Annotated in this window: 87 protein-coding genes (1 of these 87 running past the window's edge); 46 read left to right on the forward strand and 41 right to left on the reverse strand. The window is 40.4% G+C overall.

The genetic code is table 11. The features are described from left to right. Positions 1 to 551: 551 nt before the first annotated feature. From GLIP_RS05625 to GLIP_RS05645, 5 genes are all read left to right on the forward strand, one after another. A complete protein-coding gene (locus GLIP_RS05625; RefSeq protein WP_226992185.1) occupies positions 552 to 1,994 on the forward strand; it encodes a sulfatase in 1,443 nt (480 codons plus the stop codon). Then, a complete protein-coding gene (locus GLIP_RS05630) occupies positions 1,991 to 3,415 on the forward strand; it encodes a sulfatase (protein WP_008843628.1) in 1,425 nt (474 codons plus the stop codon). The genes GLIP_RS05625 and GLIP_RS05630 overlap by 4 nt, the downstream gene beginning before the upstream one ends. Positions 3,416 to 3,744: 329 nt before the next feature. Beyond that, on the forward strand, positions 3,745 to 5,931 hold the full coding sequence (locus GLIP_RS05635; RefSeq protein WP_008843629.1) for a family 78 glycoside hydrolase catalytic domain: 2,187 nt from the start codon (positions 3,745 to 3,747) through the stop codon (positions 5,929 to 5,931). A gap of 177 nt (positions 5,932 to 6,108) precedes the next feature. Further along, on the forward strand, positions 6,109 to 8,145 hold the full coding sequence (locus GLIP_RS05640) for a TonB-dependent receptor (RefSeq protein WP_008843630.1): 2,037 nt from the start codon (positions 6,109 to 6,111) through the stop codon (positions 8,143 to 8,145). 20 nt (positions 8,146 to 8,165) lie between these two features. Further along, positions 8,166 to 9,317, forward strand: a complete 1,152-nt coding sequence (locus GLIP_RS05645) for a PepSY-associated TM helix domain-containing protein (RefSeq protein ID WP_008843631.1) — start codon at positions 8,166 to 8,168, stop codon at positions 9,315 to 9,317. A gap of 51 nt (positions 9,318 to 9,368) precedes the next feature. On the opposite strand, the gene GLIP_RS05650 is transcribed toward GLIP_RS05645, so the two are convergent. The 6 genes from GLIP_RS05650 to GLIP_RS05675 form a co-directional block, all read right to left on the reverse strand. Further along, the gene (locus GLIP_RS05650) at positions 9,369 to 10,745 is read right to left on the reverse strand and encodes a sensor histidine kinase (protein WP_008843632.1); all 1,377 of its coding nucleotides are present in this window, start codon (positions 10,743 to 10,745) and stop codon (positions 9,369 to 9,371) included. Beyond that, positions 10,742 to 11,431, reverse strand: a complete 690-nt coding sequence (locus GLIP_RS05655; RefSeq protein WP_008843633.1) for a response regulator transcription factor — start codon at positions 11,429 to 11,431, stop codon at positions 10,742 to 10,744. The genes GLIP_RS05650 and GLIP_RS05655 overlap by 4 nt, the downstream gene beginning before the upstream one ends. 134 nt (positions 11,432 to 11,565) lie before the next feature. Continuing rightward, positions 11,566 to 13,254, reverse strand: a complete 1,689-nt coding sequence (locus GLIP_RS05660; protein WP_040522037.1) for a diguanylate cyclase — start codon at positions 13,252 to 13,254, stop codon at positions 11,566 to 11,568. Positions 13,255 to 13,506: 252 nt separating this feature from the next. Next, the gene (locus tag GLIP_RS05665; RefSeq protein ID WP_008843635.1) at positions 13,507 to 14,751 is read right to left on the reverse strand and encodes an NHL repeat-containing protein; all 1,245 of its coding nucleotides are present in this window, start codon (positions 14,749 to 14,751) and stop codon (positions 13,507 to 13,509) included. A 231-nt stretch (positions 14,752 to 14,982) separates the two neighbouring features. Further along, on the reverse strand, positions 14,983 to 15,381 hold the full coding sequence (locus tag GLIP_RS05670; protein WP_008843636.1) for a rhodanese-like domain-containing protein: 399 nt from the start codon (positions 15,379 to 15,381) through the stop codon (positions 14,983 to 14,985). Between the two features lie 9 nt (positions 15,382 to 15,390). Further along, positions 15,391 to 16,131, reverse strand: coding sequence for a sulfite exporter TauE/SafE family protein (locus GLIP_RS05675; protein WP_008843637.1), 741 nt, complete (start codon positions 16,129 to 16,131; stop codon positions 15,391 to 15,393). 77 nt (positions 16,132 to 16,208) lie between these two features. On the opposite strand from GLIP_RS05675, the gene GLIP_RS05680 reads away from it, so the two are divergent. The 15 genes from GLIP_RS05680 (at position 16,209) to GLIP_RS05750 (ending at position 32,102) form a co-directional block, all read left to right on the forward strand. Continuing rightward, positions 16,209 to 17,090 (forward strand): MBL fold metallo-hydrolase, encoded by an 882-nt coding sequence (locus GLIP_RS05680; RefSeq protein WP_008843638.1) that lies wholly within the window; start codon positions 16,209 to 16,211, stop codon positions 17,088 to 17,090. Further along, the gene (locus tag GLIP_RS05685; RefSeq protein ID WP_008843639.1) at positions 17,087 to 17,500 is read left to right on the forward strand and encodes a YeeE/YedE family protein; all 414 of its coding nucleotides are present in this window, start codon (positions 17,087 to 17,089) and stop codon (positions 17,498 to 17,500) included. Before GLIP_RS05680 ends, GLIP_RS05685 begins: the two co-directional genes overlap by 4 nt. Before the next feature lie 12 nt (positions 17,501 to 17,512). After that, the gene (locus GLIP_RS05690) at positions 17,513 to 17,932 is read left to right on the forward strand and encodes a DUF6691 family protein (protein WP_008843640.1); all 420 of its coding nucleotides are present in this window, start codon (positions 17,513 to 17,515) and stop codon (positions 17,930 to 17,932) included. Between the two features lie 3 nt (positions 17,933 to 17,935). After that, entirely contained in the window at positions 17,936 to 18,232 is a 297-nt protein-coding gene (locus GLIP_RS05695) for an ArsR/SmtB family transcription factor (protein WP_008843641.1), read from the forward strand. Positions 18,233 to 18,557: 325 nt separating this feature from the next. Continuing rightward, a complete protein-coding gene (locus tag GLIP_RS05700; protein WP_008843642.1) occupies positions 18,558 to 20,942 on the forward strand; it encodes a hypothetical protein in 2,385 nt (794 codons plus the stop codon). A gap of 68 nt (positions 20,943 to 21,010) precedes the next feature. After that, positions 21,011 to 21,967, forward strand: coding sequence for a C1 family peptidase (locus GLIP_RS05705; RefSeq protein WP_008843643.1), 957 nt, complete (start codon positions 21,011 to 21,013; stop codon positions 21,965 to 21,967). A gap of 220 nt (positions 21,968 to 22,187) precedes the next feature. Further along, the gene (locus GLIP_RS21345; protein ID WP_008843644.1) at positions 22,188 to 23,417 is read left to right on the forward strand and encodes a hypothetical protein; all 1,230 of its coding nucleotides are present in this window, start codon (positions 22,188 to 22,190) and stop codon (positions 23,415 to 23,417) included. Positions 23,418 to 23,427: 10 nt separating this feature from the next. Then, a complete protein-coding gene (locus tag GLIP_RS05715; RefSeq protein WP_008843645.1) occupies positions 23,428 to 24,069 on the forward strand; it encodes a hypothetical protein in 642 nt (213 codons plus the stop codon). Further along, positions 24,050 to 24,466 (forward strand): DUF1425 domain-containing protein, encoded by a 417-nt coding sequence (locus GLIP_RS05720; protein ID WP_153886276.1) that lies wholly within the window; start codon positions 24,050 to 24,052, stop codon positions 24,464 to 24,466. Before GLIP_RS05715 ends, GLIP_RS05720 begins: the two co-directional genes overlap by 20 nt. Before the next feature lies 1 nt (position 24,467). Beyond that, complete coding sequence (locus tag GLIP_RS05725; protein ID WP_040522039.1) at positions 24,468 to 25,286, forward strand: hypothetical protein; 819 nt, start codon at positions 24,468 to 24,470, stop codon at positions 25,284 to 25,286. Between the two features lie 187 nt (positions 25,287 to 25,473). After that, positions 25,474 to 26,211 carry an RNA polymerase sigma factor gene (locus GLIP_RS05730; RefSeq protein WP_008843648.1) on the forward strand — a complete coding sequence of 246 codons (738 nt, stop codon included), beginning with the start codon at positions 25,474 to 25,476 and terminating at the stop codon, positions 26,209 to 26,211. Between the two features lies 1 nt (position 26,212). After that, positions 26,213 to 26,842 carry a hypothetical protein gene (locus GLIP_RS05735; RefSeq protein WP_008843649.1) on the forward strand — a complete coding sequence of 210 codons (630 nt, stop codon included), beginning with the start codon at positions 26,213 to 26,215 and terminating at the stop codon, positions 26,840 to 26,842. Positions 26,843 to 26,943: 101 nt separating this feature from the next. Beyond that, entirely contained in the window at positions 26,944 to 28,293 is a 1,350-nt protein-coding gene (locus GLIP_RS05740) for a peroxidase family protein (RefSeq protein WP_226992186.1), read from the forward strand. Positions 28,294 to 28,306: 13 nt separating this feature from the next. Continuing rightward, positions 28,307 to 28,945, forward strand: a complete 639-nt coding sequence (locus tag GLIP_RS05745; protein ID WP_008843651.1) for a hypothetical protein — start codon at positions 28,307 to 28,309, stop codon at positions 28,943 to 28,945. A gap of 139 nt (positions 28,946 to 29,084) precedes the next feature. Continuing rightward, positions 29,085 to 32,102 carry a CHAT domain-containing tetratricopeptide repeat protein gene (locus GLIP_RS05750; RefSeq protein WP_008843652.1) on the forward strand — a complete coding sequence of 1,006 codons (3,018 nt, stop codon included), beginning with the start codon at positions 29,085 to 29,087 and terminating at the stop codon, positions 32,100 to 32,102. Positions 32,103 to 32,109: 7 nt separating this feature from the next. Here GLIP_RS05750 and GLIP_RS05755 read toward each other — a convergent pair whose 3' ends face one another. Both GLIP_RS05755 and GLIP_RS05760 read right to left on the reverse strand, forming a co-directional pair. After that, positions 32,110 to 33,048 (reverse strand): hypothetical protein, encoded by a 939-nt coding sequence (locus GLIP_RS05755; RefSeq protein WP_008843653.1) that lies wholly within the window; start codon positions 33,046 to 33,048, stop codon positions 32,110 to 32,112. A 146-nt stretch (positions 33,049 to 33,194) separates the two neighbouring features. After that, the gene (locus tag GLIP_RS05760) at positions 33,195 to 34,388 is read right to left on the reverse strand and encodes a GAK system CofD-like protein (RefSeq protein WP_008843654.1); all 1,194 of its coding nucleotides are present in this window, start codon (positions 34,386 to 34,388) and stop codon (positions 33,195 to 33,197) included. Between the two features lie 481 nt (positions 34,389 to 34,869). On the opposite strand from GLIP_RS05760, the gene GLIP_RS05765 reads away from it, so the two are divergent. Continuing rightward, positions 34,870 to 38,025, forward strand: a complete 3,156-nt coding sequence (locus GLIP_RS05765) for a chondroitinase-B domain-containing protein (RefSeq protein WP_008843655.1) — start codon at positions 34,870 to 34,872, stop codon at positions 38,023 to 38,025. 152 nt (positions 38,026 to 38,177) lie between these two features. Beyond that, positions 38,178 to 38,567 carry a hypothetical protein gene (locus tag GLIP_RS05770; protein WP_008843656.1) on the forward strand — a complete coding sequence of 130 codons (390 nt, stop codon included), beginning with the start codon at positions 38,178 to 38,180 and terminating at the stop codon, positions 38,565 to 38,567. A gap of 19 nt (positions 38,568 to 38,586) precedes the next feature. Here the strand turns inward: GLIP_RS05770 and GLIP_RS05775 are convergent, their stop codons facing one another. From GLIP_RS05775 to uxuA, 4 genes are all read right to left on the reverse strand, one after another. After that, positions 38,587 to 39,858 (reverse strand): Nramp family divalent metal transporter, encoded by a 1,272-nt coding sequence (locus GLIP_RS05775; RefSeq protein WP_008843657.1) that lies wholly within the window; start codon positions 39,856 to 39,858, stop codon positions 38,587 to 38,589. A 35-nt stretch (positions 39,859 to 39,893) separates the two neighbouring features. Continuing rightward, on the reverse strand, positions 39,894 to 41,351 hold the full coding sequence (locus tag GLIP_RS05780; RefSeq protein WP_008843658.1) for a mannitol dehydrogenase family protein: 1,458 nt from the start codon (positions 41,349 to 41,351) through the stop codon (positions 39,894 to 39,896). Between the two features lie 75 nt (positions 41,352 to 41,426). After that, complete coding sequence (locus GLIP_RS05785; protein WP_008843659.1) at positions 41,427 to 42,512, reverse strand: class I mannose-6-phosphate isomerase; 1,086 nt, start codon at positions 42,510 to 42,512, stop codon at positions 41,427 to 41,429. Further along, positions 42,502 to 43,719 (reverse strand): mannonate dehydratase, encoded by a 1,218-nt coding sequence (uxuA, locus tag GLIP_RS05790; RefSeq protein WP_008843660.1) that lies wholly within the window; start codon positions 43,717 to 43,719, stop codon positions 42,502 to 42,504. The genes GLIP_RS05785 and uxuA overlap by 11 nt, the downstream gene beginning before the upstream one ends. Positions 43,720 to 44,242: 523 nt before the next feature. Here uxuA and GLIP_RS05795 point away from each other — a divergent pair. Next, the gene (locus GLIP_RS05795; protein ID WP_008843661.1) at positions 44,243 to 47,188 is read left to right on the forward strand and encodes a TonB-dependent receptor; all 2,946 of its coding nucleotides are present in this window, start codon (positions 44,243 to 44,245) and stop codon (positions 47,186 to 47,188) included. A gap of 282 nt (positions 47,189 to 47,470) precedes the next feature. Here GLIP_RS05795 and GLIP_RS05800 read toward each other — a convergent pair whose 3' ends face one another. Continuing rightward, the gene (locus GLIP_RS05800; RefSeq protein WP_008843662.1) at positions 47,471 to 49,495 is read right to left on the reverse strand and encodes a tetratricopeptide repeat protein; all 2,025 of its coding nucleotides are present in this window, start codon (positions 49,493 to 49,495) and stop codon (positions 47,471 to 47,473) included. 238 nt (positions 49,496 to 49,733) lie between these two features. Between GLIP_RS05800 and GLIP_RS05805 the strand changes: the two genes are divergently transcribed. The 6 genes from GLIP_RS05805 to GLIP_RS05830 are packed head-to-tail and all read left to right on the forward strand — an operon-like array spanning position 49,734 to position 54,470. Then, positions 49,734 to 50,765, forward strand: a complete 1,032-nt coding sequence (locus GLIP_RS05805) for an alpha/beta hydrolase (protein ID WP_008843663.1) — start codon at positions 49,734 to 49,736, stop codon at positions 50,763 to 50,765. Next, positions 50,762 to 52,078, forward strand: coding sequence for a hypothetical protein (locus GLIP_RS05810; RefSeq protein WP_008843664.1), 1,317 nt, complete (start codon positions 50,762 to 50,764; stop codon positions 52,076 to 52,078). Before GLIP_RS05805 ends, GLIP_RS05810 begins: the two co-directional genes overlap by 4 nt. A gap of 2 nt (positions 52,079 to 52,080) precedes the next feature. Continuing rightward, positions 52,081 to 52,881, forward strand: coding sequence for a hypothetical protein (locus GLIP_RS05815; protein WP_008843665.1), 801 nt, complete (start codon positions 52,081 to 52,083; stop codon positions 52,879 to 52,881). Continuing rightward, positions 52,878 to 53,156: a hypothetical protein gene (locus tag GLIP_RS05820; RefSeq protein ID WP_040522048.1), complete on the forward strand. Its 279-nt coding sequence runs from the start codon at positions 52,878 to 52,880 to the stop codon at positions 53,154 to 53,156. The genes GLIP_RS05815 and GLIP_RS05820 overlap by 4 nt, the downstream gene beginning before the upstream one ends. Before the next feature lie 13 nt (positions 53,157 to 53,169). After that, positions 53,170 to 53,820, forward strand: a complete 651-nt coding sequence (locus tag GLIP_RS05825; protein ID WP_008843666.1) for a hypothetical protein — start codon at positions 53,170 to 53,172, stop codon at positions 53,818 to 53,820. Further along, positions 53,817 to 54,470, forward strand: coding sequence for a hypothetical protein (locus tag GLIP_RS05830; RefSeq protein WP_008843667.1), 654 nt, complete (start codon positions 53,817 to 53,819; stop codon positions 54,468 to 54,470). The genes GLIP_RS05825 and GLIP_RS05830 overlap by 4 nt, the downstream gene beginning before the upstream one ends. A 129-nt stretch (positions 54,471 to 54,599) precedes the next feature. Here the strand turns inward: GLIP_RS05830 and GLIP_RS05835 are convergent, their stop codons facing one another. The 5 genes from GLIP_RS05835 to manD form a co-directional block, all read right to left on the reverse strand. Then, positions 54,600 to 56,402 (reverse strand): DUF885 domain-containing protein, encoded by a 1,803-nt coding sequence (locus GLIP_RS05835; RefSeq protein WP_008843668.1) that lies wholly within the window; start codon positions 56,400 to 56,402, stop codon positions 54,600 to 54,602. Positions 56,403 to 56,496: 94 nt separating this feature from the next. Beyond that, the gene (locus tag GLIP_RS05840) at positions 56,497 to 57,333 is read right to left on the reverse strand and encodes a hypothetical protein (protein WP_008843669.1); all 837 of its coding nucleotides are present in this window, start codon (positions 57,331 to 57,333) and stop codon (positions 56,497 to 56,499) included. Positions 57,334 to 57,377: 44 nt separating this feature from the next. Then, positions 57,378 to 59,141 carry a sodium:solute symporter family transporter gene (locus GLIP_RS05845; protein WP_008843670.1) on the reverse strand — a complete coding sequence of 588 codons (1,764 nt, stop codon included), beginning with the start codon at positions 59,139 to 59,141 and terminating at the stop codon, positions 57,378 to 57,380. A gap of 11 nt (positions 59,142 to 59,152) precedes the next feature. Further along, positions 59,153 to 60,292: a Gfo/Idh/MocA family protein gene (locus GLIP_RS05850; protein ID WP_008843671.1), complete on the reverse strand. Its 1,140-nt coding sequence runs from the start codon at positions 60,290 to 60,292 to the stop codon at positions 59,153 to 59,155. 49 nt (positions 60,293 to 60,341) lie between these two features. Then, on the reverse strand, positions 60,342 to 61,559 hold the full coding sequence (gene manD / locus GLIP_RS05855) for a D-mannonate dehydratase ManD (RefSeq protein WP_008843672.1): 1,218 nt from the start codon (positions 61,557 to 61,559) through the stop codon (positions 60,342 to 60,344). Between the two features lie 113 nt (positions 61,560 to 61,672). On the opposite strand from manD, the gene GLIP_RS05860 reads away from it, so the two are divergent. Both GLIP_RS05860 and GLIP_RS05865 read left to right on the forward strand, forming a co-directional pair. Next, positions 61,673 to 62,677, forward strand: a complete 1,005-nt coding sequence (locus GLIP_RS05860; RefSeq protein WP_008843673.1) for a LacI family DNA-binding transcriptional regulator — start codon at positions 61,673 to 61,675, stop codon at positions 62,675 to 62,677. 382 nt (positions 62,678 to 63,059) lie between these two features. Further along, positions 63,060 to 63,752: a hypothetical protein gene (locus tag GLIP_RS05865; RefSeq protein ID WP_153886277.1), complete on the forward strand. Its 693-nt coding sequence runs from the start codon at positions 63,060 to 63,062 to the stop codon at positions 63,750 to 63,752. A 22-nt stretch (positions 63,753 to 63,774) separates the two neighbouring features. Here the strand turns inward: GLIP_RS05865 and GLIP_RS05870 are convergent, their stop codons facing one another. The 12 genes from GLIP_RS05870 to GLIP_RS05930 all read right to left on the reverse strand — a co-directional run bounded on the left by GLIP_RS05870 (position 63,775) and on the right by GLIP_RS05930 (position 84,886). Continuing rightward, a complete protein-coding gene (locus GLIP_RS05870) occupies positions 63,775 to 64,521 on the reverse strand; it encodes a hypothetical protein (RefSeq protein ID WP_008843675.1) in 747 nt (248 codons plus the stop codon). Position 64,522: 1 nt separating this feature from the next. After that, the gene (locus tag GLIP_RS05875; RefSeq protein WP_008843676.1) at positions 64,523 to 66,328 is read right to left on the reverse strand and encodes a hypothetical protein; all 1,806 of its coding nucleotides are present in this window, start codon (positions 66,326 to 66,328) and stop codon (positions 64,523 to 64,525) included. Further along, positions 66,325 to 67,497 (reverse strand): hypothetical protein, encoded by a 1,173-nt coding sequence (locus GLIP_RS05880; protein WP_008843677.1) that lies wholly within the window; start codon positions 67,495 to 67,497, stop codon positions 66,325 to 66,327. Before GLIP_RS05880 ends, GLIP_RS05875 begins: the two co-directional genes overlap by 4 nt. A 143-nt stretch (positions 67,498 to 67,640) precedes the next feature. Beyond that, on the reverse strand, positions 67,641 to 71,636 hold the full coding sequence (locus GLIP_RS05885) for a PKD domain-containing protein (RefSeq protein WP_008843678.1): 3,996 nt from the start codon (positions 71,634 to 71,636) through the stop codon (positions 67,641 to 67,643). A gap of 480 nt (positions 71,637 to 72,116) precedes the next feature. Beyond that, complete coding sequence (locus GLIP_RS05895) at positions 72,117 to 73,316, reverse strand: MFS transporter (RefSeq protein ID WP_008843679.1); 1,200 nt, start codon at positions 73,314 to 73,316, stop codon at positions 72,117 to 72,119. 42 nt (positions 73,317 to 73,358) lie between these two features. Beyond that, positions 73,359 to 75,062 (reverse strand): serine hydrolase, encoded by a 1,704-nt coding sequence (locus GLIP_RS05900; RefSeq protein ID WP_008843680.1) that lies wholly within the window; start codon positions 75,060 to 75,062, stop codon positions 73,359 to 73,361. After that, on the reverse strand, positions 75,053 to 76,684 hold the full coding sequence (locus GLIP_RS05905) for a sulfotransferase (RefSeq protein WP_008843681.1): 1,632 nt from the start codon (positions 76,682 to 76,684) through the stop codon (positions 75,053 to 75,055). Before GLIP_RS05905 ends, GLIP_RS05900 begins: the two co-directional genes overlap by 10 nt. Before the next feature lie 71 nt (positions 76,685 to 76,755). Continuing rightward, on the reverse strand, positions 76,756 to 79,182 hold the full coding sequence (locus tag GLIP_RS05910; protein WP_008843682.1) for a TonB-dependent receptor: 2,427 nt from the start codon (positions 79,180 to 79,182) through the stop codon (positions 76,756 to 76,758). 103 nt (positions 79,183 to 79,285) lie between these two features. Beyond that, positions 79,286 to 80,140, reverse strand: coding sequence for a carbon-nitrogen hydrolase family protein (locus tag GLIP_RS05915; RefSeq protein ID WP_008843683.1), 855 nt, complete (start codon positions 80,138 to 80,140; stop codon positions 79,286 to 79,288). Positions 80,141 to 80,267: 127 nt separating this feature from the next. Further along, a complete protein-coding gene (pdxR, locus tag GLIP_RS05920; RefSeq protein ID WP_008843684.1) occupies positions 80,268 to 82,079 on the reverse strand; it encodes a MocR-like pyridoxine biosynthesis transcription factor PdxR in 1,812 nt (603 codons plus the stop codon). Between the two features lie 15 nt (positions 82,080 to 82,094). Further along, positions 82,095 to 83,426, reverse strand: coding sequence for a 4-aminobutyrate--2-oxoglutarate transaminase (gabT, locus tag GLIP_RS05925; RefSeq protein ID WP_008843685.1), 1,332 nt, complete (start codon positions 83,424 to 83,426; stop codon positions 82,095 to 82,097). Continuing rightward, entirely contained in the window at positions 83,426 to 84,886 is a 1,461-nt protein-coding gene (locus tag GLIP_RS05930; protein WP_008843686.1) for an NAD-dependent succinate-semialdehyde dehydrogenase, read from the reverse strand. Before GLIP_RS05930 ends, gabT begins: the two co-directional genes overlap by 1 nt. 97 nt (positions 84,887 to 84,983) lie before the next feature. Between GLIP_RS05930 and GLIP_RS05935 the strand changes: the two genes are divergently transcribed. Next, positions 84,984 to 85,904 (forward strand): LysR family transcriptional regulator, encoded by a 921-nt coding sequence (locus tag GLIP_RS05935; protein WP_008843687.1) that lies wholly within the window; start codon positions 84,984 to 84,986, stop codon positions 85,902 to 85,904. On the opposite strand, the gene GLIP_RS05940 is transcribed toward GLIP_RS05935, so the two are convergent. Both GLIP_RS05940 and GLIP_RS05945 read right to left on the reverse strand, forming a co-directional pair. Beyond that, positions 85,893 to 86,489 (reverse strand): hypothetical protein, encoded by a 597-nt coding sequence (locus GLIP_RS05940; protein WP_040522054.1) that lies wholly within the window; start codon positions 86,487 to 86,489, stop codon positions 85,893 to 85,895. The two genes, GLIP_RS05935 and GLIP_RS05940, sit on opposite strands and share 12 nt — an antisense overlap. Before the next feature lie 6 nt (positions 86,490 to 86,495). Beyond that, positions 86,496 to 88,655, reverse strand: a complete 2,160-nt coding sequence (locus GLIP_RS05945) for a response regulator (protein ID WP_040522055.1) — start codon at positions 88,653 to 88,655, stop codon at positions 86,496 to 86,498. A gap of 518 nt (positions 88,656 to 89,173) precedes the next feature. Between GLIP_RS05945 and GLIP_RS05950 the strand changes: the two genes are divergently transcribed. Further along, the gene (locus GLIP_RS05950) at positions 89,174 to 90,079 is read left to right on the forward strand and encodes an MlaA family lipoprotein (RefSeq protein WP_008843690.1); all 906 of its coding nucleotides are present in this window, start codon (positions 89,174 to 89,176) and stop codon (positions 90,077 to 90,079) included. Continuing rightward, positions 90,069 to 92,456 (forward strand): MMPL family transporter, encoded by a 2,388-nt coding sequence (locus tag GLIP_RS05955; RefSeq protein ID WP_040522057.1) that lies wholly within the window; start codon positions 90,069 to 90,071, stop codon positions 92,454 to 92,456. The genes GLIP_RS05950 and GLIP_RS05955 overlap by 11 nt, the downstream gene beginning before the upstream one ends. 29 nt (positions 92,457 to 92,485) lie before the next feature. Here GLIP_RS05955 and GLIP_RS21350 read toward each other — a convergent pair whose 3' ends face one another. Continuing rightward, positions 92,486 to 93,037 carry a hypothetical protein gene (locus GLIP_RS21350; protein ID WP_008843692.1) on the reverse strand — a complete coding sequence of 184 codons (552 nt, stop codon included), beginning with the start codon at positions 93,035 to 93,037 and terminating at the stop codon, positions 92,486 to 92,488. Then, positions 93,034 to 94,029 (reverse strand): YHYH protein, encoded by a 996-nt coding sequence (locus tag GLIP_RS05965; RefSeq protein ID WP_008843693.1) that lies wholly within the window; start codon positions 94,027 to 94,029, stop codon positions 93,034 to 93,036. The genes GLIP_RS21350 and GLIP_RS05965 overlap by 4 nt, the downstream gene beginning before the upstream one ends. 587 nt (positions 94,030 to 94,616) lie before the next feature. Between GLIP_RS05965 and GLIP_RS05970 the strand changes: the two genes are divergently transcribed. The 3 genes from GLIP_RS05970 (at position 94,617) to GLIP_RS05980 (ending at position 98,855) form a co-directional block, all read left to right on the forward strand. Further along, a complete protein-coding gene (locus GLIP_RS05970) occupies positions 94,617 to 96,338 on the forward strand; it encodes a purine-cytosine permease family protein (RefSeq protein WP_008843694.1) in 1,722 nt (573 codons plus the stop codon). Between the two features lie 13 nt (positions 96,339 to 96,351). Next, positions 96,352 to 97,854, forward strand: a complete 1,503-nt coding sequence (locus tag GLIP_RS05975) for a mannitol dehydrogenase family protein (RefSeq protein ID WP_008843695.1) — start codon at positions 96,352 to 96,354, stop codon at positions 97,852 to 97,854. 68 nt (positions 97,855 to 97,922) lie between these two features. Continuing rightward, the gene (locus GLIP_RS05980; protein ID WP_008843696.1) at positions 97,923 to 98,855 is read left to right on the forward strand and encodes a carbohydrate kinase family protein; all 933 of its coding nucleotides are present in this window, start codon (positions 97,923 to 97,925) and stop codon (positions 98,853 to 98,855) included. 124 nt (positions 98,856 to 98,979) lie between these two features. On the opposite strand, the gene GLIP_RS05985 is transcribed toward GLIP_RS05980, so the two are convergent. Continuing rightward, positions 98,980 to 99,846 carry a tetratricopeptide repeat protein gene (locus GLIP_RS05985; protein ID WP_008843697.1) on the reverse strand — a complete coding sequence of 289 codons (867 nt, stop codon included), beginning with the start codon at positions 99,844 to 99,846 and terminating at the stop codon, positions 98,980 to 98,982. A gap of 501 nt (positions 99,847 to 100,347) precedes the next feature. Here GLIP_RS05985 and GLIP_RS05990 point away from each other — a divergent pair. The 4 genes from GLIP_RS05990 (at position 100,348) to GLIP_RS06005 (ending at position 103,964) form a co-directional block, all read left to right on the forward strand. After that, on the forward strand, positions 100,348 to 100,944 hold the full coding sequence (locus GLIP_RS05990) for a YigZ family protein (RefSeq protein ID WP_008843699.1): 597 nt from the start codon (positions 100,348 to 100,350) through the stop codon (positions 100,942 to 100,944). Positions 100,945 to 101,095: 151 nt separating this feature from the next. Further along, entirely contained in the window at positions 101,096 to 102,259 is a 1,164-nt protein-coding gene (locus GLIP_RS05995) for an NAD(P) transhydrogenase subunit alpha (RefSeq protein ID WP_008843700.1), read from the forward strand. Continuing rightward, positions 102,259 to 102,540, forward strand: a complete 282-nt coding sequence (locus GLIP_RS06000; protein ID WP_008843701.1) for an NAD(P) transhydrogenase subunit alpha — start codon at positions 102,259 to 102,261, stop codon at positions 102,538 to 102,540. Before GLIP_RS05995 ends, GLIP_RS06000 begins: the two co-directional genes overlap by 1 nt. A 29-nt stretch (positions 102,541 to 102,569) precedes the next feature. Continuing rightward, a complete protein-coding gene (locus GLIP_RS06005; RefSeq protein WP_008843702.1) occupies positions 102,570 to 103,964 on the forward strand; it encodes an NAD(P)(+) transhydrogenase (Re/Si-specific) subunit beta in 1,395 nt (464 codons plus the stop codon). Positions 103,965 to 104,000: 36 nt separating this feature from the next. On the opposite strand, the gene GLIP_RS06010 is transcribed toward GLIP_RS06005, so the two are convergent. The 6 genes from GLIP_RS06010 to GLIP_RS06035 form a co-directional block, all read right to left on the reverse strand. Beyond that, positions 104,001 to 105,452, reverse strand: a complete 1,452-nt coding sequence (locus GLIP_RS06010; protein ID WP_008843703.1) for an NADPH cytochrome P450 oxidoreductase family protein — start codon at positions 105,450 to 105,452, stop codon at positions 104,001 to 104,003. Positions 105,453 to 105,466: 14 nt separating this feature from the next. Next, entirely contained in the window at positions 105,467 to 106,300 is an 834-nt protein-coding gene (locus GLIP_RS06015) for a DUF4198 domain-containing protein (RefSeq protein WP_008843704.1), read from the reverse strand. A gap of 17 nt (positions 106,301 to 106,317) precedes the next feature. Beyond that, positions 106,318 to 106,851 (reverse strand): DUF2271 domain-containing protein, encoded by a 534-nt coding sequence (locus GLIP_RS06020; protein ID WP_040522065.1) that lies wholly within the window; start codon positions 106,849 to 106,851, stop codon positions 106,318 to 106,320. A gap of 11 nt (positions 106,852 to 106,862) precedes the next feature. Further along, positions 106,863 to 107,462: a PepSY-associated TM helix domain-containing protein gene (locus GLIP_RS06025; protein WP_040522067.1), complete on the reverse strand. Its 600-nt coding sequence runs from the start codon at positions 107,460 to 107,462 to the stop codon at positions 106,863 to 106,865. 49 nt (positions 107,463 to 107,511) lie between these two features. Further along, positions 107,512 to 109,887: a TonB-dependent receptor domain-containing protein gene (locus GLIP_RS06030; protein ID WP_008843705.1), complete on the reverse strand. Its 2,376-nt coding sequence runs from the start codon at positions 109,885 to 109,887 to the stop codon at positions 107,512 to 107,514. A 193-nt stretch (positions 109,888 to 110,080) separates the two neighbouring features. After that, positions 110,081 to 111,085 (reverse strand): 5'-methylthioadenosine/S-adenosylhomocysteine nucleosidase family protein, encoded by a 1,005-nt coding sequence (locus tag GLIP_RS06035; protein ID WP_008843706.1) that lies wholly within the window; start codon positions 111,083 to 111,085, stop codon positions 110,081 to 110,083. A gap of 207 nt (positions 111,086 to 111,292) precedes the next feature. Here GLIP_RS06035 and GLIP_RS06040 point away from each other — a divergent pair, with 207 nt between their 5' ends. The 5 genes from GLIP_RS06040 to GLIP_RS06060 all read left to right on the forward strand — a co-directional run. After that, complete coding sequence (locus tag GLIP_RS06040; protein WP_008843707.1) at positions 111,293 to 112,021, forward strand: hypothetical protein; 729 nt, start codon at positions 111,293 to 111,295, stop codon at positions 112,019 to 112,021. Between the two features lie 478 nt (positions 112,022 to 112,499). Next, entirely contained in the window at positions 112,500 to 113,333 is an 834-nt protein-coding gene (locus GLIP_RS06045) for a nitrate- and nitrite sensing domain-containing protein (protein WP_008843708.1), read from the forward strand. Positions 113,334 to 113,423: 90 nt separating this feature from the next. Then, positions 113,424 to 113,726, forward strand: coding sequence for a DUF2845 domain-containing protein (locus tag GLIP_RS06050; protein WP_008843709.1), 303 nt, complete (start codon positions 113,424 to 113,426; stop codon positions 113,724 to 113,726). 172 nt (positions 113,727 to 113,898) lie between these two features. Further along, entirely contained in the window at positions 113,899 to 114,531 is a 633-nt protein-coding gene (locus GLIP_RS06055) for an RpiB/LacA/LacB family sugar-phosphate isomerase (protein WP_008843710.1), read from the forward strand. Between the two features lie 323 nt (positions 114,532 to 114,854). Next, positions 114,855 to 115,343: the start of an MHYT domain-containing protein gene (locus tag GLIP_RS06060; protein WP_040522071.1), read on the forward strand. Its footprint extends 2,847 nt past the window's final position; 489 of the gene's 3,336 nt are visible here — the first part of the coding sequence; its start codon is at positions 114,855 to 114,857; its stop codon lies beyond the right edge, outside the window.

Here is a 115,343-nt window from a genome sequence, read left to right on the forward strand (position 1 = left end):
CTCATTTTTGTAGGCGGGTGCTTTAGCCCTGTGGTGGTTAATAAGAGCCATGGTCTAAAGATCATGCTACAGGCGGATTTTGTGTTTTTTTGTTTGCAATTTGAGTCGACTAAAAATCCATTTATTAAGTGACTTTGAAGATAAGTACCTTGGCTTTTTCACTTCTATTGATCAATATAGATCTTCCGTTAGCTCGTAAAATGGAGTCTCATCAGAATTTGAACACCACCGGCTTTTTTAACTTTCCTAATGAGCATAGTCCAAATACTGAGAGATTTAGGTTCACAAACTTGTGAACTTTTCCTGACGGCCTCAACAACTACTTAATCAAAGTACCAATCCAACGTTGTCTCTTTTGCTGGAATGCCCACACTAACCGGTAAAACGACTATAAATAAATATCAAAATATAAAAATTTAGTACATAGGACATTTAGCATCTTTTTTATTACTTAAAATAGTTAGACATGTGGTGCTTAAAATATCACTTTTACGGTTTTGGGAGTTTTATCCTGTCTTATAACGTATTAAAACTAAGTTTGAAAAGTTATTGTGAAGATACTCAATATATCATTGATTCAAGTACTTTGTCTTATCACGCTTTGCTTTGTTGTTACGATTGATGCTAAAGAGCGCCCCAATGTAGTTATGGTTGTGGTTGATGACTTAGGTTGGGCTGATGTAGGTTACAATAATCCTGATAGTATTTTTAATACCCCCAATATTGATGAATTAGCTCGCAACAGTATGCATTTTACTAATGCCTATGCGGGAGCCGCAAATTGCGCTCCTAGCAGAGCGGTATTGATGTCAGGGCAATACACTCCAAGACACGGAATTTATACTGTCTCGCCTGCTACTAGAGGGCACGAAAAAACACGTAAGTTAATCCCATCACAGAACAAAGACGTTCTTGATGATAACAATGTGACCTTGGCTGAAATGTTTAAAGCCAAGGGCTATCAAACAGGCCACTTTGGAAAATGGCATTTAGGAGAGGACCCCAGTACTCAAGGCTTTGACCACAATGTAGCTGGCCATAAAAAAGGGCATCCTAAAACCTATTTTAGTCCTTATAATTTACCGTTTATAGAAAATGGCAGCAAAGGAGAATATTTAACTGATCGACTTACCACTGAAGTGGTGGATTGGATAACGCAAAACAAAGAAAAACCATTTTTTGCTTATGTGCCTTATTACTCTGTGCACACGCCTTTGCAAGCAATAGAAGAAGTTAAGCAGAAATATCTTAATCATCCTTTAGCCAGAAATGAAAAACATGCTACCTACGCCGCTATGGTTGAGATAATGGACAAAAATGTAGGACGTATTAGAGACACCTTAAGACAGCACAACCTAACTGAAAATACTTTGCTGATATTTACCTCTGACAACGGTGGTATCCGCTCAATCTCTTATCAAGACCCATTACGTGCTGGAAAAGGTAGTTATTACGAAGGCGGCATACGCGTGCCTTTGTTGGTGTCTTGGCCAACAAAAGTTAAACCTGGCACCAATCATACGCCTACTATCAATGCTGATTTTTACCCAACCTTTGGCAATGTTTTAAAGGTGAGTAAGCTACCGCAAACGCTAGACGGAGAAGACTTATCCCCCCTGTTGTTTGAACAGGGAACGTTGCCAGAGCGCGCCCTCTTTTGGCATTTTCCTATTTATTTACAAGCCTATAATGTAAAAGCAGACCAAAGCCAAGATCCTTTGTTTCGAACCAGACCAGGATCGGCTATGCGTCGAGGAAAGTGGAAACTAATCCATTATTTCGAAGAAGATGAATATGAACTTTATGATCTTAAAAATGATCTGGGTGAGCATGTTAACTTTGCTTCTTATCTTCCTGATATAGTTAAAACAATGAGCAGTGAATTAAAACAGTGGCAAACGCGCATTAAAGCTCCTATTCCAACGCAGAAAAACGTTCAATACGACAGAGAGTTTGAATTGAAAAAAATGCAAAGTCGGCTGCTCGCCCAATGATTGATTTAAGGTGTTTTAAAACAGTAACCACATTAATAAGTGGCATACTTTTGATTCTGAATTGCCATGCATCACTGGCAAATAGTGATAATTCGAAACCGAATATCCTGCTGATTTTAGTGGATGATTTGGGTTGGCGGGATGTTGGAGCTTACGGCAGTGATTATTATCAAACACCTAATATAGACAGTATAGCCGCAGCGGGGTTGAAATTTAATCAAGCGTATACGGCGGCGCACATTTGCTCACCAACCCGAGCAAGCTTGTTGACTGGCAAACACCCGGCACGTTTAAACATTACGGACTGGATCCCAGGTTGGTCTTATCCACATGAAAAATTAGCTGTGCCTAATTGGAACACCGATGGCTTACCAGCTAGCGAAGAAACCATAGGCGAAATGCTACAACAGCGAGGATACAGCACGGCGTGGATAGGCAAATGGCATGTGCGAGGCTTGCAGGCGTTTTCAAATCAACCCTTAAAAGGCGAAGACTACAAGAGCCATAATGGAGCGCAATATCATGGTTTTGACTATGGCCATCAAGACTTCAGTTTGAATGGTAAATTTAGTGGTGCTGATCCTAAAGGTGTGATGGCTTTAACAAAGCAAACCATTGAATTTATAACTAAAGCAGAACAAAAAAAGCAGCCTTGGTTTGCTGCTATATCGCATTATTCCGTGCATACCCCGCTGCATTTTACTGAGCGTGAAAAACAACGTTATTTGCAACAAGACAGGGTGGGGTTAGCACAACAAAACCCCGAGTATGCTGCAATGGTCGCTTCGTTAGATGAAAGTGTGGGTACTTTACTAAACCATTTAACTAGCAACAATTTAACTCACAATACGTTGATCTTGTTTTACTCAGATAACGGTGGCTTAGATAAAAACGACACCGGCTTTCCCACTAACAATGCCCCACTTCGAAATGGTAAAGCAACCCTTTACGAAGGTGGCATAAGGGTGCCATTTATTGCTTCATGGCCCGGGAAAATAGCAGCCGGCAGCGAATCCAATGAAATGATAACCTCAACCGACTTTTATCCGACCCTAGCCAAACTTGTGGGCAGCAAAAAACTACCAAACGAGCTAGACGGTAAAGATTTCAGCTCGGTATTGTTTAATCAAGATCAGTTAAAACGTGACAGCCTTTATTGGCATTATCCTCACTATCACCGTCAAGGTGGTCCGGCCGGAGCTATTCGCAAAGGTGACTATAAGTTAATTGAATATTTTGATGATGGCAGGCTCGAACTCTATAACCTGAATGAAGACTTGGGCGAACAAGTAAATCTTGCTGCACAGCAACCAGAAAAAGTGGCTGAATTGTTACACCAGCTTTCGGTGTGGCGAAAATCGGTTGGTGCTCAAATGATGCAAGCCAACCCCAAATATGATCCACAGCAAGCCAAGTTTTAAGTTGGTTTTTTGTACCTGAAATTTGAGGTGGCTTCTGTTAACCATGAAGTGCCAATTTTTGTAGGCGGGTGCTTTAGCCCCGCGGTAGTACATTGAAGCCATGCTCTAAAGACCATGCTACAGGTAGCGTTGTAGTTTTGTACCTGAATTTTATTGACTCTTTTAGTTGCTCTACAGATTAATTTTACTTTTTAATCGTGTACTAATGTTATAGAACAAAGAGATGTTCAATTTCTGACTTTTCAGACTGTCATGACAGACATACATTTAATGCAATGAGTTTAAAAATTGAGCAGCATAGAGTATAGAGCGACCATAGGGTATTTAGGATGAAAAAACGCAGTGTATTGTTGGCTATTGCACTATTGGGGAGTGGAATTCAACTAAGTCTGGCCTCAATTAAGCCAATAGGTTTAACCACAGAATATATACGCAATACCAATGATGTGAAAATTGCTGACCCTGTTCCAGAATACAGTTGGCAAGTACCTTTACAAGCGCAGAACCAAAGTGCTTATCAAGTGTTGGTGTCCAGTAATAAAGAGACTCTGTACAAGGATGTGGGAGACGTGTGGGATAGTCAAAAAGTTGATTCATCAGTCAATATCAATATTGAGCATGGGGGGCCACGTTTAAATAAAAATACACGCTATTTTTGGAAAGTGAGAATTTGGGATAAGTTCAATAACCCTAGTTTGTATTCTGAGATCCAATCTTTTCAAACGGGTAACTTTGACGGTTATCTTTCAACTAAAAATAGTATCGAAACTCAACTCATTAGGCCTTCAGAATTTATCCAATTATCTGAAGGGCATTACTTTATGGATTTTGGCAAAGATGCTTTTGCGACATTTGAGTTAACTTACCATGCCAGCAAACAAGAAACTCTCATTATCCATTTAGGTGAAAAGCTCAAACAAGGGCGGCTCGACACTCAACCTGGTGGAACCATTCGATATCAGAAAATTGAATTACCGGTGACCCCAAAGCAAAGTGTTTATGTAATCCAACCAAACTTGTATAAGCGACATGCAAAAGAAGAGGCTATCCCAGTGCCTGAACAAGCTGGAGTCGATGGCCTGTTACCTTTTCGTTATGTGGAAATAGAAAATGTAACTCAAGATATTACTGCTGAAGATGTAAGGCAAAGAGCCATATTCCATTATTTTGAGGATAAGCAAAGTGCATTTAGTAGTTCCGACAGGGTGTTAAATGCAGTATGGGATTTAAGTAAGTACAGCATAAAAGCGACATCCGCGTTTGGAGTGTATGTCGACGGTGAAAGGGAACGTATTCCATACGAAGCAGATGCGTATATTAATCAGCTTAGTCATTATAGTGTTGATGCTGAATATGCTATGGCAAAACAAACCATTGAGCATTTTATGCAAAATCCTACCTGGCCTACGGAATGGTTATTACATACTGCGCTGCTCGTCTATCAAGACTATTATCACACCGGTGATACAGAACTTATTGCCGCATACTATGACAAGCTAAAAGATAAAACGTTAATGGAACTCAGCCGAACCGATGGTTTAATTAGCTCTAAATCACCACTGGTCACCGATAAGTTTATGCGTAAGCTTGGCTTTAAAAATCCAAAAAAACGGATAAAAGATATTGTCGATTGGCCACCCGCGCAAAAAGATACAGGTTGGTCGTTGGCGACAGAAAACGGCGAACGTGATGGATATGACATGGTGCCAGTGAATACTGTGGTTAACAGTTTCTTTTACCAAAATATGGTGGTTATGACGGAGATGGCAACCGTATTAGGTAAATTAGAGGATGCAACACAATTTAGTCAGTTAGCCAAGCAAGTCAAACAATCAATTAATCAAAAGCTATTTGATCAAACCAGAGGCGTTTATCTCGATGGCGAAGGCTCGACACATGCTTCACTTCACGCCAACATGTTGCCTCTAGCATTTGACCTAGTTCCTGAAGAACATATCCCTAGTGTAGTCGAGTTTATAAAATCACGCGGGATGGCATGCAGTGTTTATGGCGCACAATATTTATTAGAAGGCTTATACAAAGCGGGAGCAGCACAATATGGGTTAGATTTGATGCGTGCGACCGATGATCGCAGTTGGTACAACATGATAAAGGTGGGCTCTACCATTACAATGGAAGCTTGGGATATGAAATATAAACCCAATTCTGATTGGAACCATGCTTGGGGAGCTGCGCCTGCCAATATTGTTGCACGCTATTTATGGGGAATACAGCCAAAAACGCCAGGCTTTACTCATATTACTATTCGTCCACAAATGGCTGATTTAGCGCACAGTGAGATTGAAATGCCGACTCTGCTCGGAAAAATAAAAGGGCGTTATCTGCGTGAAAGCACAGGGCGAAAAACATTTGAATTAGAAATTCCAGCGAATACTACAGCCGAATTTATTTTCGATAAGAGTCAATTAAAGTCAATAAGTCTAAACGGTAAACAAGTGAATCTTGTCGATCCTGTCATGTTAAGTCCAGGAGCTAACGAGATTATTGTTGAATAGTGAAATGAGCGACAAGGACGTCCTCTTTTCAACTACTTTTTCATCTACGTAAAGCCAACTGCCTAGTCTCAACTAATGTCACAGATAAATGTAACAAATGTAAAAGTACTATTCTTTTATGCGAAAGTTAATGAGAATGCTTCTTGTTTGTAATAACTGTGTTCATTAGGGATTTTCGTGAAAAAAATAGTATTTCTCGGTGCGTTTTGTACCTTATCAAGTGCGTTGTCATATGCCGAAACTTCGAAAGAAGAAGTTACATCAGTAGAAAAAATATCGGTTGTAGGTGCAGCTACTAATCTGAGTATTACCGCAGAAGATATTGAGCAATATCAAGCCAATGATCTTGCAGATATATTTCGCTCTTCTCCTTCAGTTAGTGTTGGCGGTTCGGTGGGCGTTGCACAAAAAATATATGTTCGTGGTTTAGAAGATGCGTATTTAAACGTCACTGTCGATGGCGCACAGCAAACCTCTACGTTGTTTCATCATATTGGACGTGTCACAGTTGATCCTGATTTATTGCAACAAATTGATGTTCAGGCAGGAGCTGGAGAGGCGACCAGTGGCCCAGGGGCAATAGGCGGAGCTATTCGGTTTAAAACTAAAGATGCTCACGATCTATTATCTGATAATGAGCAATTCGGTGGCCGAGTTAAAGCCAATTATTTTTCAAACGACGGTACTCGTTATAGTGCTAGCTTATACGGAAAACTGAGTGATACTTGGGGTATCTTGGGCTACTACAGCACAATTGACCGTGACAATATGGAAGATGGAAATGGTGACGAAATTTATGGTACCGCTGCTGATCAAGATCTACTCTTTGTTAAGGCAAGTGGTGACATCGCAGAAAATCATTATTTGTCGTTAAGCGTAGAACAACGAGATGAAAAAGGGGAGTTTTCAGCACGACCAAATTGGATCGTTTTGGAGGGTGCATTACTTTATCCCAGTGAAGCACAGCGCGATACATACGTAGCAAATTATCGTTTTTCACACAATGCATTGGTTGACCTAGAAGCTACCGCTTATCAAACTAATTCATCTTTCCGTGGTGGGCGATTTGATTACCTTGCGGAAATAGATACTTATGGTTTTGATATTCGCAATACGAGCGAAACAGGACTACATAAATTTGTATATGGTGTTGATTATCGTAGTGATGAAGTATCCAGCGGCCCTGGTGAAGATGCAACTGAACATACCGAAGAAGGTAGTGTACTAGGTATTTATGCACAAGGTTATACTGATATTACTCCTGAATTATTACTCAGCTACGGTGTCCGTTATGATGACTATGATTTTCAGCAAATTATTCTGCTTGATGAATATTATGGGACGCCAGTGACAGATAGTGCGGCTTCCTTAAATGACTCTGAATTCAGTTTTAATCTAGGTGCTGCTTACGACCTAAATGAAGCATGGACACTTGGTTTAGGCTACGCTCAAGCCGCTCGGGGCAAACAAATTGGTGACGGATTTACTATCGATGGTTACCTTTACGACGGCTCTGATGTACCTGTGGTTGCCGATGATTTGGTACCCGAAACAGTGGAAAATATCGAGGCTTCAATTACATATAGTGCCAATAACCTGAATGCTAAATTGAGCATATACGATTCTTCAATAGACAATGTCATTTTTGAAGGATATGAAGGCAACTCCGTATTCAATAATATAGGCTCTCTAGACTCGCAGGGTGTTGAGTTTGATGTTGCTTATAATTGGAACGATTTTGATATCTTTTTCGGGTTTTCCAGTGCAGATACAGAGCTTAATCCTAGAGACGGTCTTTACGATCAACAATATTCGTCTATTGATATTAATGGTTATGAATTTGTTGGTTTAGGGAATAGTCGCGGTAACACTTGGGTTTTAGGTGTTGATTACGATATTAATACAGATGCTAGTGTTGGTTTCAGTGTTACTAAAGTCGATTCGATTGACATCGATACAATGCATCAAGCCGTAGATCTAGGTTGGACTGATTCTTTGTATCGTTTACACAAACCAGGCTACACCACAGTGGATCTGTATGGAAAATGGTATATTTCCGATAATTTGTTAGTCAACGTGGCTGTTACCAATTTATTTAATGAGCATTACCTTGACCACTCAAGTGTCGGCGACTATAGCGAAGTATTTGCTTCTGTGGTTGGTCCCTATGAAGCCGGTAGAGATATAAAAGTGTCTGTGTCCTACAACTTTTAAACCCTTTTAGATAATTCATTATGGGTTTAAAAACATTTAAAAGATGGGTCTTTTGGGCTCATCTTATCACTGGGTTAGTGGCAGGCATTTTTGTGTTTTGTATGTCGTTTAGTGGTGTTTTGTTGACTTATGAACGGCAAATCAAAGAACTAAGTGAAATGCGCTATACCGTTACACCGAGCCCAGCTTCAAGCAGAATTAGCACAGATCAAGTGGTAGAAATTTTGCAGCAACTGCAGCCGGATGAACCCCACATTTATATACGTTGGGTTAATCGTGAAGGCGCTGCTATCCCAGCATGGGCAGGCAAAAATAGTTATTTACTTCATCCCTACAGCGGAGAAGTTTTGCGCTATGGAGAAGGCGTTGCTGCCGACTTTTTTCATATAGTAACCGATTTTCATCGGTATTTGGCCTTTGCAGGTGAATATCGAGTTATCGGTAAAAATATCACAGCCTACTCCAATTTGGTGTTTTTGTTTTTATTAGTGAGTGGCTTGTACCTCTGGTTACCAAAACGTTTCAACCGAAAGGCTATTAAACAGTATTTGCTATTACCTAGTCGTTATCTAAATACACAACACCGTAATCGACAATGGCATTTAGTTTTTGGTATCTGGTGTTTACCTATTTTGTTTGTTGTTGCTTTAACGGCCACCATCTTTCACTTTTCTTGGGCAAATACAGCGCTATACGGTTTTTTTGGAGAAAGTGTACCTGAGCGCGAAAGCCATCAAGAAGTGACAAGTTTAGACGCAGATATTATTCCCTATGAAAGGTTGTTCATTGACGCTAAACAACATGCTAATAACAACGGATACCAAGATTGGTACTCAATGTGGCTGGAAATCGGCGATAGCGAACATGAAGCTCGATTTTATATAGATAAAAGCATAGGGCATAGGCAAGAACTTGCGTATTCTTTGTTTTTTGATACCCGAAATGGCGAAGTATCGAAGGTGTTAAGAAAACAAGATTGGTCTCGAGGCGGCCAAGCTTGGGGGACTGCACGGTTCTTACATACAGGAGAGTATTTTGGTGTTGTGGGCCAGACCATCGCTGGTATTGCTTCACTTATTGCTTGCCTGCTTGTATACACAGGCGTGGTTCTCGCTTGGAGAAGACTAATTACCACTCCTTTGCAACGCAAGGAACTTGCCGATAAAGCCTAAACAATATCGAATCGGTAGCAGTAAAATGCTGCTACCGTTTACCTATTGAGGTTAACTTGGAATATTAATAATAATTTGTAACCCTAAAACTTTGCCCGATTCACCACGATAATTAAGGGCCTTTATTGAACCACCTATCGCGGCAATTTGCCTATGAGCCAGAGCCAAACCAAGTCCGAAACCACTGCTATTATTTGTGTTGGTTAATATTCGTTCCGATGCTCTGGCTTTGTCAACACGAAAAAAAGGTTTAAATATGTCTGATAACATATCCTCTGGTACACCAGGTCCTTGATCTGTAATGACTAATTCATATTTGCTTTCTAAATGCGTGAGCAAAACTTTCACTTCACTTTGGCTAGGCGTGTAACGTAATGCGTTGCGGATGACGTTCTCAACCGCCTGACCTAACGCTAATTGGCTGCTGTGGGTAATCAGGCTGTGTTCTGGAAGTTCAGTGGTGAGAATGCGATCTGGATATTCAAAGCGCGCGTCTTCACATATCACTTGTATCAACTCGACTAAATCAAAATCATCACTATTCAATCGCGGCGATTCAGTATTCAGCCAGGCCAATGTAAGCGTATCCTCAACTAGACTGCGCATTGTTGCTGCTTCATAGCGCAATCGTTCTAAGGCTTGTTCGGGACTTAATTTTTGCTCAACAAAATCGATTGCCATATCAATTCTGGTTAACGGTGTGCGAAGTTCGTGTGATAAATCAGCAAGTAGCCGTCTTTGATTATGGATAAGTTTACTAATGCGATCAGCCATTTGGTCAAAGGTCAATGCAAGACGAGTTAGTTCGTCATTACGTTCATGTAACGGGGCATTTATCCGTACATCAAGCTTACCTTCGCTAAACTCTTTAGTTACTTTTTCGAGTTTACGTAGCGGGGCCATTACGTGTTGATAAAGCACAAAACTCAATATACATAACAAAACCAAAGGCAGCGCAATTTGCAGTAATAAATTAGCGTATGCAAGGAAGGCTCCTGGCCGCATACGGTTAGGTAATTGAATTAAAAAATGTGTCGATGCGTCGGCGAAAGGTACTTCCATCGTGGGGTTTTCTTGGAAATATAAATGGATTTTCCATTCTACGTCTCTACCTAAACGAAATCGCTCTATGTAATCATTTGGAAGTGATGTATCAGCAAAAGGACTTAGTTTTGAAGTAACAACGGCCGCCCAAGTTTGCTCTTTTTGTTGAAGCTCTTTTAACCAAATAGCTAGAGCTTCAGTGCCATCTTGGTTATATATTTGTTCCGCTTGTCGCCCATAGGCGAGTAGCTGTTGTTGGTGCTCTTTGGCGATAAAACTCATACTCGTTTCGGTACGGCTGGTTAACCAGTCAATCGCCCAAAATAGCAAAACCGTGCCGAAGGCAATAATGGCGCATAGGCGCCAAAAAAGTTGATTCTTCATATAAATCGGTAGCCTTTACCATGCAGCGTAACCAAGCGTTCCGGCGGCATCCCAGCTTCCACTAACTTTTTGCGCACCCTACTTAGATGCATATCTAAACTGCGGTCAAAGCGGCTAAACGGCCGATCCAATACACTTTGATACAAAAAAGCTTTACTCATAACCTCATGCTGATTTTCGGCCATAATCCAAAGCAACTTAAATTGAATTGGGGTTAACTCAACATTCTCTTCATCAAACAATACTTGTTGTGTTCTGCGATTAAGCTGCAAATTATCTATAGTAAGTTGTGTGGTTTGATTGGTGAGATCACTTTGGCGACGGCTACGGCGCAGCAAAGCTTCGACACGCAACATCATTTCGGTAAAATTAAAGGGTTTCGGTAAGTAATCATCTGCCCCTTTTCGATAACCCTCAATTCGTTCTTGTTCTGCACCACTGGCGGTAATCATCATTACCGGCGTTTGTTTGACTTTCCTTAATTGGTTCAAAATGGAAAAACCATTTTGAGACGGTAACAATAAATCTAATAAAATGAGGTCAAAACTTTTTTGCAACGCCCTCACTAGACCTTTTTGCCCATCAAATAATTGTTCGGTGTTGAATCCTTTTTCTTGGAGTAATCTAGCGATTTGGTCACTTAGAGTAATATCATCTTCAATGATTAAAATACGCGTGGCGGACATAATAGGTGAACAGATGCTTGGGTTATGGATTAATCTTATTGATAATCATTCTTGTTTGCAAGTAAATCGGGATCTTTTATCGTAAACTGCAATATCTCTCCGCCGCTATGCAATTGTTCTCGGCTTATGTTGTTTTATACCGCAACCACTTGATTTCTGCCTTTTTGCTTAGCCGAATATAGCGCTTCATCTGCTCGCATGATCAACTTGTCTAAATCAATTTGGCTAGGAAAAGCGCTCGCCACACCTATACTCGTCGTTATCTTATTTACTTTATTAAAACTTAATGTTTCGAAGTGTTTACGTAAACTTTCGGCTAGATGTTTGGCTTTGCCACCTTCGGTATTAGGCAGAAATATCAAAAACTCTTCGCCTCCCCAGCGAAGGGGGATATCGGAGTCTCTGAGTCGTTTTTTCAATTCCAATGATACCCGCTCTAAAACTTCGTCACCTACTGTATGACCGAACTGGTCGTTAATTCGCTTAAACCAATCTAAATCCATAAGAATAATCGACATGGGATTTTTATTTCGTTTACCTAAAAGCCAAATTGGATGCACAAGATCTGGGAATGCGCGTCTATTATATAGGTTCGTTAGCGGATCTAGTCGTGCGTTTGTTTCGGCACTCTTACGCGCCTCTTGCACCATTTTAAAATTGAATCCCAGAGAAATTGATAACAATGACATCTCGATAAGCATGCCAATTTCAATTCCTCTAAACGCCCACTGTGAATATGGGATTACTCCCCAAGTGGCCAGACTTGAAATCGTAGCTCCTCCTGTGCCCATCGCTATGGCCGGAATAAAAAATTTAGCTAAGGGGTTGCCTCCCTTGTAAGAAAAATAACCGATAACTAACATCCATATGGACATTGTAGTGAGGATCATCAGTTGAACCATTACTATTACAGAACGACTACCAGTGAGAAATATGACACAGGCTAAAATCAATAACCCAAAATAAATTTTACGTCTTGCCGAATATAAGGCGGGCAAAAATACACGCGTATTTAAAAACTCGATGGTAAACACAACTCCCGAGAATATATAGCAGAACATTAAAGTAGGCATAACCCACTGCTGCAACCATATAGAGTCAGACCAGGCTACCCAAAACCCGTGTCCAGTGTAGGTGAAATTAAAAGCCGTAAACGCAAACAGATATAGGGAATACAACAGGTATCTGCGTTCTTTTAAATAAAAATACAAGACGAAATTGTAAATAAGCAGAATAAGTAATGAGCCATATAGCGCACCATAAAAATACGCGTTTTCGGATTTATATGATGCTATTGCGCCTTCATTTCCTAGGTAAATTGGAATGGTCATTGGATCTTCGGATTGAAAACGGAATAAAACAAACGTTTCACCTGCTTCAAAACTGTGAGCAACAGCTGGCATTCGCTCATCACGTGGACGTTGGGTGAAAAGTAAGCTATCTCCTAAGGCCACGTGTCGGCGAAGTTGGTCATTTTTAAAAAAGTAGATATCTATTTCATCTAGCCAGGCATTATCAATTTTTAAAACCTGTATAGATGAGTCTGTAGCTGAATTCGTTATTGGTAACACACCCCAGACAGTATTTTTTGTAAAGCCAAAGCTTACTTGATTTCTACTGTTTTGCGCGAAACGGTTTTCTTTATAAGTATTAAATGCCTGCTCTGGAGTGAGGTTATTTTGTTTGTCTAAAAGCAATAACAAACGATCGTTAACCAATAGTAAGTCATCAGATTCGGATAAAGTTTTCGAATCTGCTGAAAAGGGGAGACAGAGGAAGAAAACAAGTAATAATGTTTTCACTAAGACGTAGAAAGAATTCATGACTTCAATACTTTAAATCGTTTGTTATAACCGATTGTAGGCTAAACAATGCCTACAAGAAACGAATACTACTTAAAATAAGGAAGTTTGTTATTCTGATGCATATATGAAATTGACGATTATTCAATCGCAAAAATGACAAGTGATGTCTCAAAAGAGCGTTTCTCAACGCCCAGCCACACGTTTAACTTTCGAGTTTTTGCTTGCGATACCAAATAATGTTGCTAATAAGGGAATCGCAAGCACTACCGTTTAATCGTTACTGTAGCCTGTTAACACAAACTTTTGAACGCGTCTTCCTGAGCTTACTTCGGAGGTGTACAGGTTACCTTCACCGTCTACTACTACGCTATGCAGCCAAGTGAACTGTCCTGGATATCTTCCTGGACGACCAAAACTACCTAAGACTTCATATGTGTCGTGCCACAAAATCCAAATACGCCCGTTCATCATGTCCGCCACATACATGTATTTATTGTCGGGAGAAAAGTCGATATCGGATGCTGTACCTAAGCCACCAGTGTCACCCGCAATAATAAGATCTTGGACAAACTTCACCGTTCCATCATCGTCTGCTTTGAACACCTGTATTCGGTTATTTCTTCTATCACAAACATAAATCTTGCCATCTTCAGATTGCGTTACGCAATGTACAATGTCGCCAAAATTTTCTGCAGTTGCGCTGGTGTTTTGGGCATTGCTGGTGGCTTGCGAAACGTCAAATGCCCCTTTGCGTGTGCCACCTCTGGGTTCGCCACCATACGCACCCCACAATTGGTCAAAGCTATTTTCTTCGGTATCAAAGGCTGTAATGCGTTTGTTGATATATCCATCTGCAATAAAAACCTGGTCGTGCTTGGTGTTATGGAATATGTCAGCGGGATTACCTAATGCAGTTTGACTTAGGTTGCCATCGGTAATGCCTCTGCTTCCATATTGACGAATAAATTTGCCTTCTTGACTAAAATTCAAAACCACATGATCATCTTTGCCGTTTCCACCTATCCACACGGTATTGTCATTATCAACGTAAAGCCCGTGCACGTTATCAGGCCACTGATTTAGACCGTCAATGCTTGGGGCAATTTCTGGTCCACCCCACGCATTTAGCATGTCTCCAGCTGGGGATATTTGTAAAACATGGGGAGCGGCTTCGCAACATAGGCCCATATTTTTGCTTAACCCCAAATCTAAATCGCTAAGTGAATTTGGTCGATGCAGTACCCACACATTATTTTGTTTATCAACTGCCAATCCTGGTACTTGGCCAATCAACCAAGTAGAAGGTAAAGACGGCCAACTTGCGTCGACACTGAATTGTGGCACTTTGTAGCTGGCGTCTGGGATTGGATAACGTTCAACTTCGACCAGTTTGTTTTGGGTTATTGGGCTCAATACTGATTGCTCAGCATAAGTTGTACTGCAGCACAGAGAAATAACACATAAGCCAAGCGTTTTTATGGCCAATTTGCTGGAAGATAAATAGTATCGTGTCATATTAGCTTGCCTTTTGTTTGAGTGAATTCGCGAAACAGAAAAGTGAAATCAAGAACTTTTCATTAGATTTCAATACGCTAATAGGCGTATTTACGGAAATTATCCTAGATCACAACTTGCTTGGACTAAATGACTTTGCGTTGAACTACATACAAATAAAGACCTAAGTATCAAGTAGCGACGAGATTGTGCAAATGCATTGTTAGAATGATTGACGGATTGCGTAGATTTTTATTCTTTCGAATCCGTTTTGATTATTGGGTAACCTCTTTCGCACCATGCTTCTATCCCACCAGCCAACGAAAATACGTTCAAAAGCCCCATATTTTGCAAAGACTTTGCAGCTAACGCTGACCGTCCTCCTGAACGGCAATACAACAACACTTTTTGAGTAGGCAACCAATCAGTTAGGGCTTTTTGTTCAGTTGCAGGTACTAGCGAATCAAGACTCGTTTCCAACACTCCTCTGGGGATACAACACGCTCCAGGAATTGTCCCTTGCGTCGTTTCCTGTGGCTCTCTTACGTCTATGATGATATCAAAATCATCTTTGTTGAGAAAAAACTCTTCAGTATTAACTTCTTGAATTTGCCGTTTAGTTTGCGAGATATATCGTTGACAATTAAGCATATAACCCTCTTAAAACTGATTTACCAAAAGTGCAACAGACACGCCAAGAAGGCATATTGCGAAACCACGCTTGAGTATTTGTTGGTTGATTTTTGCGGCTATTAACTGTCCTCCAACAACTGCGATTACGCCACTAATTGACATGACTGATACAACCAACCAATCAGTGGGAAGGCTATCGATAGCGATATTCAATGTGACAAATGCCGCAGCGGCATTAATTGCAATAAGAACAAGACTGTTGGCTACAGCTTGCTGCATATTCAAACCCGCATAAAGAACTAACGCGGGTACAATAAGAAAGCCACCCCCTATGCCCACTAACCCGGTAACAAATCCTGCGATTCCGCCCGATATTAAAACGATCAATAAGGATTTTTGAGTGTTGCTGTCTAACGTTTTACTAGCGACCATTTTAAAAGCTGAAATTAACATCAGAGCCACTAATATCGCTGTTTGCCAACCGTTTGGAAGAGCATGCCCAACTAATGCACCGACACTGGCCAGTGGTAAACTAGATAGTGCAAAGTAAGTTAATACCTTTGCATCAATTAAGTTTTTACGTAATCCGTTTATAGCGCCTACAAGCGATATCATCCCGACGATAATTAAGGCGTGTTTGATGGCTACTTTCTCACTCATTTCCATTAGTAGCATCAAGATAGGTACTGCGATAATTGAACCGCCAGCTCCCATCAAGCCCAAACTAAAACCAACTAACATGGCAGAGAAAAACAACATGATTAACATTTACTTGAAATTACCCTTCAATATATCGTATATTGCGAATATACGATATTAAGTTGTACTTATGCAAGGATAAATTTATGAGCGTAACGGTAACGCCATTTTTCCATGAGCAAACAGGAACGGCGAGTTACATCGTGGTTGATATTACCAAGCGGCATGCGGTTATTATTGACAGTGTTTTGGACTTCGAGATCGGGTCTGGAAAAATCTCGACGCAATTTGCGCAAAAGCAGCTCGATTTTTTAAAACGGCATGATTTTAATTTAGTCTGTGTATTAGATACGCACGCTCACGCGGATCATTTATCTGCCGCAAATTTTTTGAAATCACAAACAGGGGCATACACTGTCATTGGCCAAGGAATCCTGAACGTACAGGCTAGATTTGCTGACAAGCTGAATAATCATCAAGTCGCAGATGGTAAATTTGCTGGTTTCGATCGGTTAGTGAGTGAGGGAGATATAATTGAATTTGGTAGTAGTGAAGTGCATTTTTTGCATACCCCAGGACATACCGATGACAGCATGAGTTTTGTGATTGAAAATAATGTGTTTGTTGGAGATACACTTTTTATGCCGGACGGCGGAACTGCTCGATGTGATTTTCCTGGTGGGGATGCTGGATTGTTATGGCAAAGTATAGAAAAAATTCATGCACTGCCAGATGACACGCATATCTGGGTTTGCCATGATTATCAGCCTAATGGTAGAGAGGTAGATGTATGTACTACCGTAGGTAAAAGCAAAGCGAATAATATTCATGTGGGACAACAATCGAATGAACAAGACTTTATTGAGCTTCGAAATAAACGAGATGCAACCTTGGCTGCTCCCACACTTTTATATCCGTCATTGCAAGTAAACTTGTGGGGCGGGAGTTTACCCAAACAGGAAAATAACGGTATGAAGTACATCAAAATTCCTTTAACTGTTGAAAGTAAATCGTGGAGAGATGAATGAACGATATATATATACAAGCGTTAGTTGGCGGTATGGTTTTGGGGTTAGGAGCTGCACTGCTGATGTTTACATTAGGCAAAATAGCGGGAATTTCGGGTATCACATTTTCAGCAATTACCTCTTATTCAAGTACGAATCTTTGGCGCTGGGCTTTTCTTGTGGGGTTGATAATAGCGCCAATAATTACGGCACAATTTGGATACAAGCTGCCAACTGAAGCGGCAACGGGCATACCGCTGCTGATTATCGCAGGTTTATTAGTAGGAATAGGTACAAAAGTAGGCTCTGGTTGTACGAGTGGTCATGGAATATGTGGCATAGGACGTTTTTCCAAACGCTCAATTATTGCCACTATCACCTTCATGTTCACCGCTTTTGTGACTGTTTTTATAACTCATCATTTATTTTAGGAGGCTAATTAAATGAAAGGTATTATCTTTGGATTACTTAGCGGCTTGTTATTTGGTATTGGATTAACTATCTCTAGCATGGTCGACCCGAAAGTTGTACTGGGCTTTTTAGATCTGTTCGGTGCATGGGATCCCACTTTGGCATTTGTAATGGTGGGGGGATTGTTAGTGTACTTACCGTTTTATCATTTCTACGTTAAGCCAAAGCAACACACGATATTCGGCGAACCCTGTGATTTACCGAATAAAAAAAATGTCGATGCAAAGCTTGTTGTTGGTGCGAGTTTGTTTGGCATCGGTTGGGGATTAAGTGGTATATGCCCAGGTCCAGCGATAACAAACATAAGTGGGGGAGTACCCGGTATATTGCTGTTTGTGCTAGCCATGTTAATTGGTATGATGCTGGCTTCACGAGTCGAGAAAATTATCTAATCTATGAATTTAACTGAAATGCAGGCGAATGCGGAACATGCCGCTACGCTGTTAAGAGCCATGGCGAATAAAAACCGGTTACTTATACTGTGTTTACTTAATAAGGGTGAACTTTCAGTTAGCCAGATAATGATAGAGTTAGATATTCCCCAATCGACACTTTCTCAACACTTGAGTGTCTTGCGTAAAGACAACTTAGTGATCAACCGTCGTGAAGCTCAAACCATTTATTATGCGCTTGCTAGTAAAGAGGTGGAGGCAATTATTGCGACGCTATATGGTTTATTTTGCGAAGAGTGATTTACGTGTAGTTGAATCACTTTATTCATTATTAACAATGGGATGCTAATAGACTCGCATTTTTAATTTGGATGTCAAGCTGGTGCATTCATCGTTTATTCAATATCCGAACTCTTCAATACAATTGTATTTACAGTTGGTCTCATCAATTCACCTTTGCTATTGCCACACTTAAGGGCAAAAGTGCACTTGGACTAAGCAAAGTCGTAAAACCATTTTGATAATTCTTTTATTTTCTTTGTAAAAATACAATCAAAGACTGAGAGATAGGTATGCACCATTCCACTGTAGGTTGAAATACAACTTAAAAAATGTGGAAGGGAACATGAATAGAAATACCAAAAAATTGGTTTTGGGTGCCAAAATTTGCGCTTTAACTATGCTTGGTGGTTGCGCAACTTCATCCATAGAAGATAAATATCCCGGCATAACAAAAGCAGAACGGGTGCTAGAAGAGTGGGGGTTTGCTTCCGCATCAGCACCGTCATTGTCTTGGGCTGAAGAGGGGGTTTACGATTTTGAATTGAATGAAACTCCAGATTCCTATTTTAAAAGGGCTAAATCAGAAATAAACGCTGGAATTGCAGTGCATGATCAAATGGTGTTCGCGCTAATGGCAAATATGACTGCTAAATTCGATCCAATCAATCAAGCGAAATACGAATCAGCGCTTCAGGAATATCAGCAGGCTAAAAGCGAACAGACTAATTTCACTCTAAGTGAAACTCAACAACAGGTATTATCAGACAATCAGCAATTTATAGAAGAAGTTGTTCAAAATAATTTAGAAACTTGTTTATCTGCCTCAGACAAGGAGTTAACAACTGCTTATACGATGAATGGGGTAGATGACGTTGATAAAAGAACTGAATTAATAACAGTAGCCTTAACACGACGTAAATCTTGTCTCGCAGATTATCAGGCTAGTCTAAATAGTATTTCCATTCCTCAAGATCTAGAGTATCCAACGCTAGCTGAAAACAATGCGCCAGCTATCCAAAGGCTTCAATCTACCCCGTTTTTATCTAAGTCTTCACTAGTTGCGCCTTATTCGGACAACGACAGGACGGCCTTGCAAGCGAATGCCTTGCCCGATGAGGCGGCAATTAGTCAAGCAGTTACAAATCATTTCTTGCAAAGCATGTTCTCAAGCCTTTCTAAGGGCGAAAAAAGCACGTTGTTTGGTGTAAGCATGATATCCGTCAATCCTGGCTGGAGAAGCATGGAGGATTATAAAATTCAAATTACCATTCGACCTAAAATTGTTTACAGACCAGCTACGGCAGATGGGCTCGATGAATTTTTGTTGGATAAAACTTTTAGTCTATATGAACGGGCTGCTATTGCTGATCAGTACAGGCTCGACTGTTCTATAAAAAAGAGAGTTGATCAAGATTACTGTCTCCTAAATGAAAAAGATAAGCAGGCAATTCTAAAGGATTCTAACAACGCATTGAATGACGCTGGGCTTGCTAAACCAGAAAACGTGCCTAATGCAAACTTCGATATTACTGCAATCTCGCCAGTGAGTTATGGTCAAAATATGGATCTTCAAAACCGACAGATGTCGCAATTTAGTTTGTCTTTAATGTTAGCTGCTTCATTAAAAGAGGCGGGGGTTGAAAAAGCTGCCGAAGTATTTGCCGATTTTTCGCGTCAACAGAAACGTGAATATAGTTCTCGAAATCGCCGTAATCGAGTGAATATATTTAACGATCAGTCGCAAATGATTGGTCTTGAAGTTGGACCCGCGTTTTATGCTGCAGGTTCTGATGGGCACGATATTCAAGAAGGGTTACAGCGAGAAACCTTCCCCATTTTAATGAAGCTTAATGCTGAACAAATGCAATCCGGTGTATTCAATAAGTTCGTGATTGCTAGAGACTGCACTGAACCAGATATTCGATTTTGTTTGTTGGAAGCGCGATTACACTTTTCTACTACTCATCGTTGGTTACCCGCTGAACGGAACTGGACTGGTGTAGCGACTTGGCCTTACAGAGCTCCACTAAGTACAGGGCAAATGCGCACGGTGATGGAAGATGTCAATGAGGACTGTGCGGCAGAAGCAAGTTTTTTCGCATATGAAGGGCTGAAATGTGAGGAGCTTCAAAGCAAGCTACTCGGGAGTTATGTTTATACTAACCTCCCAAAACAGAAAAAGAGTCCAGAAAAAGTAAAAAAGCCAGCCTTCCTACAAGCATTTCCACATGTTATTGAAATCCAACTCGATGATAAAGGGAAGCCAATAACCACCTCAAAAAGATTAGTTTTTACAGGTCAGAACTTAGGGCTGCTTAAAGATTCGTTATCTATTGATAAAGTGACTCCTTACTTTCCAGGCCAGACAGTTAAAAACGTTTCTTTAAGTGGCGAGAGTCTGATTATAGACGTGGAAATATCGGACAACCAAGGTCCATTGATTTTTAAGTTCGATTTTCAAGGAGACAAAGTTACCACATCCAGTACCGGCGCGGTGGTAGTAATGAAAACTGTACCTAAGAAAAAAGCGGCTATAGCCAAACAGGTTTCAATCGAAATGAACGATAACCAAACCAAAATTACCTTAGCGGACGAGCAAACGGATCTACCAGATAATCTAACCAAGGTACTAGAAGAGATTTATGACTCAGGTGAAAAAGCCAAAGTTGTGCCTGTTAATTCTGATGTAAAAAAAGAGAAAACATGTAAGCCGTGCAAATCTGAATAGAAGAATTCAAAACTTTTAACGTGGCTACAGTAAATTTTCTGCAGCCGAATTTAACTAAGGAGAAGACGATGTCAACAAATTGTCGAACCAACGAACGAAACCCTAGACCTCCAATCCGACCTGCAAATGGACAGGGAGGAGGCACACTGAGGCTTGGCTGTCATAAGGACATGCCAGATTTACGCGATCAAACTCCTTCAGAATTTTATAAACAAACGCATAAATCTAACTATGAAGCGCTCTTTAAACAATTGAGTTCTAACAATGGAAACGTATTTCTGGAAGGTAACAACGCAAGTATATCATTGTCTGAAAGCGTAGATTTAAGTGTTCATAACGCGTTTACTGAAGTTGAAGATCAGCTCGATTTGGGCAGTTGCACAGCGCAAGCTGTTGTTGGATTAGTTGAATACTTGATTAAGCGTGCAACGAATAAGGAGTTGCACCTATCTCGGATATTTTTATATAAAGCGACGCGAAATTTAATGGCAAGTCGTGGAGAAGGAGATAGTGGAGCAACAATAAGAGAAACTATTAAAGCCATGAAAATTTTTGGCGTGCCTCCGGAAACGTGGTGGCCTTACAATGTATCCAATTTCGATGACGAGCCTGATGCATTTATTTACGCCATGGCTCAGAGCTTCCAAGCGATTGATTATGTGCGTCTCGATCCACTCAATTCAAGTCCTGACGAAATAGTAGCGAATGTGTGTAAATCATTAACTGCAGGTGTTCCAGTTGCTTTTGGCATGTGGGTAACAGATGGTATTTTTACTTTGCCAGATAGTGACAATGTTATACCTGTACCCTCTAACAATGATCGATTGATTGGCGGTCATGCTATGTTAATTGTGGGGTATGACACGGCAAAACGAAGGTTCAAAGTCCGAAATTCATGGGGGTATGATTGGGGAGATAGAGGCTATGCGTGGCTACCTTATGAATATATCGAATGGGGCTTAGCATTTGATTTTTGGACCATATTTAGTACTGAGTGGTTGGATACTTGGGGCTTCTCAGCCTAACAAATTGCAACAGTCTTTTAGAACGAATTGTAGGACATAAAATGTTCTACAATTCGTTTCATATTTTCAATATTAATTTACCTGTTTTTCACAACCTTCCTGTTGATCGGCTAGTACTTATTCGTACTCTCAAAGATAAATTTAATTAAAGTGGGAGATTTGTATTTCCAATTCCACTTCCCCAACTGAACCTATCCAAAACAATAAGGGGAACTATCAAATGGACTCGGTTAAACAACTACCACTAATTTCAATTTTTGTCGCATCTACGTTAGCGGCGGGATGTGCAAGCGTTACCAAAACACAACCAGGCATCTTGTCAAACTTGCTAGATGAAGCAAACAATAGCGCTGGAAAGCAAGTAAGCAACTCACCACAAACTCATCCAGTCTATTTACAGCCATATATAGCTCAAAATAAAAAAACTGGGCTGCGTGATCAAGTATTGGTCAATATGAGAGCTGGGGTAACGGCATTGGAACACGGCGACCACCATATTACGCGACGTTTGATGGAGGATGCTTATACTCGTATAGAAACCATTTATGCAGACAATAAAGCTGCAAAAGCTGCGCGTAGTAACTATGTTGAGGAAGCAAACAAGGATTTTAAAGGAGAGCCCTACGAGCGAGCGATGGTAGGCTACTACTTAGGTATCGCTGATATGTTAAACGACAACTTACAAAGTGCAAAAACTGCGTTTAGTTGGGGCGAATATCAAGACACCATGTCGGCGGGAGAGGAATATCAGGCAGATATGACGTCTTTAATGTTTCTACGCGGCTGGGCAAAACATTGTGCGGGTGAAACCTCTGCTGCGAAGGATGATTTTGCTGCCGCGAATTTAACACCACAACAAAATGCAAATTTGTTGGTGCTAATAGAATCTGGTCAAGGACCGGTTAAATATGCCTCAGGTAAACATTCAGAAAAATTAAAGTTTAAAGCTGCTCCACAGACCGATAATGGTTTTATAAAAATAAAATTTAACGAACAAAACTTTTATCCTGACAAAATTGAAGATTTAGTGCATCAAGCTACAACCCGTAATGGACGAAGCATTGACGCTATTTTACAAGGTAAAGCTGAGTTCAAAGATAGTACTAAAAATGTCGCTGATGTTGCAGCCGCCACCGCTACGGCATCGCTTACCTACGCCAACGTTAGCTCAATGTATGGTGATCACAATTCGGCACAGAACGCTAGCGCCATTGGAGCACTTTTCGCCTTAGGGTCACTAGTTGCTGGCGCAATGTCAGAAAATACAATTCCAGAAGCAGATACTCGGCAGTGGAATAATTTACCCCGCTTTATTCACGCGCAAACCATGTTCGCGGATGATGACTATGCCTTGTCTGATATCGTGGTTAGCGGAGAATTTGGTGAAGTTAAAATCAAACCTCAGCAAACAGGCCAATGCTATTTCGCGTGGCATAAAGTGAGCGGATAAGGAGAGCAAAATGAGTATCTGCAAAAAATATTTTGAATTTTCCTGTGCACTGATGCTGAGTATTTCTGTAATAGCGTGCAGTTCAACTTCGGTACCCAATGCATCCGGAATTCAAACAAAATATATCAACCCGAATAAAGAAAGTCGTTCTAGTGGTGTGGGTATTGAATCAAACGATGTGATTAATATGGCGGATAAAATGGTGCGTAGCATTTTAAACGAACCAACTTTTGCTGGCTTAAGCCAAGCCCCTCGAGTTCTTGTGGATGAAACTAACTTTACGTTAGATGGTAATTCCCGAATTAACCGAAAATTAATTACTACTCGGTTAAGAAATGGACTAACTCAAGCCGCCAATGGACGTATGGTATTTGTGGCACGCTATGCTCAGCGTGCAATAGAAGCTGAACGGGAGTTAAAGCTTGCTGGACTAGTTGATAAAGGGACTATTCGTCAGACACAAGCAACAGCTGGTGTCGATTTTAAATTAGTCGGCAATATTTTAACAAGTGACGAACGCCATGCTAATGGAATGACGTCCAGATATCACTTCATTAATTTCGAATTAGTAGATATGGAATTGGGGGTAACGGTTTGGGCTGACGCTTATGAATTCAAAAAAACAGGAGTAGATGATGTTGTATATAGATAACAAAATCAGTCAGCTTAAAACGAGGAATTTGTTAGTAAACGCTTTCTTTTTTTTGTTGCTTGCCGCATGCGTAAATACGCCGGAACAATTGAAATTAAACAGCGTGCAATTTATTGATTTTGATTTAAGAAAGCTCGTAACAGTTGACAATCTCACTATCAGTAAGTCAGAAACTGGTAATACTCAGGTGAATATGCTGCTGCAAAATATTTCTAAGCAGCCATTGATAATTGAAGTAAGCGTTGGTTGGTACGACGCTAACTTTATTGCAACTGAAGATTCTTCGAGATGGCAACAGTTAACGATTTCACCATTTCAGACTCAAGTATTACAAGTGTCGGCTACAAGCAGTAAGAGTAGTCATTTCGTGATTAATATTAGAAATGGGGGCAGTTAGAATGAAAATCTATAACCTTATGATCATCATGCTTACAACTTTCGTTGCTACGGAGTTATCGGCCGCTTTGCCTCCTTCATCAGGTGTTAATAAACAACCAATGCGCCAAACGGGAGGAGAGAAAGTTAATAAAAATTTGGATTTGGGAAGCTTTTTAACAATCTATGTTGAGAAGCAAAGCCCTAAGTTTACGATTTTGTGGAATGATAAATTCGATCAGCAATTTAGTGATTGGGAATTAGCTCCTACACAAGAAAGGCATTTTGAGTCTTTAAATGTTGTTAATGGTACGACTAATTCTCGCGCTGATTACCAAAGTTCGCAGCATACATTAAATAGATCTTATCAAGTTCAACGTTTTGCGCCAAATGAAGCTCAAGTAGAATCATTTAAGGCGGGGTTCATCGAAACTATTTTGAGCGCAGGGGTGATTTTAGTCGATAGTGCAGTACTTATTCGAAAGACCGCTGTTAATAGCTCCTCTGACTCGCCATTGTATGATCTCGATTCAAAAGAGATTGAAACAACGGCATTTCAAGACAATACAGACTATTTGTTAGAAGTTTTATTTGTTCCAAGCTCGGATCACCCAGTAGGTTTTGAGCCTTATGCAGAAATTAAGAGTGTACATACAGGTCAGGTTATCGCAAAAGTGAAAAGCGAAATTAACTACAACTTGACTAAAACTTCTTGGATTGCAACTAATGACGGATTCGCAAAAGTAAACAATGTTTTAGCGCCCCCAACGTATGCTGAAATGGGGCAAGAGTTGGCTAATGCTACCATTTCGAAGCTGTTATCAAGATGGAAGGGGAAATAACCTCATTGTCCAAACATTGCAAACAGCGGTTACTACTTAGGTTTATATTTTGCGATTACTTATAAATATAATCTAAAAAAATAACCTAAGTAGTAATCCTGTCGTTTATATTATGGACAGTCATTGTTGATTTATTGAACAGCTTGGGGTAGTTTTCTTATAACGAATACCAACAAAGGCATTAGCCATGGAGTTGCAACCAAGTTCTCAGTCAGGCAATCAGCAAGATTTATTATCTAGAATTTATAATAAAGATAAAACAGCTGAGCAATCATTGGTTGAATTTTACTATAAACAGCTTTTCTTTATCCTACGAAGCCAAACTAAAGACTCAGATTTAGCTAAAGATTTGTGTCAGGACACGTTTATCATAGTGCTCAACAAAGCCCGCCAGGGAGAAATTAAAAATCCGCAAGGACTAACTTCATTTATTCGAAGTGTTGGAATTAATTTACTGATTGATTACAAAAGAAAAATTAAACGGCAGCAAACAGGTGCCACCGAAGAATTTGCACATATTAGTGATGCACTATCACCAAACCTGGACCAACGCGTTGAAAAGCAGAGAATTGTCGAACTTATTGTACAAGTGATAAACGAACTACCCTCCCAACGAGACGCTGATATTCTTCGTCTAACTTATATTGCGTTAGCTAACAAAACAGATATTTGCAGTGAATTGACATTGTCCTCTGAACACTATGATCGGGTGTTATATCGCGCGAAACAACGTTTAAATCAACTTTTAGCAACTAAGCTTAAATTGAACGTCAATACCATGAGCATGACGGAAATTCTCACTATTGGTGCAATGATTTTTGTGTTCTGCGAATCCATATCCGCTTTTAACGTGAGAGAACCATTGATGTCATATCACGTAAAAGAGTATGGCTATATTCAACAATACGAACGAGTAAATCATTAGTATGCAGTTTACAAAAGAGCAGGTTAATCAACAGCAAATAGGCATTAAATATTGTCAAGGAAAGCTCGACAAGATTGAGATGGAAGCCTTCGAATTATTTTTATTGGATAACCCTGACTATTTGAATGAACTGGAAACAGATAAATTATATAGCGACTTTTTGGATGAGGCATTTGAGCAAACAGTTATAACCCAAAACAAGCAGAAAGCACCGAGATCCGTTTTTCAGATATTGTTTGCAGCGGGTGCAGGTGCGTTGGCAAGTTTTATATTTTTTACTTTAACCACAAACAATCATCAATCAGTTGTCGCTCAGCAAGTTTTCATGCTGGACAATATGCGTTCTGCACCACAAATTGAACGGCAATTATATATAGATGGCGAAACAGAGAATGTATTGCTCATGTTTAGCGTTAGTCCAAAACAGGTTGGTCTATTAGACGTTAATATTATTGAAGAAAGTAATGATGATTTGGTGTTTAAAGGCACTGGAATTAGTCAAACAGAAATGGGTGATATTGCAATTGTTTTAGGTGAAGAATCCTTATCAGATGGTGTGTATAAGGTAAATGTTTTAGATCAATCCGGCGAAGAGGTTACGTTTAAATTTAAAGTTATCCGCGGAGATTAAACATGCATGGAGAGTCGGTAGAGTCGTTTAAAAAGATTTTAAAACATCAAAAACAGTTTACATCAAAGGAAGCTAGCGAAACTAATCATAACGTATTGTTTATGTTAGGGAAAATACTCCATTTAGATACTGTAAGACCTTCTTCGAAAATTAAAGGAATCCCTGGTGGTTATACCTACTTCGGACAGTTTATCGACCACGATCTTGTGCTATCTCAAGATTCATGTACAAATTTAAACAATGAAAAAAAAGGGTGCGACTCTGAATGGTTTGAACACTATAAAATATGTCGCAAGGTTGGGCTGAATCTAAATCCAGTTTACGCAGGGAACGACAATTGGTGTAAATGTTGTGGAAAGCTACTTTTCAGAACCGAAAGCTCCCCCAATACATGTCAAGGGGAAGCTATTGATATACCGCGTAATTTCGAGAAAAGAATTTCGTTAATTCCTGATAAACGAAATGACGAAAACTGGCTTGTCGCGCAATTACACCTGCAGTTTATCAAGTTACATAACAAATTCTGTGATCTCGATGTTGAATCTAAAAATTCGTATCAAAAGTTCGATAAATCTAAATCGAAATGTATACAAGTCTACCGTCAAATTATAAAAAACGACTATTTAAAGCGCATCTTGAGTGAAGACGTTTATCAATTTGTAATTGATGATAAAAGTACTTTAAGAAGTTTAAAAAATTGGTCACGGGAAACTGCTAATAATTCCTCAAAACTTCAACTTATTTTTGAAAAAGCTGCTTTTCGATTCGGCCATACAATGGTTAGAGAAAGCTATATTTTGAGAAAAAGTTCGAATTCAATTCCACTTAGAATGGATATCGACGAATTGTTTCGTTTCAGTATGAATGGCGCAAGAAAGAACAATATATCTAATAAATCTCATGTTGTAGAGTGGGATATGCTTTTTGACGGATACTCGTTTAATGAATCACATCCCGTGTTTCCGGCAATTCGTTTTAAATTGCCATTATTAACTTGTCCTGAGAATCATTTAGCAATAAGAAATCTAATTCGAGGGGAGTTTTATGAATTGCCAAGTTTTAATCGAGTGTGTTTAGAAATAAAAAGCTCTTTAGATGAGCACATTGGAAACCCTTTCAGTACTAAAATACAAAGACATTTTGATCATATTATTGAAAGTGCAGGTCAGTTAAGCCCTAAGTTTTTTGAGCCTTTGATTTACCACTTAAAAGAAAATCAGATTTTCGACATTGTTAGCGAACATTGCCCGTTATGGTTAGGCATTTTGTGTGAAGCCTACTTTTGTAAAAAAGATAATATGGAATTTGAAAAAATGCTAGGTCCTGCAGGAAGCTTACTGGTAGCTGCTTACATAGCTTGTTTTTTCATAAACGATGAAATCGATAACCCTGAGTTAATCAGTCTAAATACGATGCAAAAACTACAAGCTTTTCTTTTACTCACTAAATAGCAAGGAGAGACCGATGTTCGAATTTAATCTAAAATGCAATGGAATTTGGTCGTATCATGACTCTGATTCCCCAGCGTCAGAGAATGAAATTATTGATGACCCTTTCTTTCAAGAAAAGAATGGGGATCTTTTTGGCATCTACAAAAGTCCTGTCACACCAAATCCTAAGCTTCCTTTGAATTACAGATTAAAACACAATTTATCAGAAGCCTTAGTTCTGTTGGATAAGAAAGTGGAAAAATTTATAACAGTAGTAAGACTTCGAAGAAACGTTGATACTTATCTGGAAGAGCCTGTTGAATATCTATTAGCAAAAATTGAGGGGGTGGCAACACCAATTTCAATCATTTTTTCTGACAACGGTTACCTCTATTTTGGGTTTGCTTATACAACAGTAGAGGTGGAAAATGGAATTGAGAATTTTTATCTTCATTCTAGTTCATTTGATTTAAGTTATGATTTAACCCCTCCTGACTTAAGTGAAGATCACATCAAGATTTTTAAAGCCATTTTAGGTTTATTGGCCGAAAGCAGTGATAGTAACTTAGCCAGTCTAAATGCCAGTATTGGCAGCTTAGATATTGATGTGGGCATTGACCCTTTGCCAGAGTTTAGTGCGAAATGGTATTGCAGGAATGAGAATAAAAGTTAAGTATCCCAAACCTGAATACTCCTATTAGCTTCAGATGCTTTTAAAATCTGCTTTAAAGTACTGTCTATCGTTGCTCATATTGTGTTGCTTTCAAGTTAATGCAGCCAATTGTAATGATAGGCACTTAAACGGCAACTTATTGGTTGAGCTGCAAAAAAACAGTTCTGAAGAAAGTCGTTTCTTATTTTACGACCGCATCGATAGCCACTTAAGTGTGTTTACACCGCAAAAAATTAGCATTAATTCTCAAGTTAAGTTGCTTGATTTACATGCTGCCTTTGCAAGCAATTCATCTATTTGCCTTTATGCTTACATGACTCAAGACGAGGCTTTGGAAAATCAGCACTTGATTCGTTATATGGCTGCACCTCACCCATTGTTAATTTCGCTCTTTGAATTACACCAAAAATTACCTACTGACGATACTAATTTGAAACGTTTGTTTGAGTTATGGCGAAAAGCGCTTGTATTGACAACTGAGGAAGAAAAACAGTTTATTAATGCTCTATGGATAGATACATTTTATCGTCTTTACAAAAAATCAAATCTTCAATTATTACTAATTTATTATAGTTTCTACTTAGAGAACGTCTCAAAAATTGATCAATTCGAACCCTTAACTTACATACTTTTACTAGATATTTACGAATTTAATGTTGAACAGACTAGTGAATACCTTCAAAGACTCAGACTTGCAAGAAATAGCGATAATATTGCAGAGTTATTTATGTCCCATATTTTGCAAGCTATGTTTCAGCTGTACCATGCCCAACCTCAAGAAGCTAAATTTCACTTAGATGAAATTCAATCACTACTGAATAATCATAAACTGTACTCTTCGTTTAAAGTGGATTTTTGGGATGTTCTAGGACATTGGGCGTTAACCAACGCTAAATTTCAACCAGTTCAACAGGCAAAATACAATCAATTAGCTTTGGAGTACGAAACTCGAGCACTTGAGTTAGCGGTAAAAAATGGAAACTTCCTCAAGGCTGCTAGAATTTCAAACAACATTGGCTGGATTCTCAGAAAACAACAACGGTTGTCTGAGGCACTAGAAAGTTATTCTTTAGCTTTATTAAATCTTGATCAAGAGGAGCAACCATTATTAGCGGTCTATCTATATAAAAACTTAGCTTCGGTTCATTTGGCTTTAGGTGACGTGGAGTCTGCCAGGCTGTTCTTTGCGCAGTCTTTGTTAAGTTCAGAAACGTCTTCTTTTTGGCGCATCAATATCGAATGCCAATTGGCATTCTCGGATTTTCAATTCGACTCTTCTGCTCGTAATCATTCTGCTCTTCTGGGATGTTTGCGATCGTTCTACAAATTACTGGAGAATGATCAGAACCATGTCAATGTTAATGCCTTTTTAGGGCTCTCTTTTGATATTCTGCGTAACACTGCTAATCTAGATTTTTCGTTACTCGAAGCCCAAGTTCAACAGACACTTGCTCAGTCACAGACGGTGACAATGAATCAAAGTGTAATGGCGAAGAAATTGCTAATAAATGGATTTCGGGAGTCGAATGCTGACGATAAATACGATTATTTTGAACGAGCTAAAGCGCTTTCTGCGAATGATGAAAATATAAGCTTATCGAGTGAAATAGCAATGGAGATAGCCTTACACTGTTTATCATCTCGTCCGCAAAATTGCTCAAACGACTATTTGAATCGCTCGATTTCCTCATCGTTAGAGGCAATGAAACAGGTTTTATTACAAATAGGAACAAGAGACCTTAATATTCATTTTATAAATCGGGCAGAATCCTTTTTAGCAAAGAGCGTAGATTATTATGCTGAACAGGGAAATATCGATGCATTAACGAATATGAACCTGTTAACTCAGTCATTTAATAATGATGTAAATATACGCAAAAGTATGGCTGATATGACTTTGAATCGAGTCGTAGAAGTTAGTGAAAGTGCCCTGAAATTAACCAAACCACATGATCATCAAAGTGCAGTGGATTATCTCATAAGTAAACAATTAGGGGGGCTCAAGTCTGGGGGAGCGCCGGCTGATATTTTAATAGACAATTTCATCAATGCGTTAAAAAACGAACGTATTCGTGATGATTTCCAACTCAACTATCAAGTTGGATTTGATCAACTATCGGCTTTATCAAACCAAAGTGTTTTAACGTTTTTAGATGGTGAACACTGGGTTTGGCTATTGTTACAATCTGAATCTCATAGCAAATTGTATAAAATTGCTAATAAAGCAGAAATCAGCAAGCAAATTAATCAATATGTGACTTCAATAACTCATTTTAAAAGCAACTTAGATGATTTTGAAAAAAAGCTCGTTTTGCGACTTCTACCCGAAAAATCATTGCAATTTTTCGCAGAAAATATCTTTATAGAAACTAGCAGTACTACCAATCGTTTTCCATTTTCTACAATAAGCAAATATCATCCTAAAATAAAATCGGTTTCTATTTTAAAGAGGTTAGCAAGAGGTAGTGAGTTTAAGCATGATGAGCGAAGTCTGGCAACAAATGTAGTTGTTTTCGCAAACCCTGTTAATAATCGAGAGCAAGACGATTGGCGAAAAGATATGCCTGATTTACCTTGGAGTGAACAAGAAGTTGAGTTTATTGCCAAGGAATTTGATAACACTAGGGTGACTACCTATATCGGCGAACAAGCGACAAAATCAGCTTTGTTTAATGAACAAAGTCGAAACGCTAATGTTCTGCACATAGCGTCACATGCGTATTTTAATCCAACCAACCCAGCAATTATTGGCTTTATTTTATCACCAAACAGAGAAACTAATCGTCAGGGCTTTGTGGTTTATGAAGACATTCAGCAAAGCCGCTTTAATAACCAACTAGTTGTTTTAAATGGTTGCGAATCTGCGTTGGGATTGTCTTCAAGGGTATGGGTTAGATCAATCGCAACTGCATTTTTACAGGTTGGTGCTAAGCAAACCATAGGCACACTTTGGCCTGTATCTGATAAAGCATCTGCGTTTTTAATGCGTTACTTTTATCAAGAGCTTGCGATTACCCAGGATGCGCCAGAGGCACTTGCTAATGCCCAAAATAAAATGCGCTTAAACCCTCGATTTAAGCATCCATTTTATTGGGCTGCGTTTACAATATACTCGTCATCTACTGAGGCAAACGTTATCAATGTTAAGAAAATTTGATAACTGCTTATTGGCTGCATTGACTGGGACGACAGGTTTTTATCAATACTGGGCGGTAATTTTGGGCCTTCAATTGTGTCACAGTACTGTTAAACTCATCTATGTCACTATAAGGAATTACGTACCAACCTAATCCGTTAATATTATCGAGCCAAATGGTTGAAAACCTAAGTTCCTGTCCACTCATGTCAACGTCTATATAGACTGGATGTCGACCAAGTGCTTTTTGTTCTTCGACATTCAGATTAAAGTCGTCAAGACTCATCCATGTATTTAACTGCCAACCAGAATGTATTGTTTCTGAAATACCTGAAAAAGTTTGTTTGTTGTTCACTATGTCGATATCTAAAATAGTCGGCGTTTGATTATTAAATTTTGAGTAATCTATAAAATTTTCATAGCCCTGCTGGTCTTGATTCAACGCGAGTTGCCAGTTTCGATTGTCATCATTACTCACCCAGATTGAAGAATATCTGGACGCGTAATTTACGTAATCTACATCTATTGCTTCAGGTCTATAGTTTTTACTTTTCATCTCGGACAAGCTTGCTTCATACTGTGATGCCGTTTCATTGATTCTAATACTCCAACTAACGCCGTCATAATTTGTCGTTGTGATAAGTGTATATGTATACTCATCCCCGAACCTTTTTACATCAATAAACTCAGGTTTAAGATTGTTGCTTTTAGCTCGTTCGATAGCTGCATTGAATCCAGTTTGTGAATTTTCAATAATATATTCCCAGCCAAGATGATTGGTATTTGATTCAAAAATTGCAGTGACCATTACTTGTTCATTTATAGTCGTTTGCGGTGGGGGAGGAGGCGGAGTAGTCGTTGTTACGATTAGAGGAGGTTCTATTACTGGTGTTCCGTCGCTACCACCACAAGCTGAGAGGCAACCCATTGATAATGCAATAAGACTAGCGGTATATGAATGTTTCATTTCGATTTCCTAAATTAAAAGCATGTTAAAACTTAGGGGCATCAAAATACGAAATCTCTCAGCTAATATTGATCCAAATTAAAATTGATTTTCTTAGGTCAATTAATGATCTGGGAGATTTTTTAATCAGGTATTAAAAAATACCTTTACGTCATCGAAATAAGGGCCTTAACTAATTTGTCATCGTCATAAACGTCGGGTTTATTTTGATTGATTAATGGGGTGTCTATGACTTGAATTCCCATTTTTGCAAAACTTATATGATCGAGTTTGTCCTTATCTGGAATGCCGCGACTGTCATATACGATAAAATTCAGTAATCTATTCACTTCGATTGGTTTATGAAATTGCACTTGTAATCTGGATATCAGGGTATTGACTTGGTCTTTCAATGTCATACCAACTTGCTCGGGATCTGTTCCTCGGTTTGGAATATAAACTTTTGGGCAAGGGTTATCGGCAATTGACTCCGAAATGCCATGAGGTAGAAGGTTAGCAATTAAACTCGAATAGAAGCTACCCGGTGAATAACAGATAAGTTCAGCAGTGCTAATCAAGCGACGGTTATGGCTTTTGAGACTACTTGTAACGCCTCGAAAGCGCGTGAGTTCCGAGCTTAAGCGCAACTTCACAATTGGACTTGAAATTGGCGGGTTTTCTTTTCCAGTCAATCTATGTTGTCCAATGATTTGACTGCCATCCGCCAATTCGGCGGCAAGATGAAAGTTATCATCGGTGATTGATCTTACTATGCCACGCACTTTAACCAATTCTGAAAACAGATAAATGATGGGATCTAATTCTCGATGATGGTTGATATAACCACCAACAATAATTAGGTTTCCAATGCTCGCTCCACGCAGGTTAAATGCGGCAGGCATCTTTTTGAAAAAGTACCCTAAATGATTGCAGATTAAACTGCGCATAGGATTGATAATGTCCTGAGTTAAGCTATCTTCACCCGCCACCATCGACTCTATACGACGTTTCAATTCTGAGTTACTCGCTGTTTTACTAAATCGATAGTTAAACAGCCGTATAATTTCTGGGTGGCCAAGAACCGACTCGTCGGCCAACGCCATCATGCGACTTCGTAAATCACCCACTGCGGGCATATCGAAAAATTCCCGAATAACGGCTGAACTGCCACCAGAGTCGTAAGGACTTACTAAATGGATAGAATTATGCGTGTAATTCTTTAATTTACGAGCAGCACCATTGAGTGCACTCCCACCGCTGAAAAATAACATGCGAGGCCCAAGCTCTGGGATTTTGGCGCAACGACTTATTCGCATTCGATCAGGAATTGCGACGCCACGAGTTATCAAAGGTGCTGTCATTGTGTTCCTTGGGTACGCACTTAGCGGACAAATATTATGAACTAAAGTGTCCCTAATAAAGGAATATTGCTTGTCTGCTTAAAGATAGATTATCACTACATTATTATTTTTAAAGGCTTTTTACAGCATATAAACCGTCGCTCTAATTGGCTAGACCAATATCCGGTGAGTTGTTAATTGTTATTAATCGTTGAGTTCATACCAAATAACATTTTTTTGTTTTTTACTTTTTTCTTTTGCTCATTAAAAAGCCAGGTGGGTCCTTTGTGACCAACTAAATACGCGGGGTGGAGGTGACTTTATTTTTGGTAATATGATTTTGTGTTACCAATATGTGAATTAATTGTGTGTTTTATGTTTGCATTTTCGTTATATGGTAATAATATTTGTTTTTACACTTGAGCTGTGTGATCAGGTAGTGAGTTTATATAGGTTATTGTCTTGTTTATCTGTAGCAGCATATTTAAAAGGAAGCGAGTAGATGAAAAAATGTATTTTGGCAATAGCTATTGCCGCTGGGCTTACCGGCTGTGGTAGTAGCAATGATGAGGAGCCGACTAATAATAACACCGCGGCGACTTTTTCTGGTGATAGCAGCGCAACTGTTGCAGCGAATCAAATGTCAGTTAGCGGAACTTTAACTATTACCGATCCTGACGAAGGTGAAGATGCTGCCGTTGCACAAACTGATGCGCCGGTAACTTACGGAACGTTCAGCATTAGTTCCGAAGGACAGTGGCAATATTCGCTTGATACGTCTGATAGTAGCGTGATCGCCTTGGCTGACGGAAGCACCGTTACCGATGTTGCAACCGTCAGTTCAGTCGATGGCACTATGCAAGATATAACCATTACTATTACCGGAATAAACGAAGCTCCAGTATTTGGCACTGGTGACGGAGTTGATAGTGCTACTATTGTTCAATCGATGGATACGCCAATCAGCGGCAATTTGAGTATTATGGATGCTGATGCAAACGAATCAGCATTTATTTCACAAAATGCAGTACTTAGTAGTTTTGGTGAATTTTCTATCGATGAAGACGGAGCCTGGACTTATACATTGGATACTAGCAATAGCACCGTTGTGGGTTTAAACGGTGAAACTGATACGGTAGTGGATGAGCTTTCAATAAGTTCTGTGGATGGCACACAAACACGCATTTCAATTACTATCACGGGTGAAGAAGCGAGCTCAGGGTCCGTGTTAACTAAAGGCTCGATTGGTGATAACGATAGCGTACCAGAGATCAATTGTACCACTACAGTAAACTCTACCAGTGATTTAGAAGATGCGGTTAGCTTTGCGATGACAGCAGGAGAAACTATTTGTTTAGCATCAGGTAATTACACTGGTTTGGACTTATCATTTGGCGGAACTGGCACCGCTGATATGCCAATCACCGTAGCGGCGGCGGTACCTGGAGAAGTTATTATTGATGGTGAAGTATTTATTGGAATGACTGGAGAATACGTTGTATTTCAAGGGTTTGTTTTCAAAGACGGCACGATAGACAGCAGTATTCTGCAAACACGAGCTAACAGCAATACAGCCTGTAATAACTGTAGAATTACTGAAAATTCGTTTATTAATATGGATGAAGGATTAGATGACAGTACCAAATGGTTTCAAATTTACGGGAGTAATAATCGCTTTGACCATAACTGGGTGTCAGGAAAATCCACTCAAGGTGCATTGTTTATCGTAGAAAGGGGGGATGCACCGGGTACTGAAGATCGTACCCAAATAGATCACAACTACTTTGGCGATAGACCACCTAAAGATGGATTGGCATATGCTGATCAAAGTGATAATGAATATGAAGGGATCAGAATTGGATCTAGTAATACGCATACCAGCGATTCTTTTGCGGTAATCGAACATAACTACTTTGAAGCAATAGATGCTGAAGCCGAAGTGATTTCGATTAAAGCGGGTTCTGTCACTGTTGCACATAATACTATTCGCAATAGTCGTGGTTCTATTGTTAATCGTCATGGTGAAGGCAGTAACATTAACAATAACTTTATTATTGGTGACGATAATCCTTTTTCTGGAGGGATTCGAATAGTAGATGCTAATCACAGTGTCACAAACAACTATATTCAAGGTGCACGTAATCCAAGTTCCAATTTTTATGGTGGAATCTTAATCAGCGCTTCCGATGGCTCAACCTCAAATGGCTATCAAGACGTGGAAAATGTATTGGTTGCTAATAATACGATTGTAGATAGTGCTAACAGTATTAATTTGTTTGCAGGTAACGAAGATGATAGACCAGATAGCGTTTATTTTGTAAATAATGTGGTAGCTGATGCAATTGGTCCGGTAGTCAAAAATGCCGATAATCTGCCAGATAACTCAATATTTACTGGCAATTATGTATTTGGTCAAAGCCTCGCAGACGATGACGCAATCGATAGCTTAACAGGTATGACATTTGTCGATCCCGAGTTGGAGGCAGACAGTAGCGGGGTGTATCGTCCCACTGCACAAAGTGCCACTTTAACAGCCGATTTAGGTGCGGATACGGGCGATTACGATTTGCCCACTACTGATATGGATGGACAAACACGATCTGCGGCAACACTATCAGGAGCAGATGAGATTCTAAGTCAGGAGCTTGCATTAACAGAATTGCGTGGACTACTGTCGCCTGAACTAGTTGGGCCACTGAGCTATACGCCGCCAACTTCTACTCCTTACATTGCTCAAGTCGACATTCAGAATGCTAATTTTGATACGCAATCTCTCGATGGCTGGAACAATAGTGGCGCGCAGATAACAACGCAACTGGATGAAGTTTTTTCACGTAATAGTAGTGTAAAGCTGGATAGCCAAACAGACAGCATTACACAAACAGTAACCGTTGAGGCAAATACCAATTATACCCTTTCAGCGTTCACCAATGGTGTTGCTAAACTGAGTGCAACGGTAGGTGGCGATATCTATTCAGTGGATCAAAGTAGTTCTGAATATAAATTTACTTCTGTAAGTTTCAATTCAGCAGCAGGTACGAGTTTAGAAATAAAGGCTTCTCTTGATGATTTTGTATTGGGTAGTGTCGACATTACCAACCCAAATTTTGATGATGGTCAAGATGGATGGGTTGTTAACGAAGGTACAGGTATAGGTCAGGTCCAAGATTCCAGTAATTCAGCGTCAGGTGCAGATGGTTCGATTAAATTTACCCATAATGATGCTGATAGTGGGACGCCGTATCAACCTTATATAGCGCAAACCGTGACAGTGCAGCCAAACACTGAATATACGTTAACCATGTACATTTTATTGAAAGATAATGATGAACAAGATGCCACAGTGTTGTTTGGTGCGCACACTGGCTCTGCTATAGAAGGTGGTGTGTTTGATAATGCCGACATCGTTGCTTCAAAGAATTCCGTATACGCGAATCTGTCTGAAGATTTAGAAGGTGACGACAGTTTCAGGCCTGATGTCTTGGTGTTTAACTCCGGCGACAATACAACGATTACTATATTTGCTCAGTATCAATCTACCCTTGGTGATGATATTAGAATCGATGATTTCAGTTTGACTGCGGAAGGGGCTCCATCGGCCGATGCAGAAGCATTTTTTGACAGCTTTCGTCTTGTTTCGCATCCGTCATTGAACTAAGGCTTATAGATGTTAGACCAAGGGTTGTTCTCTTGAACAACCCTTTTAAAAATATGGAACAATTTGATAGGAACCGTAAAAAATATCTATACTAAGTTTTATTGTATTTTCAAATAGCGTATTAATTTCAAATCTTAATTCGAGTGAATTGTATGAAGAAATTTCGATCTGCGCATGGCAATGTTGACATTGTTTCGGTGGATACTTGTGTCAAAATCAAAGTGCAGGGAGGGTTTAATCAAGAAGGAATTATTCGTTATGGCGAGATTGTGCTGTCTGTTGTTCCGGTCCAAACTCGGTGGATACTTGTAAACTTTGTTGGCAGTGATACAGGTTTAACACCTGATGCAGTAGGGGAGTTGCTCAATCAATATCAGCGTTTTATAAAATTTAATTGCGTAGCAATCTGCGAAAACGTCGACCTTGCGTTTGGTGCAATTGTTAAGCAACAGGTACTGTCAAAATTGAATATTCCAACTTTAGTCAGTCAAGATGAAACTGAAATTGCTGCTTTTTTGGCAGCCAATTCCAATCAAGCCTAGAAGTTCAAATAAAATACTCTTAAGCAACTATCATTTGCCAAACGCCTTTCACACCTACCACTGAAGTGAAAATTGAAAAAAACAGTATTGCGGCTAAGATGCAATTTGCAAGCAACGTATTCTTATGTTCTTTCATCAAATCGGTTCGGTTGCCAAGATAAAAAATACAGGCAACAGTGATCGGTAGGATGATGGCATTGAATGCTTGTGAAATTATCATCACAAATACCGGGCGCGCTTCGAAAATTGGCACTACCAATCCTAATAATGAAATGACAAATACCATTATCCTAAATTTGGGTAACGTCATATCTCTTTTAGCGCCGGTGTAGTCACATAACAGCCAAGGAAGCATTAATATGTTTGGGAATTGTGATGACACTCCCGCTGCGATAAGTCCAAACGCAAATATGGACGTAGCGAGTGTTCCAGCTAATGGCTCCAGTATACCAATCATTTGCGAGGCTTTTGATAGACCAATTCCTTCAACAAATAACGTTCCTGCAGCGGCAGCCATTATTGAGGCACTGATAATAAACATGAGAAAAACGGAAAATATAGCGTCATTTCGTTGTTTGTTGTAATCGGCAAGGGTCCATCCTGCCTCTTTAACTAAAGTGGTGCGAATGATAAACAATCCCGAGAAAACCGTGGTCCCAATCATCGACGCTATAACTAAAAACGGTCCTTTGTCGTTCGTTGATGTGACCTCTGGAATGCTAGGAATAAGTCCCTTAATAATATCAAGCGGAGGCGGCATCATAATGAAGAAGTTGATTAAAAAGCACGCCGACATGATGGCTACGATCACCGCTAAACTGCGCTCAAAAAACTGGGTTTTGCCGTTCCAGAAAATAAAATAAACTAAACTTAAAAAGAAAGCCGCGAAATACACGGGCGAAATACCACCTTCAACCGCAGACTTTGACCATTCGTAGCAAATATCAGCAACAATACCCATTACGCCCATAACACTGCCACAAACGCCTGTGGTAAGCGCGACTAAAAAGAAAATTCCCACGGCTGGGTGAATATGTTTTCGAAAAGCTTCGAGCGCTGTTTCACCGGTAATTAAGGTGTAACGCCCATATAGGTTAATCATGAAAAACGTACACAAGCAGGAAGCGACGATAGTCCACAATAACGACATGCCATAATCCGCACCAGCTTTAGCCATAGCAGTAACACTGCCTGTTCCAATATTAAAACCAAGTAAGAAAATGCCCGGTAGAAATAATGCTAATCCCTGAGTGAATTTTTGCATTAGAGATTTAGATTGCGGCTGGTTCATGAATAATACCTACTTTAAAGTTGTGACGTGCAAAGCTATTTAGCCAAGATTTGCGTGGTTTCAATGGCTTTTTCTATGCCCACCTGATCGATAATGAGATGATATCTGACGACCAACGCCATAAAGTCTGAATTGCTGTAAAACACAAACCTATTTGCTCCTGCAAGTTCTAAATATTGCCTGACTCGAGAAGCTAAATCAGATGATTGAACTTGTGCAAATTCATTACGCAAAGGATCGATAAGATCATTATTATTTAGCGCTTTGTGGATAAAGTGCACCCAAGAGGCAAGCGCAAACGCAAAATATTGGTACTCACCATTCACTGCAATAGCATCATCTATGGTTGGCATCCAACGTTGCTGAATTTTTTGAGAACTATCGGAGCCTACTTGCAAGACTGCATAAGGTAAATTGCTGTTGCGGAAACGTTCAAAAACTTGTTCGATATAATCGTTAACATCCATGCTTGCAGGAGCCCGTGTTACCGGTAGTGCATTGTTTTTAAGGGCTTGTTCGGTAAATGCTGCCAATGTGGGTCGTTCTAATGCTTCATGGATAAATTGATCGCCAGCAAGATATCCCATTCCCGCAAGCATAGAATGACCGGCATTCAAAAAACGTAGTTTGATCCGTTCGAAAATTGAAATGTCGTCGACAAAAATTGCACCTACTTGGTCAAAAGGAGGGCGCTGACCTGCAAAATTGTCCTCGATGACCCACTGTGTAAAAGGTTCCGCAGCGACTGGAGCTGCATCATGTAAGCCAAGCTTTTCAGCTACATTTTGTATGAGTTGCTCGCTTGTTGCCGGGGTGACACGATCAACCATTGATGATGAAAATGCGACGTTTTTACTAACCCAATATATGGCATCCGGATCGTGTTGTTCCAATAACAAATACACACCATCACGTAGGTGTTCTCCGCCAGCATGCATATTATCGCAGCATAAAATAGTGACAGGAGCACCTTGTTCTGCGCAACGTTGTATTAGGGCTGCGGCGAGAAAACCATAGGTGGATTGCGGTGATTCGAGGGATTCTAAATCATGTTGAATAAGTGGATTTTGCAAATCTACTTTGCCGCTCGTTAGACAATATCCTTTTTCGGTAATTGTCGTTGTCACCAATTGTGTGGTGCTGTTCGCTACGGCATCTATAACCGCTCGTGGATTCTCTGGCGCGACATAGATGTTTTGAATAGATCCTATTATTCGATAATCCGTTTTGTCACCGAGTGTTGCTTGGGTGTATAAAAAATCCTGAGGAACCAATTTATCGCGCATATCCGAAGAGCGCATTGAAACACCAGTAATCCCCCACTTCGTCTCACCCTGATTTAACAATGCATCACAGTAAACAGCTTGGTGGGCACGATGAAAGTTACCCGTACCGAAATGCACAATGCCTGATGTAATCGCATTTTCTCCATAAAGTGGTGCATGAATCTCAGGTTTTAATTCAGATAGCGTAGTCTTACTAAGTTGTTTCATGTAAAAATCGTTTCCTGTTGGTTGTCAAAGACAATGGCAACTTTATTTTCAAAAAAGCATCATCAAGGTTATTTGTTATTCTTGATTTTGCCCCGGATAACATTCCAAAACTGTCATACCTGATACGGATTCATATTCGAAATTGCTGACATTTGCAGGACAGAAAAAGCGATCCCAGCGATTTAATTGGGTGACGTGATTATCGATACGCATTAACCCTGAGCCTTCAGTAACAACCCCAATAAAAAAGGAATCTTGGTGACGCGCAAAATTACCTTTGACAGATGCGCGCTTGACGGTGAAGCATGGGGTTTTGTCCGGACCGATTAATTCTTCAAGACAATTGCCGTTTTTGTCGTCAATCACAACAGTTGGTTGACAGCGAAATTCGTCATCTATTTTCTCAGGAGGAACCGGCTCAAAATTGAAAACATCAAGGGCTGTTTCTATCCCTCTATCCATAAACCTCGCTTTTTCAGGGATGACATAACCACAACGTTCAAACTCAAACCTTACTGCTAGGTCAGAAGGTTCCATGATCTCCAACATTAATATACCTTCACCTAACGCATGTGGTCGCCCGCCCGGTAGTAAGAAAACGTCACCAGGTTTAACCGGGATACGGTCAAAGCACTTTTCAATTGAATCAATATCCTGTTGTTCGATCCATTGTTTAAGCTGTTCTCGACTTGGCGATCTTTGAAAACCAGCATATATGTAGGGGTCTGTTACGTCTTCGCGAATCTCAAGGATAACGTAAGCTTCAGTTTTCCCTCGTGGTGAATCAAGCCGTTGTTGGGCGAATTCTCGAGTGGGATGAGCTTGGAAATGTAACCGCGTCGCGCTATCCAAATATTTCACTAAAGGAATGTCATCCAAGGAGCGAACCTGGTTGTCGACCGATCCTAAAAAGTGATGTTTATGTTGTTTTAATAAGTCACGAAAAGTCATGATGCTGCCATCATCAAGTGCGACCTTCGCCAAGCCTTCTGAGATATGCTCACGGCCAATGTTGCGTGCCTCAACCGTTGAGCCTATCCAGTCTTCCGGGAAGCTTGTATCTTCAGGTTTTTCTTTACCTTCAATTAAATCGAGTAACTTACCGCCTTGGTAGGTGCGCCAGACGCGATTTGCAGAAAATTTAATAATATTATTGTTCATGATTAGTCTTTATTTGTGCTGCAAGAGTTCTGATAACTCCCCTCACTTCAGACAATCCTTTTAGACGTCCGATGCCAGAATATCCAGGGTTTACCGTTTTGCCGATATCATCCATCATTTGATGACCATGATCGGGGCGAATAAATATCTCTTCATTACCCAAACCTTGTAGTCTTCGGCGATTTTCTTCTATAAGTAATTCTTTGATCACTTGAATCATATCGATGTCGCTATCAAGATGACTAGCTTCATAAAAGGAACGTTGTTCTTTCGGATCGCGGGTCACCCCACGTAGGTGTGAAAAATGGATCCGCGAACCGAATTGTTTAGCCATGCCAGGAAGATCATTATCTGGACGACTACTATATGTACCTACACAGAGTGTAATACCATTTGCAGGGCTTGGCTGAGCGGCAAAAAGAATTTCTAAATCGTCAGCTGTACAAATAATGCGTGGTAATCCCAGCATATCGCGAGGCGGATCATCAGGATGGATGGCTAATTTAACTCCTAACGCTTCTGCTCGCGGTATGACTTGCGATAAAAAAGCGAATAAACTATTGCGCAGTGTTGCTGTAGTAACACCTTTATAGTTGGCTAACATATTTTTAAAATCGTCCAGACTATATGCATCAGTCATTTTACCTGGAAGTCCAGCGATAATATTGTTAGTTAACTCTGTTCGCTCATTATCTGACATCTCATCAAAAACTTGCTTTGCAGCTTCTATTTCGGCCAAAGTGTATTCTGCTTCCGCGTTTTCGCGTTGCAGAATAAAGAGGTCAAACGCTGCGAACTTTTGTTGATCAAAACGTAATGCATACGCGCCACTGGGAAGTTTGAATTTAAGATCAGTGCGGGTCCAATCGATTACTGGCATGAAATTATAGCAAATCGTTTTTATCCCGCATTTTGCGAGATTTTCCATTGTGGTTATCCAATTATCTATGTATTTCTGATGCCCGGGACGTTGCAATTTTATGTCTTCATGCACAGGAATGCTTTCTACAACACTCCACTTTAATGGCGTTAGATCAGCATCACACGTTTCTACTAGTGCCTGATGTTGCTGAATTGCTTCCATGCCCCAAACGTCACCAGTAGGAATACCATGCAGTGCACTGACAATATCAGTAGCACCGGTTTGTCTTATATCATCTATGGTTACCGGATCATTCGGTCCAAACCATCTCCAGGATTCACGCATATCAATTTGCTCTATGTGAAAGTTAAACGTTACATAATGTAATAAAAAATGCTAACAGCTCGTAAACAAACCCAAAGTATCCAATACGACCAAATTGGTCAACCAATATTTGGTGAGCCTCACCAATTTTCTGTAAGCCTTTAGATTGTTTTTTATACTTATTTTTTATATAGGCTAAGCATTTAATTGCTACACTTGTGTACGTAAATAACCAATATTTCGTTAATTAATGCTTTTAAATCAATATTTTATTATTTTACGCTTGTTCTTTTTCATATTGTGGTTATGTTCTTACACTTCATTGGTTAGACCAAATTTGTAAAATTCATATAAAAAATCTATTACCAAAAGGTTGACCTTGGGCGATTTAATTGTAAGTATTACGTAAATTATTTGTAAGTGTACGGCGAGTTTCTTGTAAAGAGTAAAATGGTTTAAGTCAAAATTTAACCTATATTCGATATAGAAGTGGCTCGATTACTAATAATAAAGTTTGAAAAACACACAACACACAGGAATAGATATGCAACACAAATTATCAAAAATTACTTTGGCGATGCTATCCGCAACCGCGATAAATATGTCGTCTTCTGCTATTGCTCAAGATGCGCAGCAAGCGACTGATGAAGATTACGAGGTAATCCAAGTTTCAGGTATTCGTAGTTCACTTACCAGTGCGCTCGCAGAAAAGCGTGAATCAAATAATTTAGTCGAAGTTATTCAAGCAGTCGACATTGGTAAATTACCTGACCAAAACTTAGCAGAAGTACTAGAAAACGTAACAGGTATACAGATTACCCGTGAAGCTGGTGTAGGTACTGGCGTTCAAATTCGTGGTACTAACGCTAACCGCACAGAAATCAACGGTGTTTCTACAGTGGGATCCGGTTCTGGTCGTAGCGGAATTAACTTTGAAGATGTTTCTGCTTCTATTATCGCTGCAGTTGAGGTAACTAAAGCACCTGAAGCGAAAACAATCGAAGGTTCTGTAGGTGGTACTATTAATCTAAGAACGATTCGTCCACTACAACTAACCGAAACCTTAGCTGCAGTTCAAGTTCAAGGTGAGAACAGCAGTCTTTCTACAGATAGTACATTTATGCCAAGACTTGCAGGTACCTGGGGAGATAACTGGGAAACTGATTCAGGTAAGTTCGGTATCGTTTTAAGCGGAAGTTACACTGAGCAAGACGTAAGTGCATTCCGTCCTCGTGCAGACCGTGACAACCTAGTACGTTCTGATAGTGGTGCTGACAGTGCACAAGATTTCCACTTTTTACCTATTCAATTCTTTGTTCAAGATTATGATAACTATGAATATGAAACGGTAAACTTTGCCGGTACGATCGAATTCGCACCAACCAGTAACATGAAGTTCTTTTTTGATGCAGTAATTAATGATCAAGAGCGCAGACAAGAAAGCTCAAGAATACAAGCTTCTGGTGTAAGTGATCTAAGAAATGTATCTGTTCCTTCAGAGTTCGAAACAGTTAATTTTGGATCTCTAGGTGGAACGGATCTAGGTAGTATTCAAGCCGCTGTGCGCGGTGTTATTCCAGTGGAAGATGGCGGTGCTGATCCTAACTTACGTTTCTCTGGCGATACCAATTCACGTTTATCAAAAAGTGAAATATTCCGTATCGGCGGTGAGTGGACAGGTAATGACCTCACTGCAAGCGTAGAAATTTCATCTTCAACAAATGATACAACTACACCTAGCTTCAATACGACGCTTAACTTTATTAATCCAAACGTTGCAACTAACGATTCCAATGAAAATGGCACGCCGTTTGAGTATGATTTAACAGGTGGTGCTTTAACGTTCGGTATAGCGTCAGATGCAGAGTTTGGGCCATCTAGTGCGCAGCTTTTAGACCCCGCAAACGTAGTACTACGCGATGTAAACATTGGTAATAACGTTGCTGAAAACAGTGAAGACGCGTTCCGCGCTGACTTTACGTACTATTTAGATTCATTCGTATCATCAGTTGATTTCGGTTACCGTTATAGTAAGAGCTCAAGTCTTCGTGACCAGATTAGCTCAAACGTTGGGTTACGTAGCATGTCTGATAGTCCAAGCGGTGATTTATTTGCTAGTTTATTAACTGCTGGCCCAACTAATTTTAATGATGCAGATGGTCGAGAACTATACGTTCGTGATTTCTTAACTATTAACCCAGAACTTGCTGCTTCTGATCCAGATGGCGTGCTTGCTACATTACAAGCTGCAATTGATGCGCATGGTGGTTCTAGACAAATCGATTCTCCAACGTCTAGTTCAGCTGGTTTCTTTGATATCGAAGAAAAGACCCATGCTCTATACGCACAGGGTAACTTCCAGTACGAAATGTTCCGCGGTAACTTTGGTTTACGTTATTTAGAAACCGATGTTAATTCTACTGGTAACTCAATCACATCAGACGCAAATGGCAATGATGTAGTATCGCAAACAACCACTTCTGGTAGTTACGATTTCTTATTACCACGTTTTAACATAGTTGCAGACGTGCACGATGACGTTATCGTCAGAGCTGGCTGGTCAAAAGATATTAGACGTCCTGATTACGATAAATTGTCAACGTCAGTAACATTCTCTACCAGTCCTAACCCAGATGTTGCTATTGGTAACCCAGGCTTGGTACCAGAAGAAGTTACATCATTTGACTTGTCTGCTGAATGGTATTTCGCTGAAGCAAGTGTGGTTAGCGTAGGTATTTTCCATAAGAAACGTAAAGATTTACACGTAGGTCAGGTTGAGAGTCCGTTCGAAGATCCAAATACTGGATACCGTGACACTACTGCTCCGTGTGAGCAAGGTGGTATTTTCAACCCAATTGCAGATATCAACGTATTTGGACCTGAAGTTGGTGTAGGTGTTTGTGTACCCACTTCAACTACCATTAACGATACCGGTGAAACAACCCAAAAAGGTATTGAAATGGCTGTTCAATATGACCTTTCTGGTTTTGAAGATGAACTAGGATGGGCATCTGGATTTGGTTTCATTGCTAACTACACGATTCAAGAATTTTCAGGTGGTGAAGCATTCGATACCGCAACAAGCCGTGCCAATGCCGTGTTTGCTGCTACAACAGGCAATGACGACATTAACGTAACTGAAATTCAAGGCTTGTTAGACTTGTCTGAAAATGCGTATAACTTTACTTTGTACTATGAAAAGTATGGTCTTTCAGCTCGTATGCGCTACACATGGCGTGAAGCTTACCGCTCTGAAGATTTCGGTAGTACCTCTAGCTATCCTTGGGGTTTCCCAGTGGTTCAAGAAGACAGAGGACAACTTAACGCTAGTGTAAGTTATGACATCAATGACCAATTAAACGTAGGCATTGAAGCAGTTAACCTTACTGAGTCAGAAGTTGAACAGTCTTGTGTGAATGAAGGTGGATTGCTTTGTTACCAAGGTCTTACTGACCGTCGTATCACCCTTGGTGCAAGCTATCGCTTCTAAAATTTAGACGCTGAATCGAAAAAGCAAGCCTTCGGGCTTGCTTTTTTTTTGGCAGATCATAGTTGTATATAAGGCGGCTTGAATGTATTCGTTTGGTAAACCCCGTCTAGCTTAACTTTGTATTCCACGGTAGCAACTCTTCGATATCTGGCTGGGTTTTACCGGACGGATACGATTGAATAGCAATGCTAATTTAAACGGGTTTCACCTTGGAAGTAATGCCGCCCAATTACAATGCCATTGAACTGGAAGTTTAACTAATTGTAGCTCTTTCGCAGGATGTTATAACGAAATTGATTTAAAATCGGGGTTAATTCGATAAAACTGACAATTTTCAGAAACCTCAAGCCACTTTGCTTTTGCCTTTTCTACTTGACCCAATGCGAGCAGAATTTGGGCAAGCTTGAGACTGTCTGAAAGACCGTTGGTCTTGTTGGATAACGGTTGCAGCTTTTCTAAAATCAGGTCTCGATTAAAGGAAATGGCGTTGGTTATCTCTGCTACTTTAACTTCGTAATATAAAGCGGCTACTTCTTCAGTATTTCCTTGGACTCCCAATAAGGTGTAGTGCTTAAGTGCTTTAAGCGCTTGGTGATAGGCTTCAACCGCACGCGTCCCATCTTGAGACCAGCGATAAGCATCGCCTAAATAGCCCCAATAATCATATATATTTGCTCCTTCCTTATTACCTATCTTCGCTAATGCGCTTTTGATTGTAGGAATAGCGATGTCGTAATTTGCTTGATAAGAATAAAGCAAACCTAAGAATTGGTCGCCTAGATGTGAATGTGGGGCAAGCGTTTGCAATTGCTTAAATATCTGTTCCGCTTCTTGGTTGAACCCCTGGCATAAACTTAATATACCAACATTCGCTAAAGATACCGGGTTTTCGCTATATCGGGCAGATAAAGTAAATTCCTCCAAACTTTTTTGCGTTTCTTGCGTAGCGAAAAAAACTGATCCAAGTAGTTCATGTAGGTACCAGTAATCTTGTTCTAATTCGATAGCTTGAGACAGCGCTTGTTTTGCGAACGAGTATGCTTCAGTGGCCATTTCTGTATTTTGATTTGCCAATTGAATATTGGCTTCTGCATAACCAGAAAGCGCTAGTAGGTAAGTCGGTTCATTCTTAAGTATTTGTTCAAATAAATTTATCGCCTTGTCGGTTTCTCCAGTCAATGTATGTAAGTGAGCATTGACTGCTTGGATGTAGAGAGATTCTTTGTCGATATCATTGGCTTTATTGCATGCGCTTTGGGCTAACCCAAGAGTGTGTTTTTCGTCTTCCAACCAACTTTTGAGAATATAAGCTTGGCACAACGCGCCATATAGTTGAGCCATATCATTATTTTGCTCCAATGCACCTAACAGCATTGATGTAATTTTATCGCCATCTTTTTGAAAATCTCTTTGCTCAATTAATAAACGAGCTTCCAATAACGTATCTATGGCTCGCATATGCTCGTCATTAATCTGGACATGATCGGAAAGTTTATTTGTCACCGCATTAACCGCGTGGTGTATCTTTTTTACCATCGAGTGTAAATAAATAGTTTCATTAGCTATCGGATAAATTTTGTAATCGATAACCCTTTGCAATCCCTCTGTGTAGAGCCAAACCTGTTGGTTGACGTACCGGTCTTTTTCAATTCTTTTTATGGTGATAACGATGTCTGCTTCATAATCTTTAGCAACATCGAATGGGTGTGGTATTTGAGTTGAGTTATCCAATGGTTTAGTTACAACGTTCGCATAGTCGTCAATCCCAGCGATAATATGCCGACTTAAATTTTCATTTTTCTGATCTTGATAAACCACTACTACGCTAGATTTTGTTACCGTAGTAGCAGCAGTATTCGGAAGAGGTTTTTTCTGATTTGGCATTAGAAAAGTAGTCAATACGATGCTAACTATTGCAATAGTCAGTAAACCCAAATAAACCTTTCTTTTTCTCGGTTTTGGAAGGGTAATTGGAATCTCTTCAGTAGAAGGGCCTGAGGGCTCATTATCTTCAATTTGATTTAGTAGATTTTGGTCTTTGGTGTTGAGATACAATTCCCAGCCCTGCACCCCCATTACCGCTGCAACACGTTCGATTGATACAGGGTCAACAGCCTCACCACGACAGACTCGACTAACTAATGAACGAGGGACAGAATCAGTGTTTTCCGTTTCTTGAATCAGTTTTGCAAGTTCGGTTTGGGTGCGCACACCTGAATTTAACATTGCAGCACGGATTTTTACTGGCGAAGCTTTTATTCCTCGTTTTCGATTATGCTCACTCTTCTGGTCGTTATTTTCTTCCATTATGAAAACGTCACTACTTAATCCGGTGAATCAGTTGGCTAAATAATCTTTCAATCAATAGGTTGTGCAAATCATTTAGTATCAGTTATCCCATTTAATATCAAAATGACTCATTAGTGAAGAGGCAAGGGTAATGAAAACTTGTTAATCAACAACCACTTTCATATAACTCAAAGGGTGATTAACTTTGTGACGACGTCACTTGATGGACGTGTTCTCAAGAAAACAGGAAGTAGGTATGTATCAATTAGCAATGGAGTTCAGTGCCAAGAAACTATTGTTTATCGTAACGTTAATAATTAATACCAATGTAATTGCGGCTACGACAATTCAGCAAGATTTAGGTATCCTTAGCAACAAACTAGAATTTAATGCAGCCACAAGTTCTAATCTTTATTGTTACTCTCCAAACGATTTCTTACCTTTTAGTGATTATCCAAATGGTGATTATGTGGCCAGTATTGCCAGTGCGGATAACATCATAATCTTTGCACATGGTTTTGTCCCATTCTCTAATCAGGGGAAGCATAGCTTAGCCAGTATGGCTAAATTATGGCGTGGTCATTTGGACATAGTCGAAAAAGATCCAGATTCTGCTTATTGCGTGGTGACTTGGGATTCCGATTATGGGCATGATGACAAAGATGAAGTACTGGCAAAGTTCCTCACGGTATTGATACCGGCAGTTCAAGATCGTCGAATACGATTATTAAAACCTCGTCCCAAAAGTGCAAATATTGTTTTAGTCGGACACTCAGCAGGTGGAAACTATATAAAACACTCAGTCGTTAAGCAGCATCAAAATCGTCATTATTATGATGCTTACCCCACCAAACAGTTGGATAGAAAATACTCACTTAATATCGTAACCATGGGGACTCCCCATCTAGGAACAGAGCAGGCGAATAACACGCTATTCTTAGCTGTTTTATTTAAGATCCTTAATCTTTATCTAGAGAATGATGGCGTAGACAATGCCGCTGGCTTTGCTGCTTTTAAGTCGACTCGCAGGGGAGCTAGTATGTTAGCACCGATAACCCAGAATGGTCCGCTTGAAAGACTCAATCAACAATTTCAACGTATAATTCGGAAGCAAAATATAGTAGCGCTGGCAGGGATTAACGATGAATATGTAAAGCCATTTTCTGCCGCTCCCGACTTTACAACAACTTACTTAACCCGGGCTAGCCATGATGATTTTTTACGCCCTGACAAAAACAGCGAGTTAAGTCAATTATTGACTGCTATTTATGGAGGTAAGCGGTTGTGAAAAAGCTATTAATAGGCTGTATCACTTTTATGTGGTTATCAGCATGTGCCACAAAAGATGGATATGTTCATCCACATGGAGCTCCGAAAATTAGCTATTCGCAAAGTACGGTTTTTGTTTCGTTGCCTTATAATGACGTAAATAACCGGCCTGAAAACAAAGTACTTTACCTGAATTCAAATGTTCACGGTAAGCGTCTTAGTTCTATGAGAGTGGTCCCTGCCACTGAGCTGAAAAATCAGTCAACTAACAACGACAATAAATTCAAATACTCGATTTTTAGTCAACTCGCGAATAATAGTTCAAATGTTTTTAAACCAGCTTGGTATAACCCGCCAAACGTGGCTCGTTTTAATTTGCCTAAATCGATGCCGGCAACAGATAAACAAGCCTGCTTCTACGTTACAAATCAATCAGATCAAATAATACCTGTGAGAGCAATACCCAGTTACCAAACTAATATTTATGCCGATAATCGAAGTAATCAAAGCGGCTTTAATAATCCTGTTTGGCAGCAAACTTATGGACTAGAACCCATGAAGATTGGAGTAGAAAACGCCATTAAGCAGGTTGATCGAGAGCTAACCGCTTTGAATCAGAAAATTGTCGAAGCAACAGATTATGTTACTCGCGCTGACATCATAGAGAATAACCAGTGTTTTGTTCCACCTCATAGCGGTCCACCACCGACGCCACCTTTTTCCTCTGACTATTTATCACAGCGTGAATTTATGCCTAATGTTTTATGTTTACAAGGAAATCAAGTAACACCTAGTGTGACCGCAAAACTTTTAACGCTTAAAAAAGAAACCCAGAGTTTTGTGCTCGACAATATTGAACAAATTCGGAAGACCACAGCAATAATTAGTACCCAATTAAAAGGCGGCCTTTCTCCTCAAGCATTTCCAGAATTTATAGAGAGAATTTTTGCGAACAAAACATATTCCAAGTCCTGTAGTGGCAGTGCATGTAAATATGAACGCAAGCTTTACGAGGATAGCATTTATCGTATTTATGCTGACAACTATTACCGTTGTGTCAGCGAGGTCGGTCGTGAAATAGATAACTTTCAGTCGAGTTATGTTATGCGCCAAAAGGCTTGGCAAAATGAGCCACAACAACGGTATCAGCTTTGCCAGACGCAATTACGCCTGTTTAATACACGTGATATTCAATTGAGCCAACTTGAAAAACGTAAAACAGTACTACAAACCAAGTTATTAAAGTTGCAGTCGCTAAAATCAAAGTCGGTAGAACAGCGGCAACGGTTTCTAGATGCCTACCACACCCCTTGTAATGTTGAAGGAGCATAAAGATGTTGTTTTTTTTGCAACGGCTGTTTCCACCGATTGAATCTGCAATGAGAAAAGAGTATGTGATTAAGCGTTACGATCTCACTCAGCTGACCCAGCTAATTAGCAATTATGTTGAGAACTTGTGCGTTCGAGTTACCGAGTACGAAGGACATAGACATGGTGGTTACTTATCATCCGGTAGCGAAGCAAAAGGATTGCGAGAAGGCCTATACATTGGGAAACAAGCAATACGACGGGTTCATTGTTATCCCTTAAACTCTTTTCCTATCGCCGACGTGGAAGCGGAAATGCTAACGTATATTCGATTACTTAGTCATCACATGAAGGGTGAAAAAGGAATTAGGAATGCGCTCAGATTAAGAAAATATATCACTACGAGCAATCAGCGAGTGAAGCGATTCTATCAGCAAAACGGATGTAGTGAGTATCTTCCTTATTTGATTGATAGTAGACGTTTGTTTGCTGAACTAGAATTTAAAGTCATAAAAGACCTCTATTCTTCGAAAAACTCTTCATGCGAGGCGCTTCTAAATCTTTTAAGGCCTACACCAGATGAATTTGGAAAATATTGTGAATTACCTTTGGTCCCCAATTTACGTGGGTTGCTAACACAGATGCGCGAGCGAGTTAATTTAGCTTGCGATTCGTTAAATCAATTACCAAGAGACGAAGGAGTTCATGAGTTAGCTGGACTTCATGGAGTTAATCGTTTTCTTCATGATGAAATGAACTCCCCGCAACTTGAAACAGTAAGCGCTCAAATCATGAAAGGCTGCATGATTAACGAGGTACGAACGTGAGTACGAACAAAAAGAATTGGTTTGAAAAAGTATTGATATGGGTAATCTTTTTATACGCTATTCACTGGATGTTTGCAGGCCTATGGGCAAATTTGGTCATTAAAGAGTGCAGGGATGGCGCGGCAGCAAATGAAGCTATATGTGATTGCAAAAAGTCCGTTCTAAGGAATACGCTCTATCTAGAGTTTTTTCTCTACTCTGCTATTACCGAAGATGAATTGATTGGTAGAGATGTCGCAAGAGGCCTTTATCACGCTTCTTATCACTGTCGTTAAAGGAGCACTATCAATGTTTATACAGTTTAGAAAAATTAAGCTATTTATCATTCTTGCAATATTAACTACGCAGCACGTAGACGGACAGGAGGTAACGTCATCAGATAAGCCGGATAATAAATTAAATTCATGTGTTGTCCCAGATGACCGTTGCATGCTGATTAAACTCCAGCAACCGGTAGGGGAAATAATGAGGCGAGGTGAAATTGCTAAACAACCTTTTATCTTTAGTTACCAAAATGGTAAGTCGGAATTGCCGCAGTATTTTTTAGTCGCCCACGGCGAAAATTATCTGCGCATTGGGTTCCCCTATGGACGGGATTCAAGATTGAAAGTGACTACCTTTGATGGTGCGGTGTCAACAATGGGAGGGTATTGCTATTTGACGATTCACCACCCTAAAAATAACAGTTGGATTGTGAGTAGCCGCTTTCAATATGACGGTTCTGATGACTTTGTTGTCGAGGGAGTAGTGCCCTCTGAGGATATTGTGGATTTTAGCCATATCAGTTCTCAAGCTCTTCTTAATGATGCTTTACATTCAATTAGCTTTACTGCGAATACAAACTTAAAGATGCAAATCAAACACAAAAGCCAAGGTAAATACGCAAAGGGAATAGTACCTTTGATCAACTTTTTCAACAAATGTAGGGTTATGTTATGAAACTTTTTGTGGCGTTTTTTCTGCTATTGAGTTTATCAGGGTGTAGTACACTTTATGTCGATCATGTACCCGGAGAGCAGATTAAAATACAGGATAAAAGTAAAGCTCAATTATCTGGGTTCTCGGTAAATGGTCTCGCTACGTTATGGATACAAGGTCCTACCAAAAATGCAGTTTTAACCCAAGTGAAATGGGACAATGATAGCCGTTCTTATCATGTTTTACATTACAATGTAGTGCTTTCTGTATTGAATAATCGTTGCTATGCGAGTATTTATGATTTTGCGATCAAAGGAGAGCCGAGAGGACCGTTCAAATTATTGCGAATTGCAGGACATCAGGGAGATGATGGATATCTCATTTTTGCTTTGGCAGCAAATAATGACTCATCAAGTGAGAACGCTATCAACAAACATATTGAAAAAGGCTACCTTAAAAAAACCTTTAAGACGGAAAAAGGATATCAAAGTCGATTGAATAAAGCGGAATTAGAGTCTTATTTGAACGCTGAAGGTGTGAAATTGTTTGGACGATTAAGTAAAGATTCCTATGATATGGCAGACTCAGCATATCGGCTAGATGGTAATATATTCGGTTCAGGAGAAGCGCTCGACCAATTACAATACTTTCTAAAAAATTGCAATTATTGACAAAAACGTGATGGCTGATACGCTTGGTTGGTATTTCCATAAGCCACCCAAGCGTTACTTCAGTCTGTTACATCTTATTTAGGACGAGTTTGTTTTATAAGGATTAGAGCTAACAAGCCTAGTCTTTGTTTAATTTTGAGATTTTACAGATTGTATCCAATTGTCGATATTTTCTTCCAATACCGATAAAGGAATCGAGCCACTACCTAACATGGTGTCGTGAAAAGCTTTGATATCGAATTTGTCACCTAATTCGTTTTTCGCTTTTTCTCGCAATTCAAGCATTTTAAGCTGTCCAATTTTGTAAGCTAATGCTTGACCGGGCCACGAAATATAGCGGTCAATTTCATTAATAATATCGGCTTCGCTTTTTGCCGCATTGGCTTTGAAGTAGTCAATTGCTTGCTGGCGAGTCCAGCCTTTGTAATGAATACCGGTATCGACCACTAAACGTACAGAACGCCACATATCATAGGTTAGTTGGCCAAAACGAGAGTAGGGGTCTTTATATAACCCTAAATCATAGCCCAGACGTTCGCTGTACAAGCCCCATCCTTCTACAAATACAGTAAAATTCATAAAACGGCGGAACGCAGGCATCTCGTCCAATTCCATCTGCAATGCTAATTGCAGGTGATGGCCGGGCATTGCTTCGTGCACGCTCAATACTTCCATTTCATATTTGGGGCGCGTTTCTGGTTGATATAAATTCACATAATAGTAGCCCGCGCGCGAACCGTCTGCTGCTGGCATATTGTAATAGGCTGTAGTTGAATCTGGGGCCACGGCATCTGGAATGGCTTTTAATCCATAAGGCATGCGGGGAAGTTTGCCAAATAGTTTGACCAATTCTGGATCAATGCGTTTACTAACGGCTAAATACGCATCAAAAAGTTCCTCAGGCGTTTCATAATAAAATTGTGGGTCGGTGCGTAAAAAGGTCACAAACTCTTCAAATGTGCCTTCAAACCCAGTTTCTTCAATTATTTTATCCATCTCAGCACGATTGCGCGCTACCTCATCTAAACCAATCTGATGGATTTCGTCCGGTGTAAGTTCAGTAGTGGTAAAATAGCGGACTAAATACTCATATTTTTCCTTACCATTTGGCGTGTCCCAAATTCCATGACTCGTGCGCGCGGCGGGTAAATATTGATTAACGAAGAACTGATTAAACGCTTCATATGCTGGTATAACTTGCTGCTTTATAACAGTCTTCGCTTCTTGTTGTAAGCGCGTCTGTTCAGCCACAGGAATATCGTCACTCATGTTGATAAAAGGCTGATAAAAAAGACTATCTTCGGGTTTATCGACAATCTGCTTTTGAATCTGAGCCGGAATGCGCTGCATGGTCGCTTTTGCTGGCATAATTCCTTGTGCTATACCTGCTTCCATTAGTAATTGATTTTGTTGAATATGTTCTGGGAGTTTTTGTAATCTTGAAAGCCAGTTTTGATAGTCTTTAACCGAAGACAATGAAACAAAGTTAGCCATGTCGTCTAAGGTTTGCACACCTTGAGACTGGTCTAGCGGCATTAGATACGGTTTGAATTGGTGTTCTTCAATTGCCATTTCCAATTGCCATTTAAACAGCTGATAATTCGTCTTATCACTTTCGGATAAAGCACTGGTATCAATTGCGTTTAGCTTTTTTAAAACCTCTCGGTAATGCTTGTCTGATTGGTGAATAGCCTCGAGGCTCATATCTCGCCAACGACTATTTAGCTCGTCATTCCCTAAGCCAAGATAACTGGCATAGGTAGGATAGGTATCCATCAAGTATTGCCATTCATCATCGAGTAATTGCTTTAATTGCTGCTGGGCTTGAGAAGATGTTGTTACTACAGCTTGTTTTTCAGCCTGCTGGTGACCAGCACAGCCACCCAATATTATTGCTGTAATCGCGATTATTATTAACCGTTTAATTTGCATTCTAGAATTCCCTCTTTGCACGATTTTTAACCATGCTAGAGGGTTCAGATGCGTTTAGCAACTTAACATTGCGCTAATCAGTTACTATTTGCTTTTAATCAATTAGTTTTCTCATTTGCTGCTCAACATCAGTATATATTTTTGATTCAATAAAGCCGATGGAAAAGGTTTGCGGAGTGGTTAGATATTTATCTTTTTCATGGCGACCAAAGCCAAGCACGGTCATATATGGCCGGCTTACATAGTCATCTGGGTAACTGTCGTCTTGATGATGTAAAACGTAGAGCATTCTTGTGCTCGCTTGATCACCAAACGCAAACCACTCAGGTGAAGGCAGGTCGCCGATAAAAGATTCGTTAATTGAGTGCTGTTTTTTGTCTTTGGAGGCATACCAGAAATCTGTATCATCCATTGTTCCTCCTGGTACACCTTCATATTGAACCCAATACTTGTAACCCTCGCTTACTTGTTTCATCGTGAAATCACAACGATCCGGAAAAAAATCCCATTGTCCTTGCCAGTTTCCATTATCTGATGTGAAGGTTATCCGTACATGATTATTAGTTTCAATATCTACCGTTGAGGAAGATAAATCAGTTCCTGCATTTAGGGCATGAAAATAATTACCATCTTGCTTATGTATTGCATTTGGGAAACCTCGATATTCGCCTTTCCAACCAGACCCCTTTTCATTGTGAAAACCAATCCAGTCAATGCCATCATTATCTAGCATACTGGAAAGGCCACCACCTTCCTTTTCTAAGTAGAAGGTGGCATTTGCAATTGTAATTATATAGGTGCTTACACCACCTGCTGAATCATCAACACCATGGGTTAGCTGCACCGAATTGTGCTCTGGCTCAGCCGCACAACCGGATATCAAAGCAGCAATAATAATCAATCTAAAAAGTCTGTATTTGCTTGAAAGCATAACGTTTACTCACATAAAAATTCATTGATAGCATGGGCGTTTCCTTATAGAGCAGGCTGTGTTTTATTCGGATTGGCGCTTCGTTTTAATAAAAATCCAGTGCCCAAAATAGCCAGTGCACAGCAACCGAAGACTGCGCGTCCCCATAACGGATTGGGGATCAACATCATTGCAAAAACACCTAAGCCCATATACATAACCATCGAACCGAGTTTGTCACGTTGTTGCCGGTCAAATTCGTCTTGTGCAAAATCGGCAATAAACGGAGTCTCTACATCTGCAAAGAACGCTTCCCTTTGTGGTTTGTATTGATCTTTTTCCTCTGAATAAAACAAAGTAGTTAAACAGAAAAATGCTGCCGTGATGAATATATGTCCGCCAATTGTCAGCATCAGGTTGATATCAATTGATTCACGACGAGTAAACTCGTTCTCCATACCGATAATGTCTGCGAGTAACTCTGGTGTGAATATGTTGGCCATAAACCAAGATACAAAAAGACCTAAAGCAACGGTTACCCACGGAGCCCACTGAGGTGTCTTCTTTATAAACAGACCGAAAATGAGTGGGATTAGCAAAGGAACCTGAATCATGGTGGATACATTCATCATCAAATCAAACAAACTTAACTCTTTTAACGATTTGAAGAAAAGTGCTACCACAATAACCAAGATGCCACTAATAAAGCTAACGATACGACTAATGTGAAGCAGGTGCTTATCACTCACTTCTTTGTTCTTTTTAAGCAGCATTGGTTGGTAAATACTTCTTACGAAAATGCCCGAGTTTTTATTCAACGCGGAATCCATTGACGACATGGTGGCAGCAAATAATCCCGCCAGTAAAAGACCTACGGTTCCAATTGGCATAGCATTGCGTGTGAACACTAAATACACGGCATCGGCCGCTTTATTGCCTAACTCAGGGTATGATGCGGCGGCATCCGGATATAACGTGGCTGATGCCCAAGGTGGGATAAACCAAACAATACTACCCACTCCCATAAGTATCATTGCCAGCAAAGCAGCCTTGCGTGCATTAACCGAGTCTTTGGCGTTTAGAAAGCGAAATGAATCATGCATATTCATGATCGTAATCATCTGCTTGGCTAAGAAAAAGACGAAAGTGGCAACTAATATGAGTCCATAATTCATATCCGGACCCATAACAAAATCTACTGGGAAGTTATTCACCATAGCAACTGGGCCGCCGACTTTGATTAATGCAATGATGGCGCACGCGATGGATATGACGGCTACCACTAACGTTTGCACGAAATCAGAAGCAACTACTCCCCAAGCTCCGGACAATACTGATACGAATAATACAGTTAAACCTGTGGCAATAATGGTGGTGCTAACATCAGCATCAAATACGACACTGGTAAATACGCCCAGTGCATTGAGCCATACTCCAGCGTTGATAAAACTGAAAACAATTAACGCCCACGAAAAAAATTGCTCGTTTTGATCACCAAATCGACGTTTTATTCCTTCAGTTGGCGTATCAACTCGCATTTGACGAAAGCGTGCGGCAAAATACGCCCAACCACAAAAGTATGCAAAGGTATTGGCAAAAAAGACCAAACTAATTGAAAACCCGTCGGTAAAGGCTTTACCTGCGCCTCCAGTGAATGTCCAAGCCGAAAACTGAGCCATAAACGCAGTTGAGCCCACCATCCACCAGAGCATGCGGCCACCACCCCGAAAATAATCACTGGTTGAATTATCTGCCATTTTCTTAAAGGCAAATCCAATTCCAATGACAAGCATAAAGTATCCAGCAATTACGATATATTCATAAAACATAGGAAAGCCTTTTATTGCAGTTGACTAACGTCAACCCAGTTGTCGTTTTTACGAATTAAGTCAATAAGCTGTTGATATTGGCTGCCTTCTTTGAAGGTTTGATAGTGTCCGACCTTTTCGCCTTTTATATCATTGAGCAATTCTCTGATAAGGTAACGCCAATTTTTTTCAGTATCACCTTCCGCATTTGGCACGTTAGCGGCGATATCTTCGGGTAACGCTAGTTCCTGCCAACCGTTGGTTTTATCGTGTAAATAAAGTGGTCCACTAGCGTAGTGCCCCTTTATGTAAATTGCCCCTTGGCTGCCATAGATCACAATATGATCCTCGTGAAAACGCGGGTGCAACCCACCATGTTTGAATAACACTGAGACGGGTTTGCTTGCTAAATCACTTTCTAATTGGGCTAAAACCGTATAAGTCCATTCCACATTTGACTCACCCCATTTAAGTGATGGATCATTTAAATCACTGGGAATAAAGTCGCGTCGCTTTTTAAAGTTATGCACGCCTTCCACGATCGGCGCTTTACCTAAGTCATCACGCACTTCGCCCATAATGGAGAGTATTTTTTCACCTACAATGGAAGTCACAATGGATAATTTGTGAGTAAAGTTGTTGTTCAATCGCCCTCCGCCATGTTCCTTACGGTGCGACCAACCAAAGGGGATATCACGCTCTAAATTGAAATGTGAGATACATTCAACTTCTAACGGCTCACCAATTTTCCCTGCTTCGACTAAACGTTTAGCGTGAATCACATCCGGCATGTATCTGAAGCTTGCTGCGAATGCAGTTTTCACTTTTTTTGCTTTTGCTAACTCATAGAGCTGTTTGGAGGACTCACCGCTTTCAGTCAGTGGCTTATCACAGAACACGTGACAGCCATGCTCAATTGCTTGGGTTATAGCTTCAACGTGAGCGCCACCTGGCGTGGCGATAGATACAACATCTGGATCACAGTCAGTTAGCGCCTGCTGCCAATCTGTTCCGGCATAGGGAATGTTCATGTCTTGAGCGACTTGATCTACCACATTGGCTGTTCTGCCAACAATACCGACTACTTCTGCCCCCATGTCTCTAAAGGCCTCAGCGTGTCCTTGACCTGCGAATCCAGTGCCAAAAATTAGAACGCGAATTTTTTTACTCATTTTGTGTCTCCATTTAACAAACGTTAAATTCTAATAACGAAAAAAAGTCTTACCAATTCCAAACCGTGCCGTCTTCTAACCGGCTTACCGGCAAATAAGAACGTTTATAGGGAAACTCCTTGGCAGCTTCTTCATCAAACTCAATTCCCAGTCCAGGGGCGTCACTCACATACGCCATGCCTTGTTTTACCTCTATGGATTGTTTGAATATTGATTTGGATTGTTCGTTACCTAAACCGACAAACTCTTGAATACCGAAGTTGGGGGCCCAAATATTTAAATGCATATGTGCCGCGAAACAAATAGGAGAAAGGTCAGGAGCACCATGAGGCGCTGTCTTCACATTATAGATGCTGGCAAAATCTGCCATTCGTCTTAAGGCTGTAATCCCACCGGCGTGAGTTGCTGCCGCCCTTAGGTAATCAATCAACTGATTTTGAATCAGATCTTTGCAATCCCAAATAGTGTTGTAGGTTTCGCCGATTGCGAGTGGCGTAGTGGTGTGATGGCGAATGATTTTGTAACTATCTTGATTTTCAGCAATAGATGCATCTTCTAAGAACATAAGGTTGTAGGGTTCTAATAACTTACCTAGCTTTGCTGATTCAATCGGAGTGAGGCGACTGTGCACGTCATGCAGTAAATGAACATCATTGCCAAAGCGCGCTCTCGCTTTGCTAAACAATTCTTCAATCATGTTGAAATATTTTTGCGTTGACCAAGGTTCCTCAGGGGGAAGAGGCCGGTTACCCTGCAATTCGTAATAGTCTTTTTTATCGCCTAAAACACCATAGGTGACGTTTAAACCGGGAACTGCAGATTGCAGTCTGATGGCTTTGAATCCTTGCTTTATAAGATCTTCGGTTTTGTCCAAAGTATCTTCAACATTTTCTCCACTGGCATGAGCATAGAGAGTGACTGCTTGTCTGCTTTTACCGCCTAGTAGTTGGTAAACCGGTAAACCTGCGGCTTTGCCTTTAATATCCCAAAGCGCCATATCGATAGCTGCGATAGCTGCCATATTTACTGGACCTTTGCGCCAATAAACACCTTTGTATAGGTACTGCCAGATATCTTCAATGTCGTGCGCGTTTCGACCAATCAGGCAAGGTGCGACATGTTCTTGTAAATAGCTAACTACAGCCATTTCTCGGCCATTAAGTGTGGCATCACCTAAGCCATAGATCCCCTCTTCAGTTATCACTTTCACAGTGACAAAGTTTCTGCCTGGGCTGCAAACATATACGTTAATTTCTTTAATCTTCACCTGAATATCTCTCTTAGCCAATAATTTACTAAACCGGTTTAGTTGAATAATTTAACACAATATTGCAATATGTCAAATTCGTTCATTCAACTAAAAAAAATCGAATTTAAAAAATGGCTAAAGTGAAATTAATTGATGTTGCCAACTATGCTGGAGTATCAAAAAGTACCGCATCTCAATATCTTAATGGCCGTTTTGACTATATGTCGAAGGATACTCAAGAGCGTATCCGCCAAGCTATTGCCGCATTGGATTATGTACCCAACCCTATCGCGAGAAATTTAAAAGCAGAAAAAACCAACACCATCGGTGTGATTGTCAGAGACATCACTGGTTTTTATACAAGTAAAGTGATCCGTGGAGTTGATGATTTTTGTAAGCAGCAGGGATATAACGCGCTTATCTATAACACAGATTTCGATCCTGAGGTGGAAGCGAAATCGTTGGAATCACTTTATCAATTGCGTGTGGATGGCATTATTATCGCCTCATCAGGCAGTAATACTAAACTGATCAATGATTATATTAAGCGCGGTATGCAAATTGTGCATTTTCAACTTGAGCACGACGGCAGTGAAAGAAATATTATTCTTTCTGATTACAAAAAAGCAGCATTTGATGCGACTGAGTACCTAATTAAACTTGGCCATCAAAGAATTTGTTTTGTGACGCAGGATTTTCAAAATGTAAAATCAAGGCATGAGCGTTATCAGGGGTACGTATCTGCATTAAGCAAACATGGAATCTCTGAAGATAAAGGCCTAGTACAATATTGGCAACGTGAAACGGGTTTGCAGCAATCTTTAGATAACATTCTTAAAACAGCCAGACCCACTGCGTTTTTCACACAGCATTTGCCGATTACGATCGAACTGTTAAGACGTTTAAATCAGGCGAATATTGATATTCCAAAAGATGTCTCTTTGCTCGGTTTTGACGATATTCCAATGGCGGAGTTTTTTAAAGTGCCAATCTCTGTTGTGAAACAAGATCCTTATCAAATTGGCATTGAGTCCACGAAACTGTTGCTAAATAATATTTCTGGAGAGAGTAATAAGGCACATAAATCCTTAATTCCTTGCTCGTTATTGAAGCGTGAATCCTGCAGAAAAATCTGACATATCGCTTTAAAATGAGCGTCAAAGCAAAGATGCAATTGTTGGTGCTTTTAGGCAGCAAAAAAGTTTAAACTCTCTTGAGAGCTGCTTTTTTGTTGTCTCGTGTTTGCTAATGATTTAGTCATGCAACGCAAAGATCGTTAAGATTCCCCGAACTAGGGTAAACAAATGTCTTCTGACAATCGCATAAACCCAAATTAGCTCCCAATAATCACTTTATATTTTACTGGGTATTTTTTACTCCAGCTACCAAAAGATTGATGCTAAAACTCGGCTATTTACCTTAAAACACAAATTTTATCTGCATTTATTAAGTCATTTCAATTATTTACGTCTATAAGTTAACTAGACGATGCTAATTCCGTTTCATTGGGAGAGTGATTTGCGTCATAGAAAGGTAAATATGCTAATGGTTTTGCTTGTTGTTGGCTTTAATAGTCACGCACAAACTGAAATGGATATTGGTTATGACAGCAAATATGTAACTGAAGGGCGGAATAATTTAGTCGAGGGTGGCATTGTTTGGGTCAGTGTTAATCACCAACTAGACACCAGTTGGTTGATTGGCGCTGCTTATGGTGAAGCTAGTAATGATGCTGTGGATTATGACGAACTAAATGTAAGTATTGCATTTAGTCGTCAAGTGGGCGACTTGTGGTATAGCTTAAATTATACTCGACTAGAATTTTATGCTGACAACCAAAGTGATAACGAACTAGGGGTTTTTGCCAGTTGGGAAGGGTTTGAACACGTAATTCTAACATTCGAGGTAGTGTATAGCAGTCAAGCTGATGGCTCTTTTTTGCAACTGGGCGTAACAAATGGGTACAAACTTAGTCGTGATTTGATGCTTTCCCCATACGCAAAAATTGCCTTCGATTTTGGATATGCAAGTGAACGCTCTGAAGGGCATAATCACTATGCTTTAGGCGCGAATTTACGCTACCAATTCACTCAAAACATTAGCGTTATTTCAATGGCAGAATACAACATTGGTGGTAGTTATCTCAAAGATTTAAACGATAATCAAAGTGATCAAGCTTGGGCCGGCTTGCATTTAAACGTAATTTTTTGATCTTAATAGTGTCAGGTATTCATTAGCAATTGCTTATTTGTTCAGGTATCGGTCCGAGACAACCGGTAAGTTTTATATTTGCATTGTTAGCCTGAATTCTTAAGTTTTCTACGCGGCAGGCCGTATTCAATTCAACCTGAGCTCTTGCTAATAACCCGCTTGCACCTTGAGAAATATGTTTGCAAATAAGTGTGCTCAACCTTTTATCGAACTCCGTTAATAAACTTTCAGGTACACTTTCTAGCAAATGTGTATGCATTCTAATCATATCTGTCGCTGTGGCTTCGTAACGGTTAAATATATCTAGTGCTACTTGATCGTTGATTTGTGTATTTGTTTTGAGCGTCTCAATATTAAACAATCTGGTGGTTTCATCTATCGAAGCTAGATCTTTAATAAACGTCAACATACCACAATCGCGTGGGGCATTATTCCACTCTTTTTCACACACCTTTACCCCCGCATTCGAATAGGCGACTACACTGGTTTCTTCCGCTTTCCATGCAGCAGTTGCTGCAACTCGATAAAGACTAATTTTATTAAGAGCAGTTTTTGATTTTTCAGCTTCTTGTGCTGTGGTGGTTGCTAAGTCTGCGAGCATAGATAGGGCAGTTACCTCCATAGTGTAGTCTTTTGTTGTTTTAGCTTGTTCTAATGAGCTGTAGTAGCTATTTAGTTGTTCATTGGCATCCATCAAGGTAAACGTGGTTGCACACCCCACCAGAAATAATGGGGTAATAACCAAAAATGATATAACTATTTTTTTCACGTTATTCTCCTTTTAACAGTTTGTTAGCCGTTTCGATGCTTAAATTGCCAATCGATATCCCCTCAAGCACTGACCCTAATAGAACACGTAGCAAGTGCAACCACTCTTTGCTGCCTATCTCCATAGGAAAACTTACAGCTAGTTCGTTTAACTCATCCAATAGCTCTTCAAAGAGGGATAAGTTGTCGCGGATTGCCTTAGCATTGCCTGACATATTGGTAAGTGAAATAGTGATTGCTTCTTGTAAGGTAGCACCAACTAACACAGACAATTCTTTGCCGTTGGCCATATTCATTGCTTTACTGGCTGATTTTAGAATTACGGTGATTAACTTAGCGCCCAATATGTCTGCAGAACTGCTACCGAGTTTAAATAGACGGGCTGGATTAGACGCAGCTTCTGCAGCGGCAACGCTGGCAATCACTTTCCAATTATTCGCCGTTAGAAGTAAGTGTTTATCTGCGGCCATCGCAGAGGTAATTGCGGCGATAACGCCATGCCACTCTTTATTGGGCCCAGCAATTAGCGTGGGGTTTGCAGATATCTGCACTAACACTATTTGGCCTATTTCTGTCAGCTTCTCAGCGGATAAAATGTTTGTTATGCCTTTGTTTTTATTGATGGAGTCGGCCATGGAAGTGGTGAGGTTTTTAAAAATGTCGACGGCCAGCGTTTGCCATTGATTGTCAGCATCTGCGAACCTATGAGCGTTTTGACCTACAACATTAATCGCTTCTGCAAATAGCTTTGTGCCTGTTTCTTGATTGAAAGGAAAGGCAGCGTTTTCCAGTACAGTCGAAAATGATTTTAGCGCGTTACGTGCAACTTCGTGTTGTGGTTGGTCGCCTTTTACAAATAGTTTTGGGTTGGATTTGGCGACCCCTAACATTGCGCGGTATAAACCGATGAAACGCTGTTCGCTAAATGGCTTTTTCAGTCCGTCTTTTGCCGCTTCTAGTAACAAAGCTTGGGTGACAGCGCCCATTGCCGTATTAGGTAAAAATGCGTCACCTAAAAATGCATGCTGATTTGTTGCTAATGTTTCTAATGCTGCTTTAGCTGCAGGACCGACTATTGATTCGGTAACTTGTTGCCATTTTATTTGCTCGGCAATGCTGGTTGGGAAACTATTAACTACCGGGGTTAGGGAATTTGAGAGTAAGGTTTTTACGTGCTCTTCTTGCACTACCCAGTCTGGATGTGCACAGAGTGTTTTTAGTCCGGCTCTTAGAAATCCACTAGCTATTCGCTGGGCAAACTTTTCTTTTTCTCCAAAATCGCCTGAGTTCGGCAGAAATGCTGCCATATTGGCTGAAAAAGCGGATATAAGCTTTTGACTGTTGGGATTATCAGAAGCAAGACTTGGATTAATGGCTATGTATTCAAGCAGAATATCAGCAGCCGTTAATGCTATCCGAGCAAAGGGACTTAAATTAGGATCTCGGCCCGGGTCAAACTGATTGATTAATGTAGTTCCACAAGGGACCAATGCAGCTTCAAAATCTACCCCTTCTTCCGCACTTTGCTTGAGTATTGCGACGTACAAACAATCTATTGAGTCTTTGTCTGATTTAGCGCAATTTGAGTCCCAATATTGAACTAGGTCTCCCTCGGCTTGTACGCGTTTTTTGTATGCGCTGTTGCTAGTGAAAATGCCGTTTACGATGGTTTCTCGGCTAAGATCTTGAGGATCAAGACCCGGCAGAAGAGCTGAGGTATTACGTGCTCTTTGCTCAGCAATGTCTTTGGTTACCGTTCCCAGTCGAACGATGGACTGCACCGCAAATTGAACTAACATAATATTCATCTTAAACCTCCTTGTTGCATGGGTTTTCCATTTACATTCAATAATCTTCTACCGGTTGCTTTAGCAAACTCGTTTGCTTCGCGTGAGGTATTGAATATATTGACGAAACGCTCTGCGCGACTCTGCGAAGATTGTTCTACTGCTTCAGCGTTTAAGTTTTCCTCTTGTTTAACCTGACTTTGAAATGTCTTAGAGACTTTACTGACTGAGCTTAAACGTTTGTATGTGTCAAACCAAAACGGCCCACCTAAGCCGACCAACAAGCCAGATGCAAACACGGAAAGCAACCAGCCTAAAAAGGCTACTTTATGGTTAAATATCCAACTCCATACACTATTATTTGCATCCTCTTGCGATTCGTATAAACGGGCTCTATTCCAAGGAGCAAAGTCCCATCCAATAGGCAACTGTGCATGTTCTAAGTCTTGCATTCCATTATTAAACACCTGCTTAATTTTGTCTGCTTTGAGATCAAACTCTTCACTTGTTTCTTGCTCCGTTCTCGCCGCTTCTTCGGCAATAAGTTGTGCTTGCAAACGATTTGCAATGCGGTCACCTTCTTGGATCAATGCCTGTCGAGATGCTTCACTTTGGGATAAGGTCTTCATGACTTCAACCACATTGAAGTTGATGGCAAATACTAAAAAAAATCCCACCAAAATTGATATAAATCGTGAACGTTTTGCGAAATACCTTGAAGCACTATCACCATAGTCTTCATATTTACTGGCTAAATCTTCTAAAAAGACACCTAGTTTACTGTTGTCCGAACCGAGCTTTTTGGAACGATTTAAGATTTCTTTACCAACTGGAGTTTCGGCTAATCGTTCTAAAAACTCTAGTGTTGAAAGTTTCTCAACTTTGTCTACTTTGCGGAATACTTTCAAAGCTTTGTACATGAAAAGTTGAAATTTGCCGTCTTTTTCCTTAATTGGAAGCCAACGCATATCCGTCATTTGTTTAACAAACCTAGCGCTATCCATACCTTGTGGATGGTGGGTTAGTAGTCTAGGTGCAATAACCTTATCAAACATCTGTTCCATCAATCGTTCTAAACCTTTAGCACGTTGATTTAAAAAGTTATGAAATGACTCAACGATCGCCGACACAATAGTTGAAAGTATCATCATCACTACGGAAAAGGCTAACAGTGAATCCAACCAACTCATGCATGTTTCCTTGTCTAACTAATTGACCTTAAACTAGATTAGTATCTGTACGTTATTTATACAAGCAGTAGAGGTTTTTACATTTTGCGCTTAAAAAAAATCCCCGTATTACCGGGGATTTAATTTGTTCAGATTAGCTGAACTTATTTTAGTTTTTCATCATTACAACTTTGTGGTGTTATGCCGTACTTCGCGGATACTCTAGCTTTCGCAGTTTCACAATTTTCAGTTGAAAAAGCAGATTTCGTCACTTTACGGGATGTGGATTCCGGCTTCGCACCGTTTCCTAATCCCGAGCTGAGTGACAATTTAGAGCTGTCATAGCCATTTAAGCCACAAACTCGTGCTGCATTACAGCTAATGAACAAAATATCATTAAACCGTGAAGTACCTGTATCATCCACTCCTGCTTCAGAACTGCTGGATACAGTTAACGGCGTTGTGGAATTAAACTGATAGTTCCGGCGATTAGCACCTTCCGTCTCATTAAGAATCACATCAATAGTGTAATTTGTAGAAGGACTACCACTGTAATAATGCACATCAACATCGAACTGACCATTGCTGTATGCGGTGTTACCATCTGCACGGTATGAAACCACTTCTGGACCGTAACCTGAGGTGTCATCACGATCGAGGTTTCCTAAAGTAGCTGTGCGGTCGCTATACCATATCGTTTCCGCTAATGGATCTTTTGAGTAAATATCGATATCAGTGGCTGTGTCCCAGCGTAAAACAAATACTACTCTTGAAGCGATAAGTGCATTAACGCCAGTTGAACCTGCGGCAACACCATTGAGGGTGATAATTTCTTCTCGTGTAGTGGGTGAACTGCCGTTGAAGCCCTGGGCTTTTACATTGTTCGCTCCCAAAGACATAACCACAGAGCCTTCAAAACTTCCAGATGAAGACATTGGAACAATGGTGGTTATGCCATTAGCAGTAATGTGAACATCGGTAGTTGCATCTTGACCTTCGTCAGGAATGTTGCCTGAGATACTGATAACTCGATCAGATACATCTTCACCAGATTGATGACTGGTTATTATGGTATCGACATTCAATTCATCGCGAACCTTGAAAGAGACCTTTACGGTGGCGTCTGCATCTTCATCTGAGTTCACTAAAGTTACAAATAACTTAGGTAAATTAGTAAGGCCTTCACCGTATACATAACTTGATTGCAATGAGCTGCTAAACCAAGTGTGCGGTACACCATCTATCGTATTAGTGCTCTGAAAACCAGCATCGTTACTCGCAATCGATACATAAACCTGTGAAGTAGACTCAATTAACAGTTCTGCCACTTTTCCTTCTGGCATAGTGCCAGTAAAAGCGGGTACTTCAAATGATACTGCACCAGCACTCTTTATTTGCGCTACATTCTGCAACGTATAAATTGTGTTATCTGGCTGCGCTAGTAAATCAGCAACAGTTGAACTTAGGTTTGGAGAGAAACGATAGTTGGGTTTTTCAAATGGAAAAACGATATTAGTTTCATTGCTATCTAACGAACTAATACTGTTATTTAGCTGCGTAGCTACATTGTAGAAACTTAATGCGGAGGCAAGAGAGGCACTATTATTTGCGCCAAAGTGATCGCCAAAATCACACCCCATGCCATTTAAAAGTCCATTCAGATTCTTCAGTGCTAAAGGGTCTGAAGCTGGTGTGAAATTGAAGACTTCCTGCATAGTCGTATTAAAGGCTGGACACTTTTGATCTAACAACTTGAAGAATGAAAAGCGTTGATAAGGACGATTACGGTTTTCACCAATTCCTGTTTTTAATCCTACTTCAAGAATGCGTTTACCAAGTCGTTCCTTCGCTTTATAGGTATTGATATTGTCAAAAATAACGTCTTCGACCCACCTCGCTGTACCTTCGTATAGCCAAGCGATTCCTACTCCACCTTGAATAACTAAGGATTGATTCTCAAGTTTCGTATCTGGGTGTCCTTGTGCGTGATGGTAATACTCATGAACGGATGTACCCTGTATTGTTGTTGCAGCTTTACTGTTGAGATCAGTTATATGCAATACTTTGTAATCTTCTCTTGAATTGACAAATCCAAGTGTTCTGGCGTCATCCATGGTTTCTATGCGCACGGTGAATTCGTCATCGAATCCTAAATTCTGTAACGTAAATTCTGCTCTGGCATCAACAATCCAAGACACAACTTGTTCTTTAGAAACACTGTTCCAGCGAAGTAAGTCGTCACCCCAGTCGTCTACCGTAATCGTTACCGCAGGGTCCGCAACGCTAGTACATTCAAATTCATCAATTGAAAAGCCAAAAAAGGTTTGTTGAGTACAGGTAACTTCTGCAGCTGTTGCAGCGTCAACTAGATAACTCGCACTTGTTGCTTGTTGGGCATTAGCACTGGTTTTACCGCTCGAGGGTGCAACATAGCCAAAAAAGCCTAAAGCGGGTAATTGTGCGAACCTGAACGCTACAAAAGGTGCCTCTTCTGTTCCGCTAAATTGACGGTTATACCCACCCACTGACCAAACATGTTCAACTGAATCAGATATTTCACTGTAGGTATAATAGCGAACATCATCAATCTCAACGCCGCTGGGTAAATCACTTAATGAAAAGCGAATATCGATTTCTGCATCCACAGCTTCATTTACTATTAGGCCGTCAGTTAACGCTATTACTCCAGATGGTTGATTCGGAATGTCCGCCCTGTCTACGCTACTAAGCGTTAACGTTGCCAGTGCATCCAACAATTCTACTTGGCTTAATTGCACACCGTTCAAATTTGAATTGTCTTCAGTAATTGTGAGCTGCGATGTGCTTTGTTCATAACTTGTGGCGAGTGAAGCCGTTTCAGCCACTGAAATCGCTACAGTTGCAGTAGAAAATCTGCTTCCATCATTAACCGTAACATCGAAAGTAGAATCTCCGCTCGCTATATTACTAGCTGGAACCCAACTCAGTAGGCCGTTATTGAAGTCAATTGACATACCTTCTGGTGCGTTATTGATTGCATAAGTCAGCGGATTATTACCTGTATACGTTGGTTCAACTAAGTAACTAAAAGGTACATTGGGCAAAGCTGAAAATCCTTGCTCTGGGACGACGACCTCGAGTTCTATACCTTTTAGTGTCACATCATTAGGATTTAACCCATTGTAAAATGGATCAGAAGATGTGACCTCGGATAAGATTATTTGATAATTTTGTTCACCATCAACGACATTTGGATTTTGACCATAGACATTTACAGTTTGTGGCACTTCCCAATTGTCAGGCGTGAAAGTGAGACTACTCTCTTCGGGCATTCCTTCACTTGGGTCAGATGATGTAACATTAATGGTTAAATTGGATATAGGTTGACTGCCTACAGTAACTGAAAATTGAGCCAACGAATTTACGTTCGCCGTATTTCCGATTACTTTACCCACCTCAATAAAAGGTGCAGGACGTCCTAGAATGATAATGCTGTCCGATGCACTAGCGCCGTCATTGTCGGTAACCGTTAAGCTAAATTCAAATTCTGTATTTTCAGATAATTCAGGAATCTTTATCGTGGCGGTGGCTGTATCGCTATCAGATATCGGCAACATCACTGAGCCGTTATTCACTTGGGTCCATTGATAACTGCTAATAGTGCCATTCAGGTCTGAACTCGCACTGCCATCCAGCGCAACCGTTTCACCGACTTCTGCTTGTGCGTCTTCGCCAGCCTTGGCAACAGGTGGAGTATTAACACTGGCAACATCTTTAATAGTAATTACAACACTATCTGTGGCAGTCGCTCCATCATCATCAGTGACGGTCAAATCAAACTCAACAAGTGTGTCAGCATCTACTGTAGGAGCATTGAAACTTGGCGCTGCGTCAGTTGTTGAAGAAAGTGTTAGTGTTGGTCCCGAAGTTTGCGTCCAAAGATAGGTGCTAATTGTACCATCTGAGTCACTTCCTGAACCCGAAAGAGAGGCGTTTAATCCTTCGTTTATTTCAAAGTCAGCACCTGCATCAGCTGTAGGCGGTTGATTAGTAGGTGTTGGTGGAGGCGATGTTTCATCGGAATTACTATTACCACATGCAGAAAGCATAGTGGCAATACACGTGGTCAGAGCTAATTTTTTAAATGCTCGGACGTTAGTGACATAAAGATTTTTATTCATATAGGTTCCTTTTATTAATCCTTAAATAAAGGTTTGTTTTGAATCGTGGTAATGACTTCTGGCTATCGAATTTAACTGGGAAAGTGGTTACTTAATTAGTCTCGTGTCAAACGTTGTTTAGGAACGAATGAGCTATTTTTAGCAGCATCACAGATGCCAATGATTTACTGGAAATTATTGACACAAAAAAGACTTCGTTGAACCCTGCTTTGACTACCCGAATATTATCCGAATGGCATTATTATTACGAATCATACTTTATCGTAAAAAACAGAAAAATACAGTTATTTATATAAATCAAGTGGTTGTGTGATTGTCAGGCAGTGAATTGACTTGTTGAGGCGACAAAAAAGTCAGGGTTAAATATAAGTAAACAGCGAGTAACTACTTCAATTCAGCTGATCAAAAATTGATTAACCTACGACTGTTTACTTATTCTTAAATGATACGGTAGTGCAAATTTGCCGGCGCTTTGGATTGCTAAGGCGTTATTTTAGGTTTTTCTGAATCTAGTAATCTCGCAGGCCAAAATACAACAGCAGTACACACGATTAACAGGGCTGTCGCAAAATAAATAACAACTTGATAATTGTCTTCTCCTAACAGCAGTGCAGCGGCCATTGGACCAGATGCTAAGCCCATTTTTGATGCGAAACCACCCAAAGCCGCTAACTGTCCTGCTTTATCTAACTCTGAGCAAATTCCGAACATGTAGGGTAGGGCGAATGCCCAGGTGATACCGATGAGTATATTGGCGATTAAATACACCATTGAGATTTCGCTAAATATAAGGACCCAACTACACAATGCGGTCACAATAATTGCTGCAACTAATGGGACAGTGCGACCAAATTTGGTCCCGATCAGGATTACCAGCAAGGAGCCGAATAATGCCACCCAGCTTGCACTTGCTAAGGCTGGACTCATAAAGTCCATGGTTAACCCTTCTGCTTCACCAAGACCGATTACATAAGCGAATAACCCCATATTTGCGGCTTGAAATAGGAAAATGGCCAATAAAGTAAGTAATAGAGGTTTACGCCTTACTGCTGCCGGGATTTCAGCCAAGGGATCTATTTTGGCTACGGGGTAATTACGTAGAAATGGCAGCATAAGTAGGGTAATAAACGTGAAGCTCATCAAGGCAACAAATAGAGCGGTGGTTCCGTATTGGGGGACCATCGCAGGTAAATACATGATGCCTAGTCCACCTAGTCCCCATTGAATCAGCAATAAATAGCCAAACGTTTTATCAGCATCTTGGGTGCGCGAAATGACCGCAAAACCGATGCCTACCATCAGTCCTCCCACTAAACCATGGACACCACGGACAACAATCATCACATAAGGGGAGGTGATAAAAATAGACGCAAAATCAACCAAAAAAATGACAAGGAGTAGCCCATAAGCCCACTTTTTCCAATTTATGTGCTTCACCATGAAAACCGCTAAAAGTGCTCCAGCCGCTGCTCCATATAGATTGGATGAACTGACAAATCCGGCTTGCTGATTGGTAAAGTTTAAACCTTGAATTAAACCACTCACTAATGCAGGCATAATATTAATGTAGAAGATCCCAGCAGTGGTTAAAAATGCTAAGAATATGCGCGCTAACACCCCATTCGAATCTACTTTCCAGCTTGCTACTTGCGTATCATCGACTGTTATTTGGTTAGCCATCTTACTCTCCGTTACTGCTGATAATACTAAAACCCATGCTGATTAATCAGCACAAACTGCATCTATCTTGTTTAATTCTGTTAGGGCTGCTGTCCAATTAAATTGATAACTATCACTCACATAATAATACACAGTGTTGTTTTCTAGCAGTGCTAAGGTAATGCCACCGTATCCAGACATAAAAGGGATCCATTTGTCTGTCTTACAGCTAAAGGTTGACTCTACTTTTCTGGCCCAAAAACTATGCTGATAACGAATAAACGGATAATCAGTTGTCATTCCACGGTTCTCAGGTGTCATCTGTAGTGCTTGGTGTAAATATGCGGTGGACAGGGTACTTTTAGTATTGGGCAGTGACGCTTGATGTTGAATAAAAGCGGCTAGCCTGACAAAGTCATCTCGATTGAAGAACAAACCATAGCCCGCATATGGTTGTGCGATATCATCTTGCGTACGTCTGGTGCGTGCAGTTATTGGGCTTAGCTCTAAAGGTTGAAATACGTCTTTAGCTAAAATGTCGCTAAAAATATCAGTATTTTCGCCTATCTTAGCTTTGATAAAATTATTTAATCCCAATCCCAATAAGTAAGTGTCTGAGGAGTGATAAACAAACTTCGTCCCTGGGGGAGTTTGTCGGGTGTAGTGTTCACAGGCAAACTTTACTCGCTCAACATGCTTCGATGCCATAAAAAATGCTAGTTTCTCGGGCGCAGCCTCATCTACGGCATAGTTTGTTGAATCAAAGTTTCCGGTAGACATATCGAGTAGGTGAGCGAAGGTCACACCTTGCCAGTTTTTTCCATTGCATTCTTTTACCCAGCGACTCACTGGTTGATTAAATACGTCTCCGAAGCGTTTTTCTAACATCATCATAGTTAAACCTGCGAACAGCGATTTCGCAGTGGAATAAGAAGGCAATACTAATTGATCACAAAATGGGTAATCTCCACTGCGGGTAGAACAGTTTGAAGCATAGTGTGTACCTTTGTAGAGAACACCAAAAGCGCTCATATCTGTGGGCGACACAACATTAGGCAACCCGAAATTTCTCACATCGATATTAGTGTTGAGTTTGCTTAGTTCCTGCAATGACAAAGTAGGCAGTCTGTGGCTCTTTTCATTTGCATACTCGGTGATAATGTCATTAGTTGAAAAGTCAGTGGTTTCACTATGCTCGGCTCGACCTGAACCCCAAAAATCCGCTTTAAAATATGCACAAGTTTCACTGCTGATTTGATAGTAAAACCGGTTGGCATGCTTACTGGACTCAGTTTCAATAACCAAAATACCGTTATGTACACAGTTTTCATTTTTTTCTACTAAGGTAAAAGGCAGGCTAATTCTGGTTGATAGCTGATTTTTGGTGATTGGCCAGTATGCACCTACGCCCACAAAATAATCCCAATTTGGGTTGTCTGTGAGGATTAAATGACGTGTTTTTGGTATCACTTCGCCTTTTTCATTACTCACCCAGCTAAAACTTATTTCGGGCAGTATTTTAGCACTTTGCTTTTTGGCAACGTCAGATTTGACCACCTGAAGGCGTGACGAGTGCTCATTTATTTTCAGAACTAATTTGCCGCTCTTAACGCTTCTAGGCGTTCGTTGTTCACTATTAAAGGGATAAAGTTCACTCATTGAAAGCGGTTGTTGAGGTAGGTAATCTGCTTGATTGAATACTCTGTCTAAGGAGCCATTTGCCGTGTTGCAAAGTAACAGCAAAAGAACCGCAAATATTATTCGCATATTAAACCTGCTTGCTCAAACTTCAAACGAACCGATTCAAGTTGTTTGCTCACTTGTTTCCATTTATTGACCGAACTGGAATACACAGGTTGCCTTACTTGTGCGGCACTGGCTGTAGTGGATGGCGCGGCATTGTGCTGGAAATCGAAACATGCTTTTTGCCTGCTCAGGTCACAATAATCCAATAGCGCATTTGTTTGGGCAGTAAAATCAGAAGTAAGATGTTCGTATGAAATAGTATGAATATGATTAGGTAACACCTTTTTCCAGTGAGCCATCAAATGATGGTGGGCAATTTGATATTGGCACAATTCATCCAAGTCATATGAAAAAGGATAACCTTGCGTAAAGATGTGTTTAAAAATGGCAAAGCAGGTATCTAACGGATTTCGCTCAACATGAATGATTTTTGCTTTAGGTAATGCTAAACGAATCAATCCTACATAAAGTGAATTTAGTGGTAGCTTGTCGATGAATCTAGCATAGTCTTTGGTGTCGGGCCGGGTGCTTTGAATGTAACGTTGCCCTAGTTGTTGAAAGTCTAGACTTTTAGATAAACCAATCAATTCCAGCTTATTTGCAGGCTTTGCCACACCGCTTTGCTGAATTTGTTGCATCATTTGGATAGCAAAATTATTCAGCTCGCCAGCGCTAAAAACATCCGAATGACTACTTATAATGCGCTCAACCAAAGTACTGCCCGTGCGCGGTAAACCGACTATAAAAATCGGCTGAGTGGAATCATATCCTGTGTTGGTTTGATTAACGGTGTCGTTATCGAATACCTGTGCTAAATGCTGCAACGTTTGCAGATCGTTTTCAAGCGAGTATTGCATATGTTGGCGGCGTACAGATGCACCTTGCTGGAAAGCATCAAAGGCGTCTGTGTATAAATTTAAATCTTCAAGTTCTTTGCCAAGCGCATAATAAAGTTGCGATTTGGCTAACGGAGGAGCCGGGCGGTCTAACGCCGAATGCAGCTCTTTAATATGATTATTTTGTTCTGTTTGTTTGTTTAAATTAGAGCGCAACAACCAAGCTTCTGTATCGTTTGGATTTAATGCAATAAGTTTATCTAGAGCATGTTTTGCTTCTTCAAAATTTCCTAAAAAACGTAACAAAGAAGCTAGGTTAAACAATACTTGTGGGTTGTTGGGTTGTAAATTTAGGGCTTGTTGATAACCGGCCAGTGATTGTTGGTAAAGATTTAGCTTGTTGAGCAGCAATGCCAGTTCTGCCCAAAACAACACCGACTTGTTCGCTTGGTTGATCAACGACAAAGCTCGTTCACGCGCTTTTGAACGATCTCCAAGTAGGTATAATATTTTGGTCTCTATTAATTCCCATTCGGGTATATCGGGTTGTAACGCTAGCGCTTTTCTAATGGCGTTAAAGGCGTCAGGTATTTTTCCCAAACGCAGATTAATGTCACAAAGCGCATGCCAGCCAGGTGCAAACTCAGGGTGTTCTTTACACAGATTTTGGGATTGTATTTGCGCGGTTTCTATGGCTTTAGCTTGAATGTTTTTCCAGACAGCATCGAGGGCTGTTTGCGCCTTATTTATGTCTTCATTTTGCATGGGCTTTGGATCGCAAATGACGTTGGTATTTCTTGTTAGCATATCAACCTATGTCGGTTTAAACGAGCTGTTTTGATGACCAACAATCCAGTCACCAAAACAGCTCTTAGCGATTAAAAACGATAGTTGAATGCAACACCAACAGTTCTTGGCAAGCTTATGTAATCTTTAGAAGAGTTACCCAAAAAGTTTTCATCTGGATCAGTACCCATGTAGGCTTCTGGCAATAGTCCAGTTACACCATCTTCATTGAAGATGTTTTTCACATAGAAGGTTACATTCCAGTTTTCATCGCTGATTCTGGAGGTCAGGTTCCAAAGTGAGAAACCATCGATATCTGCCTGGAGCGTCGCGCTTTCACCTAAGTAATTAACTGAGTCTGACTGATAGTAGGTATTTAATTGAGTAATCCAATACATACCGTTATCCAGCTCATGGGTGTAGTCCAAAGCTAGGCTCAAAGTATGCTCTGGCGAAGCCGGTAAGGTAGTGCCGTCAGTTGCCTGTACACGAGTCGCGCTGTCTGCAAAAACACTTGATGGCACAATAAAGTCTGCCGTTAATTCTGCGTTTACATAGGCATAACCCAATACATAATGAATACTGTCAGTAAGGTAACCTTGCAGTTCAAATTCTATGCCTTGGGTGCGCGCAGAATCACCATTTGCAACGGTATAGAAACCCCAATAGGATGATGTATTTAACTGCGGGTCATCCCAATCAAGCATAAACGCAGAAAGACTATAACTATGCTTTCTATCATCTAAGTAACCTTTTATACCTAACTCATAGTTTACCGCAGAGTCCGAATCGTACTGTTGCCACTCTGGACGTTCAGCGAGACTGCCGTTTAACGGTACCGCATTTGCACCACCGCGACGGTAACCTTCAGATATAGTCCCGTACAACATAGTGTCTGCGCTAATGTCATATGACATATTTAGCTTAAACAAAGTGTCACTTTCAGTCGTTTCAAAATTAGGCTCAGCGCCTAAGAATGGCCAAATTGGCAATAACAATTCAGTATTATTGGTGAAGGTATTGTCGAAACGACGGATACCCATCGTGCTACGAAAATCATCTGAAAAATGGTAGGTTAATTCACCAAATAAGGCTTTGTCTTTGAAGTTTTCAGTACGTACATAATGGAAGTCATTGTCGGTATAAATCATGCCAAAATCAGCCATACTCGGCCACCAAGGGAAAGCGGCACCTGCCCATTCCTGATAACCAGGCATGTAGCTATCTTGGGTCGCAATGCTATCTTGGTCCATATAATAAGCACCAATTACCCAGTCAATATTATTTTTCGTCTGATTCGATACAAGGCGAAGCTCTTGTACAAACGCTTCGTCATCGTAACCACGCTCTGCAAGCGCCATTGGACGGGGAGAGCCGTAATATAGATCAGCAAACCAATTCTGTTGCGCGTAGAAGCCAGTATTATCGCTGATAGAACTTCCTTCGTGATTATACTTTGAACTACTTGAAGTGAGCGTTGCAAACCCAAGGTCCCATTCTGCTTCCAATGAAGTTAAATCAACCTCACGTTCTGATGGTTCAAGTAACACCGCCCCGTTTTGATATTCACCATATTGCTGTTCGCTGCCGCCTACCCAATTTGTACCACGGGTTACTTGTCTACGGCCTCCAATTTCGTCGCTTTGTTTTTGATACGCTAGGTTGAATGTAAGATCGTCCGTGGCCTGCCAGAACAATGACATACGACCGTAATCAATATCCACGGTATCTGCATCTTCCACACTGCGGAAGCTCACGCCACCATTGGCTAGATCGCCACCTTCAGCTGCCGGTGCATAATTGTTGCTGTCTAAAACATACACATTCGTGTAATCAACGATACCATCATTATCGATGCGGCCTACATTGGCGCGAAACGCTAAGTTGTCAGTAATAGGCACATTTACCAATACGTCCATATTCAAACTATTGCCTTCAGAGCCTTCGGTTTGTCCAATAGACATACCCACACTACCGTAAAATTCGTCGGTTTCAGCTTTGTTCATGCGGTATTTTACTGTACCAGCTAATGAACCAGAGCCATACAGCGTACCTTGTGGACCACGCAGTACTTCGACCATTTCAATATCTTTGAGTATGAAGTTAGCGTTTAACGGTGTTTCATCTACGTATCCTGCAACGGTTGATACCGCTGACAAGGCTACATCACCTTGCGCACCACTGTTAACATTAATTCCTCGAATAACAACACCACTGATTACGCCTGAATTTCTATATCCTCTATCTACCACAGTGGCACCTGGGATATTTCTTAGAAGTTCAGTTGAGTCAATGATCTTACCTTCGTCTAACTCAGTTCCAGAGACCGCAGAAATGTTGTAGGGCACTTCTTGAATACTTTGGGTACGGCGGTTGGCAGTCACTTCAATGCGTTCAATTGTTTTACCTTCTTGAGCGGCAACTTCTTGCGCAGAGGCGTGATATACCGGTGAACTCAAAACCAAGGCGCTGGCAATGGCTTTGGCAATGGTATGTTTGTTAAACGTCACAGAATGCATAGTGTTACTCCAATTATCGTTTTATTATTATCTTACTCGAGGGTAAAACACTGTCTTTCGAATCCGTAGTACCAGATTAAAGCCAGTTATTGGTCCAGAAAGACTAATCAGTTTTTTCCTGACCAGGAATTTCCAAGTCGCCTAGCGAATTCAAAAAGTCTGTATTATTCAACGAACTTGATTGTGATTTTTGCCACTGACTATCTCGAAAGCTTTTTAATGGCTGTCCCAAATTATGTAATCCGCGTTCTCTATCGCGGCGCACTTGTGCGAAGTCGATTTCAACTGGAACTACTTCTTGCAACTCGCCTGCGAGATAAATGTCGTTACCTTGTGGACCAACCAAAATTGATTGGCCATTACCAATCTCTCCAGCGGTATTAATTGCCATTACGTAACATTGATTGGAAGCGGCCGTTGAGCGCGCCAAGTTCAACTCTATTTGTCGGTCAATTGTGCCTGTCATAGTTGGGTAGATGAGTACTTCTGCTCCCTGACAAACCATGCTGCGAGCCACTTCGGGGAACCAAAGGTCATAGCATATAGCCACGCCGATGCGTCCTTGAGGAACATCAAAAACGACTATGTCTTGCCCCTGCGCGACACCACTTTCATAAGGGCAAAAAGGAAATATTTTACGGTAGCGGGTTACAACATTGCCGTTGGGATCAATTACTGGCGTGGTATTAAAAACCTGATTGTCTGCCAGTTCGTATAAACTACCGGGTATTAACCAGATGTTGAGTTGTTTAGCTAAATCTTGATAAAAGGATTCAGTTGGGCCTGGCATAGGTTCAGCATACTTCTTTTCTGGGCCGAAGCTATTCAATTCACCCAGAACCAGCATATCAAGCCACGGGAAACGTTTTTTACACGATTTAATTTCCGTCGCGATTTGCTGGATGTTATTTCCTTTTGATGAGGCAAGTTGTAAACCTGCAATGGCAAAATGACTCATTTCATTCCTCGTTTTAAAGCAACTGGGATTGATTGCTTGTAATGTTAGGAAACTTTAATGGGTCCAGTGAATAAGTGATAGTGCCAGAATGGTTGCGCTTATTGGTCCAGAATGTTGGGGGACGCTATTAGGAATTAATAATGTCTAATTGTCGAACGAAACGGTAATCTTGATCGAACCACTTCATTTGTTGATTATCAACAATTACATAAAAACCACGTACTTCACCGTAGCTCCACAAATTCCATTGACGCCAGTACATACCGTTTTCAATCCACCATCTACCCGTGTCAACTTCGCTATCAATGCCGCCAGTGCGACCAAGCATTGTGCCATCCGGCAGCAATTCGATGGTACATGGCACGCCATACACCATTTGACATTCCAATTGCACACCGGGTAACAAATTAGTTAAGGCACGCTCGTCTAACAGTTTACCTTTGGCATTATCTAGTTTTTCTTCATGTTCAGCGGTAAGTTGGCGAATGAGCTCGGCTAACTTTTTAACTCCCGCGCGTATTCGACTATTCGGGATACTGGTAATGCCCATTCGAAAACAGTTTTCTGGATGTTTAGTTTGGGCAAAATAGCGTTTTACTGGCTCTATTAAAATACCTAACTCAGCCGCTTTTTCCTGCAAATTATCACCGTCTAGCTGTTTCGGACCTGTTATCCAATATGCTGTTCCACCCTGAATGGGTCCGGTATCAATACAGTTGGGTAAATAGGTATTGAGTGCTTCACGCAAGGTTAACCAGCGTTCAAAAAACACTTTGTGCAGGTGCAGCATGAAGGCATCGTAGTAGCCTAGTGACAAAAAATAAGCGACGGCTCGTTGATTATTCAGTGGTGGGTTACGCATGGCCATTTTGCGTAGTTTTTTGAGTTCGCTAATCACTCCTGAATCGGCCACGATAAAACCTATTTGAATCCCAGATGCGAGAACTTTGGAAAGACAGGAAATATAAACGACCCGATTTTTATCGTCTAAACTACGCAAAGCCGGATGGGGTTGTCGCAAAAAGTTACTTTCAAACTCGAAGTCGTCTTCAATGATCAACATATCTCGTTCGTTGGCTTTCGCTAATAATTCATGGCGACGTGTCATCGACATGGTCACACTGGTAGGGGTTTGGTGACTCGGAGTAGTATAAACTATGTCGCATTGATCCAAACGCTCATCTACTTGCATACCATTGTCGTCAACAGGTTGGTGAATTAGATTTGCGCCTTTGTGTTGGAGTAAATCCCGAACTTCTGGATACCCGGGTTCTTCTACCGCGACAGTGATTGACGAATCTACAAACAACTGACTAATCAGATATAAAGCCTGTTGCGTACCCACAGTAATCAGTATTTCGTTTCCAGCCGCCTGAATGCCGCGGCGGGGAATAATTTTGGTACGTATCTCTTCTATTAGCTTGGGATCATCACCTAATCCTTGAAGCTGAGACCATTGGTTGATTTCGCGGGTGACATTGGCTTGCTGATTTGCGTCGCGCCATTCTTTTACAGGGTATAAAGACGCATCAAATTTACCGTCGATAAACGGATAATTATATTTTTGCCAATCTGCTGGACACGCAGTTTGATTAGTAATTTGTAATGCGCCTTTAAATCTATGCGTATTGTCGGTTGCTTTCGGTTGAAAGTGGGGCGTAGCGTGCGTGCTATTCACCCATCCTTGGTGGATTTTTTCATTGACGTAAATACCACTTCGCTCCTTGCTAATGATATATCCCTCATCTTGCAGAGTTTGATAAACCAACACCACAGTATTGCGTGCAACACCAAGTTGTTCAGCCAGTCTGCGTGATGAGGGGAGTTTGCTGCCTAAAGGAAAAGAGCCTACCAAAATACCTTCGACCAGCTTATTACGTATCTGGCTTTGCAGACTTTCGTCTAGCGTAGTGTCTATGTGGATAAGCTGTTTTAGCATGTTCAAACTTCTCAATTAGGATATTTCTGTATCGCGTGCTTGCACTACATCCTGAAAGAGTTGTTTAAATTTGGCAATACCTTGTTCCAAAATAGCCAATTCAATGGTCAAGGGGGGTAAAAACCGAATGACGTTGCCGTGAAATCCACACGCGAGCAAAATCAAACCGAATTCTTGCGCTTTAGAAATTATTGCCATCGTCATGGTTGGATTAGGTTTGTTAGCATCGCCATCGATTACCAGTTCGATCCCAATCATTGCACCGACCTGACGAACTTCTCCAATATAGTCGGGGTAACTGTTTTTTAACCCATTTAAATGCTCTGAGAAAATTGCTCCAATTTGATTGCTGCGGTCAAGAATTTGCTCTTTTTCAATGATTTCCAACACCGCAAGTGCAGCAGCGCAGGCCACCGGCGAACCGCCATAAGTACCGCCCAGACCGCCGGGTAAAGGCGCATCCATTATCTCTGTTTTCCCCACGACTGCGGCTATAGGCATACCGCCCGCGATACCTTTTGCCATGGTAATTAAATCGGGTTCAACATCAGCATGTTCGCAACAAAACATTTTACCTGTACGGCCAAAGCCGGTTTGGATCTCATCTGCTATCAATACTATATTGTGGTCGTCACAAATTTTTCTTAATGCTAGCATGAACTCTACTGGCGCGAAATAAAAGCCACCTTCACCTTGGATTGGCTCAATGATGATTGCCGCCACATCAGTTGCTTCGATATCCACTTTAAACAGGGTATGTAACGCTTTTAATGAATCTTCCACACTAATGTCATGCAATGTGGTTGGGAAAGGAAGATGGTATATATCAGCAGGAAACGGCCCAAAATCGCGTTTGTAAGGGGCAATTTTACCGGTTAATGCCATGGTTAAATTGGTTCGACCGTGAAATCCGCCGTTAAAGGCAATAATGCCACGACGTTTGCTATGCGCACGCGCAATTTTAATACTATTTTCTACGGCTTCAGCTCCAGTGTTTACTAACATCGCTTTTTTGGGCGAATCCCCGGGAGCGATTTGTACTAACTTTTCTGCCAGCTCTACACCCACTCCGTAAGGGTTTACCATAAAGCAGGTATGGCTAAATTTTGTCATTTGTTCAGTGACAGCTTTAATTACGTCTGGATGACTGTGGCCGGTGTTGCACACAGCGATACCGGATGCAAAGTCTATGTATCGATTATTTTCTACATCCCAAATCTCGGCGTTCTTAGCGTGACTCACAAATGCGGGGTATAGATTACCTTGACCACGGGCGACTACAGCTGATTTTCGTGCCTGCCATGTTTGGTTAGTTTCTTGATAATTTGCTAATTGATGTAACGTCATTATGTATTCTCCAGTCCACCTAAACACAGGTATTTGATTTCCAAATAGTCATCTAGTCCATAACGCGAACCTTCACGGCCATTGCCAGATTGTTTCATTCCGCCAAAAGGCGCAGCCGGGTTTGAAATAGCGCCTTCGTTTATCCCCACCATGCCAAATTCCAATTGTTTAGCGACGCGAAAAATTCGACCCACATCACGGCTAAAGAAATATGCCGCCAAACCGTATTCGGTCTGGTTTGCTAGGACGATGGCTTGTTCTTCGTTTTCAAATTTAATAATGGGGGATACAGGACCAAAGATTTCGTTTTTGGCAATTGGCATGTCATTATCCACTTGGGTTAACACTGTGGGTAAATAGTAATTGTCTCCCTGAGAAGTTGTGCAACCCCCTATTTCTAGTACAGCTCCTTGCGCAATTGATTGCTGAACAAGCTGGTGCACGTCATCCGCAGCTTGAGCACTGATCATGGGGCCGAGTTGAGATTGTGGATCCATGCCATCACCTAATTTTAATTCTGCGGTGGCAGCTATAAATTTTTGACAGAATTCTTGGTAAACGCCTTGTTGCACTAGAATACGGTTCGTGCAAACACAGGTCTGCCCCGAATTACGGTATTTGGATGCCAACGCGCCCTGAACTGCAGCATCAATATCGGCGTCATTAAACACGATAAACGGTGCATTTCCGCCTAACTCCATAGAAACGCGTTTTACCGTACTAGCACATTGGGCTATGAGTTTTTTACCTACGCCAGTTGAACCAGTAAAAGTAAATTTTGCAATAAGTGGATGTTCAGTTAAGACTTTACCCAACCCATGGGCGTCTTGACCCACCACTACATTGAACACGCCTGCAGGTATGCCAGCTCGCGCTGCCAATTCGGCCATAGCTAATGCAGATAAAGGTGTTTGAGTTGCTGGACGAACCACAAATGTGCACCCTGCAGCTAGCGCTGCTGCGGCTTTTCGGGCAATCATTGCGTTGGGGAAGTTCCATGGTGTAATTGCACTGACCACACCAATTGGTTGTTTGGTTACAATGATTTGTTTGTCATTACCTAGTGCGGGGATTACGTCGCCATATATGCGTTTGCCTTCTTCTGCAAACCAATCGACAAAAGATGCGCCATAGCCAATTTCACCTTTAGCCTCTGCTAAACATTTTCCTTGTTCTAAAGTGAGTATTTGCGCTAAATCATCCTGATGCTCAATCATTAAATTAAACCAGTCGCGCAACAAAGTTGCACGTTGTTGTGCGCTTTTTGCAGACCAGGCTGTTAATGCGTTGTGTGCTGCGATAACAGCTTGTTCTGCCTCGGCAGTGTTAGCATCGCCAACTTCCGCCACAACTTCTCCATTGGCAGGGTTTATCACATTCAATTGGTTTTCTGATTCTAACCATATGCCATTAATGTAAGAGGTCGTTTTAAGCAGAGAAGGATCTCTAAGGTTTAACATTTGCGGCTCCATTTAATATTTTTAGCTATTTGAGCGCAATTCAATTATGCTTTAAATATTAAACTTTAAACCTATACGTTTAGGTATATAAAACTTTATGGTACGCAATAACCTCATTCCCAAACCCATTACTGAATACGATTTAAGATTATTACGGGTTTTTAAATCCGTGGTAGAGAATGGAGGTTTCTCGGCAGCAGAAACAGAATTAGGCATCTCTCGTTCTACGATTAGTGTTCATATGGGAAATCTTGAAGGTAGAATGAAACTAAAGCTTTGCTTGCGTGGCCGTCAAGGTTTCACGTTAACCGAAGCAGGACAAGCGGTGTATCACGCCTCTACTGCGCTGTTTGATTCGCTAAATGATTTTTCATTGTTGGTACGGTCTCTAAATAGCGAGCTCAGTGGTGAGTTAGTGATTCTATGCGCCGATCAGCTAGACATCAGCAAGCAAAAAATTTTGTCACAGGCGATATATGAAATCCATCAACAAGCACCTAAATTACATCTTGTTTTAGATGGTGCGGAAATTGATTCAATCGAAAAAAGCCTGTTAAAAGATAAGGCCCATGTTGGATTGTTTCCCAATTATCGTCCAGTGGATGGACTGGAATATCTACCTGCATTTAGTGAACCCATGTACTTGTGCTGTGCAAAAGGACATCCTCTTTATGAGCTTGAAGCAAATCAACTAGATGAGATTGAATTGGCGTCACATTCTGCCATTCATCCTGGTTTAGATGTGGATCAGGAAGGTCGTAAACAATTACAGAAACTCAAATTGGATGCTAAAGCATATCAATTTGATACGCGAAAAACCCTTATTTTATCTGGAGTTTATATCGGCTATTTGCCAGCCAGCTACATTCAAAATGAGTTGGATAACGGTGACATAAAGACGTTATGCCCACAAAGTTGCCGATATGATTTTACGGTTTCTCTGGTGAATAAAAAGAACCCTAGAGAACATGCAAAAGTGAGTTTAATTCGTCAGGCGTTTGCTTCATTAATTAATTGACTTATGTTCATCAGCAAAAATATTAACGCTCACAAAACATTCGTCTTCTAATAACGCAGCATCTACATTTTCATATTCCAGACATTGACTATCTTGATTTGAATTTTGTAAACCACCGGTCCAACCGAAAATAGCGGTGCCATCATCCCTCAATTCCATCAGTTGTCCCAAAAAATAGTCGGAAACCACGGATATAGGTTTTGGACGTTGTTCACTTTGTAAAAATTGTTCTGTGTCGTAAAACACAAAGTGAGGGTGTCCCTCTTCCGCGAAGCTCATTACCGCGTATTTTCCTTGGTTTGAAAAGCCCCAAAACCAACTTCCTGCCACGTCCCCTTTAATCGTTTCGAGATAGACAAAAAATCTACCATCTTCACGTTTATATAAAATGAGATCATTAACGGGATAATGTTCAGATTGAGTCGAAAGTGTGCATATGTCTATTTGTTTGTTAGGGACAGTTTGACATTCAATGGGCAGGTTATCTTCAGCGAAAGAATATAAAGAATATAGTATGCTAGCTATAAAAAGGCAGGCTTTGTCTATTTTGCGCATTCGTGTTGGTAGGATTAATTTTATTGGCATACAACACTACTTTAGGTATTTTTGAATCGTGCTTATCAATGACACCTTATCAATAGGTTTAGCCAAAAAGTCTGACATACCTGCTGCGCGGCATTTTTCTCTGTCTTCCACGTAAGCATTGGCAGACAAAGCTATAATGGGGTTCGTAAAGTTAATCTCGTTGCGTAATTTTAAGGTGGCGGATAAACCATCCATGATAGGCATTTGTAAGTCCATTAGTATTAGGTCGAAGTCTTCTAATATACATGCGTTTACTGCTTTTTCACCATCACTCGCTATGGAAACTTGAAAGCCTGATGTTTCCAGCATGACTTTCACTACTTCGGCGTTAATTTCATTATCCTCTGCGACCAAAATTCTGAAACTGGTTTGTGTTTCGCCAGCTTTTGATTGCTGGTGGATATAAATTTTTTGCAATTCACGCAAATTCGCTTCAAGTTCTTGTCTTATAATAGGTTTGGCATGCGTGCGCCAAATGACACTGCGTACGGTTTCTGTGCATTCAAACTGTTCGATTGCTGCAGAAATTAAAATAATATGTGGCAAAGGAGTAGTGTTGCGTTTTAAAAGCTCCTCAATAAGTTGTGCTCCATTGAGTTCAGGCATTGAGAAATCAATAATCAAAACATCATAGTAATCGATATTAGTGTCTAAAAAGTCTTTAGCAGATTGAAATGTTGTGGTGGTTAAGCCTTGGGACTCTGCGATATGCTGAATATACTCTCTGCTGGTTTGTAGGTCATCTACGATTGCACACTGTAAATTCACTTCAGGATATATATTTTCTTGCGGTACAATATCGATTTCAATCGGTAAGGTTAATGTAAAGTGACTACCTTTACCTACTTCGCTTTTGACCCTGAGTTCCCCTTTCATTAAATCACTTAATTGTTTTGTAATCGCTAAACCCAGTCCTGTTCCGCCATATAATCTCGTCGTGGTTTGATCAGCTTGCTCAAATTTTTCGAAAATGGAGGCAATTTTGTGTTGTTCAATTCCTATACCTGTATCAACAACATTTATAATCAGGAAATATTGTTTGTTTTTGATATGTACGCCTACTGTTAATTCCACCGTTCCACTATTAGTGAATTTAATCGCATTACTGAGGAGGTTGTGCATTATTTGTGCTAATCGAGTTGAGTCGCTGATAATTCTTGCCGGCAAGTTAGTCTTTTTTTCAAACTTAAAGGTTAAGTTTTTCATTCGACAATTAGCTGATTGGACGGATGCCACGTCATCCAACAATTGCACTAAATCGAAAGGACTTCTTTCGATTCGTAATTTGCCTGCTTCAATTTTCGAAAGATCGAGCACGTCATTGATTAATACCAGTAGTTGCTTACCTGCACTTTTTGCTTTTTCTAAGTATTCCTTACTTTTTTCTGGATTATCAATTGCCAATTCAATCATGCCAAATAAGCCGTTCATCGGGGTTCTTAGTTCATGACTCATGCTAGCTAAAAATTCGGATTTCGCTTTGTTAGCTTCAACGGCTTGTTGTTCAGCTTGTTTTGCAGCGCTCAATGCTGTTTGCAAAGAGGCCAAGGTTGATTTGATCTTGCGTTCCATCGGTCTGAAAATAATTAAGGCTTCTAAAAATAAAAGCAGCAAAGTAAATATCCATAAAAATAATTCGATATTTTCTACACGTTCAACGCGTTTCCTAGCAGCGATTTCGAACTCATTTACCACTTCATCTAGAGTAACTAAAAGCTTGTCTGTATTAACGGTATTAAACGCAACAGGTATCTCGCCGCAAGTTAAGAGATTGTCATCATACTCACGAGCTTGTTGTGCATAATCCTGACTCTTAGCGTCTAGCCCAGTATCACCAAAATACAAGTTTTGTACTTTGGCAGGTAACTTCGGTAATCCGCTTAAATATGCTCGATTTTTTTCAAACTTCTCAATTGTGGTTTGAAGCTCTTGAATTTGCAGTAATTTATTGTCTGGGCAGGTAGACAAGCGGGTAACAAAAAGCGCAATTCGCTGCGATAACATGCGTTGTTGACCCGCAATATTGACAATGTTTGCATCGTTCAACTGTACGCTAAACACATACTTAAGTATCAATGCGGATGCTGACACAGTTGCCGCAATCAAACATAGCGCTAAAACATAGCGTGTTCTAATTGTAAGGTTAGAAAGTGGATTTGTTGGCAATAGATAAACTTCTGTAAGACCTTATACGAACAAGATTAGTTAGGTCAGCAATAATTGCAACCTTTAGCTAAAGAATTATTTTAAATTAAATTGTCGACTTCATTCGTTATGATTTGCTCTGATTTCTTAAAGATTAATCAAAATGTAAGCACAATCAATACCTAACGAATCTAGCTAGTGTATTATTTTCTTTAAGACTAGACGATTTTACATATTTTAGGCCTCAACTCCATACCCCAAAGTCACTTGAGACAAACAATACAATGTGCTTTTGCAAAGTACTTACTTCATTAACCATTTTTTACTTGAACGCCCTAACCTTGCAAAAACAAAGACTGTAGCGCATCTGATCCTTTTATAATGGTTATTTCGTATCTTCATATCTAAAATTCAAATAGACTCAAGTAGCATTGAATATTTTTTGGCAAGTAATTTGCTCTACTAAATTCATAAAAATTATTAGGTTAATGACTTTTGGTCAATAAACTAACCGTTCTAAAACTGGATGAGAACACTTTATGTTGGATTCAAACACGCTTAATTCGTTAAAGAAATATGCTAGCTCTCTTTACCTAATCAGTTTTCTTGTGATCAGTGGATGCAGTTCGAATAATATTGAACAAGCTGAATCTGAGTCTACGAATAATCAAGACATTGTCATTGAGACATCCCAAGGAAAACAAGTTCTGACGCCTACGGTAGTGACTTACGATCCAGTGACCTTTGATGATCCTCTAGAATCAATAAACCGACCTATCTTTGCATTTAATGATGTTATTTATCGTTATTTGTTTATTCCAGTTAGTAAAGGGTATGACACTGTTGTTCCCGATCCGGTGCAAACTGGTGTGGGTAATTTTTTTAGTAACCTACGAGAACCATTGAATCTATTAAATAATCTTGCTCAAGGAGAAGGTAAAAAGTCGGGCACTAATTTAGGCCGATTTTTGATTAACTCAACAGTGGGGCTGTTAGGATTGTTTGATCCCGCAGATGCTTGGTTTGACTTGCCGGAGCAGACTGCCACTATAGGAGATACATTAGAATCCTACGATGTGGGATATGGTAACTATTTAGTGTTACCGATTCTTGGACAATCCGACTTTAGAAACGCTTTTTCGACTATTAGTGAAAGTATCTTAAGTCCTGTGCATGTTATTTCTGACTCTCCTCAATCTACTTATTTGCAGGGGTTGGATGGATTTAATGATTTTGTGCCCACAGCGCCTACTTATGAAGAGTTACGTGCGCAATCTGATGATCCTTACACGTTTTTTCGAAACATGTATTTGCAAAGTGTCCTTCGTGATTCTGAATATAAAGGTGCAGTTCAGTTTTCCCCTTCACCTGCCAACAATGAAAAAAATCGTAACCAAAAGGCTGACGTAACAACAGAGCAGGATAACCAAAGCAGTGAAAACTAATTTTGCACAACTGCTGATCCGACAGAGCAAATGGATCTTATTGTTTTTTGTGGTGTTAGCGGTTGTAGCAGCCTATTTTGCTCAACGTTTTCGAATTGATGCCTCTGCCGATACGTTACTGGTTAAAGACAATAAAATGTACATTGAAACTCAGGTGATGAACCAAAAGTTCTCGCCCGATGAATTTATATTAGTCGCTTATGAACCTAAGCAGCATGAATTGTTTTCAGATAAAACATTCACCCATATTCAAGAATTAAGTAATGCTTTTTCGGCGCTACCTCGCGTTAAAACGGTCACTCATATTTTGAATGTACCACTTTTGAGTAATGCTTCATCGTTAGGTTCAGACTTAGATCCGGACAATTACAGTTGGGAATCTCAGCGCTATTCTAATCAAGAAATGCAAAAAGTGTTTTCAGAACATCCTTTGTTCGAAGATCTATTGGTGAATCAAGATCAAACAGCAACAGCAATTCAAGTCGTTTTCAAAAAGAATCAACAATTAGAAGACATACAAACTCAAATAGTTGAGATTCAAAAGAATGCCTTAGAACGAGATTTGACTGATGAAGAACAAGAAAAAATTAGCCAACTTAAGGAGCAGGCTGATCCTATTGATCAAGAGCTGAAAGTTCAGCGCAAGCAAGAGATTGACAAGATTTATGAGATCACCGACAAGTATCAGCAAGAGGCCAACTTTTATTTAGGCGGTGCTTTTGTTTTAGGTCAGCAAATGATCGATATTATCAAACGCGATCTTATGTTATTCGGCAGTGCAATTGGCGGCGCGATTGTAGTAATGCTTTTTGTCTTATTCCGACGTATGCGCTGGGTGGTGTTACCGGTAGTTTCTTGTGGGTTAAGCGTGTTGTTAACGGTAGGGATTTTTGGTTTATTGGATTTACGCACTACGGTTATTTCTTCTAATTTTATCGCCCTACAGCTTATTCTTACGTTAGCTGTGATGATCCATCTGATAGTGGAATATCGACAATTGGCTGTAAAGTATGACCAAGATAGCCAAGCAGAATTGCTGGAAAGAACCCTAAACAATAAATTCAAACCGTGTCTCTACGCTGGACTAACTACATCAGTAGGTTTTGGCTCACTTATCTTTAGTGGTATTCAGCCGGTGGTGAGTTTTGGTTGGATGATGATAGTCGCTATGATTATTTCAATTTTAGTGAGCCTATTATTATTTCCAGCATTTTTATCGGTGCTGAGCCACAAAGATGAAAGCGGTGCAAACACAGTTACCAAAGCCATTATTAAAGGTTTTACCTCCGCTAGCTTAAATTACCCAAAAGTGATTACTCTATCTGGTGTCGTCATTGTAGGGATATCGATTGTCGGTATTCTTCGGTTAGATGTTGAAAATAGCTTTTTAAATTATTTCAAAGACTCCACGAAAGTACATAAAGAGCTGACTTTTATCGATCAGGAATTTGGTGGTTCAACTCCAATGGACGTGGTGTATACAGTGCCAGGTGAACAAAAAGACAAGCAATTAGTGTTAACTGCGGAGACTGTACAAACACTACAAAAAATCCAAGCTGTTTTACATAGTTATGAAGCAATGGGAAATGTAACCTCGGTATTTAACTTCACTGAATTAGCCATGCTTATTAACGATGGTAAACCACTAACTGAATACGAACTAACTGCTATTTACACTATGTTAGATGAATCACTAAAAGATAGTCTTCTAGGGGCTTATTTCGATCCCAATACCCATCAACTTAGAATTAGTACTCGAATTCAAGACAGCACTCCTGATTTCAACCGTGCTGAGTTTTTAGAAAACCTAAAAGCAGATATGCAAACAATTGGCGTTGAAAAACAAGATTATGTGTTAACTAACCTCTTTGTGTTATATCAGGATATCTTGCAACGCTTGTTTAAGTCACAAATCATGACTTTAGGACTTGTTTTCGTCGCATTATTTTTGGTTTTACTAGCAATATTCCGTTCAATACGCATTGCTTTGGTAGCTGTAGTTCCGAATATTTTAACCACCTTTACGATATTGGGAGTGATGGGGTTATTGGGAATACCTTTAGACTTAATGACTATCACCATCTCTGCAATTGCCATGGGTATTGCTGTGGACGATACCATCCACTTTATTCATCGTTACTTAGAATCGCAACAAAATTCAGAGCCTAGCGAGGCAATTAAGGATACCTTTAATAGTGTTGGTTATGCCTTATTATTTACAACAACTATTATTACCATTGGCTTTGCTTTACTGAGTTTTTCAGATTTTGTACCTAGTGTATTATTTGGATTACTAACTGGATTGGCTATGTTAATGGCACTACTAACCGATTCAACTTTGTTGCCTGTGTTGTTAAAACGTTTCGTGAAACGCTAGTTTTTAAAGTTTAAGGTTGTTTCAATTAGTTATTTAAATAGTTGTGCAGAGGGAGCTTTTGGTGTCAGTTCAAATGTGTGTTTAGCGCCTAACGCTTTACGTTTAGCAGTTATCTCTAGGCTTTGTTCTGCAGGTTCTTTTCCAAAAATGCTAGCTTCAAAGGTATGCTTTTCAGCTGTATTTCTAAGCGCAAATTTTCCCACTACGGTTATTTGTGAAAGGGATTGACTCGCATCATGATGATCTACTACAGGTGAGAGTATAATGGACTGCAATTCTATATTGCCCTGTTGGTCGTGCATTTTAACGTGCTGATTAACATGTTGCGTAATCGAAGTACGATGATGATTAAACTCAATCATTGAAACAAGGCCATCTTTATTGTCATCGAGATTGGCAAAGCCGGAAACCGGCAGTGAAAGTACCAAAAATGCATCATTCTCGATGATGTTTAACGTACCATGTTGAGCGACCATTAAATGTGCGAGGGCGCTTTGTACTGTGAGTTGAAGCGCAAAAGTAGTCAACAAAATGAAGCCCAATTTACGATATTTTGATTTTTTTCTTAGTTTGTTGTTCATAACGCACCTTTAATGCAGCGTTGGAAAAACGGATAGGTATCAGTGGCATAGTAGTGATAAATACCTTCTGGAAATTCCGGTGTCACGCCAAACCGACCATTGCACTCATCTAAATCACCTGAGCCTTCTACATATTGCCAATCTTGCAGAAAGGTGCCCAGCGGATAAGTATCTGTTGATGGGCGGTTATTGCTTATATCGCTAATTAGCTGATAACTTCCAGTCATTGCCTGTAAGTCTGAGTTAGCGTCCTCTGCGACGCTGTATCCGTATCGAGCGTATATTGGAAATCCATCTGCCGCCCAACCAATTAATGTCATGCTCGTGTTGTCTGCATTTTGTAAACTAATGAAGCCTTCAGGCATTCCGTGATAATGGTAACTTCCATCAGGTTGTACATGAGCGTTGTTGTCGTCTGTACCAAAATCAAATACATCCTGACTCAATGCTTCTATGTTCCAACTTCCACTGTTGTCAGCAAGGCTACAAGCCGTCCCTGAGTCATCACAACTTCCGCCAGTACCAGCGTCAATTTTAATACCGTTAAGCACATACCCGACAGCACCTCTTGGCCCTCCTAGTTGTGTTGCCGTAGTTGTTTCCGTAGGCTCTAACGTATAGCTAGCTGAAACTGATTGTTCAGAAATGGTATTGGGATTATTAGGATTGGGGAAAGTGCCAACAGCGTGATCAGGAATACCATTAGCAGTCAACTGTCGGTTAGAACCATTGCATGTCCAGTCTGCGTAACTGGTGGCTGAAACGGATTCTGAACTATTATATTCATTGTAAAAATAGCTACACAACACACCGTCTGTCGTACCACTGGTGAGTGCTGTACCATTATCGTTTGAGTTTTGCTCTGTGGTTGTTGCATCTTGAGTTTCATTGATAACGTTATTATCACTTCCACAAGCACTTAACAAAACGCTCAAAATTGCCAAAATTAGCAAGCAATGCAAACGTTTAAAAACGGTTCTTGTAATAAGCATTTGATAAACCCTCAATGTAATTTCTTCTTGTTAGAAAATTAACGACTTGAATTAAGTCCCATAGAATACCTTTCAAATGTGCAGAAAATGCGCATAAACCATGAATCAATTATGGAAATGAGGGGAAGGGAATTAACTTCCTCTTCCCTATTTTCCATAAAACAATACGTTTTACCTACTTTGCTTAAGTTATGTTTACAAAAAATTTACGCGTAAGAATAACAATTCACTTTTCATCATCGCGTCAAATTAAGTAATTTATTTAAATTATTGTTTTTTAATAATTTACTTACTTATTTCTCCTTTATTTTAGACGTCAAAAACGATCTTTTAATTGATCAATATTTTAATGAAACAGAATTTTATTACTTTTTTAATTAACAACGTATTGACAATATCGATTAGGTTTGTGAGAATTTGCTCATTCTTTGGGCATATGTGTATTTTTGTGTTTTTCGACAATGAGTGAGCGTTCCGTGATAAGGATCAAACCTGTTTTTTTAGGTTTGATAAAACTTTGAATTAGTTGGCTCAGTTTTGATCGTTTAATACAGGTTCACGAACGTAACATTAAGATAAGTAAAATTATGAAACCTGAAAATTACCAAGTTAATCTGGCTAACGTAAGTGAAGAACAATTACCTATTCCTAAACATAAGTTAAAAGGATGGACGCATTTTCTTGGACTTTATGCAGGAGAGCATGTAGCAGCCACTGAGTTTGTGATCGGCGCTACGTTTGTTGCATTAGGCGCGACTATGTCTGATATTTTGCTTGGATTGCTGATCGGTAACATTCTTGCGGTGTTGAGTTGGACATTGATCACCACCCCAATTGCTATTGAAACTCGCTTGAGTTTATATACTTATCTACAAAAAATAGCCGGTGATTCCATGACGACCTTATACAACTGGGTCAATGTGATCATCTTTACCGTAATTTCCGCCGCCATGATTACGGTGTCTGCTACTGCGGTTCGTTTTGCTTTTAATATTCCAGCCCAACTCAACTGGTATCCAACAAACTTGTGGTTTGTATTTGTGGTATTAGCCGTGGGCACTATCGTGGTGCTAGTGGCCATGTATGGCTTTACCGCAGTATCAAACTTCTCACGTATTTGCGCCCCTTGGTTATTTGTGATGTTTGTGTGTGGCCCTTTGGTTCTTTTACCTGCTTTATCCCAACATGTTTTAGGGCAAACCAGTCTTTCTGGTTGGTCTGACTTTATGCAAATTGGCAGTATGTCGGTGTGGACTGGGTTAGATGCTAGCGGTAAACCTGGCATTGGCTTGTTAGAAGTTATTGGTTTTTCATGGGCTGCCAATACAATTACCCATGTTGGATTAATTGACATGGCGTTGCTGCGTTATGCTAAAAAGCGTGCTTATGGGTTATGCACGTCTGCGGGTATGCTGTTTGGGCATTATATTGCCTGGATTTCTGCTGGCATTATGGGCGCAGGTACTGCAGTAATTGTAAAAAAATCGATTATCGAATTAGATCCTGGTGATGTTGCTTTCCAAGCATTGGGTTTATCTGGATTAGTCATTGTAATTGTAGCGGGATGGACAACTGCAAACGCAAATCTTTACCGTTCAGGTCTCGCAGCACAGGCCATCTTTAAAAGTCAATCACGCAACAAAACTACACTGATTGTTGGCATAGTTGCCGTCTGTATTGCTTGTTTCCCATTTGTATTCAATAAAATGCTGCCACTACTGACCTATGCTGGTTTATTAGTTGTACCAGTGGGAGCAATTGTTTTTGCAGAGCATTTTGTGTTTCCTCGTATTGGGTTCACGCGTTACTGGGTAACGTTTCGAAACCTGACTCATAGTGTTCCTGCTGTGGCCTCTTGGATACTCGGGTTAACGTTCGGATTTGGTTTGAATGCCCTGGATGTATTGTCATTTTACTATTTGTTTATTCCTACTTGGTTCTTTACCACAGTGTGTTACATCCTGCTGGCAAAATTTTATGGAGCCGCAGAGAAGTACCCTGAAGAAAAGCAGAAAATGGAAGCATTTAATCAGCGTGTTGAGAAATATCAAGCGCAGCAAGCTGACCTTGAACCTGAAATCATCGAGGACAATACGCGCTTCTCCAAAACCCTAAGGTGGGTGTCAGTTTTAAGCTTATTAATTACCACGGTTTTGGCAGCAAATACGCTACTTATGAGCTCAGGCATTACTGCCTATGAAGCCAATCGTGACTTATTTCAAACGGTAGGATTCGTTTGTACCATCATTTATTTTATTACGGCTTATTGGAATATGCAGCGTAAAAAACAAATTGCTACACAGGCATAGAAAGGAAGTGAAAATGAATACGCAATCTACCGTTCGTCTTGCTAATAAGACACTTAGTCAAGTACCTAAAAGTATTGTTGTGCCTACTTATGATCGTAGCAAGTTAAAATCAGGCATTGTACATGTTGGCGTAGGTGGCTTTCACCGCTCTCATGAAGCCTTTTATACTGACGCTTATATCCAGCAAAGTGGGGATTTAGATTGGGGAATTTGCGGTGTTGGATTAAGAGATTCTGATCGTAAAATGCAAGCCATTCTTGAGGCCCAAGACTATCTTTATACATTAATTGTAAAGCACCCAAATGGCTCTATTGAGAATCAAGTAATTGGCTGCTTAACCGGTTTTATGCTGGGCTGCGATGAGCCCAATGCGGTAATTCAAAAAATGGCCGATGCTGAAACCAAAATTGTGTCTCTAACCATTACCGAGGGCGGCTATAATTTTAATCCAGCGACGAATGAATTTGATTTTAGTAATCCAGATGTAATTCATGATTTAGCAAATCCACTTGAGCCTCGATTAGTCTTCGGTTTTTTGGCGGCTGCACTTAAGCTGCGAATGGAAAGAGGTCTTCCGGCATTCACTGTCCAGTCTTGCGATAATATCCAGCACAATGGTGACGTGACGCGGAAAATGCTACTAGCCTACTGTCATAAAGTCGATTCTGAACTCGCGAAATGGATAGATGCTCACGTGCAGTTTCCCAATGCGATGGTGGATCGTATAACGCCTGCAACGACTGAAAAAGATGTGGCGTATCTGCAGGACCAGTTTGGAATTTCGGATCAGTGGCCTGTCACCTGTGAACCATTTCATCAGTGGATAATTGAAGATAAATTTAGTCTGGGAAGACCTCAATGGCAAACTGTAGGAGCACAGTTTGTAGATGATGTTACTCCCTACGAAAACATGAAAATTCGTCTCTTAAACGCTGGACATTCAGTGCTGGGAATTTTAGGCTCTATTCATGGTTTTGGTACCATCGATGAAAGTATGCAAGATGCTGTTTTTTCTCAGTTTCTACAGTTATTTATGGATTCTGAAGTAACCCCCATTTTACCTGAGGTGAGTGGCATCGACTTGACCCAATATAAACAAACTTTATTGGAAAGGTTTGCTAATCCGAATATAAAAGATAGTTTGTCGCGTATTTGTTCTGAAAGCTCATCTAAATTAGCCACATTTTTACTCCCCACGTTAGTTGAAAATTTACAACGAAATGGTGATATACAGTGTGCTTCTTTAGTTTTGGCGGCTTGGTGTTACTACAGTGATAAAGGTGTCGATCGCTTTGGGAATTCTTTGAATATTATAGATGCGATGTCAGAACGTTTGCACAATACAGCGGCGCAGACGGCTAATAATGCTGACGCATTTTTGAGGCTTACGTCGATATTTGGTAAATTGATAGAAAATCAACGTTTTCTTAAAGCCTATCAAGGCTATGTTGAAGCAATTTACAACGATACAAATGTCAAAAATCATATGCAATTAATGTTAATGATGAGACGTTAGTGCATTTTATGCCCTGAAGTGCTCTAGCATTCTAAGGGGTAGTTTATTTAACAGTTTGGAGTGTAACTATGTCTAGAGTTGCAGTATTTGGGGAAGCCTTGTTTGATATGATTCAACAACAAGATGGAAGTTATCATCCATTTGTTGGCGGGTCTCCGTTTAACGTGGCAAGAGGGTTTGTTAAACAGGGGATTGAATGTACTTATTTGTCGCCAATCTCTACAGATTATCTGGGAGAAAAAATATTTAATGCCGTCGCAGAAGAGGGCATAAATGTTCCCGCCGACAATCGCTCTGCAAGAAACACTTCACTGGCACTAGTTTATAAAGCAGACGACGGAAAACCAAGTTATCGTTTGTATCGAAAATCAGTCGCTGATCTGGATATTACCTCTGAAAAACTTTTATCTATGTTGCCCGATGATATTGAGCTTTTTCACACGGGATCATTGGCAATCGTTCCTGAAATGCTAGAGGTGTTGATTCCAGTGATTACCACGCTTAAATCGCGTGGTGTGAAAATTAGCATTGATGTAAATGTGCGTAAAGGCGTTGAAGAAAATCATCATCAATATGTGGCATCTATTTGGCGATTTGTTGAGTTTGCGGACATCGTTAAAGTAAGTGATGAGGATTTAGAGCTTAAAGGACTATATGGCAAACCTGAATTTTACGCTAAATCCATGCTCGACAGAATGCAGGATGGTATGGTGATTTTAACCTTAGGTGAGGGAGGCTCACATTTAATTACCGATAAACATAATTTGCATCAACCAGTGCATAAACCCGATGTTTTTGGGGATACGGTTGGGGCCGGTGACACTTTCTTTTCTGCTTTGTTGTCGCGATTGCTAAAAAATGATGCCATGTCTACGCAAGCACCAGAAAAAACTTTAGTCGATGCATTAAAGTATGGTGCGATTGCAGCGGGAATGAACGTTGCGACAATCGGCTGTAACCCGCCTACTTGCAAGCAAGTCGAAGCAGTCATAAACAAATAGTATGTAGCATCGAATTTATTCCATGGAAGATATTGCTGCTAAGTTCAACGGGCTAAAGCCCGCGCTACATAAAATGTTTAATATTAGACGGGAGATTATCCCGTCTATATAAACGAAAATGAGGTTATTCGATCCTGAATTTACTGGCGATAATCATGCCAATCGCCCTTTGAACTTCGGTATGCATACGTCGTGCATCTTCACCGGTCAATGAATTACATGACATCATCTTTTCACAAGTTTGTCCGGAAATACGGCTACCCGTCCCGACTCTAGGGGCTGGTGTATTTTGCAGTATCTGTAATTGATCAATGAAAAAGTCGTGCAGATCTTGAGGAGTGACAACAATTCGCTCAATACTGTCATCGGTGCCCGGAGGTAAAGGTTGATTCAATGCGATAAGACGCTCTCGTGCCGCCTCGACTTTATAAGCGGCTTTATTGTAGAGCGGGATAGATTTATTTTGTTGCTCAGCGCCGAACAATTGTGAATCGTACATAGTAGCTAATAGGTAGGTAGCCTTTGCAATATTATGTTCAGAAGCAATTTCAAGCCATTCCCTTGCTTCTTCATAGTCTTGCTTTTCTATATTACCTTCCAAATAAACAACACCTAAAACATAAGCCGCTTCGAATACGTCATTTTTCACAGCCTTTTTTAAATAGCTAATACCTCTATCGGGATCATCACCTGCGGCACCGGAAATATACATCAGTCCAACTTTGTACTGCGCTGTTGCTTGATTCCATTTGGCGGCTTTTTTGTACATCTTAAGTGCACTAGATTCGCTTTTTTTGGTGCCATAGCCAGTGATATAAAAATTTCCTAATGCTTCCATTGCACTTGGATGTCCTTTTTTTGCATATTTCTTAAAAGCTTTAAAGGTTTTGACACAGTACTCGTCACTGCACTCCTTAAAGTCAAACGCATGTAGTAGAGGGGTAAAACTGACTATAACTAACATTAGTAGTATTTTTTTGAGCTGAAACATAAAGCACTTTCTCCGTGTAAACTAGTTTGCTTCCAAAAAGCATTACTTGCCGCAATCAACATCTAAGCTAAAAAATTAACTCGTTGATAATACGATAATTACTCCATTCATTATATTAACCAAAAATTTCAACTTGTCACGATTATGGACTTTTTCACCACTTTTCAACTTCTTCAAATTCAGTTGAATGCTACAAAACGCTACACGAATCAAGTTGGATAAAAATCAAAAAAAGTTACATTTATCCCACTAGAACATTTATTGAGCAGTAACTTAATTTTCAACTTGGTCGTCGAATCATGCTTTTTAGGAGCTATCTAATGAATGCCTTATGTGTAATTAAAACGTCGATTTTTACACTCTTATTAGTCACAGGCTTGTTATTGCTTACTCCGATTAAAGCGCTTTCGATGACTAACCCATTTTTAAATATTCGACTTCAATCATGAAGACTCTAGTAATATTTTTCGATTAATTAGATTAAGGTATACTTCCGTCACTATGTCGTATCCAACTCCAGCAAAAACCACATTTGAGACGCTTGAAGTCAAGAAAAGCAAATTTATTGCGTACGTCTGTGCCGCATCTACACGGGAACAAGCGTTTGATCAACTTGAGCAGGTTAAAACTCTTTATCCAGATGCTCGCCATCACTGTTGGGCATATTTGTTAGGGGATCCTGAATCGCCGAATAGTGCCGCTATGTCTGATGACGGGGAACCCAGTGGAACGGCAGGGAAACCGATTCTAAATGTCCTTCAGCACAAAGGTGTCGGTGACATTATGTTGATTGTAGTCCGCTATTTTGGCGGGATTAAACTCGGTGCGGGTGGTTTAGTCAGGGCTTATTCTAATGCTGCTCAAGCAGCGATGGAGAAAATAGTCACTGAACATCACGTAGAATTACTGCCAATGCACTTGCTTGTAGATTTTAAACATGAACAATTTGTTCGTCACTTAACAAGTGAATATCAAGGCCAAATTATGTCAGTTGACTATGCGCAAAAAGTGAACATGTTGATCTCCCTTCCTGAGTCAAATATCCAAGATTTCACAGCGAGTTGCCACAATATTGGTATACAAATAAAGCAAGGTTAACTGCGTTTTCAGGACCGCATTCCACACTCTTCTTCGTTAAATTTTTATATTCCGTTTATTAAATCCATATTCTCTATAAATAATATGAATGATGAATTTGCACTGTATACGTGCATAGTAGTGAAAATAAACAATTTGATTAGGAGGCTCTATGACGCTAATTGCTTTTCCTGCTGAGACTAAAGCAGGAGAAAGGCGCTGTTCTGTTACACCCGTTAATGTGAAAGCCTATGCTTTGTTAGGGGCTAATGTGTGTATGCAATCTGGTATGGGAGTGGGGGTTGATATTCAGGATAGTGATTACCAAGAAGCAGGAGCTGAAGTTGTTGATGATCGCAAAGCGTTATTAGAAAAAGCAGATATTGTGGTCAGTTTGCATAAGTTGAGTAGTGAAGATATTAAGCTGCTTAAACCCAACACAATGATCATTAGTTATCTAGATCCCTTTAATGAAACAGGCTTTGTAAAACAGCTATGTGAGCACAATATCACCAGCATCAGCATGGAAATGATTCCTCGTATAAGCCGATGCCAAAAAATGGATGCGTTAAGCTCTCAGGCTAGCTTGGCTGGGTATGTCATGGTGATGCGAGCTGTGAATACACTCGATGCGGTTTTACCTATGATGATGACTCCAGCAGGAACATTAAAGCCAGCAAAAGTATTCGTAATAGGGGCCGGCGTAGCGGGATTGCAAGCCATTGCAACAGCCAAACGTCTAGGGGCAAGTGTAACGGCGTTTGATACACGATCTGTCGTCGCAGAACAGGTTCATTCGTTAGGTGCTAAATTTCTGAACATTGATTTGGGGCAAACCGGAGAGACAGGGCAAGGTTATGCTCAAGCCTTAACTCCTGAACAAATGCAAATTCAACAACGTGAGCAAGCTAAATGCATTGCCGACTCAGATATCGTCATTACTACAGCTCAGCTATTTGGGCGAAAACCTCCTCTGCTTATCGATGATGCCACCATTTCTAAGATGAAGCCGGGAAGCGTGATTGTCGATATGGCCGCGGAGTCTGGTGGTAATGTTGCCGGTTCAGTCGCTGGCGAAATTGTTTTGAGACACGGTGTAAGTCTAGTGGGAACAGGGAATTGGGCCAATGGCGTGGCTAAACATGCCACTCAAATGTACGCGAATAATCTATTCAATTTAATCAGTGAATTCTGGTCAAAGGAAGAAACGCAATTTGTTATCGATATTGAGGATGAGATCCAGTCCGGCTGCATCATTACCCATCAAGGAGAAGTAACGAATCAAATGATTAAATCTTTTTATCAAGAAGCTGACAAGAGTCGGGAGAAAGCATAGTGGAAGCGGTGTATTTATTATTTATTTTGTTGTTATCAATATTCGTTGGTTTCGAATTGATTCAGAAAGTCCCTGCCACTTTACACACACCATTAATGTCCGGCGCTAACGCGATATCCGGAATTACTTTGGTTGGTGCGTTAGCTTTGGCGGGTGACGATAGTTTAGGAAAGTACGCTGGGATGCTCGGTGCCTTTGCTGTGTTCTTAGCCACAATAAACGTTGTTGGAGGCTATTTAGTCACCGATCGCATGTTAGCCATGTTTAAGAAAAAACGTTAATTCGACCTGAAGATGTAAAGGAAATTATTATGATTGAAACAACTTCGACTTCAGCGTTGGTCATTAATCTTACGTATGTGCTGGCTGCTGCCTTGTTTATTTTCGGGTTGAAATTTTTAGGACATCCTTCCACAGCTAGAAAAGGAAATATGTTATCTGCAGTGGGGATGTTGTTGGCCATTGTGGTGACTTTATTTGATAAAAATATCATCAGCTTTGAATGGATAGCTATCGCAATTATTGCCGGTACGATCGTGGGCTTTTTTGCTGCACGCTTGGTCGCCATGACTGCTATGCCTGAGTTAGTTTCATTGCTAAATGGTATTGGCGGGCTCGCCAGTGTATTCGTGGCATGGTCTACTTTGGAGGCAGGTACGTACTTATCGGGTTTTGTGATGCTAGTTACGTTTCTTGCTTTGTTGATTGGCGCAGTTACTTTTTCAGGTAGTTTGGTCGCTTGGGCAAAATTAAGTGAGCGTATTAGCGGCAGAGCGGTTACATTTAAAGGTCAAGTGACGTTTAATTTATTATTGGTCACAACCATTGTGTTTTGTGGCTATTTATTTGTAGCTAGTCCTGAGTTTTCACCTAGTTTTAGCATTGTCTTGTATACCTTAATGGGCTTAGCGTTGTTGTTTGGGATCATGTTGGTATTGCCAATCGGTGGCGCTGACATGCCTGTGGTTATCTCACTGCTCAATAGCTATTCAGGTTTAGCCGCCTGTGCCGCTGGATTTGCTCTGCAAAACAATATTCTGATTGTTGCAGGTTCTTTAGTTGGAGCCAGTGGGATCATTTTAACCAGCATTATGTGTAAGGCAATGAACCGCTCGTTATCCAATGTGTTGTTTAGTGGTTTTATGCCTGTTGTTGAATCCAACATGGTAATCGAAGGTGAAGTAAAACCCTTGTCAGCAGATGATGCCTACTATGTATTGGAGGCAGCGCAATCTGTTGTTGTCATCCCAGGCTATGGAATGGCGGTAGCGCAAGCTCAGCATGCTATGAAAGAGTTGCAGGTGTTGCTAGAGGAAAACGGTGCTGAAGTGGCTTACGCTATTCATCCGGTGGCAGGCCGTATGCCAGGTCATATGAACGTGTTATTAGCTGAAGCAGACGTTTCTTATGAGCAGCTATTTGAGATGGAAGAAATCAATAAACGGATTGAAAACTTCGATGTTGCCTTGGTGATTGGCGCAAATGATGTGGTTAATCCTGCCGCTAGAGAAATGAAAGGCAGCCCCATTTATGGCATGCCCGTTATCAATGCAGATTTAGCGAAAAACGTCTTTGTATTGAAACGTGGAATGGCGTCTGGTTTTGCCGGAGTCGATAATCCGTTGTTCTTTAAGCCCAATTGTCGGATGATTTTTGGTGATGCAAAAGAAACATTAGGTGTCATGATTAGGCAGTTTTCTGATTAAAATCCGAAACTGCCAACCCATTTAAAATAATTCGAATTAATATAAATCGCGACGATAACGACCATTTGCTAATAAAGCGGAGACATTATCCTGCCCCAAGAATTTAATAAATGCTTGGTGCACGCTGTCTCCCATCCCTGTTTTATTGCCACAAATGTAGATGTCGGCTCCTTGGTGAATCATAGCCTTAAGTTTTTTGTTATTTGCTTGCAACACATCTTGCACATATTTCGGGGACTCTGGGTGCTGTGAATAGGCAAAATCAATATCTGTAATAACTCCTTGGTTTCGCCATCCCATTAATTCATTATTTAGCATGGTGTCCGTAACCGGATGACGTTCCCCATAAATAACCCAAACCTTACCAGCATTATTCATAAGTGAACGTTCAGCTAATTGCGCTCGCAATCCCGCTAATCCACTTCCTGCTCCAATTAGAAGCAGAGGGCGAGTTGCATTGTCGATATGACAACGACTATTGGCGCGGACTTTCCCGCGCGTAATGTCGTTAATTTCACTAAATTGCGTTAACCAACCTGAACCTATACCCGGTTGGCCATTTGCATGGGTTTGTAATCGTACAATCAGTTTTAACTGATTTTCGTGTTGTGCCGATGCAATTGAGTAATCACGATGGGGCAAGGGTGAGAGTGTTTTTAACCAATGCGTTAAATCTCCCTCTGGCGGCTGATTGGGTAACTCATGAGAGCGTAAATGTTGCTTGAGTGAGATTGCCTTATCACCTTTATTTAGCGTTACATCTCCATTAACCTGATGCTTCTCTAACCAGCTTCCAATATGTTTTTCACTGTTACAAGGTTGTACCGAAACGACATCGCCAGCTCGCCACTTTGGAATTTCAGTTTCGCTGTTAAATGTAAGTAGAAAAAGGGGAGCGTTCAGACTGTTTGGGTTTAGGCGTGTGCGTTCAACTAATCGCCAACTGAAATACTCTGTAGTAGCGTGCTCCGATTGCACTGGTGTGCTTTTTTGACTGTCGAGTTCAACAACTTCAGATTCTGACTGTGCGCCTAATTTAGCCAAACTGCGGTGCAAATTGTGCCCAAAAGCACAGAAATGTGCATAGTTGCTGTCACCCAACGCGGTAACTGAATAACGCATGTGTGACAAATCGACGGCTAGCTTTTTAGATTGTATCGCGTGGTAAAAACGCTGCCCATTATCCGGTGGTTCACCATTTCCATAGGTACTTACAACGAAGTGGGCTTGCTTAGTCGTGCGCAAAATTTGCTGACAAACCCGGTCTAAAGGCAATAAGTTTACTTTGTCGCTAGAGCCAAGCTGCTGTGCTTTCTGTGTCGCCAATGCTGCAGCAGCGCCACTTTGACTAGCATACGCAATTAATGTCGAGGCCGCTTTGTTGAGTTTAGGTCGAGTGCGCCTATGACGCACATAAAGACCAACACACCAAAGCAACCATAACAGCGTTAATAATATTGCAAAAATGACACGGGGTGTTTCGTACAAAATAATAACCCAAATTACATAGGTAAGACTTCAAATGTTACGGCGTAGCTTCCACTGCGTTTAGTGGCAGGAGCTGCAACTTGATCATCTTCATATTCTGCTTCTAAGAAATATCGTCCCGCGGTAGGCCAAGCAACAACAAACTCGCCTTTTTCGTTGGCAGTTAGCTTTATTTCGTTTTGTTGATCTCGATAACGTACACCATCGGGAATAATTTCAATCTTCGCACCTTTGGCTGGTTTACCGTCAATTAATAGCTTAAATGTAGCTTCTTCGCCTGCATATAAATCGTTAGGATGTGTTAATGGGACCATTTCTAAACCTTGGTTGGTCGGCGTAAACACTTCATTGGTTGGCGCCCCTAATGTCACAAACGTTTCAATACGACGATAGCTGCGACTGACGCGTAATTTATTGGCGTTTTTGGGGACAGCAGTAGCGAAATCTGAATCAGGAGCGGATTGTCCACGACCTGGCCACATTTTACGCTTACCATCTTCGTCTTCCCAGATTGCTCGTAAACCACCGCCACTAGTCGCTAATTTGTACGTACCTTCTTGTTTCAACTGGATGTCAAACGTACTGCGATATTTCCCTTTCGCGGGGTTAAGTAACTCTACAGCTTCACCGTTTGGACCGAATGCCTTAACACTATCAAGGTTCATTGCGAAATGGTCAGGGAAAAATAACGTATTTGATATGGCTGCATCAAATGTCACATAGGGTGAATCACCTGATAAAACTGTAGAACTAGGCAGAATCCATGCTCTGTGTGCTTGCGCTTGCATAGCGAGCGTAGCAGTTAATATGCCCGCAGCGGTTAATTTTATTAAATTTATGGTTTTCATGTTATTGCTCCGGTAATTTATAATTCTTTGTTCAGCAAACTTAAGCTAATTTCACCTAGTTCAGATTTGCCGCTTTTAGAAATTGGCAAAATGGATGTATCTAATGGCAGCGTTAAAGGCAGTTCAATCAGCTCCCGACCGCCTACTTCTCTTGCTGCTTCAATACGTAATTTGTAATTGCCAGGTGTGAGTGCTTTTAGATTATCTGCATTAAGATCAATATTGATTTGGTGACTACCAGGGCCTTTTGTTGCAGATGTTAATCCGTCATAAGGCAACTCAAGACTGCGACCACCGCGACGCCACCATTGACGAATATCCTTAAGCCATTCTTGTCCTTCATTGTCCGCCATATTTACGTCATACCAGATTGCAATTTGGGTCGATTTTCTAGCTTCGCTTTCTACCCAAACAGCTAAATATGGACTATGGTACTCAGCAACATTTAGCTGAGGGATATTGATCGTTAATGCTAATTCTTTGCTATTTGCGTTCGCGGTAAGCGCAGTAAACAAAACACTAGCAAATAAAAAACGCTTAGGTATTTTCATAAAATTACTCTTTAGTGAATAAACATCAGCATGATCACCAGCGGAATTAAAATACCTAATACCGCTAGTGGTGCTGTTGCCTGTCGATGAGAAGACTGACGCCACAATAAAATTAAGCCAGTAATACTGAAAACAATACAGCCACCTGCAAATATATCAATGAACCAACGCCAAACTGTGCCGCTATCGCGACCTTTATGTAAGTCGTTGAAATACGCTAGCCAGCCTCGGTCAGTATCTTCAAACAGAAACTCTCCGGTCTGCTTATCAATCGCTAACCATGCATCTCCACCCGGGCGGGGCAGTGGAACATATAACTCATCACCATCCCACTCACTCCGATAGTGTCTGGGAATAGTGATTTGTTGTTCATGGTAAAACCAAGCGACTATTTCCGCGGACAGGTAAGCCGGTTGTAAGTCGTCAACTAACCAGGGTTGCAACAGCGATGAAGGTATCTTTTCTTCGATACTTCTTACTGTCGGCTGAGCCGGAATATCTGCAGCGTGATTAAGGGTTATGCCAGTCACAGCAAAAAGCAACATACCTGCCATACAAACAGAGGCACTTATCCAATGCCATTGCCTTATTGAACCGAGTGAGACGCGCATAACATAACCCATTTTATTGTTTTAATTAAAAGCTTAAATTATTGAGAAATTAGAACGCAAGGTTAACGCCTACCCAAAAGTTTCGTGCTTTGTCTTTCACGTTGTAGTCATCGGTGAATACAACTTCGCTAACAGCTCCTCGACCTGTTAAATATTCGAATTCACCGTCACCATTGAGGTCATTATAGTCAGTACTATAAGAGGTGAAATCTGTATCTAATAGGTTGTTAACCCTTGCATTTAAGGTGATATGCTCATTTATTTCATAAGTAGCACCTAAATTTAGCAAATGGTAATTTTTGTAGTAAAGAGCTTTATCTAAATTTGTATCCCAACCACGATATCTGTCAGAACGTATTTCGCTTTGTAAATATAGATTGAATACTTCTGTCGCTTGCCAACTGAGGGTCAAGTTCGCCATATGTTCCGCTGTATTGGTTAAAGGTTGACCAGCAGATGAACCGCTTTTTTGCTCACTGTCTGTCCATGTATAGTTTCCACGAAATGACAAAGTTTGAGATATTTGGTAACTACCGGCTACTTCGATACCTTGTAACTCGACTTCATCAATATTCACTTTTTGACTATAAGTTGAATATCCTAATGAGTCATATTCACCTAAATTAACACAAGGACGAACGCCACCAGTTGCTTCACAGCTATAAACAGTGTCACCACTAGCAATTTTATCTTCAAAATTGGTTTGGAAATAAGTGATGTTAAAATTGTGCTCGCTAACATCAGAACTCCAGTATAAGGCGATTTCACTATTTACACTGGTTTCTGGTTTTAGATCTGGGTTGCCGGCAAATGGGCTAGTTCCCTGTCCACCAAAACCTGTAATACCATCATATAAATCGGTCGTCTGCGGGGTTTTGTAACCAGTACTTACTCCACCTTTTACGGTCCAGTTGTCAGCAAGATTATAAACCGCATAAAGACGTGGAGATGTTTGACTTCCAAATACGTCATGATTGTCGTAGCGGATACCAGCTGTTAACGTAAAGTAATCAGTAATCATCCAATTGTCTTCAGCAAATAATGAATGCATTTTTTGCTCTTGAACACCACCAGCGTCACCATCTTCAAGTCCAAATACACCGTCTTCCAATTCACCGTCTATTACCTGCCCACCGACTATAAATACGTGTTCGCCAGCTAGGTTATTGATAGGTATGTCAACTTTTACATCAAGTGTATATTGGCTACTTGCAAGAGGACGCTCAGGACGCGGTAGAAACGTCTCTTCGGCTAAGTTTTTACGTTCATCTTCAGTCATATCAGCGTAAATACCTGTACCATCGTACATTTGTTGCAATAGTACTCGCTCAGCAACTGAAAAGGGTAACGTACGCCCGTTGTTTTCTGTATCTACATAAGATAATGAAACATTGCTGGTACCGAAATCCCACTTGCCTTCATGTGATAACGACCACCATGTGCGATTAAACTCTTGATCTGCGGCATAACCTACACGCGGGTTTACTGCACCACCACTGGTGCGCCATACAGACTCAATATTGTCTTTAGTACCAAGTGGATAGGTAATTTCACCCGTCTGTATATCGTAGGACGGAGTGTTATCATAAACTTGGTTGGAAACATCAAAGTCAAAACGGATGTGTTGTGTTTCTGCAGGGCTATAATTGATTGAAAATCCAAACTGTTTATTGGTATTGTCTACCGTTTTACCACCACTTCCAAACCCAAGTGAACGATAATGTACTTCGCCATTCGGATCGGTAGCGGGTTCAAACTCAGGAGAAGATGCGAGTTGTTCATATACACTGCCGCGCAAGCCAACACTAAGTACGCCAGGAATTAGTGGACCGGTAACGCTGAAATCTGTGGTGATATCGTCACCAAAGTCATCATCAGTTTGAAGACTGCGGCCAAATGTAATAGCACCCGACCAATTGTCAGTGTGTTTTTTGGTGATGACATTAATTACACCACCTAGCGCGTCGGCTCCGTAAAGTGTTGAAGCTGGCCCACGAATTACCTCAATTCGTTCAATTGAATCAACAGGTGGTATGTGATTAAACGCATTTCCACCGAAATTATTCGGATAAATATCACCATGGTTATTTTGACGAATACCATTAATAAGAATAAGTGTGTACTCACCAGTTAGGCCACGCATACTGACTGAGCCTTGGCCTGTCTTGTCGCGGCTTGTTCCGATATCAACACCTTCCTGATATTTAACAGCATCGAGAATTGAGGTATACATCCGGGTTTTAAGATCTTCGTTAGTGATAATCGAAATACTGGCAGGGGCTTCGGTTAGTTTTTGTTCGAAACCTGCTGCAGTAACAACCATTCTTTCTAAACCTGGCTCTTGTATTTCTTCAGCAAATAGTCCTTGGTGACAACTTGCTATAGCAATAATTGCCGCTGAACGTGTATCAATCCAATTTTTCATCGTATTCCTATGTGTGTGTGATTATAAATTTGAACGCTCGGGATATTACAGAAAAGAAATCTTAATGTAAACAATAATAAGAACCATTCTCAATTGTGTGGTTGTGCAGCTATAGGTTGGAGTTAAAATTTGAAAGTTGAATCAATGAATTTTGAGGTTTAAATAGCAATTCGATATTGAATTGCTATTTATTTTATTGAGTTTGAACCTGAACTATTTGTTCGAGTAAACCAATCAACAACTGGGCACCGGTTCCAGAAGCAATGGCGTCAAACACATTCTCTTCGTTTTTACCCTGTTGTCCACCGGCCAAATCACTTATTGAACGGATCACAATCCAATCTACTTCATTTACAAAACAAACTTGCCCAATTGCAGCGGATTCCATTTCTGCTACTTGAGCCTGATAAACTCTTTGTTGCCATTGACGATATTCAGCATTGTCTAAAAACACTGAACCGGTTACACCATTTCCACCAACTTTAATATTAATTGCTTGCCCAGATGGCATCTTGATCGGGTCTATTGTAGATAATGCTTTTTGGGTCAGCTCAATCAATTCGGGCGTAACAGTGAAATAAGGCATTTGCTTTGGTTCTTCCCAACCTTGTTTAATAACGGACATTTCTTCTGGATGAACAAACCCAAAATTTTCATAGGCCGGTGCATTAGGATCATCTTCACGCCTTTGCTCATAGCGCTTTAATGCATTCTCGTAATAATCTGGCAACACATATTCGTCTGGTTTTTCAGAGTTCGGATTGACATAGACCGACTCATCATGGAAATACCATCGTTCAGGAACGGCAATATCGCCGGGTTGAAATACTGGATTAACGCCGCCAGCAATACCCATCATCACAACGCGATCGATTGGAAAATAGTCCAATGCCATCTGCATGGTCATTGCAGCATTAGGAACACTGATACCGGTGGTAAAAATAACGATAGGTTCTCCCTTAAAATGGCCTAGTTGATATTTTACCCCCTTAATCGTTAGAGTTTGTTCAATCTGCGCCCCTTCTAACTTTTCAAAAGCTTGGTCAATAGCTTCAATTTCCGGTGCATATGCCGCAACAACAGCGGTCCATTTTTCTTGGTCTGGGAAGGTTTTCGGCCCATATTTTTCGTCAATGATTGGGTTCGCGAATACATAAGTACTGCAGATAAGAACTAAAAATGAGACAACTTTTCGCATTTAGGATCCTTTTACGTTTTATGGCTAGTTTTAAATAACAACATAACATGGTTACTTTGTAAGGTTATTTATGTTTTAACAAGTGCACAGCAATTTACAGACCAAGAAAAAATCGCCTCGAAAAAATGGATCAATATTTCCATAATCTAAGGGTAATAAAATACGAGCTCTGCTAAAGTTAATAAGATGGAATGGGAATGGTAATTTATGAAGCTAATTTTGATTTTGTTTTTTGCTACCTTGACGTTTTCAGTAAAGTCTGAGGAATATACGATTAATGTTGTTGAGGCTTTAAAAGAAGATCCAAGCCTTCAGAAGCTGAAGGATTTCTACACAGAAATTTATAAAAGCATAAATTATTCTCCTACATTTGTTTTTTATCCATCCAAGCGCGGCTTAAAAATGGTAAATGAAGGGGAATTAGATGCAGAAGCTTTGCGACTTGATTTGGTGGGAGCGCAGTTTGAACAGTTAGTCCAGGTGGACGAACCGATAGGAACCTTGCGCGCTGGCTATTTTTGTATCAAAAAAAGTGACTGTGCGGTTGATGATTCGAGTGTACTCGGGGTTTTGGCTACGTTTCGCGGTGCTAAAAGTTTTTGCGATAGAGCTAAGTTAAATTGCCAATATATCGATACTCCAACCTCAATGGCCAAAATGATGGACACTGGGTTGTTTGACGCTATATTTGCCACTGAATTAGAAGTAGGCAAAATCTTATGTAATTCCAGTTCAGAGGTGTTTTACTATTTCGAAGACAAAAATTTCGAACTTACTCTCTATCACTTTATTAATGTCAAACATCTGAAGATCAAAAAAAGGTTAGAAAAGGCCATACGAGTTGCGTCAAAAAGCGGGAGAGCAGCGGTTCAGTTCCCTATCGAAAAGTTGCAAAATTTAACCTGTGAAAAGTCAGTTAAACTGCTAACTGACTGAACTTCGTCTTGTCATACTGAATTCCAATCCAAATTTTAAAATCGCAATCGTTTGCACTGCTAAAGTGCAAACGTACCGGTTCTGTGCAACGAAAAACCGTCTAAATTCTAGCCCCTGCAAGAAATTTAATGGAGTTAGCATAATTTTATACTCAAATGATAAATAGCTAATTGAAGCTATTTTTTATTTCCTACTAAAGACTAATTGCAATCTTGGACTAATCTGTGGCGCAATTATTGCTTTCTAGTCTATGTAATGCTCGCTCTGTTAATTGCTATAGTGCTCATTAGAAGCATTACATATTCAAAGTAATGTCCACCAATTAATTTACCAATTTAATTTGGTGATAAAGACGTGAACAGGAGGATTTTAAGATAAACGATTTAGTTGTAAGAATCGGTAATATCAATACAAAGAGAATTTACGTGAAACGCGTGTTTAGTTTATTTTTCCAACCTTTAAGTCAAGCGGAGTATGTATGTTAGAAACACTTACCATCATATTAACCTTGTTAATATTCTCACTGGTTTCGATCAGAGCTTATTCACGAGTAACGGAACGCTTGAAGTTAGTTCGCACGCTAGACCTAATCTCTCAGCTTAAAACGTTAATTACTAGCTTGCAAAGGCATAGAGGTCTATCTGCAGGTTACTTAAATGGTAACAATCGCGTTGAACCACTTATCTTGGAGTTACGCCAGAAAATTTACTTGTGTATGGTCAGCTTAGATAGGGATCGTGTGTTTAGTCGGCAGTCTCGCTGGTTAAGTTTTATGGATCATTGGCCTCGGCTTGAAAAAAATTGCTTTGGGCTAACTGGTCAAGAAAGCTTTACTCAACATACCAATCTGATTGAGAACTTGCTTCGTTTACTTGAAGTGGCGGCACAAGAATGGAAGAGATCACATAACTTACCTAGAGAAATTATAGACTTGCAGTGTATATGGAAAGAACTCCCTATGGCCGTAGAGTTCATTGGGCAAGCTCGCGCTATTGGAATGGCTGTCGCCGTGTCTGGAAATATCACTAAATTAGAAAGAAATAAGATTAAATTCTTGGAACAAAAAATACAGGAATACTCATTAACTTCTTTTAGTCGTTTAGCGGGACGCTCTAACGAAGAGAGTAAAGAGTTGATTATCTCAGCACGCAATGCCTGCAAAGTATTTACCGAAACGCTCAAACATGAACTGATTTTACCTAGTGATGTTCATCTTAATAGTGATAGCTACTTCACATTGGCCAGCAGCACTATGGAATCAATGAATAATCTTCTCGACAATGAAATAAAACGAATCAAAGCATATACCTGATATAAAATTGAACCCCTTTATTGAGAGGACGCTTTGCTACTCGTTGTCACTTTGATAGAGTCTTTACACGTTTATCATTACGAGCGTGTTATGGTTTTTAACTTCAAACGAAAATGCATTTTAGGATTATGCCTAATATTCAGTGCCGGTAGTGCTTATGCCGATTCGATGCGCTGTGGTTCCAAATTAATTAAAACCGGTGATTCGACCATTGATGTGTTGCTAAAATGCGGAGATCCTAATTATAAAGAAGACCTCAGCAAACATCAAAAAAAGCACACCCGAGTGAATGTCGAACGTCATTTGTACAAAAGAGAAAAAGGACAGCTTCAAAAAATTCTTGTATTTCACGATGGTGTTTTGGTGGAAATACAAAATGGACCACGTAATTAATTTATAGGCAGTAGGGGTTGTCACCTAATCTTAGGCAATTTATGTAAAACTACGAAATCGAGTACCTAACGTTCCAGATTTGGATATTAATTAATATAAATGCATATTTGTTTTAAAAGTTAGCTGAATTTTGTTGTTTTAGAGCGCTCAGTTTTTTATTTCAGGAAATTTTATGAAAATCGCATTGATGAATGAATTCAGCCAAGCAGCAAAAAACAACATTATCTTACCTCAGCTTGAAGCCGTGGCTGAGCAACATGGCCATCAAGTGTTTAATGTTGGAATGAGTGACGACGATGATCATAGGTTAACTTACATTCATTTAGGCATTATTTCAGCGTTATTACTCAATGCTAAGGCGGTTGACTTCGTTGTTGCAGGTTGCGGTACAGGCCAAGGCGCCCTGATGTCTTTGAATGCTTACCCTGGGGTTGCATGTGGATATTGTATTGACCCAGCAGATGCCTATTTGTTTGCACAAATTAACAATGGCAATGCATTGGCATTACCTTTTGCAAAAGGTTTTGGTTGGGGAGCAGAACTAAATCTACGTTATATTTTTGAAAAAGCCTTCACAGGTGAAACTGGACTAGGATATCCACCAGAAAGACGTGAATCACAGGTTGCCAATGCAGGCATCTTAGATGGCGTCAAAACGGTCACTTGCAGACCTTTGCTGGAAGGCTTAAAAGGTCTAGATCCTGAATTGTTGAAAACAGCAGTTGGCGGGGCGCGTTTCCAGTCATGTTTCTTTGAAAATTGTCAGGACAACGAGCTGGCAGATTTTGTAAAATCCATTTTATGATGTAGGGAAGCAGAGGATATTCATTCTCTGCTTCTTTTCTAACGATTTCATCGTATTTCTGCGCTATGTAATGACTTGTCTAACAAGTATGCTGCTCTCACTCAACCCATAAAACGCTATGCAACTCGGTGTAAACGCATATAATAAATTAGACGTCTTCTGTAAATTCCATACTTGACCTTTTAGACGTTTGTAACTAAGTCGGTTAAGCTAGACATATTCATATTAAAATTCAATTAAATGCAGTGGGTGTATGACCTTCAGTCAGATAAATAACGAAAAATTAAACTGGCTTAACTATGCAAGGACAAGGCTCTTTTTAGATGAATATAACGATTAAAAACATTTTTGAAGAGGTTCCAAGCAATCTTTTGGTAGTTGGGCAATTTGATTATAAATTGGTTTTACTATCGTTGCTGATTGCGATATTTGCCTCTTTTATGGCGTTCCATGTTTGCTCCCAAGCCGCCACAACCGTCTCTCCAAAACGCCGACAAGTGGCATTAATGGTCAGTAGTATTGCTTTGGGTGGTGGTGTTTGGTCGATGCACTTCATTGGTATGTTGGCATTTGATCTTTGCACGGACGTAACCTATGGATGGCAACTTACATTACTTTCATTGTTTCCAGCCGTAGCCGCTTCGTGGGTGGCTCAAAACCTACTCATACAAGACAACATTACTAAAAAGCAACTTATCTTAGGTGGCGTGTTGGTTGGGGCGGGCATCGGTACTATGCATTATGTTGGAATGGCGGCCATGGAGATGGCACCGCTACTTCGATATGACTTAAGCATGTTTTTAGTATCGATT

This window comes from Aliiglaciecola lipolytica E3 (assembly GCF_000314975.1).
Lineage (GTDB): Bacteria > Pseudomonadota > Gammaproteobacteria > Enterobacterales > Alteromonadaceae > Aliiglaciecola > Aliiglaciecola lipolytica.

Excerpts from the sequence above, each read along its gene's own strand:
- GLIP_RS05680 (WP_008843638.1), top strand. The coding sequence starts at position 16,209 with ATGAGCGTAACGGTAACGCCATTTTTCCATGAGCAAACAGGAACGGCG.
- GLIP_RS05845 (WP_008843670.1), bottom strand. The coding sequence starts at position 59,141 with ATGTTTTATGAATATATCGTAATTGCTGGATACTTTATGCTTGTCATT.
- GLIP_RS21350 (WP_008843692.1), bottom strand. The coding sequence starts at position 93,037 with ATGAACAACAAACTAAGAAAAAAATCAAAATATCGTAAATTGGGCTTC.
- GLIP_RS05875 (WP_008843676.1), bottom strand. The coding sequence starts at position 66,328 with ATGAATATTATGTTAGTTCAATTTGCGGTGCAGTCCATCGTTCGACTG.
- GLIP_RS21345 (WP_008843644.1), top strand. The coding sequence starts at position 22,188 with ATGGACTCGGTTAAACAACTACCACTAATTTCAATTTTTGTCGCATCT.
- GLIP_RS05795 (WP_008843661.1), top strand. The coding sequence starts at position 44,243 with ATGCAACACAAATTATCAAAAATTACTTTGGCGATGCTATCCGCAACC.
- gabT (WP_008843685.1), bottom strand. The coding sequence starts at position 83,426 with ATGACGTTACATCAATTAGCAAATTATCAAGAAACTAACCAAACATGG.
- GLIP_RS06045 (WP_008843708.1), top strand. The coding sequence starts at position 112,500 with ATGTTAGAAACACTTACCATCATATTAACCTTGTTAATATTCTCACTG.
- GLIP_RS05910 (WP_008843682.1), bottom strand. The coding sequence starts at position 79,182 with ATGCATTCTGTGACGTTTAACAAACATACCATTGCCAAAGCCATTGCC.
- GLIP_RS05880 (WP_008843677.1), bottom strand. The coding sequence starts at position 67,497 with ATGAGTTGGTTGGATTCACTGTTAGCCTTTTCCGTAGTGATGATGATA.
- GLIP_RS05685 (WP_008843639.1), top strand. The coding sequence starts at position 17,087 with ATGAACGATATATATATACAAGCGTTAGTTGGCGGTATGGTTTTGGGG.
- GLIP_RS05905 (WP_008843681.1), bottom strand. The coding sequence starts at position 76,684 with ATGCTAACAAGAAATACCAACGTCATTTGCGATCCAAAGCCCATGCAA.
- GLIP_RS06030 (WP_008843705.1), bottom strand. The coding sequence starts at position 109,887 with ATGAAAAATTGGATTGATACACGTTCAGCGGCAATTATTGCTATAGCA.
- uxuA (WP_008843660.1), bottom strand. The coding sequence starts at position 43,719 with ATGCGTGAATCCTGGAGATGGTTTGGACCGAATGATCCGGTAACCATA.
- GLIP_RS05655 (WP_008843633.1), bottom strand. The coding sequence starts at position 11,431 with ATGTCCGCCACGCGTATTTTAATCATTGAAGATGATATTACTCTAAGT.
- GLIP_RS06055 (WP_008843710.1), top strand. The coding sequence starts at position 113,899 with ATGAAAATCGCATTGATGAATGAATTCAGCCAAGCAGCAAAAAACAAC.
- GLIP_RS06040 (WP_008843707.1), top strand. The coding sequence starts at position 111,293 with ATGAAGCTAATTTTGATTTTGTTTTTTGCTACCTTGACGTTTTCAGTA.
- GLIP_RS05645 (WP_008843631.1), top strand. The coding sequence starts at position 8,166 with ATGGGTTTAAAAACATTTAAAAGATGGGTCTTTTGGGCTCATCTTATC.
- GLIP_RS05675 (WP_008843637.1), bottom strand. The coding sequence starts at position 16,131 with ATGTTAATCATGTTGTTTTTCTCTGCCATGTTAGTTGGTTTTAGTTTG.
- GLIP_RS05825 (WP_008843666.1), top strand. The coding sequence starts at position 53,170 with ATGTTTATACAGTTTAGAAAAATTAAGCTATTTATCATTCTTGCAATA.
- GLIP_RS06005 (WP_008843702.1), top strand. The coding sequence starts at position 102,570 with ATGATTGAAACAACTTCGACTTCAGCGTTGGTCATTAATCTTACGTAT.
- GLIP_RS05660 (WP_040522037.1), bottom strand. The coding sequence starts at position 13,254 with ATGAATTCTTTCTACGTCTTAGTGAAAACATTATTACTTGTTTTCTTC.
- GLIP_RS06035 (WP_008843706.1), bottom strand. The coding sequence starts at position 111,085 with ATGCGAAAAGTTGTCTCATTTTTAGTTCTTATCTGCAGTACTTATGTA.
- GLIP_RS05885 (WP_008843678.1), bottom strand. The coding sequence starts at position 71,636 with ATGAATAAAAATCTTTATGTCACTAACGTCCGAGCATTTAAAAAATTA.
- GLIP_RS05780 (WP_008843658.1), bottom strand. The coding sequence starts at position 41,351 with ATGAAACAACTTAGTAAGACTACGCTATCTGAATTAAAACCTGAGATT.
- GLIP_RS05805 (WP_008843663.1), top strand. The coding sequence starts at position 49,734 with ATGTATCAATTAGCAATGGAGTTCAGTGCCAAGAAACTATTGTTTATC.
- GLIP_RS05830 (WP_008843667.1), top strand. The coding sequence starts at position 53,817 with ATGAAACTTTTTGTGGCGTTTTTTCTGCTATTGAGTTTATCAGGGTGT.
- GLIP_RS05730 (WP_008843648.1), top strand. The coding sequence starts at position 25,474 with ATGGAGTTGCAACCAAGTTCTCAGTCAGGCAATCAGCAAGATTTATTA.
- GLIP_RS05860 (WP_008843673.1), top strand. The coding sequence starts at position 61,673 with ATGGCTAAAGTGAAATTAATTGATGTTGCCAACTATGCTGGAGTATCA.
- GLIP_RS05770 (WP_008843656.1), top strand. The coding sequence starts at position 38,178 with ATGAAGAAATTTCGATCTGCGCATGGCAATGTTGACATTGTTTCGGTG.
- GLIP_RS05840 (WP_008843669.1), bottom strand. The coding sequence starts at position 57,333 with ATGCTTTCAAGCAAATACAGACTTTTTAGATTGATTATTATTGCTGCT.
- GLIP_RS05705 (WP_008843643.1), top strand. The coding sequence starts at position 21,011 with ATGTCAACAAATTGTCGAACCAACGAACGAAACCCTAGACCTCCAATC.
- GLIP_RS05630 (WP_008843628.1), top strand. The coding sequence starts at position 1,991 with ATGATTGATTTAAGGTGTTTTAAAACAGTAACCACATTAATAAGTGGC.
- GLIP_RS05895 (WP_008843679.1), bottom strand. The coding sequence starts at position 73,316 with ATGGCTAACCAAATAACAGTCGATGATACGCAAGTAGCAAGCTGGAAA.
- GLIP_RS05815 (WP_008843665.1), top strand. The coding sequence starts at position 52,081 with ATGTTGTTTTTTTTGCAACGGCTGTTTCCACCGATTGAATCTGCAATG.
- GLIP_RS05765 (WP_008843655.1), top strand. The coding sequence starts at position 34,870 with ATGAAAAAATGTATTTTGGCAATAGCTATTGCCGCTGGGCTTACCGGC.
- GLIP_RS06015 (WP_008843704.1), bottom strand. The coding sequence starts at position 106,300 with ATGAAAACCATAAATTTAATAAAATTAACCGCTGCGGGCATATTAACT.
- GLIP_RS05900 (WP_008843680.1), bottom strand. The coding sequence starts at position 75,062 with ATGCGAATAATATTTGCGGTTCTTTTGCTGTTACTTTGCAACACGGCA.
- GLIP_RS05950 (WP_008843690.1), top strand. The coding sequence starts at position 89,174 with ATGTTGGATTCAAACACGCTTAATTCGTTAAAGAAATATGCTAGCTCT.
- GLIP_RS05665 (WP_008843635.1), bottom strand. The coding sequence starts at position 14,751 with ATGACACGATACTATTTATCTTCCAGCAAATTGGCCATAAAAACGCTT.
- GLIP_RS05740 (WP_226992186.1), top strand. The coding sequence starts at position 26,944 with ATGTTAGGGAAAATACTCCATTTAGATACTGTAAGACCTTCTTCGAAA.
- GLIP_RS06050 (WP_008843709.1), top strand. The coding sequence starts at position 113,424 with ATGGTTTTTAACTTCAAACGAAAATGCATTTTAGGATTATGCCTAATA.
- GLIP_RS05990 (WP_008843699.1), top strand. The coding sequence starts at position 100,348 with ATGTCGTATCCAACTCCAGCAAAAACCACATTTGAGACGCTTGAAGTC.
- GLIP_RS05800 (WP_008843662.1), bottom strand. The coding sequence starts at position 49,495 with ATGGAAGAAAATAACGACCAGAAGAGTGAGCATAATCGAAAACGAGGA.
- GLIP_RS05965 (WP_008843693.1), bottom strand. The coding sequence starts at position 94,029 with ATGCTTATTACAAGAACCGTTTTTAAACGTTTGCATTGCTTGCTAATT.
- GLIP_RS05760 (WP_008843654.1), bottom strand. The coding sequence starts at position 34,388 with ATGACAGCACCTTTGATAACTCGTGGCGTCGCAATTCCTGATCGAATG.
- GLIP_RS05650 (WP_008843632.1), bottom strand. The coding sequence starts at position 10,745 with ATGAAGAATCAACTTTTTTGGCGCCTATGCGCCATTATTGCCTTCGGC.
- GLIP_RS05985 (WP_008843697.1), bottom strand. The coding sequence starts at position 99,846 with ATGTTTCAGCTCAAAAAAATACTACTAATGTTAGTTATAGTCAGTTTT.
- GLIP_RS06020 (WP_040522065.1), bottom strand. The coding sequence starts at position 106,851 with ATGAAAATACCTAAGCGTTTTTTATTTGCTAGTGTTTTGTTTACTGCG.
- GLIP_RS05725 (WP_040522039.1), top strand. The coding sequence starts at position 24,468 with ATGAAAATCTATAACCTTATGATCATCATGCTTACAACTTTCGTTGCT.
- GLIP_RS05785 (WP_008843659.1), bottom strand. The coding sequence starts at position 42,512 with ATGAACAATAATATTATTAAATTTTCTGCAAATCGCGTCTGGCGCACC.
- GLIP_RS05915 (WP_008843683.1), bottom strand. The coding sequence starts at position 80,140 with ATGAGTCATTTTGCCATTGCAGGTTTACAACTTGCCTCATCAAAAGGA.
- GLIP_RS05980 (WP_008843696.1), top strand. The coding sequence starts at position 97,923 with ATGTCTAGAGTTGCAGTATTTGGGGAAGCCTTGTTTGATATGATTCAA.
- GLIP_RS05715 (WP_008843645.1), top strand. The coding sequence starts at position 23,428 with ATGAGTATCTGCAAAAAATATTTTGAATTTTCCTGTGCACTGATGCTG.
- GLIP_RS06025 (WP_040522067.1), bottom strand. The coding sequence starts at position 107,462 with ATGCGCGTCTCACTCGGTTCAATAAGGCAATGGCATTGGATAAGTGCC.
- GLIP_RS05930 (WP_008843686.1), bottom strand. The coding sequence starts at position 84,886 with ATGTTAAACCTTAGAGATCCTTCTCTGCTTAAAACGACCTCTTACATT.
- GLIP_RS05720 (WP_153886276.1), top strand. The coding sequence starts at position 24,050 with ATGATGTTGTATATAGATAACAAAATCAGTCAGCTTAAAACGAGGAAT.
- GLIP_RS05745 (WP_008843651.1), top strand. The coding sequence starts at position 28,307 with ATGTTCGAATTTAATCTAAAATGCAATGGAATTTGGTCGTATCATGAC.
- GLIP_RS05970 (WP_008843694.1), top strand. The coding sequence starts at position 94,617 with ATGAAACCTGAAAATTACCAAGTTAATCTGGCTAACGTAAGTGAAGAA.
- GLIP_RS05695 (WP_008843641.1), top strand. The coding sequence starts at position 17,936 with ATGAATTTAACTGAAATGCAGGCGAATGCGGAACATGCCGCTACGCTG.
- GLIP_RS05735 (WP_008843649.1), top strand. The coding sequence starts at position 26,213 with ATGCAGTTTACAAAAGAGCAGGTTAATCAACAGCAAATAGGCATTAAA.
- GLIP_RS05670 (WP_008843636.1), bottom strand. The coding sequence starts at position 15,381 with ATGCTTAATTGTCAACGATATATCTCGCAAACTAAACGGCAAATTCAA.
- GLIP_RS05935 (WP_008843687.1), top strand. The coding sequence starts at position 84,984 with ATGGTACGCAATAACCTCATTCCCAAACCCATTACTGAATACGATTTA.
- GLIP_RS05700 (WP_008843642.1), top strand. The coding sequence starts at position 18,558 with ATGAATAGAAATACCAAAAAATTGGTTTTGGGTGCCAAAATTTGCGCT.
- GLIP_RS05690 (WP_008843640.1), top strand. The coding sequence starts at position 17,513 with ATGAAAGGTATTATCTTTGGATTACTTAGCGGCTTGTTATTTGGTATT.
- GLIP_RS05835 (WP_008843668.1), bottom strand. The coding sequence starts at position 56,402 with ATGCAAATTAAACGGTTAATAATAATCGCGATTACAGCAATAATATTG.
- GLIP_RS05975 (WP_008843695.1), top strand. The coding sequence starts at position 96,352 with ATGAATACGCAATCTACCGTTCGTCTTGCTAATAAGACACTTAGTCAA.
- GLIP_RS05635 (WP_008843629.1), top strand. The coding sequence starts at position 3,745 with ATGAAAAAACGCAGTGTATTGTTGGCTATTGCACTATTGGGGAGTGGA.
- pdxR (WP_008843684.1), bottom strand. The coding sequence starts at position 82,079 with ATGCTAAAACAGCTTATCCACATAGACACTACGCTAGACGAAAGTCTG.
- GLIP_RS05940 (WP_040522054.1), bottom strand. The coding sequence starts at position 86,489 with ATGCCAATAAAATTAATCCTACCAACACGAATGCGCAAAATAGACAAA.
- GLIP_RS05775 (WP_008843657.1), bottom strand. The coding sequence starts at position 39,858 with ATGAACCAGCCGCAATCTAAATCTCTAATGCAAAAATTCACTCAGGGA.
- GLIP_RS05755 (WP_008843653.1), bottom strand. The coding sequence starts at position 33,048 with ATGAAACATTCATATACCGCTAGTCTTATTGCATTATCAATGGGTTGC.
- GLIP_RS05850 (WP_008843671.1), bottom strand. The coding sequence starts at position 60,292 with ATGAGTAAAAAAATTCGCGTTCTAATTTTTGGCACTGGATTCGCAGGT.
- GLIP_RS05995 (WP_008843700.1), top strand. The coding sequence starts at position 101,096 with ATGACGCTAATTGCTTTTCCTGCTGAGACTAAAGCAGGAGAAAGGCGC.